This is a genomic window from Falsiroseomonas stagni DSM 19981, from assembly GCF_900114315.1.
GTDB classification, from domain to species: Bacteria; Pseudomonadota; Alphaproteobacteria; order Acetobacterales; family Acetobacteraceae; genus Falsiroseomonas; species Falsiroseomonas stagni.
The window spans coordinates 190,576-303,331 of sequence record NZ_FOSQ01000004.1; the positions used below are offsets into that span (position 1 = coordinate 190,576).

Annotated in this window: 105 protein-coding genes, 4 tRNA genes and 1 riboswitch (2 of these 110 running past the window's edge); of the genes, 50 read left to right on the forward strand and 59 right to left on the reverse strand. The window is 70.5% G+C overall.

What is annotated here, in order from left to right; translation table 11 throughout:
* The 3 genes in view from BM041_RS13320 to BM041_RS13330 are tightly spaced (at most 19 nt apart) and all read right to left on the reverse strand, a layout consistent with a single transcriptional unit that may run on beyond the window.
* Positions 1-350, reverse strand: partial view of a vWA domain-containing protein gene (locus BM041_RS13320; RefSeq protein WP_092960211.1) — the beginning only. It extends 874 nt beyond the left edge of the window; the window shows 350 of its 1,224 coding nt (coding positions 1-350); its start codon is at positions 348-350; the stop codon falls past the left edge of the window.
* 19 nt (positions 351-369) lie between these two features.
* Positions 370-1,266, reverse strand: a complete 897-nt coding sequence (locus BM041_RS13325; protein WP_245762075.1) for an AAA family ATPase — start codon at positions 1,264-1,266, stop codon at positions 370-372.
* A 2-nt stretch (positions 1,267-1,268) separates the two neighbouring features.
* Positions 1,269-1,925, reverse strand: coding sequence for an SRPBCC family protein (locus BM041_RS13330; RefSeq protein ID WP_092960213.1), 657 nt, complete (start codon positions 1,923-1,925; stop codon positions 1,269-1,271).
* Positions 1,926-2,084: 159 nt separating this feature from the next.
* On the opposite strand from BM041_RS13330, the gene BM041_RS13335 reads away from it, so the two are divergent.
* From BM041_RS13335 to prpB, 5 genes are all read left to right on the forward strand, one after another.
* Entirely contained in the window at positions 2,085-3,494 is a 1,410-nt protein-coding gene (locus BM041_RS13335) for a sodium:proton antiporter (RefSeq protein ID WP_092960215.1), read from the forward strand.
* A gap of 82 nt (positions 3,495-3,576) precedes the next feature.
* A complete protein-coding gene (locus tag BM041_RS13340; RefSeq protein ID WP_092960217.1) occupies positions 3,577-4,566 on the forward strand; it encodes a Bug family tripartite tricarboxylate transporter substrate binding protein in 990 nt (329 codons plus the stop codon).
* Positions 4,567-4,577: 11 nt separating this feature from the next.
* The gene (locus BM041_RS13345) at positions 4,578-5,171 is read left to right on the forward strand and encodes an MSMEG_1061 family FMN-dependent PPOX-type flavoprotein (RefSeq protein WP_092960219.1); all 594 of its coding nucleotides are present in this window, start codon (positions 4,578-4,580) and stop codon (positions 5,169-5,171) included.
* A 16-nt stretch (positions 5,172-5,187) separates the two neighbouring features.
* Positions 5,188-5,640 (forward strand): nucleoside deaminase, encoded by a 453-nt coding sequence (locus BM041_RS13350; protein WP_092960221.1) that lies wholly within the window; start codon positions 5,188-5,190, stop codon positions 5,638-5,640.
* Between the two features lie 154 nt (positions 5,641-5,794).
* On the forward strand, positions 5,795-6,718 hold the full coding sequence (gene prpB / locus BM041_RS13355; protein WP_092960223.1) for a methylisocitrate lyase: 924 nt from the start codon (positions 5,795-5,797) through the stop codon (positions 6,716-6,718).
* Between the two features lie 58 nt (positions 6,719-6,776).
* Here the strand turns inward: prpB and BM041_RS13360 are convergent, their stop codons facing one another.
* The 6 genes from BM041_RS13360 to BM041_RS13385 all read right to left on the reverse strand — a co-directional run bounded on the left by BM041_RS13360 (position 6,777) and on the right by BM041_RS13385 (position 11,827).
* Positions 6,777-7,751, reverse strand: a complete 975-nt coding sequence (locus BM041_RS13360; protein ID WP_175533909.1) for a Bug family tripartite tricarboxylate transporter substrate binding protein — start codon at positions 7,749-7,751, stop codon at positions 6,777-6,779.
* Between the two features lie 254 nt (positions 7,752-8,005).
* Entirely contained in the window at positions 8,006-8,920 is a 915-nt protein-coding gene (locus BM041_RS13365; protein WP_092960227.1) for an alpha/beta fold hydrolase, read from the reverse strand.
* A 9-nt stretch (positions 8,921-8,929) separates the two neighbouring features.
* Positions 8,930-9,406 carry a YaiI/YqxD family protein gene (locus BM041_RS13370; RefSeq protein WP_092960229.1) on the reverse strand — a complete coding sequence of 159 codons (477 nt, stop codon included), beginning with the start codon at positions 9,404-9,406 and terminating at the stop codon, positions 8,930-8,932.
* Positions 9,403-10,368, reverse strand: a complete 966-nt coding sequence (locus BM041_RS13375) for an ABC transporter substrate-binding protein (RefSeq protein ID WP_092960231.1) — start codon at positions 10,366-10,368, stop codon at positions 9,403-9,405. The genes BM041_RS13370 and BM041_RS13375 overlap by 4 nt, the downstream gene beginning before the upstream one ends.
* Positions 10,365-11,129 (reverse strand): ABC transporter permease, encoded by a 765-nt coding sequence (locus BM041_RS13380; RefSeq protein WP_092960530.1) that lies wholly within the window; start codon positions 11,127-11,129, stop codon positions 10,365-10,367. The genes BM041_RS13375 and BM041_RS13380 overlap by 4 nt, the downstream gene beginning before the upstream one ends.
* Positions 11,129-11,827 carry an ABC transporter ATP-binding protein gene (locus tag BM041_RS13385; protein WP_092960531.1) on the reverse strand — a complete coding sequence of 233 codons (699 nt, stop codon included), beginning with the start codon at positions 11,825-11,827 and terminating at the stop codon, positions 11,129-11,131. Before BM041_RS13385 ends, BM041_RS13380 begins: the two co-directional genes overlap by 1 nt.
* A gap of 25 nt (positions 11,828-11,852) precedes the next feature.
* Positions 11,853-11,956: riboswitch (TPP riboswitch) on the reverse strand.
* Between the two features lie 232 nt (positions 11,957-12,188).
* Here BM041_RS13385 and BM041_RS13390 point away from each other — a divergent pair.
* A complete protein-coding gene (locus tag BM041_RS13390) occupies positions 12,189-13,340 on the forward strand; it encodes an acetoin utilization protein AcuC (RefSeq protein WP_092960233.1) in 1,152 nt (383 codons plus the stop codon).
* Complete coding sequence (locus BM041_RS13395; protein WP_092960235.1) at positions 13,337-13,822, forward strand: DUF192 domain-containing protein; 486 nt, start codon at positions 13,337-13,339, stop codon at positions 13,820-13,822. The genes BM041_RS13390 and BM041_RS13395 overlap by 4 nt, the downstream gene beginning before the upstream one ends.
* Positions 13,823-13,989: 167 nt before the next feature.
* Here the strand turns inward: BM041_RS13395 and BM041_RS13400 are convergent, their stop codons facing one another.
* Positions 13,990-14,589: a hypothetical protein gene (locus BM041_RS13400; RefSeq protein WP_139226051.1), complete on the reverse strand. Its 600-nt coding sequence runs from the start codon at positions 14,587-14,589 to the stop codon at positions 13,990-13,992.
* A 221-nt stretch (positions 14,590-14,810) separates the two neighbouring features.
* Here BM041_RS13400 and BM041_RS13405 point away from each other — a divergent pair, with 221 nt between their 5' ends.
* The 4 genes from BM041_RS13405 to BM041_RS13420 are packed head-to-tail and all read left to right on the forward strand — an operon-like array spanning position 14,811 to position 19,183.
* The gene (locus tag BM041_RS13405; protein ID WP_092960239.1) at positions 14,811-15,710 is read left to right on the forward strand and encodes a TauD/TfdA dioxygenase family protein; all 900 of its coding nucleotides are present in this window, start codon (positions 14,811-14,813) and stop codon (positions 15,708-15,710) included.
* A 13-nt stretch (positions 15,711-15,723) separates the two neighbouring features.
* A complete protein-coding gene (locus BM041_RS13410; protein ID WP_092960241.1) occupies positions 15,724-16,509 on the forward strand; it encodes a fumarylacetoacetate hydrolase family protein in 786 nt (261 codons plus the stop codon).
* 2 nt (positions 16,510-16,511) lie between these two features.
* Positions 16,512-17,594 (forward strand): Ldh family oxidoreductase, encoded by a 1,083-nt coding sequence (locus BM041_RS13415; protein ID WP_092960243.1) that lies wholly within the window; start codon positions 16,512-16,514, stop codon positions 17,592-17,594.
* Between the two features lie 29 nt (positions 17,595-17,623).
* Positions 17,624-19,183 carry an ABC transporter substrate-binding protein gene (locus BM041_RS13420; RefSeq protein WP_092960245.1) on the forward strand — a complete coding sequence of 520 codons (1,560 nt, stop codon included), beginning with the start codon at positions 17,624-17,626 and terminating at the stop codon, positions 19,181-19,183.
* On the opposite strand, the gene BM041_RS13425 is transcribed toward BM041_RS13420, so the two are convergent.
* Positions 19,180-20,025: a serine hydrolase gene (locus BM041_RS13425; protein WP_092960247.1), complete on the reverse strand. Its 846-nt coding sequence runs from the start codon at positions 20,023-20,025 to the stop codon at positions 19,180-19,182. The genes BM041_RS13420 and BM041_RS13425 overlap by 4 nt on opposite strands.
* 186 nt (positions 20,026-20,211) lie before the next feature.
* On the opposite strand from BM041_RS13425, the gene BM041_RS13430 reads away from it, so the two are divergent.
* The 3 genes from BM041_RS13430 to BM041_RS13440 all read left to right on the forward strand — a co-directional run bounded on the left by BM041_RS13430 (position 20,212) and on the right by BM041_RS13440 (position 20,785).
* Positions 20,212-20,285: transfer RNA gene (locus tag BM041_RS13430), tRNA-Pro, on the forward strand.
* A 77-nt stretch (positions 20,286-20,362) separates the two neighbouring features.
* Positions 20,363-20,689 (forward strand): ETC complex I subunit, encoded by a 327-nt coding sequence (locus BM041_RS13435; RefSeq protein WP_092960249.1) that lies wholly within the window; start codon positions 20,363-20,365, stop codon positions 20,687-20,689.
* Between the two features lie 22 nt (positions 20,690-20,711).
* Positions 20,712-20,785, forward strand: a tRNA-Arg gene (locus BM041_RS13440).
* Positions 20,786-20,788: 3 nt separating this feature from the next.
* Here the strand turns inward: BM041_RS13440 and BM041_RS13445 are convergent.
* On the reverse strand, positions 20,789-21,652 hold the full coding sequence (locus BM041_RS13445) for a LysR family transcriptional regulator (RefSeq protein WP_092960251.1): 864 nt from the start codon (positions 21,650-21,652) through the stop codon (positions 20,789-20,791).
* A gap of 100 nt (positions 21,653-21,752) precedes the next feature.
* Here BM041_RS13445 and BM041_RS13450 point away from each other — a divergent pair, with 100 nt between their 5' ends.
* From BM041_RS13450 to BM041_RS13480, 7 genes are all read left to right on the forward strand, one after another.
* Positions 21,753-23,315, forward strand: coding sequence for an NADH-quinone oxidoreductase subunit L (locus BM041_RS13450; RefSeq protein WP_092960253.1), 1,563 nt, complete (start codon positions 21,753-21,755; stop codon positions 23,313-23,315).
* 14 nt (positions 23,316-23,329) lie between these two features.
* On the forward strand, positions 23,330-25,894 hold the full coding sequence (locus tag BM041_RS13455) for a YbcC family protein (RefSeq protein WP_092960255.1): 2,565 nt from the start codon (positions 23,330-23,332) through the stop codon (positions 25,892-25,894).
* Positions 25,895-26,194: 300 nt separating this feature from the next.
* Positions 26,195-28,999, forward strand: a complete 2,805-nt coding sequence (gene gyrA / locus BM041_RS13460; RefSeq protein ID WP_281244547.1) for a DNA gyrase subunit A — start codon at positions 26,195-26,197, stop codon at positions 28,997-28,999.
* On the forward strand, positions 28,992-29,513 hold the full coding sequence (gene coaD, locus BM041_RS13465; RefSeq protein WP_092960259.1) for a pantetheine-phosphate adenylyltransferase: 522 nt from the start codon (positions 28,992-28,994) through the stop codon (positions 29,511-29,513). The genes gyrA and coaD overlap by 8 nt, the downstream gene beginning before the upstream one ends.
* 131 nt (positions 29,514-29,644) lie before the next feature.
* A complete protein-coding gene (locus BM041_RS13470) occupies positions 29,645-30,109 on the forward strand; it encodes a peptidylprolyl isomerase (RefSeq protein WP_245762086.1) in 465 nt (154 codons plus the stop codon).
* Between the two features lie 46 nt (positions 30,110-30,155).
* Positions 30,156-30,692, forward strand: a complete 537-nt coding sequence (locus tag BM041_RS13475; RefSeq protein ID WP_092960262.1) for a peptidylprolyl isomerase — start codon at positions 30,156-30,158, stop codon at positions 30,690-30,692.
* Between the two features lie 42 nt (positions 30,693-30,734).
* A tRNA-Lys gene (locus tag BM041_RS13480) sits at positions 30,735-30,810 on the forward strand.
* Between the two features lie 58 nt (positions 30,811-30,868).
* Here BM041_RS13480 and BM041_RS13485 read toward each other — a convergent pair.
* From BM041_RS13485 to BM041_RS13500, 4 genes are read right to left on the reverse strand one after another with little or no spacing between them, the layout of a single operon-like run.
* Positions 30,869-31,702 (reverse strand): shikimate dehydrogenase family protein, encoded by an 834-nt coding sequence (locus BM041_RS13485; protein WP_092960264.1) that lies wholly within the window; start codon positions 31,700-31,702, stop codon positions 30,869-30,871.
* Complete coding sequence (locus BM041_RS13490; protein WP_092960265.1) at positions 31,699-32,475, reverse strand: SDR family NAD(P)-dependent oxidoreductase; 777 nt, start codon at positions 32,473-32,475, stop codon at positions 31,699-31,701. Before BM041_RS13490 ends, BM041_RS13485 begins: the two co-directional genes overlap by 4 nt.
* On the reverse strand, positions 32,472-33,017 hold the full coding sequence (locus BM041_RS13495) for a carboxymuconolactone decarboxylase family protein (protein ID WP_092960267.1): 546 nt from the start codon (positions 33,015-33,017) through the stop codon (positions 32,472-32,474). The genes BM041_RS13490 and BM041_RS13495 overlap by 4 nt, the downstream gene beginning before the upstream one ends.
* Before the next feature lie 13 nt (positions 33,018-33,030).
* On the reverse strand, positions 33,031-34,068 hold the full coding sequence (locus BM041_RS13500; RefSeq protein WP_092960269.1) for an amidohydrolase family protein: 1,038 nt from the start codon (positions 34,066-34,068) through the stop codon (positions 33,031-33,033).
* A gap of 210 nt (positions 34,069-34,278) precedes the next feature.
* On the opposite strand from BM041_RS13500, the gene BM041_RS13505 reads away from it, so the two are divergent.
* The 4 genes from BM041_RS13505 (at position 34,279) to BM041_RS13520 (ending at position 37,383) form a co-directional block, all read left to right on the forward strand.
* Entirely contained in the window at positions 34,279-35,052 is a 774-nt protein-coding gene (locus BM041_RS13505) for an alpha/beta fold hydrolase (RefSeq protein WP_175533911.1), read from the forward strand.
* On the forward strand, positions 35,049-35,837 hold the full coding sequence (locus BM041_RS13510; RefSeq protein WP_092960273.1) for an alpha/beta fold hydrolase: 789 nt from the start codon (positions 35,049-35,051) through the stop codon (positions 35,835-35,837). Before BM041_RS13505 ends, BM041_RS13510 begins: the two co-directional genes overlap by 4 nt.
* 2 nt (positions 35,838-35,839) lie before the next feature.
* Positions 35,840-36,430 (forward strand): DUF4286 family protein, encoded by a 591-nt coding sequence (locus BM041_RS13515; protein WP_092960275.1) that lies wholly within the window; start codon positions 35,840-35,842, stop codon positions 36,428-36,430.
* 185 nt (positions 36,431-36,615) lie between these two features.
* The gene (locus tag BM041_RS13520) at positions 36,616-37,383 is read left to right on the forward strand and encodes a GntR family transcriptional regulator (protein ID WP_092960277.1); all 768 of its coding nucleotides are present in this window, start codon (positions 36,616-36,618) and stop codon (positions 37,381-37,383) included.
* Here BM041_RS13520 and BM041_RS13525 read toward each other — a convergent pair.
* Genes BM041_RS13525 through BM041_RS13565 form a run of 9 tightly spaced genes read right to left on the reverse strand, consistent with a single transcriptional unit; the run spans position 37,370 to position 45,285 of the window.
* Positions 37,370-38,344: a Bug family tripartite tricarboxylate transporter substrate binding protein gene (locus BM041_RS13525; RefSeq protein ID WP_092960279.1), complete on the reverse strand. Its 975-nt coding sequence runs from the start codon at positions 38,342-38,344 to the stop codon at positions 37,370-37,372. The two genes, BM041_RS13520 and BM041_RS13525, sit on opposite strands and share 14 nt — an antisense overlap.
* 40 nt (positions 38,345-38,384) lie before the next feature.
* The gene (locus BM041_RS13530; RefSeq protein ID WP_092960281.1) at positions 38,385-39,557 is read right to left on the reverse strand and encodes a CaiB/BaiF CoA transferase family protein; all 1,173 of its coding nucleotides are present in this window, start codon (positions 39,555-39,557) and stop codon (positions 38,385-38,387) included.
* On the reverse strand, positions 39,554-40,504 hold the full coding sequence (locus BM041_RS13535; RefSeq protein ID WP_092960283.1) for a hydroxymethylglutaryl-CoA lyase: 951 nt from the start codon (positions 40,502-40,504) through the stop codon (positions 39,554-39,556). The genes BM041_RS13530 and BM041_RS13535 overlap by 4 nt, the downstream gene beginning before the upstream one ends.
* Before the next feature lie 5 nt (positions 40,505-40,509).
* Positions 40,510-40,995 (reverse strand): MaoC family dehydratase, encoded by a 486-nt coding sequence (locus BM041_RS13540; RefSeq protein ID WP_092960532.1) that lies wholly within the window; start codon positions 40,993-40,995, stop codon positions 40,510-40,512.
* 11 nt (positions 40,996-41,006) lie between these two features.
* Positions 41,007-41,537, reverse strand: a complete 531-nt coding sequence (locus BM041_RS13545) for an FAS1-like dehydratase domain-containing protein (RefSeq protein ID WP_217648712.1) — start codon at positions 41,535-41,537, stop codon at positions 41,007-41,009.
* Positions 41,534-42,007, reverse strand: a complete 474-nt coding sequence (locus BM041_RS13550; protein WP_175533912.1) for an FAS1-like dehydratase domain-containing protein — start codon at positions 42,005-42,007, stop codon at positions 41,534-41,536. Before BM041_RS13550 ends, BM041_RS13545 begins: the two co-directional genes overlap by 4 nt.
* Complete coding sequence (locus BM041_RS13555) at positions 42,004-42,471, reverse strand: MaoC family dehydratase (RefSeq protein WP_092960287.1); 468 nt, start codon at positions 42,469-42,471, stop codon at positions 42,004-42,006. The genes BM041_RS13550 and BM041_RS13555 overlap by 4 nt, the downstream gene beginning before the upstream one ends.
* Positions 42,472-42,496: 25 nt before the next feature.
* On the reverse strand, positions 42,497-44,761 hold the full coding sequence (locus tag BM041_RS30945) for a CaiB/BaiF CoA-transferase family protein (protein ID WP_217648713.1): 2,265 nt from the start codon (positions 44,759-44,761) through the stop codon (positions 42,497-42,499).
* A gap of 2 nt (positions 44,762-44,763) precedes the next feature.
* Positions 44,764-45,285: an FAS1-like dehydratase domain-containing protein gene (locus BM041_RS13565; RefSeq protein WP_092960289.1), complete on the reverse strand. Its 522-nt coding sequence runs from the start codon at positions 45,283-45,285 to the stop codon at positions 44,764-44,766.
* 171 nt (positions 45,286-45,456) lie between these two features.
* Here BM041_RS13565 and BM041_RS13570 point away from each other — a divergent pair, with 171 nt between their 5' ends.
* Genes BM041_RS13570 through BM041_RS13590 form a run of 5 tightly spaced genes read left to right on the forward strand, consistent with a single transcriptional unit; the run spans position 45,457 to position 50,377 of the window.
* Positions 45,457-46,449, forward strand: a complete 993-nt coding sequence (locus tag BM041_RS13570; RefSeq protein WP_175533913.1) for a Gfo/Idh/MocA family protein — start codon at positions 45,457-45,459, stop codon at positions 46,447-46,449.
* A complete protein-coding gene (locus tag BM041_RS13575) occupies positions 46,446-47,537 on the forward strand; it encodes a glycerol dehydrogenase (protein WP_092960292.1) in 1,092 nt (363 codons plus the stop codon). Before BM041_RS13570 ends, BM041_RS13575 begins: the two co-directional genes overlap by 4 nt.
* Positions 47,534-48,364 carry a transketolase gene (locus tag BM041_RS13580; protein WP_092960294.1) on the forward strand — a complete coding sequence of 277 codons (831 nt, stop codon included), beginning with the start codon at positions 47,534-47,536 and terminating at the stop codon, positions 48,362-48,364. Before BM041_RS13575 ends, BM041_RS13580 begins: the two co-directional genes overlap by 4 nt.
* Positions 48,361-49,350: a transketolase family protein gene (locus BM041_RS13585; RefSeq protein ID WP_092960296.1), complete on the forward strand. Its 990-nt coding sequence runs from the start codon at positions 48,361-48,363 to the stop codon at positions 49,348-49,350. Before BM041_RS13580 ends, BM041_RS13585 begins: the two co-directional genes overlap by 4 nt.
* A 37-nt stretch (positions 49,351-49,387) precedes the next feature.
* Positions 49,388-50,377, forward strand: coding sequence for a Bug family tripartite tricarboxylate transporter substrate binding protein (locus BM041_RS13590; protein WP_175533914.1), 990 nt, complete (start codon positions 49,388-49,390; stop codon positions 50,375-50,377).
* A 41-nt stretch (positions 50,378-50,418) separates the two neighbouring features.
* On the opposite strand, the gene BM041_RS13595 is transcribed toward BM041_RS13590, so the two are convergent.
* From BM041_RS13595 to BM041_RS13635, 9 genes are all read right to left on the reverse strand, one after another.
* Complete coding sequence (locus BM041_RS13595; RefSeq protein ID WP_092960300.1) at positions 50,419-51,399, reverse strand: Bug family tripartite tricarboxylate transporter substrate binding protein; 981 nt, start codon at positions 51,397-51,399, stop codon at positions 50,419-50,421.
* Between the two features lie 33 nt (positions 51,400-51,432).
* Positions 51,433-52,512: a 3-isopropylmalate dehydrogenase gene (gene leuB / locus BM041_RS13600; RefSeq protein WP_092960302.1), complete on the reverse strand. Its 1,080-nt coding sequence runs from the start codon at positions 52,510-52,512 to the stop codon at positions 51,433-51,435.
* 13 nt (positions 52,513-52,525) lie between these two features.
* A complete protein-coding gene (leuD, locus tag BM041_RS13605; protein ID WP_092960304.1) occupies positions 52,526-53,125 on the reverse strand; it encodes a 3-isopropylmalate dehydratase small subunit in 600 nt (199 codons plus the stop codon).
* Positions 53,125-54,579: a 3-isopropylmalate dehydratase large subunit gene (leuC, locus tag BM041_RS13610; protein ID WP_092960306.1), complete on the reverse strand. Its 1,455-nt coding sequence runs from the start codon at positions 54,577-54,579 to the stop codon at positions 53,125-53,127. The genes leuD and leuC overlap by 1 nt, the downstream gene beginning before the upstream one ends.
* Positions 54,576-55,706, reverse strand: coding sequence for an iron-containing alcohol dehydrogenase (locus tag BM041_RS13615; protein ID WP_092960308.1), 1,131 nt, complete (start codon positions 55,704-55,706; stop codon positions 54,576-54,578). Before BM041_RS13615 ends, leuC begins: the two co-directional genes overlap by 4 nt.
* Before the next feature lie 182 nt (positions 55,707-55,888).
* A complete protein-coding gene (locus BM041_RS13620; protein ID WP_175533915.1) occupies positions 55,889-56,890 on the reverse strand; it encodes a Bug family tripartite tricarboxylate transporter substrate binding protein in 1,002 nt (333 codons plus the stop codon).
* A 31-nt stretch (positions 56,891-56,921) separates the two neighbouring features.
* Positions 56,922-57,446, reverse strand: coding sequence for a 3-isopropylmalate dehydratase small subunit (locus BM041_RS13625; RefSeq protein ID WP_092960312.1), 525 nt, complete (start codon positions 57,444-57,446; stop codon positions 56,922-56,924).
* Complete coding sequence (locus BM041_RS13630; protein ID WP_092960314.1) at positions 57,443-58,729, reverse strand: 3-isopropylmalate dehydratase large subunit; 1,287 nt, start codon at positions 58,727-58,729, stop codon at positions 57,443-57,445. Before BM041_RS13630 ends, BM041_RS13625 begins: the two co-directional genes overlap by 4 nt.
* Entirely contained in the window at positions 58,726-59,523 is a 798-nt protein-coding gene (locus tag BM041_RS13635) for an IclR family transcriptional regulator (protein WP_092960316.1), read from the reverse strand. The genes BM041_RS13630 and BM041_RS13635 overlap by 4 nt, the downstream gene beginning before the upstream one ends.
* Before the next feature lie 80 nt (positions 59,524-59,603).
* On the opposite strand from BM041_RS13635, the gene BM041_RS13640 reads away from it, so the two are divergent.
* Positions 59,604-60,500 carry an isocitrate lyase/PEP mutase family protein gene (locus tag BM041_RS13640; RefSeq protein ID WP_092960318.1) on the forward strand — a complete coding sequence of 299 codons (897 nt, stop codon included), beginning with the start codon at positions 59,604-59,606 and terminating at the stop codon, positions 60,498-60,500.
* 80 nt (positions 60,501-60,580) lie between these two features.
* Here the strand turns inward: BM041_RS13640 and BM041_RS30580 are convergent, their stop codons facing one another.
* The 3 genes from BM041_RS30580 to BM041_RS13650 form a co-directional block, all read right to left on the reverse strand.
* Positions 60,581-60,727, reverse strand: a complete 147-nt coding sequence (locus BM041_RS30580) for a hypothetical protein (protein ID WP_175533916.1) — start codon at positions 60,725-60,727, stop codon at positions 60,581-60,583.
* A 197-nt stretch (positions 60,728-60,924) separates the two neighbouring features.
* Entirely contained in the window at positions 60,925-62,448 is a 1,524-nt protein-coding gene (locus BM041_RS13645; protein ID WP_092960320.1) for a sensor histidine kinase, read from the reverse strand.
* Positions 62,445-63,125 (reverse strand): response regulator transcription factor, encoded by a 681-nt coding sequence (locus BM041_RS13650; protein ID WP_092960322.1) that lies wholly within the window; start codon positions 63,123-63,125, stop codon positions 62,445-62,447. Before BM041_RS13650 ends, BM041_RS13645 begins: the two co-directional genes overlap by 4 nt.
* Before the next feature lie 133 nt (positions 63,126-63,258).
* On the opposite strand from BM041_RS13650, the gene creD reads away from it, so the two are divergent.
* On the forward strand, positions 63,259-64,527 hold the full coding sequence (creD, locus tag BM041_RS13655) for a cell envelope integrity protein CreD (RefSeq protein WP_175533917.1): 1,269 nt from the start codon (positions 63,259-63,261) through the stop codon (positions 64,525-64,527).
* Positions 64,528-64,600: 73 nt separating this feature from the next.
* Here creD and BM041_RS13660 read toward each other — a convergent pair whose 3' ends face one another.
* The 4 genes from BM041_RS13660 to BM041_RS13675 form a co-directional block, all read right to left on the reverse strand.
* The gene (locus BM041_RS13660; protein WP_217648714.1) at positions 64,601-65,566 is read right to left on the reverse strand and encodes a KpsF/GutQ family sugar-phosphate isomerase; all 966 of its coding nucleotides are present in this window, start codon (positions 65,564-65,566) and stop codon (positions 64,601-64,603) included.
* Positions 65,563-66,318, reverse strand: coding sequence for a 3-deoxy-manno-octulosonate cytidylyltransferase (locus tag BM041_RS13665; protein WP_092960535.1), 756 nt, complete (start codon positions 66,316-66,318; stop codon positions 65,563-65,565). The genes BM041_RS13660 and BM041_RS13665 overlap by 4 nt, the downstream gene beginning before the upstream one ends.
* An 8-nt stretch (positions 66,319-66,326) precedes the next feature.
* Positions 66,327-67,157, reverse strand: coding sequence for a 3-deoxy-8-phosphooctulonate synthase (gene kdsA / locus BM041_RS13670; protein ID WP_092960326.1), 831 nt, complete (start codon positions 67,155-67,157; stop codon positions 66,327-66,329).
* A 106-nt stretch (positions 67,158-67,263) separates the two neighbouring features.
* Complete coding sequence (locus BM041_RS13675; RefSeq protein ID WP_092960328.1) at positions 67,264-68,976, reverse strand: hybrid sensor histidine kinase/response regulator; 1,713 nt, start codon at positions 68,974-68,976, stop codon at positions 67,264-67,266.
* 155 nt (positions 68,977-69,131) lie between these two features.
* Between BM041_RS13675 and BM041_RS13680 the strand changes: the two genes are divergently transcribed.
* The 6 genes from BM041_RS13680 to BM041_RS13705 all read left to right on the forward strand — a co-directional run bounded on the left by BM041_RS13680 (position 69,132) and on the right by BM041_RS13705 (position 75,769).
* A complete protein-coding gene (locus tag BM041_RS13680) occupies positions 69,132-70,232 on the forward strand; it encodes a glycosyltransferase (protein WP_281244548.1) in 1,101 nt (366 codons plus the stop codon).
* Positions 70,229-71,674, forward strand: coding sequence for a glycosyltransferase family 39 protein (locus BM041_RS13685; RefSeq protein ID WP_092960537.1), 1,446 nt, complete (start codon positions 70,229-70,231; stop codon positions 71,672-71,674). Before BM041_RS13680 ends, BM041_RS13685 begins: the two co-directional genes overlap by 4 nt.
* A gap of 77 nt (positions 71,675-71,751) precedes the next feature.
* Entirely contained in the window at positions 71,752-72,741 is a 990-nt protein-coding gene (gene msrP / locus BM041_RS13690; RefSeq protein ID WP_092960330.1) for a protein-methionine-sulfoxide reductase catalytic subunit MsrP, read from the forward strand.
* A 4-nt stretch (positions 72,742-72,745) separates the two neighbouring features.
* A complete protein-coding gene (locus tag BM041_RS13695) occupies positions 72,746-73,015 on the forward strand; it encodes a hypothetical protein (RefSeq protein WP_092960332.1) in 270 nt (89 codons plus the stop codon).
* Positions 73,008-74,465 (forward strand): sigma-54-dependent transcriptional regulator, encoded by a 1,458-nt coding sequence (locus BM041_RS13700; RefSeq protein ID WP_092960334.1) that lies wholly within the window; start codon positions 73,008-73,010, stop codon positions 74,463-74,465. The genes BM041_RS13695 and BM041_RS13700 overlap by 8 nt, the downstream gene beginning before the upstream one ends.
* 329 nt (positions 74,466-74,794) lie before the next feature.
* Positions 74,795-75,769 carry a Bug family tripartite tricarboxylate transporter substrate binding protein gene (locus BM041_RS13705; protein WP_092960336.1) on the forward strand — a complete coding sequence of 325 codons (975 nt, stop codon included), beginning with the start codon at positions 74,795-74,797 and terminating at the stop codon, positions 75,767-75,769.
* Positions 75,770-75,871: 102 nt separating this feature from the next.
* On the opposite strand, the gene BM041_RS31830 is transcribed toward BM041_RS13705, so the two are convergent.
* The 6 genes from BM041_RS31830 to BM041_RS13735 form a co-directional block, all read right to left on the reverse strand.
* On the reverse strand, positions 75,872-77,647 hold the full coding sequence (locus BM041_RS31830; protein WP_092960338.1) for a hybrid sensor histidine kinase/response regulator: 1,776 nt from the start codon (positions 77,645-77,647) through the stop codon (positions 75,872-75,874).
* A 211-nt stretch (positions 77,648-77,858) separates the two neighbouring features.
* Positions 77,859-78,323, reverse strand: a complete 465-nt coding sequence (locus BM041_RS13715) for an NUDIX hydrolase (RefSeq protein WP_245762076.1) — start codon at positions 78,321-78,323, stop codon at positions 77,859-77,861.
* Positions 78,320-79,363: a DUF4340 domain-containing protein gene (locus BM041_RS13720; protein WP_092960340.1), complete on the reverse strand. Its 1,044-nt coding sequence runs from the start codon at positions 79,361-79,363 to the stop codon at positions 78,320-78,322. Before BM041_RS13720 ends, BM041_RS13715 begins: the two co-directional genes overlap by 4 nt.
* The gene (locus BM041_RS13725) at positions 79,360-81,297 is read right to left on the reverse strand and encodes a GldG family protein (protein WP_092960342.1); all 1,938 of its coding nucleotides are present in this window, start codon (positions 81,295-81,297) and stop codon (positions 79,360-79,362) included. The genes BM041_RS13720 and BM041_RS13725 overlap by 4 nt, the downstream gene beginning before the upstream one ends.
* Before the next feature lie 4 nt (positions 81,298-81,301).
* Positions 81,302-82,033 (reverse strand): ABC transporter permease subunit, encoded by a 732-nt coding sequence (locus BM041_RS13730; RefSeq protein ID WP_092960344.1) that lies wholly within the window; start codon positions 82,031-82,033, stop codon positions 81,302-81,304.
* Positions 82,033-82,764: an ABC transporter ATP-binding protein gene (locus BM041_RS13735; protein WP_092960346.1), complete on the reverse strand. Its 732-nt coding sequence runs from the start codon at positions 82,762-82,764 to the stop codon at positions 82,033-82,035. The genes BM041_RS13730 and BM041_RS13735 overlap by 1 nt, the downstream gene beginning before the upstream one ends.
* A gap of 272 nt (positions 82,765-83,036) precedes the next feature.
* Between BM041_RS13735 and BM041_RS31835 the strand changes: the two genes are divergently transcribed.
* Both BM041_RS31835 and BM041_RS13745 read left to right on the forward strand, forming a co-directional pair.
* Positions 83,037-83,927 carry a pesticin C-terminus-like muramidase gene (locus tag BM041_RS31835; RefSeq protein ID WP_092960539.1) on the forward strand — a complete coding sequence of 297 codons (891 nt, stop codon included), beginning with the start codon at positions 83,037-83,039 and terminating at the stop codon, positions 83,925-83,927.
* Positions 83,924-84,337, forward strand: coding sequence for a lysozyme inhibitor LprI family protein (locus BM041_RS13745; protein WP_092960348.1), 414 nt, complete (start codon positions 83,924-83,926; stop codon positions 84,335-84,337). The genes BM041_RS31835 and BM041_RS13745 overlap by 4 nt, the downstream gene beginning before the upstream one ends.
* A gap of 61 nt (positions 84,338-84,398) precedes the next feature.
* Here the strand turns inward: BM041_RS13745 and recG are convergent, their stop codons facing one another.
* Positions 84,399-86,519, reverse strand: coding sequence for an ATP-dependent DNA helicase RecG (recG, locus tag BM041_RS13750; protein WP_245762077.1), 2,121 nt, complete (start codon positions 86,517-86,519; stop codon positions 84,399-84,401).
* Between the two features lie 60 nt (positions 86,520-86,579).
* On the opposite strand from recG, the gene BM041_RS13755 reads away from it, so the two are divergent.
* Positions 86,580-86,921: a succinate dehydrogenase assembly factor 2 gene (locus BM041_RS13755; protein ID WP_408735405.1), complete on the forward strand. Its 342-nt coding sequence runs from the start codon at positions 86,580-86,582 to the stop codon at positions 86,919-86,921.
* Positions 86,918-90,532, forward strand: coding sequence for a transcription-repair coupling factor (mfd, locus tag BM041_RS13760; protein WP_245762078.1), 3,615 nt, complete (start codon positions 86,918-86,920; stop codon positions 90,530-90,532). The genes BM041_RS13755 and mfd overlap by 4 nt, the downstream gene beginning before the upstream one ends.
* 12 nt (positions 90,533-90,544) lie before the next feature.
* Here mfd and BM041_RS13765 read toward each other — a convergent pair whose 3' ends face one another.
* From BM041_RS13765 to BM041_RS13775, 4 genes are all read right to left on the reverse strand, one after another.
* Entirely contained in the window at positions 90,545-91,204 is a 660-nt protein-coding gene (locus BM041_RS13765) for a DsbA family oxidoreductase (RefSeq protein WP_175533919.1), read from the reverse strand.
* A 42-nt stretch (positions 91,205-91,246) separates the two neighbouring features.
* Positions 91,247-91,672, reverse strand: coding sequence for a globin family protein (locus BM041_RS13770; RefSeq protein ID WP_092960352.1), 426 nt, complete (start codon positions 91,670-91,672; stop codon positions 91,247-91,249).
* 124 nt (positions 91,673-91,796) lie between these two features.
* Positions 91,797-91,964 (reverse strand): hypothetical protein, encoded by a 168-nt coding sequence (locus tag BM041_RS30590; RefSeq protein WP_175533920.1) that lies wholly within the window; start codon positions 91,962-91,964, stop codon positions 91,797-91,799.
* Positions 91,965-92,115: 151 nt separating this feature from the next.
* Positions 92,116-92,205 (reverse strand) — tRNA-Ser (locus BM041_RS13775).
* Positions 92,206-92,346: 141 nt separating this feature from the next.
* Between BM041_RS13775 and BM041_RS13780 the strand changes: the two genes are divergently transcribed.
* The 6 genes from BM041_RS13780 (at position 92,347) to BM041_RS13805 (ending at position 98,157) form a co-directional block, all read left to right on the forward strand.
* Positions 92,347-93,429 (forward strand): GSCFA domain-containing protein, encoded by a 1,083-nt coding sequence (locus tag BM041_RS13780; RefSeq protein ID WP_092960354.1) that lies wholly within the window; start codon positions 92,347-92,349, stop codon positions 93,427-93,429.
* Positions 93,430-93,598: 169 nt separating this feature from the next.
* Positions 93,599-94,219, forward strand: coding sequence for a hypothetical protein (locus BM041_RS13785; RefSeq protein WP_139226054.1), 621 nt, complete (start codon positions 93,599-93,601; stop codon positions 94,217-94,219).
* Positions 94,220-94,310: 91 nt separating this feature from the next.
* On the forward strand, positions 94,311-95,012 hold the full coding sequence (locus BM041_RS13790; RefSeq protein ID WP_092960358.1) for an FkbM family methyltransferase: 702 nt from the start codon (positions 94,311-94,313) through the stop codon (positions 95,010-95,012).
* A gap of 227 nt (positions 95,013-95,239) precedes the next feature.
* The gene (locus BM041_RS13795) at positions 95,240-95,965 is read left to right on the forward strand and encodes an inositol monophosphatase family protein (protein WP_092960361.1); all 726 of its coding nucleotides are present in this window, start codon (positions 95,240-95,242) and stop codon (positions 95,963-95,965) included.
* On the forward strand, positions 95,892-97,418 hold the full coding sequence (locus BM041_RS13800; protein ID WP_175533921.1) for an N-acetylneuraminate synthase family protein: 1,527 nt from the start codon (positions 95,892-95,894) through the stop codon (positions 97,416-97,418). Before BM041_RS13795 ends, BM041_RS13800 begins: the two co-directional genes overlap by 74 nt.
* Before the next feature lie 28 nt (positions 97,419-97,446).
* Positions 97,447-98,157, forward strand: a complete 711-nt coding sequence (locus BM041_RS13805) for an acylneuraminate cytidylyltransferase family protein (RefSeq protein WP_092960365.1) — start codon at positions 97,447-97,449, stop codon at positions 98,155-98,157.
* Between the two features lie 37 nt (positions 98,158-98,194).
* Here BM041_RS13805 and BM041_RS13810 read toward each other — a convergent pair whose 3' ends face one another.
* From BM041_RS13810 to BM041_RS13835, 6 genes are all read right to left on the reverse strand, one after another.
* On the reverse strand, positions 98,195-99,370 hold the full coding sequence (locus BM041_RS13810; protein ID WP_092960367.1) for a hypothetical protein: 1,176 nt from the start codon (positions 99,368-99,370) through the stop codon (positions 98,195-98,197).
* On the reverse strand, positions 99,367-100,545 hold the full coding sequence (locus BM041_RS13815; RefSeq protein ID WP_139226055.1) for a hypothetical protein: 1,179 nt from the start codon (positions 100,543-100,545) through the stop codon (positions 99,367-99,369). The genes BM041_RS13810 and BM041_RS13815 overlap by 4 nt, the downstream gene beginning before the upstream one ends.
* 398 nt (positions 100,546-100,943) lie before the next feature.
* On the reverse strand, positions 100,944-103,322 hold the full coding sequence (locus tag BM041_RS13820; RefSeq protein ID WP_092960371.1) for a hypothetical protein: 2,379 nt from the start codon (positions 103,320-103,322) through the stop codon (positions 100,944-100,946).
* Between the two features lie 97 nt (positions 103,323-103,419).
* Positions 103,420-104,679 carry a phage head spike fiber domain-containing protein gene (locus BM041_RS13825; RefSeq protein ID WP_092960373.1) on the reverse strand — a complete coding sequence of 420 codons (1,260 nt, stop codon included), beginning with the start codon at positions 104,677-104,679 and terminating at the stop codon, positions 103,420-103,422.
* Between the two features lie 270 nt (positions 104,680-104,949).
* Positions 104,950-106,443 carry a hypothetical protein gene (locus tag BM041_RS13830; protein ID WP_092960375.1) on the reverse strand — a complete coding sequence of 498 codons (1,494 nt, stop codon included), beginning with the start codon at positions 106,441-106,443 and terminating at the stop codon, positions 104,950-104,952.
* A gap of 51 nt (positions 106,444-106,494) precedes the next feature.
* Entirely contained in the window at positions 106,495-107,118 is a 624-nt protein-coding gene (locus BM041_RS13835) for an FkbM family methyltransferase (RefSeq protein ID WP_092960377.1), read from the reverse strand.
* A gap of 363 nt (positions 107,119-107,481) precedes the next feature.
* Between BM041_RS13835 and BM041_RS13840 the strand changes: the two genes are divergently transcribed.
* Both BM041_RS13840 and BM041_RS13845 read left to right on the forward strand, forming a co-directional pair.
* Entirely contained in the window at positions 107,482-109,326 is a 1,845-nt protein-coding gene (locus BM041_RS13840; protein ID WP_092960379.1) for a hypothetical protein, read from the forward strand.
* A 71-nt stretch (positions 109,327-109,397) separates the two neighbouring features.
* On the forward strand, positions 109,398-110,384 hold the full coding sequence (locus tag BM041_RS13845) for a UDP-glucuronic acid decarboxylase family protein (RefSeq protein ID WP_092960381.1): 987 nt from the start codon (positions 109,398-109,400) through the stop codon (positions 110,382-110,384).
* 7 nt (positions 110,385-110,391) lie between these two features.
* Here BM041_RS13845 and BM041_RS13850 read toward each other — a convergent pair whose 3' ends face one another.
* Positions 110,392-112,756, reverse strand: partial view of a cellulose synthase subunit BcsC-related outer membrane protein gene (locus tag BM041_RS13850; RefSeq protein WP_092960383.1) — the 3' portion only. Its footprint extends 1,376 nt past the window's final position; only the last 2,365 of its 3,741 coding nucleotides appear in the window; its start codon lies off the right edge, out of view — the gene reads right to left on this strand; it ends in the stop codon at positions 110,392-110,394.

Consider the following 112,756-nt stretch of genomic DNA (forward strand, 5'->3'; position numbering starts at 1 on the left):
ATGCGGCGGGATGCCGGCGTCGGCTTGGGCTGTTCCTTCATCCCGTCCATCAGCGCCATGGCCGCGGCATGGGCGCCGGCCTCGGGATCGCGCCAGAACAGGCTGAAGGCGTGGTCGAACAGGAAGAAATGCTCGTGCTTGTGGACCATCGTGGCGCGCAGCGCGGCGTGGAACTGCGCCTTGTCCCCGATCTCGATCGCCTCCAGCGCCGCCGCCCCCGCCAGCAGCTCCGCGGGGCCGATCGGCAGGCCGGCGCGCCGCAGCAGCCGCCCGAAGGCCACCAGGTTGTTGCCCATTGCCCCGCCGCCCGCATGGGACGGCAGCAGCATCGCGGTCTTGGGGGGGATCATGCGGGGTCCGCCACCCCCCTCACGCCGCCGCCTGCTTCGCTTCCGTCACCAGCCGCGCGGCCTCCGCGCCCCGGATCTTGGCGATGTCGTCCTGGTATTTCAGCAGCGCGCCCAGCGTCTCATCCACCAAAGCGGGCTCCAGCTCCTTCGCATCCAGCGCGGAGAGCGCTTGCGCCCAGTCGATGGTCTCCGCCACCCCCGGCGGCTTGAAGGTATCGGCGCCCCGCACCGCCTGCACGAAGGCCACCACCTGGGCGGAGAGCCTGTCGCTGACCTGCGGCGCCCGGATCTTCAGGATCGCCCGTTCCCGCGCCGCATTGGGGTAGTCCACCCAGTGATACAGGCACCGCCGGCGGATCGCGTCATGCACCTCCCGCGTCCGGTTCGAGGTGATGACCACCACGGGCGGCGTCGCGGCCTTCACCGTGCCGAGTTCCGGGATCGTCACCTGGAAATCCGCCAGGATCTCCAGCAGGAAGGCCTCGAAGGGCTCGTCCGCGCGGTCGAGTTCGTCGATCAGCAGCACGGCGGGTTCCCCCTCCAGCGCCTGCAGCAGCGGCCGGGCCTGGAGGAAGCGGCGGTCATAGATGCCCCGCTCCAGGCTGCCCTTGTCCCCCGCCTCCCCACTGGCTTCCGCCAGCCGGATCGCCATCAGCTGCCTGGCGTGGTTCCACTCATAGGCGGCGGAGGCCAGATCCATGCCGTCATAGCATTGCAGCCGCACCAGGCGGCGCGGCAGCTGCGCGGCCAGGACCTTGGCGATCTCCGTCTTGCCCGTCCCCGGCTCGCCTTCCAGCATGATGGGCCGGCCCATCTTCAGCGCCAGGTGGATGGTGGTGGCCAGCTGGCGGTCGGCGACATAGCCGCCTTCCCCCAGCAGGCGCTGCGTGGCGGCGACGTCGGCGGGCGTCGTCACGCTCAGCGCACCAGGAACAGCAGCGCCAGGATCACGACCATGGCCCCGCCGCCCAGCCAGACCTGCGGCGGGAAGCCCATGAAATCCTGCGTCAGCAGCCGCCCGGCCTTGGCGAAGATGTCGTCTCCGGCCGGTGCCGGGGCGGCGGCCCGGGCGGGGGCGGCGGGCGCGGCGCCCTCGACCGCCGCCGGGGCCTCGGCCACCGGCTCCGGCACCGCCGGCGTCAGCTGCGCGGCGAAGCGGTCGAAGAACTGGTCGGCCATGGACTTGGCCGTGCTGTCGATCAGCCGCGCGCCGAGCTGCGCCATCTTGCCGCCGACCTGCGCCTTCACGTTGTAGCGCAGCACCGTCTCGCTGGGCCCGACCTCATCCAGCGCGACATCCGCGCCGCCCTTGGCGAAGCCCATGGCGCCGCCCGTGCCTTCCCCCGAAATGGTGTAGGAGGCCGGCGGGTTGATGTTGGACAGCGTGACCTTGCCGCCGAACTTGGCCGACATCGGGCCGAGCTTCATGGACACCTTGGCCTGGAACTGGTCGTCCCCGATCCGCTCCACGCTCTCGCAGCCCGGAATCGCTTCCTTCAGCACGGCGGGGTCGTTCAGCGCGGCCCAGACCGCTTCGCGGGGTGCGCCGATGCGCCGTTCGCCAGTCATTTCCATGGGGATCACTCCGTCTGTCGGCGGCGAAGTTAGGCCCGGCGGGCGCGGGCGGAAAGGGCAGGGGGCGGGGGAGGCGCCCGGAAGGCCGCGCCGGACAGGATCGTGACGGCGGCGATGGTTGCCTGTATGCGCAATCCCGGGGTCTGGGGAGACAGGGGAATGGGGACGGAGCGCCTGCTGCGCCATCTGGGACTGGCCGTGCTGCTGGCCGCGCTGCCGGCGCCGGCCTGGGCGGCCGGCGTGCCGGGGGCGGAACTCTCCCTGGCCTGGACCATCCCCTTCGTGGGCATCCTGCTCTCCATCGCGCTGATGCCCTTGTTCGCCGCGGGGTTGTGGCACCACCACTACGGCAAGATCGCCGCCGGCTGGGCGGCGCTGTTCCTGCTGCCCTTCGCCGCATTCTTCGGCCCCGGCGCCGCCTGGTATGAATTCAGCCATGTGGCGGTGCTGGAATACATCCCCTTCATCGCCCTGCTCACCGCGCTCTACACCGCGGGCGGTGGCGTCATGCTCAAGGGATCGCTGGTCGGCACCCCCGGCACCAATGTCGCGCTGCTGGCCATCGGCACCGTGCTCGCCAGCCTGATGGGCACCACCGGCGCCGCCATGGTGATGATCCGCCCCGTGCTGCGCGCCAACGCCTTCCGCCGCAACAAGACCCACACCTTCGTCTTCTTCATCTTCCTGGTCGCCAATATCGGCGGCAGCCTGACCCCCGTCGGCGACCCGCCCCTCTATCTCGGCTTCCTCCGCGGCGTGTCCTTCTTCTGGCCGACGACGCACATGTTCGGCGAATTCCTGCTCTGCGCCGTCGTGCTGCTCGCCCTCTACTGGGTCTTCGATACCATCGCCTGGAACCGGGAGAAGCCGGTGCCGCCCGTGACCACGACGAAGGAGCCGCTTTCCATCGAGGGCTGGCTGAATGTCGGCCTGCTCGGCGCCATCGTCGCCGTCGTCATCGCCATGGGCTACGTCAAGCTCGGCGTCGTCCCCGTCCTCGGCCACCCGATGGAGGTCGAGAAGCTGGTCGGCATCGCCCTCTTCGCCGCCATCACCCTGGTCTCCGTCTTCGGCACCACCCCCGCGCTCCGCGAAGCCAACGGCTTCGCCTGGGGCGCGATCCTGGAAGTGGCGAAACTCTTCGCCGCCATCTTCCTCACCATGGCGCCGGTGCTGGCGATCCTCCGCGCCGGCAGCGCGGGGGCGGCGGCGGGCCTGGTGGCGCTGACGTCCGACGCCAATGGCGCACCCATCCCCTGGGTCTATTTCTGGATGTCGGGGGCGCTGTCCTCCTTCCTCGACAACGCGCCGACCTACATCGTCTTCTTCGAACTGGCCGGCGGCGATCCGGCCTACCTGATGACGCAGGGCGCGCTGGTGCTCGCCGCCATCTCCTGCGGCGCGGTGTTCATGGGCGCCAACAGCTATATCGGCAACGCGCCCAACTTCATGGTGAAGGCCATCGTGGAGGAGAATGGCGAACGCATGCCATCCTTCTTCGGCTACTGCGCCTGGGCCGCCTGCATCCTGCTGCCCTTGTTCGTGCTGGTGACGCTGATCTTCTTCTGAGGTCGCTGGCTTCGCCATCGGGCGCGCGTTGACAGGCGCGCCCGGCGCGGCAGGATGCCCGCGACGACAGGAACGAAGGCGGATGACGGCCATGCTCTCGCGACGCCTTGCGCTGACGGCCCTCGGCGCCGCCGCCCTGCCGGGCAGCGCCGCCCTGGCGCAGCCCGCCTACCCCGCGCGCCCCATCCGGATCATCATCCCCTTCGCCGCCGGCGGGCCGACCGACATCGTCGCCCGCCTGATCGCGGACCGCATGGCGGCGCGCCTCGGCCAGCCCGTCGTGGTCGATGCCCGCCCCGGCGCGGGCGGCGCCATCGCGGCGGAAGCGGTGGCCCGCGCGGCGCCGGACGGCCACACCCTGCTGATCGGCACCGCCACCACCCATGCCGTCAACCCGACGCTTCAGGATGGCAGGCTGCCCTTCCACCCCATCCGCGATTTCGCGCCGATCGCGCAGATCGCCCGCGTGCCCATCGTGCTGGTCACGCATCCCGGCCTGCCGGCGCGGGACCTGCCGGAATTCATCGCCCTGCTGCGCGCCAGGCCCGGCCAGATGAACTACGGCTCCTCCGGCACCGGTTCCATGGGCCACCTGGCGGCCGTGCTGCTGATGCAGCAGCTCGGCACCCAGGCCACCCACATCCCCTATCGCGGCTCCGCGCCCATGGCGGCCGATCTCCTCGCCGGCCGGGTCGATTTCGCCACCGATGCGCTCGCCTCCGTCGTCCCCTTCGTGCAGGACAACCGCATCCGCGCGCTGGCCATCGCGACGCCGGACCGCGCCGCCGCCCTGCCCAGCCTGCCGACCTTCGCGGAAGCCGGGATGCCGGGGTTCGAGGCCTATACCTGGAACGTCGTCTTCGCCCCCGCCGGCACGCCCGCGCCCATCATCCAGCTCCTCAACACCACCCTGAACGCGGTGGTCGGGGAGGCCGAAGTCGCGCAGCGCCTGTCGGAGATGGGCCAGCCCGCCGTCACCGGCACCACGCCGCAGGGCACCGCCGCCTTCGTGCAGGCCGAACTCACGAAATGGGAACCCGTGGTCCGCGCCTCCGGCGCCACCCCGAGCTGAGGCGGCACCGCATGGACGATCTCCGGTCGATCTACCCCGAGCCCACGGCGCTGGCCGTCGCGAAGCAGTTCGACACGCTCGATGACTTCGCGCGCCTCTTCATCGCCCGCTCCCCCTTCCTGGTGATGGCGACCGCGGATGCGGCGGGGAATTGCGATGCCTCCCCCCGCGGCGATGCGCCCGGCTTCGTCGTGGTGCTGGACGACAGGCGCCTGCTGATCCCCGACCGGCCCGGCAACAACCGCGTGGACAGCCTCCAGAACCTGGCCGCCAACCCGAAGCTCGGGCTGCTGTTCTTCGTGCCGGGGGTGCTGGAGACGCTGCGCGTCAACGGCAGCGCAACCCTGGTGACGGATACCGCCACGCTGGGCGGCCTGGCTGCGCAGGACCGCCTGCCGAAAAGCGCCCTGCTGGTCACGGTGGAGGAGGTCTTCTTCCACTGCGGCAAGTCCCTCAAGCGCAGCGCCCTCTGGGACCCCGCCCGCCACGCCACACCAGGCGAGATCCCGAGCCTCGGCCGCATCCTGGCCCGCCAGACCGGCCGGATCGGGGAGCAGGAGGCCGAGACGCGCGTGGCCCATGCCTATGAGGCGCATCTCTACTGACGGAGGCGACACGCCCATGGACGACGCCGGCTTCATGGCCCTGGCCCTCGCGGAGGCCCAGCGCGGCTTCGACGAAGGCGGCGTGCCCGTCGGCGCCGTCCTCGTCGGCGTGGAGGGCCGCCTCCTCGGCGGCGGCCACAACCGCCGCGTCCAGGATGGCGACCCCATCGCGCATGGGGAGATGGATTGCCTCCGCCGCGTCGGCCGGATGCGGAGCTATGCCGGCACCACCCTCTACACCACGCTGACGCCCTGCATGATGTGCACCGGCACCATCATCCAGTTCGGCATTTCGCGGGTCGTCATCGGGGAGAACCGGAGCTTCGACGGCAACGAGGACTTTCTTCAGTCGCGCGGCGTCGCCGTCACCGTGCTGGACGATCCCGCCTGCGTGGCGCTGATGCAGCGCTTCCAGCGGGAGAAGCCGGCAGTCTGGGCGGAGGATATCGGGGTGGATCCGCCGGGCTGAACTGGCCCAGCGGATTTCGCCGATTCCGCGCGAAGCACCGGGCCAGTCGGTCCTGTCGGCGGGTCTGCCATGGCCCCCTTGCCGGGCTGGCCGTCTGGCCGGGGTGGCGCTTCCGGTGCCACACTGGCCCGAACCCGAGATCACGGAGCCGTCCATGCCCTATGTTGTCGCCGATGACCTGCCCGATGCCCCCGCCGGCGTGCGCTTCCGCGCCCTGCTGGACCGGCCGCAGATCCTCCAGATGCCCGGCGCGCATCTCGGCATCGCCGCGCTGCTGGCCAGGAAGCAGGGGTTCGAGGCGCTCTACATGTCCGGCGCCGCCATGTCCGCCACCATGGGCCTGCCCGACCTCGGCATGATCACGGTGGATGAAGTGGCCGCCTATATCCGCCAGGTCACCCGCGCCGCCGGCCTTCCCACGCTGGTCGATGGCGACACCGGCTATGGGGAAGCGCTGAACGTCATGCACATGGTCCGCGTGTTCGAGGAAGCCGGCGCCGGCGCCGTGCACCTGGAAGACCAGCTGCTGCCCAAGAAGTGCGGGCACCTCAACGACAAGAAGCTGGCCGATGCCCGTGACATGGCCGCCAAGGTCGCCGCCGCCCGCAAGGCCCGCCGCCACCTCTACATCATCGCCCGCACCGATGCGGCGGCGAGCGAGGGCATGGACGGCGCCGTCGCCCGCGCCAAGCTGTATCTGGAAGCCGGCGCCGACGCCGTGTTCCCGGAGGCGCTGACGACGCGGGAGATGTTCGCCGAATTCGCGAAGCGGATGCCCGGCGTGAAGCTGCTGGCCAACATGACCGAATTCGGCCGCACGCCCTTCCTGACGGCCAAGGAGTTCGAGGACCTCGGCTACAACATGGTGATCTGGCCGGTCAGCCACCTCCGCGTCGCGGCCCGCGCGATGGAGACGCTCTACGCCGCGATCCGCAGCGATGGCGGCACCCAGAACCAGTTGGACCGCATGCAGACCCGCGCCCAGCTCTACGAGACCATCGGCTACCACGACTACGAGGCGCTGGATTCGTCCCTGGTCAAGACCATCATCCCGACCGGCATGCCGCAGGGCAAGTGACCGTCAACTCCCTCCCCCGCGCTTGCGGGGGAGGGTCGGGGTGGGGGTTTGCGCCCCCTCAGCTATCCAGCGTGATCCCCAGCTCCCGGATCAGCGGCGCCCAGACCGCCGTCTCGCTCGCGATCAGCCCGGCAAAGTCGGCGCCTGTCCCCGGAAACGGTTCCAGGCTGATCGACCGCAGCCGCGCCGCCACGGCTTCCGTCCGCAGCGCCCGGTCCAGCTCCGCCTGCAACCGCGCCGCGATCGGCTCCGGCGTCGCCGCCGGCACCACCACGCCCTGCCAGGAATAGATATCCGCCCCCGTCAGCCCCTGTTCCGCCAGCGTCGGCACATCCGGCAGCAGGCCGAGGCGCTGCGGCGCCGGGATGCCGATGGCGCGGACGGCGCCGGAGGCGATGTGCGGCGCGCCGGAGGCATAGTCGATGAACATCGCCTGCACGACGCCGGTGACCAGGTCCTGCACCGCCGGCGCGCCGCCGCGATACGCCACATGGGCCACCTGCGTGCCCGTGCTGCGCATGAAGCGCTCCGTCGCCAGGTGGCTCGGCGTGCCGACGCCGGGGCTGCCGACATTCAGCGCCCCCGGCCGGGCCCGCGCCCAGGCCACCAGCTCCGGCCCCGTCCGCACCGGCAGATCGGGATGCACCACCAGCACGAAGGGGAAGCGCGCGATCGGCGCCACCGGCCGAAAATCCCGGATGGGATCATAGGGCAGGCGCCGCGCCATCGCCGGCGTGATGACCAGCGCCGTCAGATCGGCCGAGAGCAGCGTGTAGCCATCCGGCGCCGCCCGCGCCGTCGCCTCGCTGGCCGGGATGGTGGCGCCGCCGGGACGGTTATCCACCGTCACCGCCTGGCCGAGCGGCCCGCTGATCGCCGCCGCCAGACTGCGCGCCAGGAAGTCGGAGCCTCCGCCGGGCGCATAGGGCACGATCCAGCGCAGCGGGCGGGACGGCCAGGGCGCCTGCGCCAGGGCAGGCGAGGCAAGGCAAGCTGCCGCCATCGCCGTGAAGCCGCGTCGTGTGAAGGTCATGTTCGTTCCTCGATACCGCGTGCGCATTGCGCACCGGATTCGACGACGCCGCAAGCGCCCCGCCGGCGCGCGGAAAAGCTCGCTTCCGGTTTCAGTTCCTGATACGTTCTCTGCTACCAACCCGCCCCCATGCCCGCAGCGCCCCTTCCGCGCCCCCCTGGGAAGCAACGCGCCGTGGCAGGGGGCGGGAAGGTGCCGCGAAAAACGGTGCTAAACGCGGCTAATCGGCATAATCGGCTTAAACGGGTTAGTGGCTAAAAAGCCACGGATGCACATTCCCGCGCCAGGAATCCCCGCACCAGCGCGGCGAAACCCGCCGGATTGTCCTGCGTCAGCCGGTGGTTGGCGCCGGCCAGCACCTCCAGCCGCGCCTGCGGGATCGCCTCCCGCGCGCGCGCCATCGCGGCGGGGCCGATCACGGTGCAATGCTCGCCGCCGAACAGCAGGGTGGGCTGGGCCACATCGATGTCGCGCCAGAAATCGGCGGTCAGCGCCCGCTGGGTTTCCGTGATGCCGGCCACGTCATAGCGCCAGCGCAGCCGCCCATCCGGGCAGTCCATCAGCGCGGTATCGAGCCAGTGCTCGGCCACGGCGTCGGTCCAGGCCTCCCGGAACGGCGTCTCCGCCAGCGCCTCCGCCCGCGTCGCGAAGCCGCGGTCATGGCGCTCCACCTGGTCGAGGAACAGGGCAAAGACATCGTCGCGCAGCCCGATGGCGGGATCGCCGGCCGCCACCGCCACCACGCCTTCCGGCAGCCTGGTCGCCAGCAGCAGCGCCAGCGTCGCCCCCGTCGCCTGCCCCACCACCGCGAAGCGCTTCCACCCCAGCGCGCGGGTCAGCGCCACCAGGTCCTCCCGGTGCTCCTCCAGCCGGAACAGCGATCCCGCCGGCGCGTCGCTCTCGCCGAGGCCCCGGTAATCCGGCACCAGCACCGGGTTGGGCAGGTCGAGTTCGGCCAGCACGAAGTCGAAGATGCGGCGCGTTGTGCGGTTGGCCGTCAGGAACAGGATCGGCAGGCCGGCGCCGGGCCTGTAGGTGAAGGCCATGGTCACGCCGGTCGGCAGGGTCATCCGCCGCATGGCGTAGGACGGATCGAGCGGCGGCCGCAGGCCGACGCCCGCGAAATCCTCGCCGGGCAGGAAGCTGGCGCTGGCCTTGGTGCTGAGCATGGGGCGAGCCTATCCCCCCGCCCGCGCCACCCGCAACGCCGCATGCGCCATGGCGTCCAGCGCATTGAGGAAGCGGGACTTGTCCGCCCCCGCCATGGGCGGCGGCCCGCCACCCATGCCGAGTTCCCGCAGATGCTGCGACACCGCCCGCCCGGCCAAAGCGGAGCCGATGTTGTTCTGCGTCCAGGGATGGCCCTTGAAGTTGAGGCAGAAGGCCGTCTTGTCCAGGCACCGCTTGGCCAGCGGGATATCCGCGGTCAGGCAGACATCGGTCGGCCGCGCTTCCTCCGCGATCCAGTCATCCGCCTTGTCCGCCCCATCCGTGACGATGACGATGCGGACCATCGCCTGTTGCGGCGGCCGGATGGGGCGGGACCCGTTGGAGACGAAGATCACCTCCAGCCCCAGCCGGGCCGCCACGCGCAGGATCTCCTCCCGCACCGGGCAGGCATCGGCATCGACCAGGAGGCGGGTGTTGGGTGTCACCGGGCGGAGATAGCGGCCGGCAGTTCCACCGCATAGGTGTCCAGCGCCGGCACCGCCCGGATCATCCGCCGGTCCAGCAGGAAGCGGGCGAAGCGCTCATACCGGTTCCGGTCCAGCGCGCCGGGGCTCAGGGAGAAGCGGTTGGCCGTGCTGGCGAAGGCGCGGCGGTTGAGTTCATTGTCCAGCTCCCGCCGCTGCCCCGCGATGAACATGCGCCAGGATTCCTCGGGGTTGTTCACCAGGAAATGGGTCGCGGCCTCCGTCGCATCGATGAAGCGGCGCAGCACCGGGTCCCGGGCGCGGTCGCGATGGGTGATGTAGATCAGCTCGTCATAGGCCGGCATCCCGTACTGCTCCGGGAAGAAGGCGCGGCCGGGCCGGTTCTCGATGTCGAGCTGATGCAGCTCGAAGTTCCGGAATCCGCCGAGGATGGCATCCACCTGCCCGGACATGAGGGCGGAGGACAGGCCGAAATTGACGTTCACCAGCCGGATGTCGGACAGCCGGAGCCCGACGCCTTCCAGCATCACGCCCATCACCACTTCCTCGAACCCCGCCACGGAATAGCCCACGCGCCGGCCGCGGAGATCCGCCAGCGTGCGCACCGGGCCATCCCGCAGCACGGTCAGGGTGGAGAGCGGGGTCGCCACCAGCGTGCCGACGCGCACCAGCGGCAGCCCCTGGTCCACCGCCAGGTGCAGGTTCTTCTGGTAGAAGACGCCGATATCGGCGCGGCGCGCGCCGACCAGCCGCGGCGGGTCGTTCGGATCGGCCGGCGCCTGGATCCGCACATCGAGGTTGGCGCGCGCGAAATCGCCGCGCTCCTGCGCGATGATGATGGGCAAATGGTCGGGGTTGATGAACCAGTCCAGCAGCACCGTCAGCTGGTCCCGCGCGGGCTGCGCAGCGACGGGTGGCGACAAGGCAAGCAGCGCGGCAAGCGCGATCAGAAGCCGCTTCATGGCGTGACCTTCCTGTTGTTCTCGGAAAGAAGTGAATCCGGCTGCCAGGGGATGGCGGCCCGCAGCAGCCGGTCGGTGGTGAACCAGAGCGCCAGCGACATGACCGCCAGCACGAAGAGGGCGGCGAACATGACATCCGCCTGGGACCGCCCATTGGCCTGGAGCATCAGGTAGCCGAGCCCCGCCGAGGACCCGACCCATTCCCCCACGATCGCCCCGATCGGCGCCACCCCCGCCGCGACCCTCAACCCGGAGGCAAGGGATGGCAGCGCCGCCGGCACCCGCACCCGCCACAGCACCGCGACGGGCGAGGCACCCATGGTCGAGGCGAGGTCGAGCAGCCCCGGCTCCGTCCGCCGCAGCCCGTCATGGAAGGCGGTGGCGACAGGGAAGAAGATGATGAGGACCGCCATCGCGACCTTGCTGGCCATGCCATAGCCCAGCCACAGGACCAGCAGCGGCGCGATGGCGAAGACCGGGATGGCCTGGCTGACCAGCAGCAGCGGCAGCAGCCAGCGCCGCCCCGCCGGCCAGGCGGCCAGGGTCAGCGCCATCAGGCAGCCGAGCAGGGAGCCGAGCAGCAGGCCCAGCAGGATCTCCGCCCCCGTCGTCAGCGCGTGACCGAGGATGATGTCCCAGCGATCCACCAGCGCCGTCGCGACCCGGGCCGGGGAGGGCAGCAGGAAGGGCGGCACCTCTGTCAGCCAGACGAAGCCGTGCCACAGCAGCAGCAGGCCGAGGCCCGCGATCGCGGCCCGGATCACGAAACGGCCTCCGCCAGCCGTTCCAGCAGCGCCGCCTGCGCCGCCAGCAGTGCCGGATCGCCCGCGGGGCGGGGCGGGGCGCCATCCGGCACCGGGACCTCCGCTGGCGTGGCGGGGCTGCCGCCCAGCACCAGGATGCGGTCCGCCAGGCGCAGCGCCTCCAGCGGGTCATGCGTCACCAGCAGCACGGTGCGCCCGGCCAGCAGCCCGGCGGAGAGCGACTGCATCCGGTGGCGCGTCGGCGCATCGACGGCGCTGAAGGGCTCATCCATCAGCACGACGGGCCGGTCTTCCATGAGGGTGCGGGCGAGCGCCACGCGCTGCCGCATTCCGCCGGAAAGCTGGGCGGGCTGCTTGCGGGCATCGGCCTCCGTCAGCCCGACCGCCGCCAGCAGCGCCCGCGCCCGCGCCAGGTCCGGCGCCTGGCCGCGGAGATGCGCGCCCATGGTCACGTTGCCCAGCACGTCCCGCCAGGGCACCAGCAGATCCTGCTGCGCCATATAGGCGACCTGGCCGGCCAGCGGCGTCACGCTGGCCCCCGCGGGCACCGGCAGCAGCCCCGCCACCAGCCGCAGCAGCGTCGATTTCCCGGACCCGGAAGGCCCGAGCAGCGCCGTGGTCGCCCCGCCCGCGATCGCCAGGTCGAGCTGCCCGAGCACAGGCACGCCACCAAGGGCCAGCCCCTGGGGCAGCATGATACGGAATCCGGGCGCGCGATCGACCACAGGCAGACACCGTTCCCTTCGCCGGCATGACCCGGATCAGGTTCGTGGGGTCGCGGTCGCCCGCCTCTCAGCCCCCGATGGGCTCCCCCCGATGACGGCGGCGGTTATGCGGGGGCCTGTGGCGGAGGGCAAGGGGAGGGGGCTGGCCTGTCCAGACCGACACGCAACCTCCGATGCACCGCCCTCTGCCGCCGCCCATGGCCGATGCCTTCGCCTCCGGCCTGTTCGGTGTCAGCGGCCCCGACCTGGCCGCCCATGGCAACGCCTATCGGGGGGGGGGTACGCCGCTGCTGGCCTTCATCCGGCGCTGAGCGCCCCCATCTCGGTGCCGATGACCAGACCGCTCCTCATCGGTTCCGAGATCTATCGCGGCTCCACCTATGGACCGAAGCATCCCCTCGCCATTCCGCGCGTCTCCACCACGCTGGACCTGGTGCGCGCCATGGGCTGGGTGGCGCCCAGGCAATACATCGACAGCCCCCGCGCCACGCCGGAGGCGCTGACCCGCTTCCACGACCGGGACTACATCGCCGCCCTGATGCAGGCCGAGGCGACCCAACAGGTGGACCCCGCGCATCGCGAACGCTTCCGCATCGGCGCCGATGGCAACCCCGTCTACCGGGAAGTCTTCTCCCGCCCCGCCACCGGCGCCGGCGGCGTGACGCTGGCCGCGCGCCTCACGCAGCATGGCGGGGTGGTGCATGTGCCGGGCGGCGGGACCCATCACGGCCGCCCGGACCGGGCGAGCGGCTTCTGCTACCTCAACGACGCCGTGCTCGGCCTGCTGGAATGGCTCGACCTCGGCCTCGATCGCATCCTCTACCTCGATATCGATGCCCATCACGGCGATGGGGTGGAGGACGCCTTCGCCGATGATCCGCGCGTCTTCACCGTCTCGGTCCATGAGGCCGGGCGCTGGCCGCATACCGGCCGCGTGGAGGACCAGGCCGGCGGCCATGCCCGCAACCTGCCCGTGCCCCCCGGCTTCAACGACAGCGAGATGGATTTTCTCAAGCGCCACGCCATCCTGCCGCTGATCCGGCACTGGCAGCCGCAGGCGATCATGCTCCAGTGCGGGGCGGATGCGATCGAGGAAGACCCGCTCTCGAAGCTCTCGCTGTCCAACAACGCGCATCGGGCCATGGTGTCCGCGCTGCGCGGGCTGGCGCCGCGCCTGATCGTGCTGGGCGGCGGGGGGTACAATCCCTGGTCCGTCGCACGCTGCTGGGCCGGGATCTGGGCCACGCTGAACGACCTGCCCATCCCGCCCCGCATCCCCCCGGCGGCGGAGGCCGTGCTGCGCGGCCTCACCTTCTCCCGCGCCGCCGGCCGCAATCCGCCGGAGCATTGGTTCACCACCATCGCCGACCCGCCCCGCCCCGGCCCGGTGCGGGAGGCGGTGCGCGCCCTGGCGCCCGCCACGCTGCGGCACCTGCCGGAGCCTTCCGGCGCGCGCGAAGCCGCTGCTATGCTGCGCTCATGACCCGACGCCAGACGCTGCTCTCCGCCCTCGGCCTCATCGCCGCCCCCGCCGCCGCCCTGGCGCAGCCTGGCGTGGACCGCCCGCAGCCGAAGCTGCCGACGGAGCGCCTGGTGATCGTGGGGCGGGAGGGCCGCCGGCACGAATTCGACGTGGAAATGGCGATCAGCCCGGACCAGCAGATGGTCGGGCTGATGTTCCGCCCCTCCGTCGGCGCGAATGAGGGCATGATCTTCGACTGGGGCAGCCCGCGCGAAAGCTCCATGTGGATGCGCAACACCATCACCTCGCTCGACATGGTGTTCATCGCCGCCGATGGCCGCATCCACCGGATCGCGGAGCGGACGGTGCCGCTGAGCCTGACACCGATCGACAGCCGCGGCCCGGTCCGCGCCACGCTGGAGTTGCAGGCCGGAATCACGGAACGGCTCGACATCCGCGTCGGCGACCGCGTGCTGCACCGGATGTTCGGCACGGCGCCTTAGGGTCCAAACCCAATCATCCGCCGGGCGCCTGGCCGGTCTCTCGCGGCATCCGCGGCGTGAGGCCGCTTGCCGATGCAACCAGCATCGGCGGCGCGTCCTTCCTTGCGGCCTGCCACGCGATCCTCGGCCATCCGCCTCGGGTCTGATTGGCCTTGGACCCTACCCGGTCACGCCAGCCGGGCGGCCACCACCCGCCAGGGCCTGGCGGTCTCCCGCGACGCCTCCCGCGCCGCGCCTTCCTCGATCCAGCCGATCCGCTCCCGCGGCCCCGGCTGCATGACGCCGAGGCCGAGGATCGCGCCCGCCTCCACCACCAGCACCACATCGCCGGCGCGGGCGGGCTGGCCGGGATCGCACAGCAGCAGGTGGCGCGGCTGAAGCAGCCCGCGGGGCTCCGCCAGCATCACCGCCACCATGCCGGGCTCGGCCGGCACGAAGCCCTCCGCCGCCAGGCGTCGCGCCGGCGGCGCGGCCGGCAGCAGCCGGTCCTCACCCTCCCGGTACAGGGGCAGGCGGAGGCCGGTCGGGGCGGGGAGGGGCGTGGCATCCGCCCGCAACGCGGCTTCCGGCAGGCCGAGCAGCCCGGCCAGCGCCTGGCGCAAATCCTCCGGCAGGCGCCGCGGCGTGCCGCGCGCGATGAATTGCTGGAGGTAGCTGGGGTTCCGCCCGAGCCGCAGCGACAGCGCCTTGAGCCCCAGCCGCCGGTCCCGCGCGGCTTCGAGGATGCGGGCCCGCACCGGGTCCGGCGCCGTGTTCCGGGTTGCCATGCTGTTCATGCTCTGTCGCTGCACTCCCCTCGCCGGACGGACAATAGAGGAAATCCAGGCTCGGATGGAAGGAATTCTCCTTCCCCATGCGCCCGTCGCGATCACGTCACCGCCCTCGGCCCGGGATTGCGAGCTACCGCGGCGTAGTGCCAGGATGCGGGAATAATTGAATGAGACGGCCGGGCCTTTGTGCGCCGCGCCGCCGCAAGGGGAAACGAGCCATGGTCACCGTCACGCCCAATGATTCCACCCTCGGCGCCAGCATCACCGGCCTCGATCTCTCGAAGCCCATGGGTGATGCCGATTTCGCCGCCGTGCTGCGCGCCCTCGGCCGCTACGGCGTGCTCTGCTTCCCGGGTCAGTTCCTGGAAAGCGCGGCGCTGCGCGACTTCTCCGCCCGCTTCGGCAGCATCCAGACCTCCATCACCGGCAAGTTCCAGGACAAGGACGTGCCGGAAGTCGGCTTCCTGTCCAACATCGTGGAGAACGGTGTCGCGCTCGGCATCAACGATGCCGGGCAGGACTGGCACACCGACATGTCCTACCGGGACACGATGGGCTTCGTGAATGTGCTGAACGCCTTCAAGGTGCCGAAGCGCAACGGCACGCCGCTGGGCAACACCATGTTCGCCAACATGCACGCGGCCTATGACGAACTTGATCCTGCACTGAAGACGAAGCTGGCCGGCCTCACCGCCACGCATGACTTCAACAAGTTCTGGGACAAGATGGTCAGCCGCCCCGGCAGCATCCGTCCGCCGCTGACGGCGGAACAGCGCGCCAAGCGCCCGCCCTCGGTCCACCCGATCTTCCTGACCCACCCCATCACGGGCCGCCAGGTGCTCTACTGCAACCCCGGCTATGCCGTGCGGATCAATGAGCTGGATGAGGCCGAGAGCGACCGCATCCTCGACATCCTCTTCGCGCACCAGTTGGAGGATCGTTTCCTGCACACGCATGTCTGGACGGAAGGCGATGTGCTGATCTGGGACAATATCGGCACGCTGCACAACGCCATCCCGGACTACCTGCCGCATGAACACCGCCTGATGAAGCGCTGCCAGGTCATGGCGGACCAGGTCTTCCAGACCGATTTCATCCAGCGCGCCCTGGCCGCCTGAGGACACCGACGACATGCGCTGGATCAAGTTCACCGCCGAGGGCCGCACGGCCTACGGCATCCTCGAAGGCGACCGCATCGCGGAAGTCGCGGGCGATCCCTTCGCGGGCTATGAGACGACCTCTCGCCGCCATGACCTGGCGGCGGTGAAGATCGAGGTTCCGCTGATCCCGCGCACCTTCTACGCCGCCGGCCTCAACTACGTGGAACATGTGATCGAGGGCGCGAAGAAGCGCGGCGAGACGCCGAACATCCCGACCAAGGCGGATATCGGCTACCGCGCCGTCAACGCCCTGATCGCCCATGGCGAGAACGTGGTGATCCCCGCCGATGCCGGGGAGAAGATCCACTATGAGGGCGAGATCGTCGCCGTCATCGGGAAGAAGGCGAAGAACCTTAGCGAGGCCGAGGCGCTGTCCTGCGTCATGGGCTGGACCATCGGCAACGATGTGTCGGAGCGGACCTGGCAGAAGAACGACCGCACCTTCTGGCGCGGCAAGAACACCGACACCTTCAAGCCCATGGGGCCCTGGATCGACACCGATTTCGACATGGAGGCGGCCACCACCAATGTGCGCCTGAATGGCGAGATCCGCACCAGCTTCGCCACCGGCCATATGCTGTTCAGCACGGCGCATTTCATCAGCGTGATGACAAGATACCTGACGCTCTGGCCCGGCGACGTCATCTGGCTCGGCACCGATGGCGTCAGCCCCGACCTGAAGCATGGTGACGTTGTCGATGTGGAGATCACGGGCCTCGGCAATCTGCGAAACACCTTCGTGCGGGAAGGCCTGTGACCATGCTGGTGCAGGCCGACCGCGTGCGCGCGCAGATCGCCGCGATCCTCGACCGCTGGGGCATGTCCCCCGACCTCGCCGCCACGACGGTGGAGGCGATGACGGAGACCGATCTGCTGGGCGTGGACAGCCACGGCATCTCGATGCTCATGACCTATGAGAAGCGCGTGCAGGAAGGGAAGGTGAAGCTGACCGTCCCGCCGCGGATCGAGAAGCGCACCGCCTGCACCGCGCTGGTCGATGGCGGCGATGGCCTCGGCCATCCCGTCTCCGCCTTCGCCATGAACCTGGCGGTGGATATGGCGAAGGAGGTCGGCGTCGGCGTCGTCGGCGTGCGCAACTCCCATCATTTCGGCGCGGCCGGCGTCTATGCCCGCATCGCGGCGCGGCGCGGCGCCATCGGCATGGTCACCAGCGCCACGCGTGGCGTCGCCATGGTGCCGACGCGGGGCGCGATGCCGGTGCTCGGCACCAACCCGCTGGCCTTCGCGGCGCCGGCGAAGCGCAACCGCGACTTCGTGCTGGACATGGCCACCACCACGACCGCGGCCGGCAAGGTGAAGGTCTACGACCTCAACAACAAGCCGCTGCCCTCCGGCTGGGTGCTGGAAGCCGATGGCACGCCCGTGCAGGACCCGAAGCGCGGCATGCAGGTGGTGTTCGACGAAGCCGCTGGCGGCCTCTCTCCGCTGGGTGGCAGCCCGGAGATGGCGAGCCACAAGGGCTATGGCCTGGCGATGATGGTCCACATCCTGGGCGGCACGCTGGTCGGCGCCTCCTTCTCCCCCATCCGCAACCGCACCCAGAAGCCCGAGGATCCCGACAGGCTCGGCCATTTCTTCATGGCGATCGATCCCGCCGCCTTCCGCGAAGCGGGTGATTTCGAGAACGACCTGGATGACGTGATCGACGTGCTGCACGCCACGCCGGCCTCCGACCCCGCGCGCCCCGTGCTGGTGGCGGGCGATCCGGAGGAAGCCGAACGGCAGCGCCGGCTGGAACACGGGATACCCATCCCGGAGGCGCTGGACCGGCACATCCGCGCCATCTGCGAACGCAGCGGGGCGCCATACCTCTTGAGCTGACAACGAAGAACACGAACGGGGAGGCAGGAATGAAGAAGACAGGGATGGTCGCCGCGGCACTGCTGCTGGCGGCGGGCGCGGATGCGCAGACGCTGCGCATGGGAGTCGGCGCGCAGATCACCTCCGCCGATCCGCATTTCCACAACATCTCGCCCAACAACGCCTTCGCCTCCATGGTCTTCGACAACCTGCTGGAGACGGATGCGAATGCGCGGCTGATCCCGATGCTGGCGGAAAGCTGGCGCACGGTCGCGCCCGATGTATGGGAATTCAAGCTCCGCCGCGGCGTGCGTTTCCACAACGGGAACGACTTCACGGCGGAGGACGTGGCCTTCACGCTGGAACGCATCCCGCAGGTCGTGAACAGCCCGGGGTCCTTCCGCACCTATACCCAGGCCATCCGCGGCGTGGAGATCGTGGACAGCCACACCATCCGCTTCCGTACCAATGGCCCCGCGCCTTTGGTGCCGACGGACCTCGCCCAGGTCCCGATGCTGGATCGGGAGACCCATACCGGCGTGACGACGGAAGCCTTCAACACCGGCCGCGCCACCATCGGCACCGGTCCCTTCCGGCTGCAGAGCTTCCGCAGCGGCGACCGCGCGGAGCTGGTCCGCAACGACGAATACTGGGGCCGCCGCCCCGCTTTCGCCACCATCGACTACCGCATGATCACCAATGATGCCGGCCGTACCGCGTCGCTGCTGGCGGGCGACGTGGACATCATCGACCAGGTGCCGACGCCGGACATCGAGAGGCTGCGCCGCAACGATCGGCTGACGCTCAGCGAGATCGATGCCATGCGCTACATCTATCTCGCCATGGACCACATGCGCAGCGGGCCGTCCCCCTTCATCACGGACAATGAAGGCCGCCCGCTGGACCGCAACCCGCTGAAGGATGTGCGGGTCCGACGCGCGCTTTCGCTCGCGATCGATCGCGCGGCCATCGTCTCCCGCGTCATGGAAGGGGCCGCCACCGCCACGGTGCAGGTCATGCCGCCGGGTGCCATCGGCTATGTGCCGGACCTGCCCGTGCCGCGCGCGGATGCCGATACGGCGCGGTCGCTGCTGGCCGAGGCCGGCTATCCCAACGGCTTCCGCCTGACCGTGCACGGTCCCAATGATCGCTACCCCAATGACGCGCGGATCGTGCAGGCGGTCAGCCAGATGTGGACGCGCATCGGCATCCGCACGCAGGTCGATGTCGCGCCCTATGCCAGCTTCATCGCCCGCGCCAGCCGGCAGGAGTTTTCGGCCTTCCTGGTCTCCTGGGGGTCATCGACGGGTGAGCCGATGGCGGGCCTGCGCAGCGTTGCCGCCACCTTCGACCAGGCGCGCGGCACGGGGGCCGTGAATCGCGGACGCTATTCCAACCCGGCCTTCGACGCCGCCCTCGCCGCCGCCGCCAATGAACTGGACGATGCGAAGCGGGAGGCGATGCTCCAGGACGCGACGCGCATGCTGATCGCCGATGTCGGCATCATCAGCACGCATCTCCAGAAGAACATCTGGGCCATGCGCCGCGGCATCGCGCATGAGGCGCGGGTGGATGAACGCACCCGCGCCCAGGATGTGAGCCTCCGCTAACGCTTCAGCTCGTCCCACGCCGCGCGCGCCACGCGGCCGATGGTGGCAAAGCTGGCCGCGAAGCCGGGCATCCCGTCCGGCATCGTGTCCGGCACCCAATCCGTGGCGGCGGCCAGGATGAACAGCGGCTTGTCGCCGTCATAGACGATGCCGGCGTCCATCCGCCCGCGCCGGCCACGGCCGGTCTTGTGGGCGACCTTGGTGCCGAAGGGCAGCAGGTTCGGGATGAGGTTGCGGAGCAGCTGCCAGGTCAGGATCTGCAGGCCCAGCCGGCAGAGGTCGGAGGAGCAGTGCAGCTTCGCCGCTGCGGCCTCATCCGTCGTGCCGCGCAGGATGGCGTGCAGCAGGTTCACCTGGTCCGCCTGCGTGGTGCTGGCCGTCGCTTCCACCGGATGGTCCCACCCGATGCCGAGCGGCGGGATCAGCCCGCGATGCCGCGTGCCGGTCATGCCGATCGCCTGGCAGTATTCGTCCATCGCGCCGGGGCCGAGGCGTTCCAGCACCACCTGGGTGCAGACATTGTCGCTGGTGATGATCATGTTCACCAGCACGTCGCGGAAGGGAATGACGCAATCCGGTGTCATGTAGCGGTAGGTGCCGGAGGCCACGTCCTTCTGCAGCCGCGCCTCCAGCGTCACGGGCTCATCCAGCCGCAGCTTGCCCGCCTGCACGGCGGCCAGCGCCGCCATCATGATGGAGATCTTGCGCACGCTGGCCGATGGCGTCTCCACCGATCCCTCGCGGTCGATCTCCTGGCCCGTCGCGAGGTCGCGCAGGAAGTAGCGCGTCTTGAAGGGCTGCTCGTCGCAAATGGCGTCGAGCCTGGCCTTGAGCTGTTGCACCCGCTTCCTCCTGCTGTCCTGGTTCGCAACTCTAGGACGGGGGCCGGGGGCTGGCTACCGGAGGGTAGCCGGGAGCGCTGGGCGAAAGGAAAGGGAGGAAAATACCGTAGGTTGCCACCGCCCCCCCTTTCATGGGATTGCCTCGGGGTGGAGAGGGCGGCGCGTCGCTGCCCCCGCCCGGCCGGTCGGGGCGTGGCGCAGCCTGGTAGCGCGCCTGTTTTGGGTACAGGAGGTCGTGGGTTCGAGTCCCGCCGCCCCGATGCCGCCGCTTTCCCGCAGGCCCCGCCGGGTGTATTCTTGGCGCCCAAGCACCACTCCTTAGGAAGAGCGTCGCCGCATGTCGCGCGAAAGCCAGACCGCCCGCATCTACCGCCAGCCGAAATCCGCCATGCAGTCCGGCCGCGCCCGCACCGCCGACTGGGTCCTGGCCTTCGCGCCGCTCGGCCCGAAGCGCATCGACCCGCTGATGGGCTGGTCGGGGTCGGGCGACACCAATGCCCAGGTCAGCCTGCGCTTCCCCAGCCAGGAAGCCGCCATCGCCTATGCGCAGGCCCGCGGCATTCCCTATGACGTCGAAGCGACCCCGGTGGTGAAGGCCGACATCAAGCCCAAGGCCTATGCCGACAATTTCCGCTTCGGCCGCACCGAGAACTGGAGCCACTGAGCCGACCGCCTCGCGGCCTTCTGCACCCGTAGCTCAGCTGGATAGAGCATCGGATTTCTACTCCGTAGGTCGGGGGTTCGAATCCCTCCGGGTGCGTGCCTACCCCACCACCAGCTTGAGCAGCGGGTTGGGGAAGCGCCTGCGGCGCGTGATGGCGTAGAACGCCTCATGCACCGCGGGCAGGCGGCAATGTTCCACCAGCACGCCGGCCTCCAGCTCATCCACCACCACCACCGGCGGCACCAGCGTCACCGCGCCTGATTCGCGGGCCAGCAGGCGCAGCATGGCCATGTCGTCGACCTCCGCCAGCAGGCGGGGCGTGATGCCGGCCGCATCCATCAGCCGGTCGAAGCCGGCGCGCAGCGTGCTGCCGCGGCCGGGCAGCACCAGGGCTTCGGTTGCCATGTCCTCCGGAAAGCGCAGTGGCGTCGCGCGCTTGCGCCCCACCAGGCTCACCGGCTGGTCCGCCACCAGCGTGTTCTGCCATTCGCTGCCGGCGCCGATCGTCGCGGGCTGGTTCGCCAGAACCAGGTCCAGCGCATGGCCCTCCAGCTGCCCCAGCAGGTCCTCGAAGGCGCCGGAGCGGATCTCCAGCCCCACCTCCGCCTGGCCCAGCAGGGGGCGCAGCAGGTTGAGCTGGAAGTTGCGCGACAGCGTCGCCACCGCGCCTACCCGAAGCACCTGCCGGCGGCCCGGCGCCAGCCCCTTCAGCGTGTCCAGCAATTCCTCACCGGACCGGAACACCGTCTCCGCATGGGAAAGGGCGATGCGCCCCGCTTCGGTCAGCAGCAGGCCGCGCCCGCGGCGGTCGAACAGCTTCTGGCCCAGCTGCGCCTCCAGCGCCGCCACCTGCACCGACAGGGCGGATGGCGAGACGTTCAGCAGCTGCGCCGCGCGCGTCAGCGACCCCTCCCGCGCCACGGCGTGGAAGTAGCGGAGGTGGTGGTAGTTCAGCGCGGCCATGCCGTCCTTTCTGTCTGATAGAACGATCGGTTTCAATCTTTGAATTTTTCGGAATTGATTACCGAAGCTACATCCGCGCCTCCCCACCACGGAGGCTCCCTTGTCCGCCTGGCTGATCCTGCTCGCGCCCCTGGCCCCGGCCCTGGTGGCCTGCCTGCCCCGTCCTGACGAGGCACCGCGACGCATGGCGATGCTGTCCATCGCGGCCGCGCTGCTCGCGCTCGCGGTGGCGGCGGTCACGGCGGTGTCGGTCGCGATCGGCGGGCGGATCACGACGCCGACGCTGGGCGCGGCTGGAATCGGGCTCGGCCTGCACATCGATGGCCTCTCCGCCGCCGTCTTCCTGCTGGTGGCCTTCATCGGCACGGTGGTGCTGCGCTACTCGAAGAACTACCTGGCGGGGGATCCGGGGCAGGGGCGCTTCCTGCGCTGGATGTCGGTGACGCTGGCCGCCGTGCTGCTGCTGACCATCGCGGGCAATCTGGCGCTGTTCTTCCTGGCCTGGGTCGCGACCTCCATCGGGCTCAACAGGCTGCTGCTGTTCTACCCGCACCGGCTTGGGGCGGAGCTGGCGGCCAAGAAGAAGTTCATCGCCAGCCGCGTCGGCGACCTCTGCCTGCTGATGGCCGCCTGCCTGCTGCTGGGCGCCTTCGGCACGCTGGAATTCGCGCCCCTCTTCGCCGCGGCGAAGGGCCATGCGCCGGCTGACCTGCCGACCATCCTCGCGGGGCTGCTCATGGTGGCGGCGGCGCTGCTGAAATCCGCGCAGCTGCCGGTGCATGGCTGGCTGGTGGAGGTGATGGAGACGCCCACCCCCGTCTCCGCCCTGCTGCATGCCGGTATCATCAATGCCGGCGGCTTCCTGGTGCTGCGCATGGCGGACCTCGTCGTCCTTTCCGCGCCGGCGATGGAGATGCTGGTCGTGGTCGGCGGCGCCACCGCGCTGTTCGGGTCACTGGTGATGCTGACGCAGACCTCGGTGAAGGCGCAGCTGGCCTACAGCACGGTCGCGCAGATGGGCTTCATGATGCTGCAATGCGGGCTTGGCGCCTTCGCCGCGGCGGCGCTGCATCTGCTGGCCCATTCGCTCTACAAGGCGCATGCCTTCCTCGGTTCCGGCAGCGTTGTGGACCAGGCGCGCGCGGCCTGGGTGCCGCAGGGCGCGCCGCATCCCGCCCGTGTCGGCCTGGCGCTGGCCGCAGCGCTGGCCGCCTTCGCGGTGGTGGCGGGGCTGGCGGGCTGGGATCCCGTCTCCCACCCCGCGTCCTTCGTGCTCGGCGCGGTGCTGGTGATGGGTCTCGTCCATCTCGGCGCCCAGGCCTTCGAGGGTGTCTCCGCCCCCGCCTTGGCCGGGCGCGTGGCCGGGCTGGCCGCGCTGGTGGCGGTGGCCTGGTTCGCCCTGCAGGGCGCCGCGCAGCATGTCTTCGGCGCCAGCCTGCCGCCGGCGCCGGCGCTGCGCGGGCCCTTCGACGCGGCGCTGCTGGTGCTGGTCGTCGCCAGCTTCGCGGGCGTCATGCTCTTCCAATCCGCCATGGCGGCCCCGGGGCAGGGCCAGGCGGGGCAGCGCTTCTGGCTGGCCGCCCATGTCCATCTCTCCGCCGGCCTCTACCTCAACACCCTTGCCAACCGGCTCGTGCTGCGGCTCTGGCCCGCGCGGTCGTGACGGGAATCGATGCCATGACCATCCAGAACCCCATTGCCCTCGCCCCGCCCGCCGTGAGCGTGGCGGCCGACCGCCTGGCGCTCGAATCCGCCATTCATGAGGCCTGCGCCCGCATCGCGCCGCTCTGGCCGCTGCGCGGCTTCGTCGCGGTGAACCCCTTCCTCGGCTTCACCGGGCAGGGCTTCGCCGCCACCTGCGCCACCATGCGCCGCGTCGCGCGGGTGGATATGCTGATGCCGCGCGATTTCTACCTGGATGCGCTGGCCGAGGGCAGGATCGACGATGCCGCGCTGGAAGCGGCGCTGGCCGCGTCCCCCGCCATCCCCGGCGCGCCCGGCGATGTCGCCGCCCTGCGGGCCGCCGCGCAGCAGGAGCGCAGCTGGGACCAGACCCTGCCCGGCGCCCGCCACCCCGCCGCCGTCGCCACGGTGGCGGAGGTGCTGGACAGCCTCTCCGGCGGGGACCGGGAGGCATCGCGCACCCGCTTCATGATCGACGAGATCTCCCGCTGGTGTGGCGCCTATTTCGACGAGGGCCAGGCGAGCTGGCGGCTGCCCATCCGTCATCTCTCCCCCTATGCCGCCTGGCGGGCAACGGCGCGGCATGACCGCAACCCCGAAGCGATGGGCATCGAGGGCTTCCGTGCCTCCGTCCTCGCGCTGCCCTGCGACCCGGTGGAGGCGATCGGCGCCGTGCTGGCGGGCCTGCGCATCCCCGAACGCGCGCGGGTGGACTACCTGCATCGCGCGCTCTTCGACATCCGCGGCTGGGCGGCCTATGCGCGGCATCTCGGCTGGGTCGCGGCGCAGCAGGGCAGGGATGACGATTCGCTCGTCGGGCTGCTCGCGATCCGCATCGCCTGGGGCTACGCGCTGTTCCAGGCCCGGTCCCAGGATGGGCGGTTCCGGCGCGCCTGGACCCATGCCATCGCCGCAGCCGCCTCCGCGCCGCAGGACGGGCAGCTCGGGCTCGATGCGGAACTCGCGATCGACCTGCTGCTGCATGAGGCCTATGAGGAAGCGGCCAGGCGCCAGCTGGCGGGGCGGCTGCGCGCCCATGCGGCGGCGACGCCGCTGCGCCTGCCTGCCCGCCCGGCGATCCAGGCGGCCTTCTGCATCGATGTGCGATCGGAGGTCTTCCGCCGCGCGCTGGAGACGGCAATGCCGGGGGCGGAGACGATCGGCTTCGCCGGCTTCTTCGGCTTCCCCATCGAATACGTGCCCTTCGGCCGCACGCGCGGCGCGGCGCATTGCCCCGTCCTGCTGAAGCCCGCCTTCACGGTGTGCGAGGCCGTGCAGGGCGCGACACCGGCGGAGGAGACGGGCCTGCACGCGCTGCGGCGGCTGCGGCAGCGCGCGGAGCGCGCCTGGAAGGCCTTCAAGCGCTCCGCCGTCTCCTCCTTCACCCATGTGGAGACGGCGGGGCTGCTGTTCGGTGCCAAGATCGCCTCCGACAGCCTCGGCCTGACGCGGATCGTGGCGCATCCCCGCGATGCGGCGCTCGATGCCGCGACGGCCGCGCGGCTCGGCCCGCGGATCGAGGCGAAGGAGGAAGCCGGGCGGTTGACCGGCTTCGACGATGCGCAGCGCCTGGCGATGGCGGAGGCGGTGCTGAAGGGCATGTCGCTTGCGGGCACCACCTTCGCGCGCCTGGTGCTGCTGGCCGGCCATGGCAGCACCACCGTCAACAACCCCCACGCCGCGGGCCTGGATTGCGGTGCCTGCGGCGGCCAGACCGGGGAGGCGAATGCCCGCATCGCCGCCGCCATCCTGAACGACCCGGCGGTGCGCAGCGGCCTGGCCGGCAAGGGCATCCAGATCCCCGCCGACACCTGGTTCCTGCCCGCGCTGCACGACACCACCACGGACGCCGTGGCGATCTTCGGGGAGGATGCGGTCCCCGCCAGCCATGCCACCGACCTGGCACGGCTGAAGGACGCGCTGGCCCGCGCCGGTGCCCTCGCCCGGGTGGAGCGCGCCGTGCTGCTCGGCCTCGAAGGCGCCATGGACCTGGATGAGAGGATCACGGCCCGCAGCCGGGACTGGTCGGAGGTCCGGCCCGAATGGGGCCTGGCCGGCAATGCCGCCTTCATTGCCGCGCCGCGCAGCGTGACGCGCGGCCTGGCCCTCGGCGGCCGCGCCTTCCTGCACGACTACGATGCGGCGCAGGACGAGGGCGGGGGCGTGCTGGAACTGATCATGACGGCGCCTCTGGTCGTCGCCTCCTGGATCAACCTCCAGTATTTCGGCTCCACCGTGAACAACGATGCCTTCGGCAGCGGCAACAAGGTGCTGCACAACGTCATCGGGCAGTTGGGCGTGCTGGAAGGCAATGCGGGCGATCTGCGCGCCGGCCTGCCCTGGCAATCCGTGCATGACGGGGAGCGGTTCGTGCACGAACCGCTGCGCCTGTCCGTCTTCATCGCCGCGCCGGAAGCGGCGATGGAGGCGGTGATGGCGAAGCACCAGGGCGTGCGCGACCTGGTGGAGAATGGCTGGCTGCACCTGCATGCCCTGGCCGAGGGAGGCCGGGCGATCCGCCGCCGGGTGCCGGGCGGGGGCTGGGTGGAGGAAAGCTGAGCCGGCTGGGCCGGGCAGGGGGCACCCGCCTGGCGGGGCGGGCGACTCCGGGCTGATTCGGGGCTGTTGGGGGGCTGACCAGGGGCGGGTGGCCGTGGGCGGGGCGATTGGCGCAAAAACGCTGGTCGTGCTAGGGGTTGCGCGCGTCCGGGCCTTGCCGCGGGAAGCCCTGCGAGGGGCGTCCCCCGGGGGCCACCTTCCCGGATGCCCGGGAAGCGCCTAAGCCCCTCCACGGACCACCGAACGCAGCCCGGCCTCTTCCTCACCCAGCGGAGGCGGGACCGCCACAAGGATGCCACGTTGAGCGACAAGCCGACACCGCCTGACGAGCCGAAGAGCGATATCGCCCCCGTCGGCCTCGAAGACGAGATGCGCCGTTCGTATCTCGACTATGCGATGTCCGTCATCGTCTCCCGCGCCCTGCCGGATGCGCGGGACGGGCTGAAGCCGGTGCACCGGCGAATCCTCTTCGCCATGCACGAAGCGGGCTATTCCCACGACAAGCCGCACCGGAAATCGGCGCGCGTGGTCGGCGACGTCATGGGCAAGTATCACCCGCATGGCGATGCCTCGATCTACGATGCGCTGGTGCGCATGGCGCAGCCCTTCTCCATGCGGGTGCCGCTGATCGACGGGCAGGGCAATTTCGGCAGCATGGACGGCGATCCGCCGGCGGCCATGCGCTACACGGAAGTGCGCCTGGCCCGCGCCTCCGCCGCGCTGCTGGAGGGGATCGACGAGGATACGGTCGATTTCCAGTCCAACTACGACGAATCGGCGCAGGAACCGAAGGTCCTGCCCGCCGCCTTCCCGAACCTGCTGGTGAATGGCGCCGGCGGCATCGCCGTCGGCATGGCGACCAACATCCCGACGCACAACGCCGGCGAAGTCATCGACGCCACCCTGCTCATGATGCGGGAGCCGGATACGACGCTCGAGGAAGTCATGAAGATCATGCCGGGGCCGGACTTCCCGACCGGCGGGTTGATCCTCGGCCGAGCCGGCATCCGTTCGGCCTTCGAGACCGGGCGCGGGTCCATCCCGCTGCGCGCCCGCGCGACGATCGAGGAGATGCGCGGCGGCCGGTCCATGATCGTCGTCACGGAAATCCCCTACCAGGTCAACAAATCCACGCTGATCGAGAAGATCGCGGAACTGGTCCGCGCCAAGGCGATCGAGGGTATCAGCGACCTGCGCGACGAAAGCGACCGCGATGGCCTGCGCGTCGTGGTGGAGCTGAAGAAGGACGCGACGCCGGAGGTGGTGCTGAACCAGCTCTACCGCTTCACCCAGCTCCAGACCTCCTTCGGCGTGAACTTCGTGGCGCTGGACGAGGGCCGTCCCCGGCAGATGGGGCTGCTGGACGCCATCCGCGCCTTCATCCGCTTCCGGGACGAGGTGTTGCAGCGGCGTTCGCGCTTCCGCCTGAACAAGGCGCGCGACCGCGGCCACCAGCTGATCGGCCTGGCCATCGCGGTGGCCAATATCGATGAGGTCATCGCCGTCATCCGCGCCAGCGCCGATGCCAACGCTGCGCGTGGCGCGCTGATGGGCCGGGACTGGCCGGCGGGCGATGTCGGCGTGCTGCTGGAACTGGTCGATGACTACCGCAACGTCATCTCACCCGAAGGCACGGTGCGCCTGACGGAGGAACAGGCCAACGGCATCCTGGCGCTGCGCCTGCAACGCCTGACGGGGCTGGAGCGGGAGAAGATCAACGCCGAGCTCAGCGAGGTCGGCGCCACCATCCGCGGCCTGCTGGAGATCCTCGGCTCCGCCATCATCCGCCGCGAAGTGATGGTGCAGGAACTGGCCGCCGTGCGCGCCCAGATCGCGACGCCGCGCATGACGGAGATCGTCGACGGCTACGCCGAGCAGGATGATGAAAGCCTGATCGAGCCGGGCACGATGGTCGTGACTCTGACGCGCGATGGCTACGTCAAGCGCACGGGCCTCGACGTGTTCCGCAGCCAGAATCGCGGCGGCCGCGGCCGCAGCGGCGCGGCGACGCGGGAGGACGATATCGTCGTCCGCAGCTTCGTCGCGCACACCCACCAATGGGTGCTGTTCTTCACCAGCCGCGGCATGGCGTTCCGGGAGAAGATCTGGCAGCTGCCCGAGGGCGGCGCGACCGGCAAGGGACGCAGCCTGCGCCAGGTGCTGCAACTGCAGGATGGCGAACAGGTCACCGCCGTGCTGCCGCTGCCGCAGGATGAGGGGCTGTGGGAGAACCTGCACCTGGTCTTCGCGACCAAGCAGGGCAATGTCCGGCGCAACAAGCTCTCGGACTTCAAGAATGTCCGCGCCATGGGCCTCATCGCCATGAAGCTGGAGGAGGGTGACAGCCTGATCGGCGTCGCCACCTGCCGCGAGGGCGACGACGTGATGCTGGCCACCCGCAACGGCCGCTGCATCCGCTTCCAGGCGGAGGCCGAGCAGCTGCGCGTCTTCGCGGGCCGCGACAGTTCCGGCGTGCGTGGCATCCGCCTGCTGGGCGACGACAGCGTCATCTCGCTGGCCGTGCTGACGCATGTGGAGGCCAGCCAGGGCGAGCGCGAGACCTTCCTGCGGCACAGCGCCCAGAAGCGCCGCGCGGCGGGGGAGGAAGTCTCCGCCGATGCGGAGGCGCCGGCCGCCGCCGAGGACACCGACGACGCCAATGGCGAAGCCCAGCCGGTGACGGCGGAGCGCCTGGCGGAGCTTGAGGGCCTTGAGCAGATCCTGCTGGTCGTCACCGACCGCGGCTTCGGCAAGCGCAGCTCCGCCTATGAATACCGCGTCACCGGCCGGGGCGGGCAGGGGATCACCAACATCACCCTCTCCGCCCGCACGGGGCGTGAAGTGGTGGCGACCTTCGCCGTCCGGCAGGGTGATGGCGTCATGCTGGTGACCAATGGCGGCCGCCTGATCCGCCTGCCGGCCGACCAGGTGCGCGTCACCGGCCGGTCCGCCATGGGCGTCACGCTGCTGCGCCTGAACGAGAATGAGCGCGTCACCTCCTGCTTCCCGGTCATGGAAACGCCGGGCTCCGAGCCGGGGGATGACAGCGCCGCCGAAGCGACGACCGGGGAAGCGACGCCCGGGGAAGGAACCGCCGATGCCTGAGCTTCGCGTCGGGATCTATCCCGGCACCTTCGACCCGGTCACCAACGGGCATCTCGACGTCATCGCCCGCGCCGCCAGGCTGGTCGATCGGCTGGTGGTCGGCGTCGCCATCAATGCCGGCAAGGGCCCGCTGTTTCCGCTCGATGAACGGGTGGAACTGGTGAAGGCGGAAACCGACAAGATCGCCGCGCAGGCGGGGTCGGAGATCCAGGTCGTGCCCTTCACCGGGCTGCTGGTGGAATTCGCCCGGCAATACGGCGCGCGGATGATCATCCGCGGCCTGCGCGCGGTGTCGGATTTCGACTACGAATTCCAGATGGCGGGCATGAACCACCGGCTTGCCCCGGACGTCGAGACCGTGTTCCTGATGGCCAGCGAAACGAACCAGTTCATCTCCTCCCGCTTCGTGAAGGAAGTCGCGACGCTGGGGGGCGATGTCTCCTCCTTCGTCCCGCCGCTGACCCTCGACCGCACGCTGGTGCGCGTGCGCAGCCGCAAGGAAGCCGCCGAATGACCGTCCCGACCACCCGCCGCCAGGCGCTGATCGCCACCGCCGGCTTCCTCGCCGCGCCCGCGCTGATCCTGCCGCGCGATGCCGCCGCCCAGGGCGCCGCACCTGCGACGGACCCCGAGAACACACTGTTCATGGAGCTGAAGGATGGCCGCGTGACCATCCAGCTGCAGCCCGAACTGGCGCCCCGCCATGTGGAGCGCATCAAGACGCTGACGCGCCGCAACTTCTACGACAACACGCCCTTCCACCGCGTGATCGAGGGCTTCATGGCCCAGGGCGGCGACCCCACGGGCACCGGCACCGGCGGCAGCCCGCTGCCGGACCTGGCCGCCGAGTTCAGCCCGCCGAGCCGCGCCCGCTTCCTGCGCGGCACCTGCGGCATGGCCCGCAGCCAGGCGCCGAACAGCGCCAACAGCCAGTTCTTCATCATGTTCGCGCCCGGCTCCTTCCTCGATGGCCAGTACACCATCTGGGGCCGCGTCGTGTCGGGCATGGACGCGGTGGACAAGATCAAGCGCGGCGTCGGCCAGTCCGGCCAGGTGCCCAACCCGCCCGACCGCATCCGCACCATGCGGGTGGCCGCCGACGTCCGCTGACGTCACGCGCCCCCCGCCCCGCAAGCTTCCATCGGAGAGACGCAGCATGAGCGCCACCGCCCCCGAGAATACGCTGGTCCTTGAACTGAAGGACGGCAACGTCGTGATCGAGCTGCTGCCCGACCTGGCGCCCCTTCATGTCGAACGCATCAAGGCCCTGGCGGCCGAGGGCTTCTACGACAACACGCCCTTCCATCGCGTGATTGATGGCTTCATGGCCCAGGGCGGCGACCCGACGGGCACTGGCACCGGCGGCAGCAGCCACCCGGACCTGCCCGCCGAATTCAGCCCGCCCGGCAAGGCGAAGTTCGTCCGCGGCACCTGCGGCATGGCGCGCACCAACAACCCGAACAGCGCGAACAGCCAGTTCTTCATCATGTTCGCGCCGGCGCCGAGCCTCGATGGCCAGTACACCATCTGGGGCAAGGTGATCGAAGGGATGGACGTGGTGGACAAGATCAAGCGCGGCCAGGGCCCGAACGGCATGGCGCGCGATCCCGATCGCATCAAGACCGCCCGCATCGGCGCCGCTGCCGCCCCGGCGGCGGAAGGGGTTGACAGCACCCCGGCCGCCGACGCCTAACACGCCCCTCGCGCGGTCCCGTCACGGGGCCGCGCGACCTGGGAGCCCGTAGCTCAGCCGGTAGAGCACGTGACTTTTAATCATGGGGTCGTGGGTTCGAGTCCCACCGGGCTCACCATGCAACGTCAACGACTAGTGGCGCGATCCGCGCTGTCGCCGCGATCCGCCCTTCGCGCTCAGCCCGCGGCCCAGTCCCTGGCGGTGACAAACCGCGCCAGGATCGGCACCTGCTCCGTCAGCATCGGCAGCCCCGGATGGGTCGCGCAGCCGATCGCGGCGGCGGCCCGCAGGAAGGGGGTGACCTCGGGCTGCATCACTACCTCCGCCGCCAGCATGCCGGGCGTCATCCGGGTGCAGTCCACGGGCAGGGCATCGCCGGGATGCAGGCCGAGCGAGGTGGCGTTCACCACGATGTCGTGGTCTGCGGGGTCCGCCCCGGCAGCGGCGATCTCCCGGCCCGGGAAGGCGTGGCGCAGCCGCGCGACCAGCACCTCCGCCCGCGCGGCGCCGCGGTTATGGATGGCCAGCGCGCCGGCGCCCTGGCGCAGCAGGGCGAAGGCGATGCCTGCCGCGGCGCCGCCGGCGCCCGCCATCCAGATGCGCCGCCCGCGGATGGCGTGGCCGGCGGCGACCAGGCCCGCGCAGAAGCCCTCCCCATCGAATTGCCCGCCCAGCAGGCGGCCATCGGGCTGCACGCGGATGGCGTTGACGGCGCCGACCAGTCGCGCCTGGTCGGTCAGGTCATCGCAGAGCGCGGCGATGGTTTCCTTGTGCGGCACCGTGACGATGATGCCGCCGAGGTTCCGTAGCCGGCGCAGGCCATCCACCACCGCGGCCAGGTCATCCGGCTGCACATGCATCGGCACGATGACGGCATCCTGCCCCGCCGCCGCGAAATGCGCGTTCATGGCCGCGGGCGTTCGGATATGGCCGACGGGATGGGCGAGGATGACGACGACTTGCGTGTGCCCGCTGATGGAGGCCCGCGTCGCGAAATGCGTTTCCGTCATGGCGCGCCGTTCGCCGTCCAGCCGCCATCGACGGACAGCACCGCGCCATTAACGCTGGATGCCGCCGGGGAGGCGAGGAACAGCGCCATCGCCGCCACTTCCCGCGGCTGCACCAGGCGCCGCTGCGGGGACCGATGGCGCAGCGCCGCCGCATCAAGCCGGCCGCGCGCCAGCAGGTCCGACACCAGCGCCGTCTCCACATAGCCGGGCGCCAGCGCATTCACCCGCACGCCATGCTCCGCCCATTCGCAGGCGAGTGCCCGCGCCAGGTTCGCGACGCCGCCCTTGCTGCCGCAATAGGCCGCGCGCGCCGCGCCGCCCACGGCGTGGAACAGGCTGGCGGTGAACAGCAGCAGCCCCGACCCCTGCGCCACCATGCGCCGCCCGCCGGCCTGCGCCGTCAGGAAGGCGCCGGTCAGGTTGACGTCGATCGTCCGGCGCCATTCATCCTCGGTCAGGTCCAGCGTCGGCTTGTTGGCGGAGATGCCGGCATTCGCGTGCACAACATCGACGCCGCCCCAGGCCTCGTCCATCCGCGCGAAGGCCGCTTCGAGATCGGCGGCGACCGTGACGTTGCCGCGCGCGACGATCCAGCCCTCCGGCGCATCCGGCACGGGGCCGAGATCGAAGGCGCAGACGCGCGCGCCGCGGGCATGGAAGGCATCCGCCACCGCGCGGCCGATGCCCTGCGCCGCGCCGGTGACGATGATGCGCGTGCCCGGCGGCGGCAGCGGCGATGGGGTCACGTCCTCGGACAACGCGGCATCGTTCATGGCAGCGGATACTCCTCCAGGAAGGGCTGGTAGTCCGGCTCCACCTCCACGCCGAGCGTCGCCAGCAGCCGCACCACGCCGCAGTAATAGGCGATGGTGACGGTGAGGTCGGTGAGGCGTTCGGGATCGAGATGCGGGCGCAGCGCATCGAAGGTCTCGGTGGACATGCCGGGGCCGTGGAACATCTCACGCGCGCCTTGCAGCACCAGCTTCGCGAGGGGTTCGAGCGCGCTGTCGCCGCCATCGGTCTCGGTCGCGATGGCGCGGATATCGGCATCGGTGCAGCCGAATTCCTTGCCGATACGCACATGGTGCGACCATTCGTAGGGGCTGCGCGCCAGCCACCCCACCTGCATGATCGCCAATTGCCGCAGCCGCGGATCCAGCCGGCTGTGGAAGCGGATGAACATGCCGAGGTCGGTGAAGGCGCGTGCCGCGCCGGGGCTGTTGGCCATGACGCGGTTGAGCCAGATGTCGCGGGCGACGACATCCCGGTGCTCCGGCGGCAGGTCCTTCGCGGTCAGATAGGGCAGGCGGGCCACGCGGTGCTCCTTCTCAGCTGGCGATGCGATAGAAGCGCGCGGCGTTGTCGTGGAACAGCGCGGCCCGCTCCCACGCCGACCAGGATGCGGTGATGCGCTTGAAGGCGTTCCAGGCGGTGCCATAGGCGAAGCCCGCCTTGTCCACGGGGAAGTTGCTCTCGAACATGCAGCGCGTGGCGCCGAAGGCTTCCACGCAGGTCTCCACCAATGGCCGCCAGGCTTCCGCCAGGGTGGCGCTGTCCGGCGGCGCTTCCCGTTCATGCATGGCGAAGCCGAACAGCCGCATGCCGAGGCCGCCGATCTTGAGGTGCACGTTCTGGCAATGCGCGAGTTCGCGCAGGGCCGCGCCCCAGGCCGCCATCACATGCCGCCGCCGCGTGGCATAGGGGCCGATGCCGATGGCGCCGCCGACATGGTTCAGCACGATCGGCGTTTCCGGGAAGGCATCGGCCAGGTCGCGCAGCTCTGCGATCTGCGTGTGGTACATCCAGGCATCGAAGCTCAGGCCGAGCGGCGCGAGTTGCGCGAAGCCCTCGCGGAACCGGGGCTGCAGCATCAGCATGGGCGGCGGCGTCGCGAGCGATCCGCGCGCGGCGGCATCCGGGTGCCAGGCGGCGATGTGGCGGACGCCGCGGAAACGGCCGCGCCCGGCTGCGATCTGCGCTTCCAGCACATCGCGGATGGAGGCCCCTTCCGTGAGTTCCGCGAAGCCCACGATCCCCGCCGCCACCCTTGGCCCGCCCAGCGCTGCCGCGCGCTCCGCCATCTCCACCACGAACTCGGTCTCGCCCACCGGCTGGAAGCGCGCCTCCCCGGTGGTACGGTAGGCCGTGTCGCATTCGATGAAGACGCTGGCGCGGATGTCGTGGCCGCTGGCGGCGTCGACCAGGAAATCGTCGAGGAGATAGCGGCCCCGAGCCTCCCCCCACAGGTGATGGTGGGGGTCGATGATGGGCAGTCCCGGTTCCAGCGCCGCTTCCCGGTGCCGGGCCAGCCAGTCCGGCCGCACGGCGGGATGCCGCACCGGCGTATCGGATGCGGGCTGCGTCAAGGCGATCCTCCCCTTTTCTGTCGACACTCTTTGCGGGATCAGCCTAGGCGAGGCCCTGTCGGGCGTCGACTCCCCATGGGCCAGCTTCGGCCTGAAAGGCGCCTGCGCGCCGGGGCGGGATGGTTGACAGGGAAAGGGCCCGCACGCCTAACTGTCGACACAAGGGGGAAGCGCCGAGATGCCGACGATCACCATCCGCGCCCGGGGCGCATGACCGCGATCCCGCTGCATGGCCGCGCGATCGGCGCCGGCCCGCCCGTGATCCTGCTGCATCCCGTGGGCCTGGATGGCGGCTTCTGGGGCGGCCTGCCGGCGGCGCTGGCCACCGCGCGGCGCGTCGTCAGCCTCGACCTCGCGGGTCATGGCGCATCCCCAGCCGTGCTGCGGCCCCGGCCGATCGAGGCCTATGCCGATGACGTGGCGCTGGCGATCCGGGAACTCGGTGCTGGCCCTGCCGCGCTGGTCGGCCTGTCCTTCGGTGGCATGATCGCGCAGATGGTGGCGATCCGGCATCCCGGCCTCGTCTCCGCCCTGGTGCCCTGCGGATGCGGCGGGGATTTCCCGGACCCGGTCCGCCCGATGCTGCGCGAGCGCGGCCTGGTGGCGGAACGCGGCGGCATGGCAGCGGTGGTGGACGGCACGATCGAGCGCTGGTTCACCGAACCCTTCCGCGCCGATCCCGCCGTGCAGCGCGTGCGGGACCGCCTGCTGGCCGATGACGTCGCGGGATGGTCCGCGGGCTGGCACGCCATCGCGGGCCTGTCCGCGACGCCGCACCTCCCGGCGCTGACGGTGCCGGCACTCGTCATCGCGGGGGAGCGGGACGTGGCGACACCACCGGCCATGTCGGAAGCCACAGTCGCCCGCGCCATCCCCGGCGCCGCCTTCCAGGTGCTGCCGGGCGCGCCGCACATGATGCAGATCGAAGCGGAGGCCGCCTTCACCGCCGCCATCACCGGCTTCCTGCTGGGCGGGGTGGCATGAGCCTGCTGCACCATCGCCTGTCGGGCCGCGCCGTCAGGCCGGCGCCGACCCTCCTGCTGATCCATCCGATGGGCGCCTCGCTCGGCTTCTGGGATGCCTGCCTGCCGGCCTGGGACCCGCATTTCGCCGTGCTGGCCATAGATCTCCGCAGCGCCGGTGCCTCACCGCGTGGTGACACGCCGCCGGGCCTCGACCAGCATGTCGCGGATATCGAGGCGTTGCGCGCGTCGCTCGGCATCGAGCGGATGGTGCCGGTCGCCTGCGCCGTCGGCTGCATGGTGGCGGCGGCCTATGCCGCGCGGCATCCCGACCATGTCGCCGCCCTGGTGCTGTCCAACCCGACGCCGCGCACGGCGGAGGCCGCGCGGGCCATGCTGGTGGCGCGCGCCGCCGCGCTGCGGGCGCATGGCATGGCCGCGATCCTGCCCGGCGCGGTGGAGCGCCCCTTCGAGGCGCAGCCCCGTGACGCGCGCTACGATTCCTACCTCGCCACCTTCGCGGCGCAGGATGTGGCGGCCTATGCCGATGCGGTGGAAGGCTTCGCCACCGCCGATGCGCGGGCCGACCTGCCGCTGGTGCGATGCCCCACGCTGCTGGTGCCGGCCGCGCATGACCTGCTGCTGCCGCCCGCGCTGGCGGAGGAGGTGCAGGCGCTGATGCAGCCCGGCCTGGCGCGCATCGCCCTGGATGAGGAGGGCGCGCATTTCCTGCCCTACCAGCGCCCGGCGGCCTTCGCGGCACGCGTCCTCGACTTCCTCGCCCCGCTCACCCAGCCAGGAGCCTGACCATGGCGAACAAGGGTTTCCTCCTCGTCTTCATGAATCCCCCGCCCGCCTTCGATGAGGAATTCAACGCGTGGTACGACAGCGAGCACGTGCCCGAGCGCCTGTCGGTGCCCGGCTTCGTGACGGGGCTGCGCTACATGAACATCGCCGCCGGCGCGCCGCGCTACCTCGCCATGTATGACCTTGAAGGCTTCGGCGTGCTGGACACGCCAGAATACCACCGCGTGGCCTATGACAATGCCAGTCCCTGGACCAAGCGCGTGACGGCGCGCGCCCGCGTGCAGCGCTTCGCGGGGGACCAGGTCGGCCCGGGCCACCCCGTCACCGGCCGCGCGGCCCGCATCGGCATCATCCGCTTTCGCGGCCTGGCGCCGGAACAGGTGGAGGCGGTAAAGGCCGGCATGGCGGCGACCTGCCTCGACAGGCCTGCGGTGATCAAGCATCGCGTCCTGGTCGATCCCGGCAGCGGGGCGGGGGCTGATGTGATCGGCTTCATCGAGGCGCGCGCCCCGATGCCGGACGCGATCGACCCGGCGCTGTTCGGCAGCGCGGCCGACCATGTGGACCTGGTGGCGCAATACTCGCCGTTCTGACGGGGCGGATGACGCGAAGGGTGGGTTTGCGGTAAGCCCTGTCCCGATCCGGGCCGACGCCATGCGGCCCCCGATCCCCCGACCCTTCCCGCGATGACCGGGGGCGCGGGGGCAGGGGGCACGCGCAACCTCGGCCCTGCGCGGCCACCAGGGGGCGATGGCATGGGGCGGGATGAGTGACGGCGATGCCTGACCATGGGGGGGCTTCCGCCAATAGCGAACGCTTCCGCGCCACCATCCACCGCGTGCTCTCGCGCGGGGAGGCGCATGCCTCGCTCGTCATCGACATCGCCTGCACCATCGGCGCCGAGATCCTGGACGGGCTGCTGCCGCCGGGGCGTGACCTGAATTCCGTGGACCTCGCCCGGCGCTTCAGCACCAGCCGCACCCCGGTGCGGGAAGCGCTGGTGATGCTGGAGAAGGAGGGGCTGGTGGAGATCCCGCCGCGCCGCCGCCCCCGCGTCGCCATCCATGACCGGGACGAGATCCGGGAGATCTACCGCGTCCGCGCCGCCATGCTCGGCCTTTGCGCCAGCGAGGCCTGCGAACATGCCAGTGCGGAGGAGCTTGTCGAACTCCGGGACATCGTGACGGCGATGCAGGACGCCGCCAATACCGGCGACCGCGATGGCTACTACTGGGGCAATGTCCGCTTCCACGAACGCTTCGCCGAACTGGCGCGCAACCGCACGCTGCTGCGGCAGCTGGACAGCCTGGTGCTGCGATCGCTGCGCTTCCGGCGACGCACGCTGTCCAGCCCCGAACGGGTACGCCGTTCCATCGCCGACCACTCCCGCCTCGTCGTGGCGCTGGAGGACCGGGACCAGGCGCTGGCTTCCGCCTTGGCGAGTGCGAATGTGCTCGGCGCGCTGCGGATGCTGGAGGCGATGCTGGACGGAGAGGCGCGGGGCGAACCCCGCGCCGCCGCAAAGCGGCCGATCAGCCGAGGGTGATGCCGGCGTCGCGGATCACCTGCGCCGCCACCTCCCGCTGCCGTTCCACCCAGGCCGCGAAGACCTCCGTCGGCTGGCCGCCGAGGACGGTGCCGAGCGGCGCCATGCGGGCCAGCACGCCGGGGTCGCGGCACGCTTCCGCCACCGCAGCCTGAAGGCGGACGATCACCGGCGCGGGCGTACCGGCCGGGGCGAACAGCCCGTTCCAGTCATCCATGTCGAAGCCGGGGAAGCCGCTTTCCGCCAGCGTCGGCACATCGGGCAGCGTCGGCAGCCGTTCCGCCCCCGTCAGTGCCAGCGGGCGCGCGCGGCCGGTCTCGATCGGCGCGCGGGCGGTGGAGGAGGTGAGGATCATGCTGTCGATCTGGCCCCCCATGATGTCCCGCGCCGCATCCGCGCCGCCGCGATAGGGCGCGTGCAGCAGGCGGATGCCCGCCCGCTGTTCCAGCAGCGCCAGCGCCAAATGCCCCGCGCCCGCGGCCGGGGGCGTGCCGCAGGAGACGCGGCCCGGATTGGCCTTCGCATAGGCGATGAACTCCGCGACGTTCTGCGCCGGGAAGTCCCGCCGCACCGCCAGCACCTGCGGGAAGCGCGCGGTCTGCGTTACCGGCAGGAAGGAGGTGCGGTAGTCGAAGGGCAGGTCACGCAGCAGCAGCGGGTTGGTGATCTGGTTCGCCGCATCGACCAGGAAGGTGTAGCCATCCCGCGCCTGCAGCACGGCGGAGGCCGCGACCACGGCATTGCCGCCGGTGCGGTTTTCCACCACCACGTTCTGGCCGAGGATTTCCGCCATCTTCGCCGCCAGCGGCCGCGCGGAACTGTCGCCGCCGCCGCCCGCGGTGAAGGGGATGACCAGGCGGATCGGCCGCGTCGGCCATTCCCCCTGCGCCCGCGCGCCGCGCGCGATGAAGGGCACGCCGAGGCCGAGGGCCAGGGCAGCGCGCCTGCGGATCTTGGTCATGGTGGTATTTCCTCCCTTTTTGTGTTGGACGCTGCGTCGTTCAGCCCACCGCGCCGGCCTGCCGCATCGCGGCGATCTCGGCCTCCGCGTATCCCGCCGCGCGCAGCAGCCCGTCGGTGTGCTCGCCCTTGTCCGGCGCCGGCAGGGTGATGCGCGCCTCGCTGGCGGACAGCGTGATGGGCGCGCCCACCACGGCGATGGGGCCGAGCCGCGGATGCCCCACCGTGGCGGCCAGGCCATGCGCCTGCACCTGCGGATCGGCGAAGACCTGCTGGATGTCGTTGATGGGCCCGCAGGCGATGCCCGCCGCATTCAGCACCGCGACCCACGCCGCGGCCTTGCGCGTGCGCGTCACGGCGGACAGCGCGGTGGTGAAGGCGGGGCGGTTGGCCAGCCGCGCATCGGCGGTGGCGAAGCGCGCATCCTCCAGCAGATGCGGCGCCTCGATCGCCTCGCACAGCTTGCGGTACTGGCCCTGGCCGGAGGCGCCGATGACGATGTCCTGGTCCGCCGCGGGATAGACGCCCATCGGCGTGGTGTAGGGATGGTCGTTGCCGGTCTGGCGATAGACCTTGCCCTCCATCAGCCAGGCCGCCGCCTGGAAATCCAGCATCGCGACCTGCGCCTGCAGCAGCGATGCCTTCACCCACTGGCCCTGCCCGGTGCGGTCGCGGTCCAGCAGCGCGATCAGGATGCCGATGGCGGCGTAGAGGCCGGAGGTGAGGTCGGCCAGCGGGATGCCCGCGCGCAGGGGGCCGTGGCCGGGCAGGCCGGTCACGGACATCATGCCGCCCATGCCCTGCGCCACCATGTCGAAGCCCGGCCGCGCGGCGTAGGGCCCATCCTCCCCGAAGCCGGAGATGGAGGCGTAGACTAGGCGCGGATTCACGGCGCGAAGGTCATCATACCCGATGCCGAGGCGATGCTTCACGTCGGGGCGGAAATTCTCCACCACCACATCGGCCGAGGCGGCCAGGCGCTTCAGCACCGCGACGCCATCGGGATGCTTCAGGTCCAGCACGATGGACTGCTTGTTGCGGTGCAGGTTCTGGAAGTCCGAGCCATCCCGGGCGCCCGTCATGTCATCCTCGGCCGGGCCTTCCACCTTGATGACGGTGGCGCCCCAATCCGAGAGCTGCTTCACGCAGGTCGGCCCGGCGCGGACGCGCGTCAGGTCCAGGATGGTGATGTGGGCCAGCGGCGAATGGCTCATGCCGCCAGCCTGCGCGGCAGCAGGCCGCCCTTCATCACCTTGCCCGGCACGGGATGGCCGAGCATCGATTCCGCCATCTGCGCCGCGCGCACCAGCGCGGGCAGGTCGATGCCGGTGGCGATGCCCATCTCCTCGCACATATACGCCAGGTCCTCGGTGCAGATGTTGCCCGCCGCGCCCTTGTGGCCCGCGAAGGGGCAGCCGCCGAGGCCGCCGATGGAGCCATCGAACTCGCGCACCCCCATCGCCAGCGCCGCCATCGCATTCGCCATGGCGGTGCCGCGGGTGTCGTGCAGGTGCAGCTTGATGGAGAGGTCGGGCCAGCGATCGCGCATGGTGCCGATCATCCGGCGGATGCGGTCGGGTGTGGCCCAGCCCATGGTATCCGCAAGCGCCACCTGCTTCAGCGCGGATCCCGCCGCCAGCAGCGCGGCCTCGGCGCGCGCGACCAGGGAGACGACGCGGTCCACCGGCACGTCGCCCTCGAAATTGCAGCCGAAGGCCGCCATCATGCCGAGGCAGTCCGGCGCCACGCCGGCGGCCCGGTAGCGCGCGATCCAGTCCGGCACATCGGCGAAGGTCTCGTCGATGCTGCGGTTGGTGTTGCGCTTCACGAAGGCTTCGCTGGCCGTGAGCTGGAGGCGGCCATCAAGGTCCACGGTTCCGACCGCGATGGCGCGGTCGAGGCCGCGCGGGTTCAGCCACAGCGCGCGATAGGTCACGCCGGGATGGCGGCGGAGGCGGCGGAACACCGCCTCCGTATCCGCCATCTGCGGCACGGCCTTGGGGTTCACGAAGGACCCGGCCTCGATCTCCCGCACCCCGGCTTCGGCGATGGCGTCCAGCAGTTCCAGCTTCTGGTCCGTCGTCAGGATCGTGGGCTCGATCTGGAGGCCGTCGCGCGGGCCGACCTCCATCAGGTGCACGGTCTTAGGCAGGTCCCACATGGCGGTCAGCCCAGCACGGCGGGATCGAAGGGGTAGGGCACGGGCGGGCCGCCGCGGCGCGGCAGCACCACGCGGGCGGTGCCGGGCGTGCCTTCATTGCCCTTCTGGTCGCGCAGCCCGATGTCCAGATCGACGACGCCCCAGGCGCCGCGTTCCTGCTTCCCCGTCACGCGGCCCCAGGCGGTCAGCGTATCGCCGGGCACGTTCATGCCGCGGAACTGGAAGCCGACCTTCCAGGCCCAGCCGGTATCGCCGACCCAGTCGGAGAGGAGCTGGATCATGACATGCTGCTTCCAGCTGCCATTCACCATCACGTCCGGCAGCTTGTCGTGCTCGGTCGCGTATTTCCAGTCGTAGTGGATGCGGTGCCAATTCTCCATCGCCGCCGACCAGCGCATGATATGCGCGGTGGTCATCGGCCCCTTCACCAGCGTCGGGATGTCCTGCCCGATCTCGACATCGTCGAAGATGGCGCCTGCCGTGCCGTCCATGGCCGCTTCCTTCATCGGAGAATCATCGTGTTGACGGACAGCAGCAGCCGCTCTCCCGTCTCCGTCTCGTAGCTGTCCTCGATGACGACGAAGACGATCGGCCCGGTGCGGCCGTTGCGCTGGTAGATGTCGGCGTAGCGGCTGCGCAGCACGATGCGTTCGCCGGGCCGCGCGTGGCGGAAAAGCTCGTACTCATAGCCGCCATTCATCAGCCGCTTCAGCGGCACCACCACTTCCGGCAGGCCGGGGCGCAGCGCGCGGTCCACGCCATCGAAGTCGGGGCGATCCATCGCCGCCAGCGGGTCTTCCTGATCCTCCGCGCGGCGATGCGCGTGGACGGGGAAGCCCATCGGCGCCACCACGCCGCCATAGCGCGCGGCCGCTGCCTCATCCCAGTAGCGCGGCGCGTGGTCCATCACCGCCTGGTGGAAGCGCCGGATCTCGCTGGGCTCCACCGGATGGGTCGCGAGCTGGGGCGGGGAGACAGCGCCGATCACCGCCCTCACCGCGGGGGTGATGTAGTCCGGCACCATCTCGCTCATCGCCGGAACAGGATCGTGCGCAGCACCGCGCACAACTCCCCCCTCTGGTTCGTGAAGCGGCGCTCGGAGACGACCTGGCCGAGCCTTCCGGACTTGCCGTGCTTCAGCTTCGCATCGACCATCGCGGTGCGGACCGTGATGACGTCGCCGACGATCATCGGCTCATGGAACTCATACTCATCGGCGCCATGCACGGTCGCCTTCCCGAAGGGGAAGTCGTGTTCGTAGATGGTGCAGGTGAAGAAATAGAGCCAGAGCAGCGGCCAGGGCGCGACGACGCCGCGATAGCCCCGCGCCTTCGCCGCGGCCTCGTCGAAGTGGATCGGGTCGAAATCATCCATGCAGAGCGCCATGCGCCGCACGGCGCCAAGCTCCACCAGCGTGGTGACGTCCTCGCCCAGCGGGCCGATGAGGCTGTCGAGGAAGGCCTGCGCCTCGGCATCCGAGGGCCCGGTCACGACCGCGCTCATGCTCCTGCTCCCCGACGCGGCATCTCGACAAGGGCGGAGCCCGGCGTCGTCACCTCGCCCCGCTGGTTGGTGATGGAGCATTCCAGTTCGATGTAGGCGCGGCCCGCATCCTCATAGGTCCGCTTCACCTTGCCGTGGAAATGGGCGAGGTCGCGCGGCATGGTGGAGCCGCGGTTCTGGTCGGCGAAGCGCACCAGCCGCGCGTCCCGTCCCATCCAGTCCTTCACGATGGTCAGCAGCCAGGATGCCATGAGCGGGCCGGAGAGGATGATGCCCGGCAGGCCCTGCGCCTTGGCGATGTATTCGTCGTGGTGGAATTCGGATTCGTAATTGTCGCAGGCACCGGCCCAGCGGACCTGATGGCCCACCAGCATCGGCCCCCGCGTCACGCTCGGCAGGTCCTGCCCCTCCCGGAAGTCCTCGAAGAACCGCACCGGCGGCTCCCGCGTCTCGACCTTCAGCACAACCAGGCCCTCCCTTGCCGTTCGATCATCGGATCACCCCCGCCTGCGCCAGCGCCTGCAGGCGCGCGGCATCCAGGCCGAGGAGGCGGCCGAAGACATCCTCATTGTCCGCACCCAGGCGCGGCACCGGCGCCAGGCGCCCGCGATCGCCGCTTGCCTGCATCCAGGGCAGCGCGATGCTCCATCCCCCGCCGTCGACGGGCTGGAACAGGCGGCGCGCCGCCAGATGCGGGTCCTCCACCAGGTCGAAGATCCCGCGCGACCGGGTGGCGGGAATGCCGGCGGCGCGCAGGACGGTCTCGGCCTGCCGCGCATCCCGGCTGTGGCACCAGGATGCGATCGCGTCCTGTGTCGTGGCGCCGATGACCCGGGACAGCGCCTGGCGCTGCGCCTCTGTCGTGGCCGACAGCGCCAGCCATTCATCGGGGCCGGCGCAGCGGAACAGGCCGGATGGCGCGCCGGAGAGATCCTCCGCGCTGCCATTGCGCGGCACGGTCCGCCCCAGCCCCGCATGCAGCAGCGCATCCGGCAGCAGCGCCACCGTGGCCTCCAGCATGGACAGGTCGATATGCGCGCCGAGTCCCGTCGCCGCGCGGTGCCGCAGCGCCGCCAGGATGGCGAGGCTCTCCCACAGCGAGGTCACGGGATCGGTCCAGGCGGGCATCACGCCCATGGCTTCCAGCTGCGGATTGGCGCGGCCGATCAGCCCGACGCGGCCGCTGTAGCATTGCAGCAGCGACCCATAGGCCAGCAGGTCACGCTCCGGCCCCTGCCGGCCGAGGCCGGAGGCGGAGACATAGACGATGTCCGGCTTCACCGCGGCGAGGTCGGCGTAGGAGAGGCCATTCTTGGTGAGCACGCGGGAGGAGAAGTTCTCCACCACCACGTCGCTCCGCTCGACCAGGTCGCGGATCAGCCCCTGGCCTCCGGCGGTGGTGATATCGACCGTCGTGCTGCGCTTGTTGTTGTTGATGACGGCGAACCAGCCGCCGCGCATGGCGAATTCCGCGCGCTGGCTGGATTCGATCTTGATGATCTCCGCCCCCAGCGCGCCGAGCATCTTCGTCGCCATCGGCCCCGCGACGACCCAGGAGAAATCGACGACGCGGACGCCCGACAGCGGCCGCTGGTGCCGCGCATCCGACAGTGAGGGCGCGGCGGGCGTGGTGTGGAACCGCGCCGCGCCGTCCGGCTTCGGCCACACCGCCGGCGCGCCGCGCGGCAGTGCCGCGCCGGCGCCATCGCGCATCGCGAAGGGCAGGCCGGGCAGGGGCAGCGTGCCGCCATCCGCCAGTGCCAGCGGCCGGAAGAAGCCGCGGGCGGCGAGCTGGCGATTGGCCAGCAGGTCGGGCGCCGTGCTGATGGGGAAGCAGGCCACGCGCGCGGCCTGCGCGGCTTCGAACACCGGGCGGGAGGCAACGGTCGCGGACCATTCCCGCATAAGCCGCCCGATCTCCGCCGCATGCTTCGTGCGCGTGGCGCGGGTGCCGCACAGCGCGGCGTCCTTCGCCCAGTCGGGGTCGCCCATCAGCGCGACCCAGCGCGCCCATTGATGGTCCTCACGCGGGGAGACGACGATGGTGCCGTCGGCGCAGGGCAGCAGCCAGATCAGCCCGCCGGCGATGGTGATCTCCCGCCCCGGCATGCGCCGGCGGCCGGGGGCGAGCACGCCGTCATGCAACTCCGCCAGCGCATCCACCAGCATCCAGGCGAAGACATCCTCCGACGCCAGGTCGATCCAGGGCGCCGACGGCCCTGGGGGCTCCGCCAGGGCCGCCATGGCGGCATTGGCGGCGACCAGGCCGACCAGCATCGCGGCCTCCCGGTCCGGGCAGCCCAGCGGCGGCGCGGCCTCGGGGTCGGTCACGGGGCATGCCTGGTGCCAGGCGTAGCCGCCGCCATGCTGCGTGGTGAAGGCGTTGCCCGGGTCGCCCGCGCGCGGGCCGGTCAGCCCATGGGCCGTCAGCACCAGCGTCGGTGCCCGCGCCGGATCATCCTGCGCCGGCAGCGGCGCACCCGGCGCGGCATCCCGCGCCCAGAGCACCAGCCCCGCCTCCCGCGCCAGCGCCGAAACCTGATCGGGCGTCGCCACCACCAGCCGCTTGCCGGCGTTGAGATAGGCGAAGAGCGTCCCCTCCGGCGCCGCATGGCGCAGCGCATCGCCCGGCATCTCCGGCCGCACTACCTCCGCCCCCAGATCGGCCAGCAGCCGCGCGGCGAAGGCCAGCGAGACATCGCTGCCGAGTTCCAGCACGCGCAGGCCGGCCAGCGGCGCCAGGGCGGGGGCCATGCTCAGCGCAGGATCAGGTTGGTGGTGCAGAGGAACAGCTTCCGCCGTTCCCCGCCGGCGGCGAATTCGTCGTCGATGGTGACGATCACCATGGGCCCGCTGCGGCCCTGGCGCTGCTTCACGTCGCGATAGGCGCTGCGGCAGAAGATGCGTTCGCCGAGGCGCGCATGGCTGAAGAATTCGTAGTCGTATCCGCCATTCAGCACGCCGCGCAGCTTCACCGGCATGCGCGGCAGATGCGGGCGCATCAGGCGCGACTCGCCATCGAATTCCGGGTCGCCATGGCCCTCGATCGGGTCCCAGTCATCGGCGGCGGCGCGGCGATAGGCATGGACGGGAAAGCCGAGCGGCGCCACCGGCATGTCATGCCGCGGGCCGGTGTAGCCGGGGCGGTGGCGCGCGTTGGGGTCCATCATCGCGTGCATGAAGCGGCGCAACTCGCTCGCCTCCACGGGGTGGGTCGCCTCCACCCAATCGGACTGCACGCCGACCAGCGCGCGCGCGGCCTCGGTGACGAGGTCCATGCCTTGGCTTCCTCCTGCGCGATGCCTCGAAAGGGCATCGCTGCCTTGCGTAGTGTCCACACTTGGGGTGCGACAGGCGCAAAACTGCCATGCGGCCCTGGGAACCGCAATCTTGGTGTCGACACTTTTGCGGGGCTGAGCCATGCTCCCCACAACATCGGGGGAAACAGCATGAGGGTCGCCTTCGTCGGCGCGTCGCATTGGCATCTGCCGCTCTACCTGGAGCCCGCCCTTGCGCTGCCCGGCGTCACCCTGGCCGGCGTGGCCGATCCCGACCCCGCCGCCGCCCGCGCGATCGGGGAGAGGCTGGGTTGTCCCTCGGACCAGGATTTTCGCGAACTCTGCCGCCGCCAGAAGCCGGATTTCGTCGTCGCGCTCGGCCGCCATGCGGACATGCCGGACCAGGCGCAGTTCCTGATCGAGGAAGGCATCCCCTTCGCGCTGGAAAAGCCCTGCGGCGTGAACCTGGCGCAGGTGCAGCACCTGGCCGCGCTGGCGGAATCGCGGGGCGCCTTCTGCGCGGTGCCGCTTGTGTTCCGCAATGGCGACTTCTTCCGGCTGATGCAGGACCTTGCCGCCGAGGATGGCGGCGTGCAGCACATGGCCTTCCGCTTCATCGCGGGCTTCGCGCAGCGCTACCTCGACAGCGGCTGCGGCTGGAATCTTGATCCCGTGCTGGCCGGCGGTGGCTGCATGCTCAATCTCGGCGTGCACTTCATCGACATCGTCCATGCGCTGTGGGGCGATGCGGCACGGCCCGTCGCGGCGCATTTCTCCAACGCCGCCTGGGGCCATGCGGTGGAGGATTACGGCACCGTCGCCTTCGCCGGGCCGGGCGGCGCGCTCGCGCTGGTGGAGACCGGCTACCTCTTCCCCGCGCCCACCAGCAATTTCGACCTGCACTTCGCCCTGCGCACGCCGCGCCACTACCTGTTCGTGCAGGACACGGAGACCGTGCACCTGGTGGCGAATGACGGCACGCGCCGCCTGGTGCGGACCCACACCACGAATGTCGGGCAGTATCCGCCCTTCGTCGCCGATGCGCTGGACCGTGCGCGCCGCGGTGTGCCGCCGCTGGCGGGGCTGGAGGCGATGCTGCCGGTGATGCGCCTGGCGGAGGAAGCTTATGCGCTGGGCGGGCGCCGCCTGGGGCAGGCCGCATGATCCGCGCCTTTGGCGGCCCGCGCCTCTACCTGCAAGGCCCCGGCGCGGTGCGGGAGATCGGGCCCGTGCTGGCCACCATCACGCGCAGCGCCGCGCTGGTGGGGGATGCGGATGTGCTCGCGCGCTACGGCACGGTGATCGCGGATGCGCTACGCGGATCGGGCGTCGCCTGCGGCAGTGCGGCGCTGCGGGGGGAGGTCTCCGACAGCGCCATCGCTGCGCTGGATGCGGCGCTGCCCGCGGATGCCGGCTGCGTCATCGGCCTCGGCGGCGGGCGGTCCATCGATGCCGCCAAGGCCGTCGCGCTGCGGCGCGGCCTGCCCGTCGTCACCGTGCCGACCGCGGCCAGCAATGACAGCCCGACCAGCCGCATCTTCGTGATGTACCGCCAGGACGGCGCGCTGGATCGCGTGGAACGACTGCCCCGCAACCCGGAAGCGGTGATCGTCGATACCGAGATCCTGCTGCGCGCCCCGCCCGCCCTGCTGCGATCCGGCATCGGCGATGGCCTGACCAAGCGGTTCGAGGCCGAGGGATGCGCCGCCGTCGATGGCATCACGCCCCAGGGCACGCGCGCGCTCCGCACCCCCGCCGCCATCGCAGCGCTGGGGTTCGAGACGCTGATGACGCATGCGGCGCAGGCGATGGCGGATGCGGAAGCCGGCCGTCTGACGCCGGCCTTCGAGGCGACGGTGGAGGCCGTGATCCTGATGTCCGGCCTGGGCTTCGAGAATGGTGGCCTTTCGCTCGCCCATTCATTGACGCGCGGCTTCACGCGCGAAGCCGCCATCGCGCATTGCCCGCATGGCGAACAGGTGGCCTTCGGCCTGCTGGTGCAGCTTCAGGCGACGCCGGGTGAAGGGGCGATGCTGCGCCGCCTTATCCCCATCTGCGCCGGCATCGGCCTGCCGACACGCCTGCGGGGCATCGGCATCGCGCGCGACGATGTCGCGGCGCTGGACCGCATCGCGGCCGCCACCATGACGGCACCCCACATCACCCATCTGTCCGGCCCCGCTCTGACCGCGCCCGCGATCCGCGACGCGATGCTGGCCGTGGATGCCTTGTCCTCGGAGTTGACGGCATGAACCGCCCCCACCGCCTCGGCCTGGAAGGCGCCGCCCTGGCCGACAAGGCGCTGCGCCTGCGCCGCCATGTCGTGCGGATGGTCGCGCCCATTGCGGAGGGCTATGTCGGACAGGGCCTCGGCGCCGCCGACATCCTCGCCGCGCTCTACTTCAACGAGATGGCCTTCGATCCCGACGATCCCGGCTGGGAGGGGAGGGACCGCTTCATCCTCTCCCCCGCGCATTACGGCGTGGGGCTGTTCGCCGCGCTGGCGGAACGCGGCGCGCTGCCGGTGCAGGAACTCGCGCAATACGGCGTGGATGGCAGTCCGCTGGAGATCATCGCCAGCGAACGCCTGCCCGGCGTGGAGGCCACCTGCGGGTCGCTCGGCATGGGGCTTTCCGTCGGCGTCGGCATGGCGCTGACACTGCGCCGCCGCGCCAGCGCCAGCCGCGTCTATGTGCTGATCGGCGATGGGGAGATGCAGGAAGGCGAGACCTGGGAGGCGGTGATGTCCGCCAGCGCCTTCAAGCTCTCGAACATCTGCGCCATCGTCGATGTCAACGACATGCAGGTCGATGGCTCCACGAAATCCGTGATGGACATGGGCAACATCGCGGCGAAGTGGCGCGCCTTCGGCTGGAACACGATCACGCTGGATGGGCATGACCTCGATGCCCTGCTGGCCGCCTTCGCCGCGGCCCGCGCGCATGTCGAAGGGCCCACGGTGCTGCTGGCCGATACCATTCCCGGCCGCGGCGTGACGGCGCTGGAAGGCCGCAAGGCGCATTTCGCGAAGCTGCCGCCCGATGTCGCCGCCCAGGCGCTGGTGGAGCTGGAAGGATGAGCCAGGTGCGCGCGCCCATCACCATTGCCAATTCTGGTGCCGTCTGGCGCCCCGGCACGCCGACGGACAGCAAGGCCTATGGCCGCGCGCTGCTGGCGCTGGCGGAGGCCGATCCGCGCATCGTCTGTCTCGGCGCCGACCTGACCGGCCCGACCGAGACCGACCTGTTCCGCGACCGCATTCCCGACCGCTTCTTCAACATCGGCATCGCGGAGGCGAATCTGATGTGCGTCGCCTCCGGCATGGCGCGCAGTGGCGACATTCCCTTCGTCAACACCTTCGGCGTCTTCGCCACGCGGCGGAGCTTCGACCAGGTGACGCTGCAGATCGCCTATCCCCGGGCGAATGTGAAACTCGTCGGCTTCATGCCCGGCCTCACCTCCCCGGGCGGGCCGACGCACCAGGCGACGGACGACATCGCGCTGATGCGCGCGCTGCCCGGCATGGTGGTGGTGGAACCGGCCTGCGCCACGCATGTGGCCCCGCTTCTAGCGCAGCTCGTGGCGCATGACGGCCCGGCCTACATGCGCATCAAGCGCGGGGACCTGCCGAAGCTGTTCACGGCGGAAAGCTTGCCGCCGCTCGGCAAGGCGCAGATCGTACGGCCGGGGCGCGATGGCTGGATCATCGCGAGCGGCGTGATGGTGACGCTCGCATTGGAGGCGCTGGACGCGCTGGCGGAACAGGGCATCCAGGCGGGCCTCGTCAACGTCACGAGCCCTAAGCCGCTGGACACGGATCTCGTGCGCTCCCTGGCAGCGGAAGGAAAGCCGCTGCTGGTGGCGGAGAACCACTCGATCGTGGGCGGCCTCGGCTCCGCGGTGGCGGAGGTGATCGCGGAAGCCGGCATCGCCACGCGCTTCGCGCGGCTCGGCGTCGATGACGTCTTCGCCGAGGGCGCGGGCGCGCCCTACCTGTTCCAGACCTATGGCCTGTCGCCGGCGGCGATCACGCGGCGCTTCGCCGCACTCGCCCGGCCAGGCTGACCACCGACGACCAACGCGTTCGAGGGAGGAAAGAAGAATGTCCAGGATGAAGACCGCGACACGCTGGGGCATGGCCCTGGCGGCGCTGCTGTTCGGGGCGCAGCCGACTCTCGCCGCGGAATGGCCGCAGCGTCCGGTACGGCTGATCGTGCCCTATGCGCCGGGCGGCGGCACCGATGTGGTGGCGCGCGTGCTGGCGCAGACGATGACGACGCAGCTGGCGCATCCCGTGGTGGTGGAGAACCGCGCCGGCGCGGGTGGCGGCATCGGCGCCGAAGCGGTGGCGCGATCCGCCCCCGACGCGCACACCATCCTGTTCACCAACACCGGCCATTCCGTGCTCCGGCTGATCGCGCCGAACCCCAACCTCGACATCATCCAGGCGCTGACGCCGATCACCATCGTCGGCGAGGCGCCGATGATCATGATGATCGCGAACAGCACGCCCGCCACCAACCTGGCGGAGTTCCTCGCGCTGGTGCGCGCCAATCCCGGCCGCTTCGACTATGGCAGCACCGGCACGGGCGGCACCAACGGCCTGACGGCGCTGATGTTCCTGCAGGCCGCCGGCGTGACGATGACGGAAATCCCCTATCGCGGCGGTGCGCCTGCGACGCTGGACCTGGTGGCGGGGCGCATCGCCATGCTGTTCGATGCCAGTTCCACCGCGCTGCAGACCACCCGCGCCGGCCAGGCCCGCGCGGTTGCCGTCACCACGGCGCAGCGCAGCCCCTCCGCCCCCGAATTGCCGACGCTGCTGGAAGCCGGCGTGCCGGCGTCCATGAGCATCTGGATGGGCATCATGGTGCCGACCGCGACGCCGGCCGATGTGCAGGGTGCCGTTCATGCCGCCACCATCCGTGCGCTGCGCGCCCCGGAACTGCGCGCCCGCTTCACGGAATTCGGCACGGACAGCATCCCGGGCCAGAGCCCGGCAGAGAGCGCCCGCTTCATCGCGAGCGAGGTGGAGCGCTGGGAACGCCTGCTGCGTTCGGCGGAAGCCGTGCCGCCGCGCCCGGCGCGCTGATACCGCCTGGCGGGGCGCGCGTGCGCCCCGCCATCGCGGGCTCAGCCCAGCGTGATCCCGGCTTCCCGGATCACTTCGGTCGCCAGCCGCCGCTGGCCGACGAGCCAGTTGGAGAATTCCTCCGGCGAATTGCCGACCATGACGGCGCCGGCCGGATCCATCCGGGCGCGCACGGCGGCCGAACGCGCGGAGACCGCCGCCACCGCCGCCACCCTTTCCACGATCGCGCGCGGCGTGCCGGCCCCGGCGAAAAGGCCGTTCCAGTCATTCAGGTCGAAGCCCGGAAACCCGCTTTCCGCCAGCGTCGGCACATCGGGGATGGAGGGCACGCGCTGCAGGCTCGTCACCGCCAGCACCCGTGCCTTGCCCGCCGCGACGGGCGCGCGGATGGAGGAGGTGGTGATGAGCGCGGCATCGATCACGCCCGCCATGATGTCCCGCGCCGCATCCGCGCCGCCGCGATAGGGCGAATGCACCAGGCGCAGCCCCGCGCGCCGTTCGAAGGACGCCAGCGCCAGATGCGCCATGCCCGCCGCTGGCGGCGTGCCGACGGAAACGGTGCCAGGCCGCGTCTTCGCCACCTCGATGAACTCGGCGACGGTGCGGGCGGGGAAATCCGTCTTCACCGCCAGCACCTGCGGGAAGGCGGAGATCTGCGTGATGGGCATGAAGGCGGTGGCGTAGTCGAAGGGCAGGTCGCGCATCAGCACGGGGTTGGTCAGCTGGTTCGCGGCATCGACCAGGAAGGTGTAGCCGTCGCGCGGGGATTGCAGCAGCGCATTGGCGGCAATCACCGCGTTGCCGCCCGTCCGGTTCTCGATGACGATGCTCTGGCCCAGCGCATCCTGCATGTCCGCCGCCAGCGCGCGCGCCGCGGTATCGGCGGCGCCCCCGGCCGCGAAGGCGACGACCCAGCGCATCGGCCGCGCCGGCCAGTCCGCCTGCGCCGCGGCGCCGCGCGACAGAATCGGCGAGGCAAGCGCCGCGCCGAGCATCGCGCGGCGGGTGGTTCCCCTGGTCATTGTCGTTATCCTCCCTGTTCTGTTCTTCGGTATTCAGGCCGTGGCGAGGCGTGACAACTCCCTTGCCACGGCATCGCCCATGGCTTCCGTGCCGACCAGCGTCGCGCCGTCCTCCATGATGTCGGCGGTGCGCAGACCCTCGGCCAGCACATGCCGCACCGCCGTCTCCATCCGGTCCGCCATCCCGCCCTGGCCGAGCGAGAGCCGCAGCATCATGGCGGCGGAGAGGATGGAGGCCAGCGGATTGGCGATGTCCTTGCCCGCGATATCGGGCGCAGAACCATGCACGGGCTCATACAACCCGCGCCCTTCCGCGTTGAGGGAGGCCGATGGCAGCATGCCGATGGACCCGGTCAGCATCGCGGCGGCATCGGACAGGATGTCGCCGAAGATGTTGCCGGTGACGATGACGTCGAAGTCGCGGGGCTTGCGCACCAGCAGCATCGCCGCCGCGTCCACGTACTGATGAGTCAGCTCCACATCGGGGTAGTCCGCTGCCACTTCGGTGACGACGGCGCGCCAGAGCTGGCTGGTCTCCAGCACATTGGCCTTGTCGACGGAGCAGAGCTTGCGCCGCCGCAGCCGCGCCGCGCGGAAACCTGCATGCGCCACGCGGCGCACTTCGGATTCCGTGTAGCGCATGGTGTTGATGCCGACCCTTTCGCCATCCACCACGGAGATGCCGCGGGGCTGCCCGAAATAGATGTCGCCCGTCAGCTCGCGCAGCACCACCAGGTCCACGCCTTCCAGCGCCTCCCGCTTCAGGGTGGAGGCGCCGAGGAGCTCCGGGAAGGCGAAGACGGGGCGGTAGTTTGCGAAGAGGTCCATGCGCTTGCGCAGCCGCAGCAGCGCATGGCCGCCACGCGCCTCGGCCGGGCGCAGATCGCTGTCATAGGTCCCGGCAGCGCCGAACAGCACGGCATCGGCGCGCTCGGCCAGGCGGGCCGTCTCCTCCGGCAGCGGATCGCCGCCGGCATCGTAGGCCGCGTCGCCAACGAGGGCCTGGGTGAACTCGAATTGCGGGCCGTTGGCGGCCAGCGCGCGCAGCGCCTTGACGGCCTGCGCGGTCACCTCCGGGCCGATCCCGTCGCCGGGCAGCACTGCGATATGCATCACTGTCGTTTCCTCAGTTGTTCTCCCGCCCGAAGCGACTCTCGAAGGCGGCGATTTCATCGGCATAGGACAATGTCACGGCCATCTCGTCCAACCCTTCCAGCAGGCATTTCCGCGCGAAGGGATCGATATCGAAGGCGTGCACGCTGCCATCGGCAGCGGTGACGGTCTGCGCTTCCAGGTCCACCACCACCTCGCCCGCCGGATCGGCCTCGGCCTGCGCGATCATCATCGTGACGGTCGCCGCCGGCAGCACCACGGGCAGCAGGCCATTCTTCAGCCCGTTCTGCGCGAAGATGTCCCCGAAGGAGGGCGCAATGACGGCGCGGAACCCGTGGCCATGCATCGCCCAGACCGCATTCTCCCGCGAGGAGCCACAGGCGAAGTTCTGCCCGCCGAGCGCGATGCGGCCCTGCCGCCAAGGCCCGCGGTTCAGCGGGAAATCCTCGATCTCCGTGCCATCCGGGCGCGTGCGAAGGTCCCGGAACAGGCAGGCGCCATGGTCGGCATCGCGGGGCAGGTGCAGGAAGCGGGCGGGCAGGATCTGGTCCGTGTCGATGTTGTCCTTGGCGAAGGGCACGGCCACGGATTCCAGGCGCAGGAACTTCTCCATCACGCGTCTCCCTGCACGAGGTCGCGCACATCCGTGATGCGCCCCGTCACCGCCGCCGCCGCCGCCATGGCGGGCGACATCAGGTGCGTCCGCGCCCCCGGCCCCTGGCGGCCCCGGAAATTGCGGTTGGAGGTGGAGGCCACGCGCACGCCGGGTGCCACGATCTCCCCATTCGTGCCCAGGCACATGGCGCATCCCGCTTCCCGCCAATCGAAGCCGGCGTCGCGGAAGACGCGGTCCAGGCCCTCGGCCTCCGCCCGGCGCTTCACGGGGGCGGAGCCCGGCACGGCCCAGGCGACGACACCCTCCGCCACGCGGCGGCCGCGCAGCACGGCGGCGGCCGCGCGGAAATCCTCGATGCGGCCATTGGTGCAGGACCCGATGAAGACGCGCTGCACGGGGATATCCGCCATGCGCTGCCCGGCATCGAGGCCCATATAGGCCAGAGCCTCCTCCATCGCCGCGCGGCGTTCGGGGTTGGGTGCCGCGGCGGGGTCCGGCACCGCGCCGGTGGCGGGCACGGCATCCTGCGGCGAATTGCCCCAGGTCACGGTGGGGGCCACGGCATTGCCGTCGATCACCACTTCCCGGTCGAAGCGCGCATCGGCATCGCTGGCCAGGGCGCGCCAGCGTTCCACGGCGCGGTCCCATTCCTCGCCCCTGGGCGCGTAGTCGCGACCGCGGAGGTAGTCGATGGTCACGTCATCCGGCGCCACCATGCCGGCGCGGGCACCGGCCTCGATCGACATGTTGCAGAGCGTCAGGCGCCCTTCCATCGTCAGGGCGCGCACCGCCGGCCCCGCATATTCGATGACATGGCCGGTGGCGCCGGCGGCGCCGATGGTGGCGATGATGTGCAGGATCAGATCCTTCGCCGTCACGCCGAAGCCCAGCGTGCCATCGACGGTGATCCGCATCGTCGCTGGCTTGCGCTGCCACAGGCATTGCGTGGCCAGCACATGGCCCACTTCCGTCATGCCGATGCCGAAGGCCAGCGCGCCGAGGGCGCCATGCGTGGAGGTGTGGCTATCCCCGCACACGATGATCATGCCGGGCTGGCTGATGCCGGTTTCCGGCCCCACGACATGCACGATGCCCTGGTTGGCGTCCTTCAGCCCGAACAGCCGGAAGCCGCTCTCCGCCGCCGCTTGGTCCAGCGCCTCCACCATCCCGCGCAGTTCGGGGTTGGCGATCTCCGCGGTCTCCCGCGTGTCGGTCGGCACGTAGTGGTCGGGGCTGGCGAAGACGCGTTCCGGCGCGCGTAGCTTCTGGCCACGGGCGCGCAGCATGGCGAAGGCGGGGGCGCAGCCATCATGCACCAAGTGGCGGTCGACATAGAGCAGCACCTGCCCGTCCTCCCGCTCCAGCACGCGGTGGCGGTCCCAGATCTTGTCGAACATCGTGCGAGGCACGTGGTCGAGCGTCGTCCTGGGGAATTGGTCATGCGCCGTCATGCGCCGGATGCTCCATGGGCGTCGCGCAGCAGGCGGAGATAGTCGGCCGCTGTCGCCGGACGCGGATTGGTGAGGTGATGATGATCGCGCATCGCCGCTTCGGCCACGGCCGGCAGCGCGTCCGCGCCGATCCCCATGGCCGCAAGCCCCGCGGGCAGGCCGAGCCGCCTGTTGGAGGCATCGATGGCGTCCGCCACCTCCGCCACGCCCATGGCGGCGGCCAGCAGCGGCAGCCTGTCCGCCAGCGCCGGCGCGTTGAAGCGCAGCACGCCGGGCAGCAGCAGCGCATTCAGCGTGCCGTGATGCGGGCAGGATGGATGTGCGCCGAGGGCATGGGACAGCGCATGCACGGCGCCGAGGCCCTTCTGGAAGGCCAGGGCGCCCTCGATCGAGGCCAGCATCATGGCCGACCGCGCGCCGGGATCGCCCGCGACCGCCTGCGGCAGCGCCGCCCAGCCGCGCCGCAACCCGTCCAGCGCGATGGCGTCGGCGACCGGGTTCTCCCTCTTCGCGCAGAAGGTCTCGATGCAGTGGGCCAGCGCGTCCATGCCGGTGGCGGCCGTCAGCAGGGGCGGCATGGAGTGCGTCAGCACGGGATCGCAGATGGCCGCGCGGGGGATCAGGAAGGGGCTCCCGATCGACACTTTCCGCCCGTCATCCAGCACGATCAGCGCCCCGCGACTCACCTCGCTGCCCGTGCCGGCGGTGGTCGGCACGGCCACCACCGGCGCCGCCGCGGCGGTGATGCGCGCAAGGCCGCCTTCCACCACCGCATAGGGGGCCAGCGTCTCCGCGGGATGCGTGACCGCCAGCGCCACGGCCTTGGCGAGGTCGAGCGGCGATCCGCCGCCGACCGCGATCACGCCATCCGCGCCGAATGCGCGGAAGGCCGCGGCCCCGGCGCGCACCGCGGCCTCCGTCGGGTTGGGCGGCGTGTCCTGGAAGACGGCATGCGCCATGCCGGCAGGCAGGCTGGCGAGCAGCTTGTCCAGCGCCCCTGCCGCCGCGACGCCACGATCCGTCACCACCAGGGGCCGCGTGATGGCGGCGAGGGCCAGTTCACCCACGAGTTCGCCCAGCGCGCCCGGCGCGAACTGGATGCGATTGAGGAAGACCATCAGCGTCATGATGACGCCGTCGCCCTTCGATCGGCCATGCCGTTTCCTTCCCGCGCAGCCACCTGCGCGGGGCCGCGCCGGACGGTGAAACGCTTCGCCGGCAGGGTCAACACCTGGTGCGGCGGGTGGCCGGGATGGTCGTGCACCCCGTGTGGCAGGCGGGCGATGGCGTCGCCACGCCCGCCACGCGGCTACTGCTGCTCGATCCGCGCGTCGCGGATCACGCGGGTCCACTTGGCCAGGTCGCTTGCGATCTCCTGCGTGAAGGCCGCGACGGAAACCGGCGGTGCGGCCTCCACGAAGGTCTGCGCCAGCTTCGCGACGACAGCCGGATCGCGCATCACCTCGCCCAGCGCATCGGTCCACCAGGCCGCGACCTCGGGCGGCGTGCCGGCGGGGCCGAACATGCCGGTCCAGGACAGGGCTTCGAGGTCCGCCAGTTCCGGCACGCCGCTCTCGGCCAGGCTCGGGACGCTCGGCACCAGCGGCGAACGCTGCCGCGCGATGACGGCCAGCGGCTTCACCTGCCCGTTGAGCGCCATGGGCACGGCGGAATTGAAGCCGTCGATCATCAGCGCCACGCGCCCCGCGGCGACATCCACCAGCGCCGCCGCGCTGCCGCGATAGGGGATGGACTCGATCTCGGTGCCCAGCGACAGACCCAGCAGCGCCATGGCCAGTTGGCTCATCGTGCCGACGCCTGGATTGGCGGCGCTGTAGGTGCCGCGCGGTGCGGCGCGCAGCACGCGGGCGGCTTCGGCCATGGTGTTCGCCGGGAAGTTCGGCGCGGCCACCAGCACGAAGCCGGTGCGCCCGAACAGCGCGACGGGCGACAATTCCCGCACCGGGTCATAGGGCGGGTTCTTCATCAGCGGCGGGTTGACCACGATGGGCGACTGCGTCGTCACCAGCAGCGTCAGCCCATCCGGCCGCGCGCCGGTCACGGCCTGCACGCCCAGCGCGCCGGACGCGCCCGGCCGGTTCTCCACCACCACCGTCACGCCGCGGCGCCGCTGCAACTCCTCCGCCGCCAGCCGCGCGAGGATGTCGGAGGTATTGCCCGGCGGGAAGGGCACGACGATCCGCACGGGGCGGCCCGGATAGGCCTGCGCCATCGCGCCCGGTGCCGCCAGCGTGGTGAAGGCGGCGCCGGCAAGGGCGGCGCGGCGCGTCATGCGCAAGGATGATGTCATGGTCTGCTTTCCCCAGCGTGTTGGTCGTTGATCAGGCCTGCGCCATCGCATCCAGGCGGCGGCGGAACATCGGCCCCCAGCCGCCGGCGCGCAGCATGTCCTGCAGATGCGCGCCCAGCGGGGGGAAGGTGGCTTCGGTGCCGCGTGTCAGGTTGCGCAGGCGGGCGGCGGCGAAATCGACCTCGATCTCCTCGCCATTCTCGAACATGGCGCGCACGCCGGGGCAGCGCGGCAGCACCGGCAGCCCGGCGGCCAGCGCGTTGCGGAAGGATCCCACCGGGATGCTCTCCGCCACCAGGCCCACGCCGCAGCCCTTCAGCCCGATCATGCCCTGGATATGCGGATTGCCCTGCGCGAAGCGCTTGCCGCCGACGACGATGTCGCCGGGCTTCGCGCGGTTCGGGAAATCCGGGTCAAGCCCGGCGAAGACGTGTTCGCGCAGCACTTCCGGCCGCGTTTCCCGCTTCAGCGCCCATTCCAGCGCCATCAGGTCGCCATCGATGGCGACATTGTCCGGGTAGACCCAGGCCCGGCCCCGCATCACCAGGTCACTCATGCCGCCATCCCCCAGGCAACGTCACGCAGGAAGGGCCGCGGATCGGCAATGCTGCCGGCGACCGCGGAAGCCGCGACGGTCGCGGGGCCGGCGATGTGCAGCACCGCCTCATGCGCGCCGAGCCGCCCCGGTTCGTTGCGCGTACCCGTGCCGATGGAAACCTCCCCGGCCGCGACACCGCCGATGCGCCCGCCGGCGCAGACGCCGCAGCCCGGCGCGGTCACCATCGCGCCCGCGCGCATGAAGACCTCGATCAGCCCCTCGGCCGCCGCATCGGCGGCCACCTGCTGCGTCGCCGGCGTGACGATCAGCCGCACGCCCGGCGCCACCTGGCGCCCGCGCAGCACGGCGGCGGCGACCCGCAGATCATCGAGCATCCCCGACGCGCAGGAACCGATGAAGGCGTGGCCGATGGCCTTGCCCGCCACCTCCGTCACATCCACCACATTGTCCGGCGTCGGCGGCAGCGCCACCTGCGGCGCGATGGCGGAGAGATCCAGCGTGATGCGCGCGCGATAGACCGCGTCGGCATCCGGCAGCGTGCGATGCACCGGCCGCTGCGCGCGGGCCTGCACATAGGCCATGCAGAGCGCATCGGGCTCCACGAGGGAGGAGACGGCGCCGAGTTCGACCGGCGTGTTGCACAGCGTGTGCCGCGCATCGATGTTCAGGGACGCCAGGCCGGGGCCGCCATATTCGACGACCGCATCCTCGAACAGCGCGGCATCGTGGCTGCCGATCAGCTTCTGCGCGGCATCACGCGCGAAGACGCCGAAGGGCAGGGCGCCGATGGTGTCCACGCGCAGTGTCTCCGGCACCGGCAGCCAGACGGAACCGCAGGCCAGCACTTCGGGAATCTCGGTCAGCACCGCGACGCCGAGGGCGCCGATCGCGCCGTAATTCGTGACATGCGGGTCATAGGCGAAGATGAACATGCCCGGCGTCACCAGCCCTTCCTCCACCGGGAAGACATGGCCCAGGCCCCCGCGCCCGGCATCGCGATGCGCCACGCCGAAACGCTGCGCGATGCCGCGCACCGCATGCTGCCGCGCGAAAGCCTGGGGCGAGACGGCCAGCGGTTCATGGTCCGTCACCAGCAGCACGCGCGACGCGTCATGCAGCTTCGTCACGCCGAAATCGTCCAGCGTGCGGAAGGCGTTCACCGTGTACCAGTCATGCACGGTGATGAGCTCCGCCTCCGGCATCACCACCTCGCCGGCCGATACGCGCCGGCCGCAGATGCGGGAGAGAATCTTCTCGGTGATCGTCTGTCCGCCGCTCATGCGGCTGCCCTCCTCAATGCGCCGCGCCAGCCCAGCATGGCGGATATCTCGGCCGCCGCGGCGCGCAGCGCCTCCGCCAGCAGCTTTTCCTTGTCGCGCGTGAAGCGCACCTTCGGCACGCCGACGGACAGCCCCGCGCAGGGGCGGCCGGTGGCGTCCAGCACGGCATGGCCCATGGCGACGATGCCCTCGATCATCTCCTCGCGGCTGTAGGCGATGCCGTCCCGCGCAACGGTGGCGAGTTCGGTCTGCAGCGCCGCCGGATCAGTCACGGTGCGGGGCGTCAGGCGGGGCAGGGGGGCGGTGGCGAGGATGCTGTCCACCTCCTCCGCCGTCATCAGGCCGAGGATGGCCTTGCCGCCGGCCGAGGCATTGACCGGCCCGCGTTCGCCGAGCTGGAGGGAGTAGAGGATCGGCTGGTTGCAATTCTCCTTGCACACCACGACGACCTCCGCCCCCTGGCGCACCACCAGCGCGGCCGATTCACCCGTGCGCGTCATCAGCGCCGCGACCACGGGCTGCGCCAGGCGCGTCACATCCGTCCGGCGCAGCAGCACGCCGGCCAGGCCCAGGACGGCGGGGCCGAGGCGAATGCGCTCCGCCGTCCCGCTGCCCTCCCGCGACACGTAGTGGCGTTGTTCCAGCGTGCCGATCAGGTCGGTGAGGCTGCTTTTCGGGATGCGCAGCGCGCGGGCGATGTCGCCATGGGACATCGCCTCCGGCCGCGCGGCGAGGAGTTCCAGCACATCGAGTGCCCTGGTGGCGGACTTGACCAGGATCGACCTCCCCCCCACGCTGTTTTCCGGACAGTGTTCGAAATACCGAACACTGCGCGGTTGATCAAGCCGCCGATGGGGAAGCGGGAGACAGGGCGATGGGCTTCGCGGCCGCGGATGGGTTGCGCGCCATGATGGCGGCCGGGCAGGGGGGCCTGCCCGTGCTGGCGCCCGGCGTATGGGATGGGCTGTCGGCGCGGCTCGCCATCCATGCCGGCGCCACGGCGCTGCATGCCAGTGGCGGGGCCATCGCGCGCGCCGCCGGGCAGCCGGACCTCGGCATCCTGGGCCTGGCGGAGATGGAGGCGCGGATCGGAGAGATCGTCGAAGGCGCCGGCACCGCGCCGGTCATCGCCGATGCGGATACCGGCTATGGCGGCTTGCTGAACCTGGCCCATGCCGTGCGGCGCTACGCCCGTCTCGGCGTCGCCGCGCTGCATATCGAGGACCAGCCCTTCCCGAAGCGCTGCGGGCTGTTCGAGGGCGTGACCGTGATCCCGCCGGCCGAGATGCTGGCCCGGCTGCGCGCCGCCCGCGCCGTGGTGGCGGCGATGGGCGGCGGTCCCCTCATCATCGCGCGCACCGATGCGGTGAAGGCCGAGGGCCTGGACGCCGCCCTGGCCCGCATGCGCGCCTACATGGCCGAGGGCGCCGACATTGCCTTCATGGAGGGGCTGGAGGACGCCGCCCAGATGCGCGCGGCGGCCGCGGCGCTGCCCGGCGTGCCGCAATTGCTGAACGCCAGCATGAGCGCCCGGGGCCTGCCGCTGCCACCCGCGGCGCTGCGGGAACTGGGCTTCGCGATCGTCATCTATCCCGGCGATGCGCAGCGCGCGGCCATCGCTGCCATGGACGCGGCCTTCCGCGCGGTGCTGCGGGCGGGCGACGCGCGCAGCGTGGCGGATCGCCTGGCGCCGGCGTCACTGCGGGATGGGGTGGTCGGGACGGCCGCCCTGGCCGATGCCGAGGCGCGCTGGACCGCCGGTCCCGGCTGAGCCTTCGCGACCCGAGCCTTGGCGACCGGGCCCTGTCCTGTGCGCGGAAGGGCACGGGACAGGGCGCCCGGATGGGCCCGTCAGCCCTGCTCGGGCTCGCCTTCCGGGTTCTTGGCCTTCTGCTCGGCCTCCTTGGCGGCCTGCTTCTTTTCCAGCTTCTCCCGCGCCTTGGCTTCCTTGGCCTTCTCGCGCTGGGACCGTTCGAAATCGTAGTTCGGCTTGCGCATGGGCGGCCCTCCGGCTGGTGTGTCCTTCTCTATGGGGTGTCGGCGGCGAAATGTCGCCTCAAATTCGGGCATGGCAGCCAAACCCGGGGCAGTGATGTCATGCCGCGGCCGCGGCGGGGACGTCATGCCGCGGCCGCGGCGGGGATGTCAGGCCGCGGCCGCGGCGGGGATGTCAGGCCGCGGCCGCGGCGGGGATGTCAGGCCGCCGGGATCACCAGCCGGAACCGTGCGCCTGGCCCACCCGGCATCAGGTCGATGCTCCCGCCCGCCGTCGCCATGTGGCTGCGGGCGATGGATAGGCCGAGCCCCGTCCCCCCTCTGTCCCGCGCCGTGGTGAAGAAGCGCCCGAAGATGCGCCCCGCATTGCCCGGGGAGACGCCGCGCCCGTCATCGCTGACCTCGATCACCACCTGCGCGCCGGCCCGCCGCCAGGCGATCTGCCCGGTGGCGCCTGGCCCGGCATGGCGGGCGATGTTGTCGGCCAGGTTGCGGATCACCGTCGCCAGGCGCTCCGCCGGGATCGCGGCGCGCAGCGCCTCTCCCTCCAGCGCTACCGGGGCGGGCATCGGCAGGCCGCGGATCACCGCCGCCACGTCGCAATCCTCCTCCCCCCGCGGCAGCGGTGCCTCCGCCCGCGCCAGTTCCAGCAGGCCCTTCACCAGCCGATCCAGCCGTCCGACATCCGCGGCCGCCTGGCTGAGGAAGGTGGCGCGCTCCGCCTCCGTCATCTCCGCCGCATGGTCCGCCAGCAATTCCAGCGCGCCGCGGATGGCGGCGAGCGGCGTCTTGAACTCATGGCTCATCTCGGCGGCGAAGGCGCCGATATAGTCCGCACGGTATTCCAGCGTGGTGGCCATGGACTGGATCGCGGCCCACATCTCATCGGCTTCCCGCACCGCGCTGCGCCGCGTGCGGGGCAGCAGCGTGGCGCGCGCGCCGGCCGCCACGGCGTGGGCCTGCGCGGCCACGGCCTCGATCGGGCGGCTGACGGTATAGGCGATGACCAGCGCCAGCACGCCGGCGGCCAGCAGCAGCGCCGCCGCCAGCCCCGCCATCTCCCAACGCTTGCCATGCAGCGCCTGGTCGATGCTGGCCGGGGTGCGGGACAGCACCACCACGCCGATCACCGCGCCCCCTTCCATCACGGGATGCGCCAGGAACACGCGGAACGGCGCCGCCCGGCTGATGGAGGCCGATCCCACCCCCGGCTGGGGCGGCCGGTCCCGCAGCACCGCCGCCGGCCACCCCGCCAGCGCCGCCGAAACCTCCGCCCGCCCCGCCAGGGACAGCCCCATCTCCCCGCCCGAGGAGGCGACGACGATCCCCGCCGCATCGGTGACGCGCATCCCCGCCAGCGTGATCCGCTGCGCCGCCGCCAGCACCGGCAACAGCGTGGCGCCCGCCGCCAGCGCGCGCGGGTCTGCCGGCCGGTCCGGCGCCAGCGCGTCCGGCGCCGGCGGCAGCACAGGGTCTTTTGCCAGGTCCAGCACCGCCGCCCGGGGCGCCCAGCCCGGCCCCGGCGCCGGGGGCGCGCCGCCATGCCAGGCGGCCTCATAGGCCGCGCCGATCACCGCGGCCTGCGCCACCAACTCCGTCTCCGTCTGCCGGACCAGCGCGCTTTCATACAGCCGCAGCAGCCACAGCCCGCCCAGCGGCAGCGCCAGCAGCAGCAGATTCGCCGCCAGCAGCACCGTCCGCAGCCGGGGTTTCCGCGGCCTCATCCGCTGAACCGGTAGCCGAGGCCATGCACCGTCCCGATCGGCTCCGCCCCCAGCGCCGCGAATTTCGCGCGGATGTGGCGGATATGGCTGTCGATGGTGCGGTCGCTGACCACGCGGCGGTCGGGATAGGCCACATCCATCAGCGCATCCCGCGTGAAGACCCGGCCCGGATGCGCCGCCAGGCAGCGCAGCAGGGCGAATTCCGTCACCGTCAGCACCACCTCCTCCGCCCCCCAGAAGGCCTGGTGGCTGTCCGGCAGCAGCCGCAGCGCGCCGCGCGCCATCTCCGCCGGTGCCGGTGCCGGGGAAGGGGCCGCCGCGCGCCGCCGCAGCACGGCGCGCACGCGGGCCACCACCTCCCGCGGGCTGAAGGGCTTCGTGACGTAGTCGTCGCCGCCCAGTTCCAGGCCGAGGATGCGGTCCACCTCCTCATCCCGCGACGAGAGGAAGATCACCGGCACGTCGGAGGTCCGGCGCAAGCGGCGGCAGACCTCCGTGCCGTCGATCTCCGGCATGGTCACGTCCAGCACCAGGATATCCGGCGCCTGGTCCGCCACCGCCGCCAGTGCCGCGGCGCCATCCGCGGCTTCCGCCACCGCGAAGCCTTCCCGTTCCAGCGCGAAGCGCAGGATGTGGCGGATATGCGGGTCGTCATCGACGACCAGGACCTTCGGCATGGGCCTCCTGTCAGGCCACGCGGCCCTGCACCGCATCTGCACCAAATCTCCGCGCCCGCTGCAAGCGCCCTCCGTCACCGCTGCACGGGCGCCCGCGATGCTCCGCGCCATTCCTGGAACGGAGGACACACCCATGGAACCCGACCCCAAGCCCGGCCTGCTCGATCGCCCGACCCCGAAACTCGCCGCCGTCGGCCTGGTGCTGCTGGCGATGCTGGTGCCCCACCTGATGATCGGCGGCGTGATCGAGGAACGGGAGGAACGCCACCAATCCGTGCAGCGGGAGATCGGTGCCGGCTGGGGCGGCCCGCAACTGCTGATGGCCCCGGTCCTCGCCATCCCCTGGTCCGGCGCGCAGGGAAGGAGCGGCCACATCCACCTCCAGCCGGAGCGCCTGGACGCGCAGGTGGAACTCGCCCCCCAGCTCCGCCGCCGCGGCCTCTACGAGGTGCCGGTCTATACCGCGACGGCACGGCTGGAGGGCCGGTTCAATGCCGCGGGCGCGGTGGTGCTGCAGGAACCCTCGGCCATCCTGCATTGGGGCGACGCTACCATCGTCGCCGGCAGCCAGGCCATGCGCCTGGCCGGGGAGGTCCCGTCGATGCGCCTCGGCGAGGCATGGTTGCCCGGGGAGGACGGGCTGCCGCGCTGGGATGACTGCATGCCGTCCCGCGGCATCGCCTGGCGCGCGAATCTGGCGGCGGCGCCTGATGGGGCCATTCCCTTCGCCGTGACGCTGCCGCTGCGCGGGTCGCAGCGCTTCGGCCTGCTGCCCGGCCCGCAACGCGCCAACCTTTCCATCGCTGCCGCCTGGCCCACGCCGAGCTTCATCGGCGACGACCTGCCCGAACAGACCAGCGTGGAAGAATGGGGCTTCACCGCCGCCTGGTCCCTGGCCGGGGAGGGTGCGGCCGCCCGCCGCACCCTTTGCGGCCGTCACGCCGCGGCGGCGGGTGTGGAGTTGCTGGAGGCCGTGCCGACCTACCGCATGGTCAACCGCGCCTCCAAATACGCCATGCTGTTCCTGGCGCTGTCCTTCGTGACCTACACGCTGTTCGAACTGCTGGCGGGCTTGCGCATCCACATCGTGCAATACGCCATGCTCGGCTGCTCCGTGGTCATGTTTCCGCTGCTGCTGCTGGCGATCGGGGAGCCGCTGGGCTTCGCCGCCGCCTATGCCGCCGCGACCCTGCTGGTCATGGCGCAGGCCAGCCTGTTCACCGCCGCCGTCACGGGCCGGCGTGTCCTGGCCGCGGCCTTCGCCGGCGTGCTCGCGGGCCTTTTCGGCTTCCTCTATGTCGTGCTCAGCCTGGAAGCCTATTCGCTGCTGGTCGGCACGCTGGCGCTGTTCACCGTGCTGTCGGCGGTCATGGCGCTGACGCGCCGCGTCCGCTGGGGATAGCCCCAGACCCTGGCGGTCCAGGGTCCCCCCGGACCCTGGCGAGGGGGTCAAAGGGGGAGCAGCGCTCCCCCTTTCACACCACCCCCGCCCGCAGCAGGTCATGCAGGTGGATCACGCCGCGCGGCACGCCATCCACCACCACGAACATGCTGGTGATGCGCCGGTCGTTCATGGTCTTCACCAGGTCGGGCGCCAGCGAATCCGGCGCCGCCACGATCGGGTTGCGAGTCATCGCCTCCACCGCCGGGCGATCGACGAAGCCCTTGCGGAAGGCGCGGCGGATGTCGCCATCGGTGATGACGCCCAGCAGCCGGCCTTCGCCATCCACCACGCCGCCCGTACCGAAGGGCTTCGACGTCATGGTCACGATCGCTTCCGCCAGCGTCGCGCCTTCCGCCACCAGCGGCATGTCCGCATGCATCAGGTCGGACGCCCGCAGCAATTGCGCGCCGAGCTTGCCGCCGGGGTGGAACACGCGGAAATCCGCCGCCGAGAAGCCCCGCGCCTCCAGCAGCCCCATCGCGAAGGCATCGCCCATGGCAAGCTGCATGGTGGTGGAGGTGGTGGGCGCCAGGCCGTTCGGGCAGGCTTCCGGCATCCGCGGCAGGATCAGCGGATAATCCGCCGCCTTGCCGAGCGGGCTGTCCGCGACGGAGGTGATCGCCACCAGCTTCACCCCGAAGCGATGCGCATAGCCGATGATGCTGCCGAGTTCCGGCGCGGCGCCCGACCAGGACAGGGCCAGGATCACATCCTCCGGCAGGATCATGCCGAGGTCGCCATGGCTGGCTTCCGCCGGATGCACGAAATGCGCGGGCGTGCCGGTGGAGGCCAGCGTCGCCGCGATCTTGCGGCCGACATGGCCGGACTTGCCCATGCCCGTCACGACGCAGCGCCCGGATTTGCCGAGCATCATGCGCACCGCCGCGATCAGCGTATCGCCGAGCGTCCCATCCAGCGCGTCCCGCAGCGCCGCCAGCCCATCGGCTTCCAGCTGCACGGTGCGGCGCAGGCTCTCCCGCAGATGCGAATCGCTCACCGTGCAGCGCCCCCTTGGGCATGACCTTGCGCATGCAACTGCCGCGCGCGGTGCAGGTCGGCCGGCGTATCGACGCCGAGCGGCACGTCATCGACGGCGACCGCATCGATCCGCATCCCCGCTTCCAGCGCGCGCAGCTGCTCCAGCTTCTCCCGCGTCTCCAGCGGCGAAGGCGGCAGCGCGACGAAGCGCGCCAGCGCGCTGCGCCGCCAGGCATAGAGCCCGATATGGTGCCACAGCGGCCCATCGCCCCAGGGGGCGGTGGCGCGGGTGAAATAGAGGCAGCGGAAGCGCCCCGGCGCCGTCTCGCTGCCCACCATCTTCACCACCTGGCTCGCCGTGCGCTCCTCCTCCCGCTCGATCTTCGCGACCAGCGTGCCGAGGGCGATGTCGGGATGGTCGATGGCGGCGAAGACGGCGCGGATGGCCTGGGGCGAGATCAGCGGCAGGTCGCCCTGGACATTCACCACCACATCGAAGCGGCCTTCGGGATCGATGGCCGTGATCGCCTCATGGATGCGGTCGGAGCCGGAGGGATGGTCATCCCGCGTCATCTGCGCGCGGCCGCCCGCGGCGCGGACCACGCCGGCGATCTCCTCGCTGTCGGTGGCGACGACGACATCGCCGATGGCGGCGGCGATGGCGCGACGCCAGACATGGACGATCATCGGCTCCCCGCCAATGTCCGCCATCGGCTTGCCCGGCAGGCGGCTGGCCGCCATGCGGGCCGGGATCATGACGATGGGTCGCATGGCGTGCGTCACCGGAAGGACTTCACCAGGCTGTCGATCGCCATCAGGCGTCCGATCAGCGCCTCGAACTGGTCGAGTGGCACCATGTTGGGCCCGTCGGAGGGCGCGCGGTCGGGGTCCTCATGCGTCTCGATGAACACGGCGGCGACGCCGACGGCCACCGCGGCGCGGGCCAGCGTCTCCACGAATTCGCGCTGGCCGCCGGAGGAGGTGCCCTGGCCGCCGGGCTGCTGTACGGAATGGGTGGCGTCGAACACGACCGGCAGGCCGGTGTCCCGCGCCATGATCGGCAGCGACCGCATGTCGCTGACCAGCGTGTTGTAGCCGAAGCTGGCGCCGCGTTCGGTCAGCAGCACATTCGGGTTGCCCGCGCCCGTCACCTTGGCCGCGGCATTCTTCATGTCCCAGGGCGCCAGGAACTGGCCCTTCTTGATGTTCACCACGCGCCCGGTGGCGGCGGCGGCCAGCAGCAGGTCCGTCTGGCGGCAGAGGAAGGCGGGGATCTGGATGACATCCACCGCCTCGGCCACCGGCGCGCATTGCGCGGCCTCATGCACATCGGTCAGCGTCGGCAGGCCGAGGCTCTCCCGGATCTCGGCGAAGACCTCCAGCGCGGTTGCCATGCCGATGCCGCGCGCGGCGCTGGCGGAGGTCCGGTTCGCCTTGTCGTAGCTGGTCTTGTAGACCAGCCCGATGCCGAGCCGCCCGCAGATCTCCTTCAGGCGGGACGCGGTCTCCAGCGCATGGGCGCGGCTTTCCATCTGGCAGGGGCCGGCGATCAGGGCCAGGGGCAGGTGGTTGCCGAGCGTGACGGGGCCGATCGCGACGGAGGCTGACACCGGGGCGGGATCCTTGTCCGGGGGAGGGGGAAGGGCGGCAGCGGGGCTTACAGCACGGGGCGGGTGGCGCCAAGCAAACCGGCAGGCGCACCCACCCGGGGGGGGCTCAGCCCGCGGGCAGGATCAGGTGGATGATGGTGCCCCGGCCGAGGACGCTTTCCGCCGCCAGCGCGCCCCCGCTGCCCCGCACGAAGGCGGCCACCATGGCCAAGCCGAGCCCCGTGCCCTGGCCCTCCGGCTTGGTGGTGAAGAAGGGCTCGCCGAGCCGCGCCAGCGCCGCCGGGGCCATGCCCTCGCCCTCATCGCGCAGCGACAGGCGGATATAGACCCCGGCCGGCAGATCCGGCGCATCGGCCGGGCGGGGCGGCACGGCCAATTGCGCGGCGGTGATGGTGATGGTGCCGCCGCGCGGCATCGCATCCCGCGCATTGGCCGCCAGGTTGATGACCGCCGTCTCCAGCTCCGCCCGGTCCAGGGATGGCGCGGCGAGGAGGGGACCTGTCACCTCGCACCGCACGCGGATGCCGGCGCCGAGGGTCGAATCCAGCAGCTGCGCCAGCTCGCGCAGCGCCGACGCCAGTTCCACCGGCCCGTCGGCCTCGCTGCCCAGGCCGTTGCGCCGCGTGGTGTCCAGCATCCGGCGCGACAGCGCGGTCGCGCGTTCGGCATGGCGGCCGAGATGCCCGGCCACCTGCCGCACCCGCGCCGGATTCTCCGCATGCTTGGCCAGCAGCACGGCGGCGGCCATGACGGATTGGGTGATGTTGCCGAAATCATGCGCCAGGCCGCCCGCCAGCAGCCCCATCGTCGCCTGCCGCTCCGCCGTGCGGGACCGGGCCTCGGCCGCCGCGCGCTGGCGGGCCGCGCGTTCCGCCCACCAGGTCACGCCGCCCAGCACCAGCATGGCCGCCAGCGCGCCGATCACCGGCACCAGCATCTGCCGCCGCCAGTCCAGCCGCAGCGCGGACAGGGAGAGCCCATAGGCGACGCCCACATCGTGGCCCGGGATGCGCCGCAGGGCCATGAGGCGCGGCTGCCCGTCGATCGGGCTCGGCCCGTGCAGCAGGATTCCGGGGCCGCGGCGCAGTTGGCGCAGCAGCGGGCCGGCGGCGGCGGGCAGGGCGGCGGTCTCGGGCTGCGCCGGCGCGGGCACCGCGGCCAGCACCGCGCCATCCAGCCGGAACAGCGTCACGGTATCGCCGGGCGCTTCCAGGATGGACCGGTAGAAGGCCTGGAAATAGTGCGGCCACAGCGTCGCGACCACCACCCCGCCATCCGCCAACCCATCGTCACGCCGGCGCGGCCGCGCCATGGGGAAGATCAGCACGCCGACCGTCCGGCTGGTGATGACCTTGCCGATGGTCGGTGCCTCCCGCATCGCGCTGCCGGGCGGGTGCGCCGCCACGTAGTCGCGCCCCGCCACATCGACCGGCGGGGTGGGGAAGCTCGTCGTACTGGATGCCGCGAAGCGCCCGGCCGGGTCCACCAGCGTCACCCCGCCGGCGGAGGGCGTCACCGCATCCAGGGTCAGCAGGAAGTCATGCAGCGCCCGGCTTTCGCGGATCTCGTCCCAGCTCATGCCCGCCACGCGGGATTCCACGGCGGCGATGGCGATCTCCTGCGTCTCGAAGGCGCGCAGCGCGTGTTCCCGCAGCATTTCCGCGGTGCGGGAGACGCGCTCCTCCGCCGCCTCCACCGTCGCCTGCCAGGCCTGCCAGGCCATGGCGCCCAGCCCGGCCAGCGGCAGCAGGACGCTGATCGCCCACAGCAGGCGCAGCGCCCGCGCCCCGGCCAGCATGGCCCGCGACGGCAGCTTCATCCCTCGGGGCTCCGGCGGTGCTCCGCGCGCGGCCTGGTTCTCATCACCCGATTGTGCCGCGCGGCGCGCCCCCGCGCCAGGACTGCCCCGCCAGCCCGCAAGCCTGTCCAGGTCCCCGCCTGTCCAGGGCCCTGCCTGCCTGCTAGACGCCGCTGGTGCCCACGCCCCAGCCCATCCGCCTCGCGGTCATCGTCCCGGTCTTCAACGAGGCAGCGAATGTCGCCCCGATGGTGGATCGCCTGGACGCCGCGCTGGCTGGCATCCCCTGGGAAGCGATCTTCGTCGATGATGACAGCCCCGATGGCACCGCCGCCGTGGTGCGGGGCATCGCCGCGCGGGACCCGCGCATCCGCTGCCTCCGCCGCATCGGCCGCCGCGGCCTGGCCTCCGCCTGCATGGAGGGTTTCCTCTCCACCACCGCCCCCTTCGTCGCCGTCATCGATGGCGATCTCCAGCACGACGAATCGATCCTCCCCGCCATGCTGGCGGCGGTGGAGGGCGGTGCCGACATCGCCATCGGCAGCCGCCATGTCGCCGGCGGCGCGGCGGAGCAAGGCTTCTCCGCCGCCCGCGGCGCGCTGTCCGACATGGGCGCGAAGATGGCCCGGATGCTGCTGCCCACCCCGGTCGCGGACCCGATGAGCGGCTTCTTCCTGCTGCCCCGCGCCCTGGTGGAGGAAGTCGCCCCCCGCGTCGCCGGCCGCGGCTTCAAGATCCTGCTGGACATCCTGCTCTCCGCCCGCCGGAAGCTGGCGGTGGCGGAAATCCCCTACAGCTTCCGCAGCCGCCAGGCCGGCGAGAGCAAGCTGGACGCGACGGTGCTGCTGGAATTCGGCGCCCTGCTGCTGGACAAGGCCACGGGCGGCATCGTGCCGCTGCGCTTCCTGGCCTTCGCCGCGGTGGGCGGCATCGGCGTTCTGGTCCATATGGCGGCGCTGTTCCTGCTGGTGCAGGCGGCGGGCTTCGGCTTCGGGCCTGCGCAATGGGGGGCGACGCTGGTGGCGATGACGGCGAATTTCGCCCTCAACAACCGCATCACCTATCGCGATGCCCGGCTGCGCGGCCCGGCGCTGTGGCGCGGCCTGCTGCTGTTCTACCTGGTCTGCGGCATCGGCGCCGCCGCCAATGTCGGCATCGCGGGGCTGCTGGTTCGGGACGGCGTGCTGGCCTGGGGCCTGGCCGGCGCCGCCGGCGCGCTGCTGACGGTGGTGTGGAACTACGCCGTGTCCTCCACCCTCGTGTGGCGCGCCCGATGATCGGGGTCCTCGCCGCCCTCACGGCGCTTCGCCTGCTGGTCGCCGGTGCCACGCCGCTGGCGCCGGACGAGGCCTATTACTGGGTCTGGTCCCGCGTGCTCCAGCCCGGCTACCTCGACCACCCGCCCATGGTCGCCTTCTTCATCCGCGCCGGCACGCTGCTGGCGGGGGAGGTTGCGTTGGGCATCCGCCTGATGGGCCCGCTGTCCATCGCACTGGCCAGCGTGTTGCTGGCCCGCGCGGCGGATGCCCTGTTCCCGGACCGCCGGCCGGGAATCTGGGCCGCGGCGCTGTTCAACGCGACGCTGCTGGTCGGCGTCGGCGGCATCCTGATGACGCCCGATTTGCCGCTGCTGGTCTTCTGGGTCGCGGCGCTCTGGGCGCTGGCGCGGCTGCATGTCACGCAGGATGGGCGCTGGTGGCTGGCCTTCGGCCTGTTCTCCGGCCTCGCCCTGGTGTCGAAGTACACGGCGGGGCTGCTCGGCATCGGGGTGATCGCCTGGCTCATTGCCTGCCGGGGCGCCTGGCACTGGTGGCGGGACTGGCGGCTCTGGGCCGGTGGAGTCCTGGCCGCCGCCGTCTTCGCCCCCGTCATCCTCTGGAACGCCGCCCATGGCTGGGCGAGCTTCGTCAAGCAGGGCGGCCGCGCGGGGGTGGAGACGGGCGGCTTCACGCTGCGCTTCCTCGGCGAACTCCTGGCCGGGCAGGCGGGGCTCGCCACGCCGCTGGTCTTCATCCTGTGTGTCACCGGCACCGCGCTGGCGGTCATGGCCTGGGTCAGGCGCGGCGATGCGGCGGCGGCGCTGCTGGCGGCGCTGGTCGTCCCCGGCGCCGCGCTGTTCACCTGGCAGGCCACGGGCAGCCGCGTGCAGGGCAACTGGCCCGCCATCCTCTACCCCGCCGCCTGCATCCTGGCCGCCGCCTTCATCACGCCGCGCCTGGCGCGGCTGCGCCGTCCCGCGGTCGCGCTCGGCGCCACGCTCGCGCTGCTTGCCTACATCCAGGCCGCCATCGCGCCGCTGCCCCTGCCGAGGCGCCTCGACCCCACCCTCGCGCGCCTTGGCGGCTGGGATGCCTTCGCGGCCCTGGTCGAGCAGGAGCGTGCGCGGACCGGTGCCGGCTTCGTCGCGGCGGAGGAATACGGCCTGGCCGCGCAACTCGCGCTGCGCCTTCCCCCCGGCGTGCCGGTGGTGGCCCTCAACCCCCGCTGGGACCTGTTCGACCTGCCGCGCCCCCAATCCCTCGGCCCCGCCGTAACCGGCCTGCTGGTCCAGAGCGAAAGACGGGACAGCGTGCCGGACTGGCCGGGGGCCGAGCCTGTCCAGCGCGCCGAGGGATCGCTGGTGCGGGCGCGCGGCGGGGTGGAGGCGGAACGCTACCGCGCCTTCCGCGTCACCACCCGCGCGGACCTGCCCGCCGCCGCCGTGATGCCGCGTCCCTGACAGGGTCGCCGCTTGACGGGACGCGGCGCGCCCCGATCCTCTAGGCTCCATCGCGGCCCAACAAGGCGGAGACGACCATGCTCATCAAGCGCAGGCGGGGCTGGGAAATCCCCGAAAGCCAGGCGACCCCCGAACACCTGGTCGCCAACCGCCGCACGATCATGAAGGCGGCCGGCGCCGGCGCCATGCTGCTGCCCGGCGCGGCGCAGGCGCAGTTCTGGCGGCGTGGCGAACCCGCCGACCCCTGGGCGCGCAACCCGGCGGAGGTGCCTGACCTGCCCGCCGCCATGCGCAACACCCGCTACGCCGCCGGCCGCGCCATCTCCCCTGAGCGGGACGCCATCACCTTCAACAACTTCTACGAATTCGGCACCGACAAGGGCATCTGGTCCGTCGCCCGCGCCATGCCGACGCGCCCCTGGACCATCAAGGTCGATGGCATGGTGGAGAAGCCCGGCGAGTTCGATGTGGACGACATCATCCGCCGCATCGGGATCGAGGAGCGCGTCTACCGCCTGCGTTGCGTGGAGGCCTGGGGCATGACCGTCCCCTGGTCCGGCTTCCAGCTCTCCTCCCTCCTCAGCCTGGTCACGCCGCTGGCATCGGCGAAATATGTGCGGTTCGAGACGGCGGCGATCCCCGCCGTCATGCCCGGCCTGCGCCAATCCTGGTACCCCTGGCCGCATGTGGAGGGCTGCACGATCGACGAGGCGGCGAATGAGCTGACCTTCATGCCCGTCGGCCTCTTCGGCCGGCCGCTGCCGGCGCAGAATGGCGGGCCGTTCCGCGTGCTGTTCCCGTGGAAGTACGGTTTCAAATCCGGCAAGTCGATCGTGCGCATCACGCTGACGGACCAGCGCCCGAAGAGCTTCTGGGAAACCCTCCAGGCCAGCGAATACGGCTTCTGGGCCAATGTGAACCCGGAGGTCCCCCACCCCCGCTGGAGCCAGGCGACGGAACGCCTGATCGGCAGCAACGAACGCGTGCCGACGCGGCTCTACAACGGGTATGGCGAATTCGTCGCGGGCCTCTACACTGCGAGGCAGAACGAACGTCTCTGGGCCTGACCGCTTGCGATCCCTCGGCCTCATCCTGCTTGCCTCGGCGGTGGCGCTGGCATCGGGCTTCGGCCCGATGGCGTCGCTGGACGGTGTGCTGGTCCGGCTCTACCCGCCATCGCTGCGCCTGTTGCAGGCGGCGGTGGATCACAACATCTCCCCCCGCCTCTGGGACCGGGTGATGCTGCCGGTGCTGTCCTGCCCGGCCTGGGTCTTCCCCGCGGTGATCGGCGTGGCGCTGCTCTTCTGGGTCGGGCGGCAGGCCGAGAAGGGGCATGGCTGACGCGGCTGCGCCGCGGGCGGGCCGGGGCACCGAACCGCAGCCCCGCGTACTGCTGGTGGAGGACACGGCCTCCCTCGCCGCCGTCTATGGCGAATACCTGCGCGCTTCCGGCTTCGCGTCCCGCCATGCGCGCACGGCGGAGGAAGCCTTCCGCCTGGCCGCGCAGGAGAAGCCGGATTGCGTGCTGCTCGACCTCCGCCTGCCGGACAGCGATGGCCTGACCGTGCTGCGCGTGCTGCGGCGGGACAGCCCCGACCTGCCGGTGGTGGTGATGACCGCGCATGGCAGCGTCGCCACCGCGGTGGACGCCATGCGCGCCGGCGCGGCGGATTTCCTGGTGAAGCCCTTCGCCGCCGAACGCCTGGCCGTCACGCTGACCAACGCCGTCGAACGCGCGGCGCTGCGGCGGGAGGTGAGGGACCTGGCCGCCGCCCGCCCCCGCACCGCCTTCCAGGGCTTCATCGGCGCGGCGCCCGGCATGCAGGCGGTCTATCGCATCCTGGAGACCGCCGCGTCATCCCGCGCCACGGTCTTCATCACGGGCGAATCCGGCACCGGCAAGGAACTGGCGGCGGAGGCGGTGCACAAGCTCTCGCCGCGGCGCGACGGCCCCTTCATCGCCATCAACTGCGCCGCCATCCCGAAGGACCTGATCGAGAGCGAGGTCTTCGGCCATGTCCGCGGCGCCTTCACCGGCGCGGTCGCGGACCGCCAGGGCGCCGCCGCCGCCGCCGATGGCGGCACGCTGTTCCTCGACGAACTCTGCGAGATGGACCTGGCGCTGCAGGGCAAGCTGCTGCGCTTCATCCAGACCGGCAGCTTCCAGCCCGTGGGCAGCACGCAACTCCGCCGCACCGATGTCCGCTTCGTCTGCGCCACCAACCGCGACCCGCTGCTGGAAGTGCGGGAGGGGCGGTTCCGGGAGGATCTCTACTACCGCCTGCACGTCGTGCCCGTTTCCCTGCCACCGCTTCGCGACCGCGGCGCCGATGTGGTGACGATCGCGGAGGCGATGCTGGCGCGCAGCGCGGCGGAGGAAGGCCGCGCCTTCCGTGGCCTGGCGGAGGATGCCAAGGCCGCGCTGCTGGCCCATCGCTGGCCCGGCAATGTGCGGGAACTGGAAAATGCAGTCCGCACCGCGGTCGTGCTGCATGACGGCGAATGGGTCACGGCGGCGATGCTGCCCCAGACACTCCGCGATGCCACCCTCCGCGATGCCACCCTCCGCGATGCCACGCTCCGTGACGGCGCGGCCCCGCCACCGGCCACGGCGCCACGCCCCGATGGCGACCGTCTGCGCCAGATCCGCCCTTTGGCGGAGATCGAGCGGGAGGCGATCGAGCGCGCGGTCGAACTCTGCGACGGCAACATCCCGAAGGCTGCCGCGCATCTCGGCATCAGCCCGAGCACGCTCTACCGCAAGCGGCTGGCCTGGGGAGTGGCGGGCTAGGGTCCAAACCCCATCATCTGCCGGGCGCCTGGCCGGTCTCGCGCGGCATCCGCGGCGTCAGGCCGCTTGCCGATGCAACCAGCACCGGCGGCGCGTCCTTCCTGGCGGCCTGCCACGCGATCCTCGGCCATTCGCCTCCGGTCTGATCGGGTGTGGACCCTGGATCACGCCGCGTTCAAGTGAACGCAGCTCGTGCTCTAGATGTCATTGAATCTAGAGCAAGAAATGCGTTCAGATGATTCCATCTGAACGCATATTCCTCTAGCGCGGCTTGCGGGATCACCGCGTGCCGTGCGATCCCGCCACGCCATGCCGGGAGGATACGAGACATGAACCGCCGCACCCTGCTTCGTTCCGGCTTCGCCCTGCCGCTCCTCGCCGCGCCGGGTACGCTGCGCGCCCAGTCCTGGCCGGACCGGCCGATCCGCCTCGTCGTGCCCTTCGCCGCCGGCACCAGCACCGACATCATCGGGCGGATGATCGGTGGCCAGATCTCCCGCGGGCTGGGTGGGCATGCGGTGGTGGTGGACAACCGCGCCGGTGCGGGGGGCACCATCGGCTCCGCCGCCGTGGCGCAGGCGCCGGCGGATGGCCATACCATCCTCCTCGGCACCATCGGCACCCATGCGGTGAACCCGAACCTGATGCGGAACCTGGCCTACAACCCGGTGCGGGACTTCACGCCGCTGTTCCTCCATTCCAAGACGGCGCTGCTGCTGGTGGTGCGCCCGCAGCTCGGCGTGCGCAGCATGGCGGAATTCGTGGCGTTGGCGCGGGCGCGGCCGCTTTCCGTCGGCACCTCCGGCGTCGGCACCGCCGGGCACCTGAACCACGCCGTGATGAGCGAGGCGACGGGCACCACCACCACCCATGTGCCCTACAGCGACGGTGCGCGCGCGATGACGGATGCGCTGAGCGGCACGCTGGATGCCCTGTTCTACCACACGCAGTTCGTGCGCGCGCAGATCGGGGCCGGGCAACTCGTCGGCCTCGGCATCACCGGCGCGCAGCGCAGCCCGCTGCTGCCGGCGGTGCCGACCTTCGCCGAGCAGGGCCTGGCCGGCATCGATGCGGAGGGCTGGTGGGCCATGTTCGGCCCCGCCAACCTTCCCGTGCCCGTCACGCAGCGGCTGTCCGGCATCCTCGCCGCCTCGCTGAACGAGGCTGAGACGCGAACGACGCTGGAGCGGAACGGCGTGGAGGCGATCGGCGGTGGGCCGGAGGCGCTGGCGCGCTACCAGCGGGAGGAGCTGGAACGCTGGGGCGCCGTGATCCGCCGGGCGAACATCACGGTCGATTCGTAGGAAGCAGCGCGGCCGGGGCGGGTGGCGCGCCAGCCATCCGTTCCCTGAACGCCCGCTCAGGCAATCCGCCCTTGCCGCGTCCTGGACTTCCAGACCACCCCGTCACGCCACCGGCAGCCACATCGCCGCCGTCGTGCCGCGCCCTGGTTCGCTGTCCAGCAGCAGCGCGCCGCCCGCCCGGGTGCAGAAGCCCCGCACCGTCGCCAGCCCCAGCCCCGTGCCGCGCCGCGGTCCCTTGGTGGTGAAGAAGGGCTCCCCCACCCGGGCCAGCGTCGCCCCATCCATGCCCGCGCCGGTGTCGCTGACCGCCGCCACGATGTAGCGGCCGGCCTTCAGCCCGGCTTCCTCCCGCGCCTCCATCAGCTCCTCGACCCAGGCGGCGATGGTCACGGTGCCGCCGCGGGGCATGGCGTCCCGCGCATTGGCGGCCAGGTTCACCACCGCGGCCTCGAACCCCGCCCGGTCCCCGCGCGCGGGCGGCAGGCCGGGGGGGACGACGACCTGCACCCGCCAGGCGCTGCCGAGCGTGCGGTTCAGCAGCTCCGCCAGGTCCGACAGCGCCCGCCCGGCCTCCAGCGGCGGCTGCCCGCCCTCGGCCTCACCCCCGCCGCCGCGGGCGAAGTCCAGCATCGCCTCCACCAGGCGGCGCCCGCGCTCCGCCGCATCGCCCAGCAGCGCGGCGCAGCGCCGCACCTCCGCCGGGTCATCGGCGCGGCGGTCCATCAGCCGGGCGCCGCTGCGCACGGCCTGGACCAGGTTCTTCACATCATGCGCCAGCCCGGCCGCCAGCAGGCCGATGGCGGCGGCGCGGCCGGCGCGGGCCAGTTGCGTCTCGGCCTCCATCCGGCGTTCCGCCGCCAATTGCTGCTGCCGCGCGCCGCGGATGGCCAGGCCCGTCAGCGCCAGCAGCAGCCCCGCCGCCGCCACGCCGCCTGCCGCCGGCACCACCATCCGCTGGCGCCAGGCCGCGTCCAGCGCCTCCATGCTCAGCCCATAGGCCACCGCCACCGGCCAGTCGCCAACCTGCCGCGCCACGAACAGCCGCGGCAGCCCGTCGCCCACGCTCACGGAGGGGGGCGGCGATTCCCCGGCCGCGCGGGCCACCGCATCCGCCAGCCGCGCCTGCCGCACGGGGCGCTGGCCGGGTTCCGCCGCCGGGTCGGGCAGCGGCGGGTGCCGCGCCAGCACCGCGCCATCCAGGCGCATCATCATCACCGTGTCCCGCGGCGTCTCCACGACGGAGGCATAGAAGCCGGCCAGCGTCGCGGGGTTGAAGGCGGAGGCGATGACCCCCGCCGCATCATCCCCGGGATCGCCGCCAGGCCGCGGCGGCGTGGCGCGGGCGACGGGAAAGATGGTCCAGCCCATGGGGCGCGCGGTGATGACCTCGCCCACCGCATCCCGGCTGCCCTGCCGGAGCGTGGCGACGAAGTCGCGATCGCCGATGTCGGTCGGCCGAGCCGGGAATTCCCAGGAAGCGAGCACCACGCGCCCGCGCCCATCCGCCACCATCACCCCCTGGACCAGCGGATGGAGGGATTGGGTCAGCGCCGCCAGCAGGCCGTGCAGGTCGGGGTTCTGGCGCATCTCCTCCCACCCCATGCGGTCCGTGGCGTGGGCGGTGGCGGTCAGGATGGCGTCATGCGCGCCGAAGCTGCGCAGCGCGTGCTGGCGCAGCATCTCCACCGTCCGGTCGAGCCTGGCGCCGGCGTCGCGCCGGACATCGACCCAGGCCATGACCCCGGCCCCCAGCACGCCGAGTGCCGGCACCAGCACCGCCGCGAGCCAGAGCAGGCGGAACCCCTGGGGAAGCCGGGGCGGTGGCGCCAGGCCAGCGCGGGGAAGGGGGGCGGGGTCTAGGCCGAGGGCGCTCTGCATTCCCGCCCATTCTGGGACAGATGTGGAACATGATATACGCACATTGCCGACAGAGGCAGGTCGGCGGGAACCGATGCCCGGGCCGCGAAAACCCTGGCATCGGCCCGATGTACTTGGTATGTTCCTTCCGCCACCGCCACCCCTGTGACCGCAGAGCACCCCGAAAAACGCGTCTAAACGCGCTAAAAAGGGTAAATCGGCTAAATCGGCTTTAGCTGTGCAGGGAGCTGTCGCGGGATGCCGCGAGGGCGATCACACGCCGCGCCTCCGGCCACAGCCCGTAGGGTTCCAGCGCCCCCACAGGCACCCAGGCCACCTCGGTCACGTCACCGCCCGGCCTTGCCTCGCCGGACAGCCAGCGGGCCTGGAAGTCGATGATGGTGTAGTGGAAGCGCGGGCCGCGGCCGGCCTCGCCCGGGGTGATGGCATCCACCACCGCCAGCAGGCTGAGGGGACCGACCTCGATCCCCGTCTCCTCCAGCAATTCGCGGCGGGCACACAACTCGGCCGGTTCGCCGAGGCGCTGGCCGCCGCCGGGCAGGGACCATTCGCCCTGCCGCGGGGGGCGGCCCCGGCGGATCAGCAGCACCTCCTCGCCCCGCAGCGCGACCACCCCGATGCCGACCCAGGGCCGGTCGGGGTATTCGCGCCGGTTCACGGGGGCGGTGTCGCTCACTGTGGTGCCGGCGCCTCGGCGGCGGGTTCGGCGGCGGGGGCGGCCTGCTTGCGCAGATCCTCCAGCCGCGGGACCAGCGCCTTCTCCTTCCACTGCCCGATCTGGTAGGCCCAGCCGCGCCAGCGGTTGTTGAGGCGCGTCGCCTCCTCATCGCCCTCGGCGGCCAGCATAGCCCAGATCGTCTCCCCGTCCTTGTTGACGGTGGCGGTGATGCGGAGGTTGTCGGTCAGCTCGAAGGCACCGAGGCCCAGGCGCTCGCCGGGGATCTCGGCCGCCCGGCGGACATCGAGGAAGGTGAGGAATTCGAAGGCCCGGGCGATCTCGTCCAGGCTGATCTCATCCATCTCGCCCGCCTCGGCGGGCGTCACGACGGCCAGCTTGCCATCGGCGTCGCGTTCCTTCCGCACCAACAGCGGCGCCTCTCCGGTGCGGGTGACGGAGAGCGAGAGCACCCGTTCGCGGGCGATATTGGCCAGGTCCCGGTCGATCCAGAGGTTGGGGTCGCCATCCAGCGGCAGCCTGCCTTCGCCGAGCCAGGCCTGGTTCTCCCCGGGGCGGCGGACATAGACGCTCTCCGGCACATTGCCCTGCACCCGCACGCGGCGGCGCCCGATGATCAGCTCCGCGATCACCGCGCCTTGCGCATCCAGCACGCGAAGGTGGCTGGCGGTGGAGCCGGACTGGGCGGGGTCGTTCACGCCGAGGCGTTCCAGCATCTCGGGATTCGCGGTTCGCGGCTCCGCCAGGCGGAGTTCCGTGAGGCCCACGAGCAACTCGCGCACCTTCTCCGGCCGCACCGGATGGTCCGCCTTGGAGGGCAGCACCCAGGAATCGCCGGCCCCCTTGCGCACCACCAGCGTCGCGTCGTTGCGCCGCACCTCGATCGCCGCGGCACTGGCCAGGCGCTGCGCCAGGCCGGGAAACGCCAGCGGCGTGGCGGAGGCCGGCGGCGGCGCGTTGGTCTCGGGCGTCAGCAGCAGGGCGCCGCCCACGGCGGCGACGGCGGCGCCGCCCAGCAGCAGCAGGTTGCGGCGGTTCATGCCCGCGCCTCCGCCCGCCGCCGCGCCCGCACCAGGCCGAGGCCGATGGCGAAGATCGTGAGCAGCAGCGGCACCGTCGCGATATTGAGGATGCGGAGCGTCGTCTCCAGCCCCTCGATGTCCCGGCGCAGTTCAAGCTGCACCTGGCGGAGTTCGCCGCGCGTGCGCCGGATCTCCTCCCGTGCCGCGTCGATCTCGGCGCGCTGCTCGGGGGTGATGACGGCGTTCGCGGGGGCCTGGCCCTGACCCGGACCCTGGCGCAGTTCGCGCAGGCGGCGCTCGGTCGCCTCAAGGCGCTCGGTCAGGCCGCGTTCGGTCTGGCGGAACTGGGCCTCCGCGCTGCGGCGGATGTCCTCCACCATCTCGAAGGGCCGCAGCGATTCACCGCGGGAGCGCAGCGAGACCAGCGCCTCGCCCCCCGCCATGCTGTCGGCGAGGTTGATGATGAGATTGCCGTTGTCGCTGAAGGGCGTTGTCACCTGCTGGCCGAAGAAATCCTGCACGCGGACCCAGAAGCGGTCCTCCAGGATGTCGGCGTCGTTGCCGACGATCAGGTTGGCGGGCCCTTCGGTCCGGGCGCGGTGGGCGGGGAAATCCGCCGGGCGCTCAGCACCCTCGGCCGGAGCCGGCGCCGCCGGGAAGGCGGAGGTGAGCGGCCCGCGCACGCGGGCGACGATGGTGCGGACCTGGCCGTCAGGCCGGAAATCCGCCAGCAGCCGGGCCGGGGAGGGATCCTGACGCACGGCCGCACTGTCCACCAGCATCGTCCGATCGCTGGTCTGCACCAGCGGCGTGAACTCGATCGTCGAACCCTCGCGCCGCCGGACCTCGCCGGCGGAGGCCACCGTCACCTGCTGCAATTCCGCGGTCGCGACCTCGCTCCGGTTCAGGCCGGCGACGGGGACGTTGTACCAGGCGAGGTAGTCCACCGCCTGCACGCGGTCCCGCGGGTCCGCCCGCACGCGCCAGGCGCCCCGGAGATCGAGCACCACCTTGTCCGACGGTGCCTCCACGCCCCAGGCATTCAGCAGGCGGGAGAGGGAGGATGAGGTATCCGTCGCCGGCCGCTGGCCGGGGGAGGGGCGCGTCGCCTGGCTTTCGCTATGCGGGTCCGTCAGCGCGATCAACCGGCCGCCGCGCATCACGAACTGGTCGATGGCGTAGAGCATCTGGTCGCTGAGGTTCTGCGCGTGGGCCACCATCAGCACCTGGACATCGGGCTCGATCACCTGCGTGTCGGGCGTGATGTCGCGCACCGTGTAGAACTGGCGCAGCTGGTTCATGGCGACGAAGGGCTGCCCGACGCCGGGCTGGCGCATCATCATCGCGCGCGGATCGCCGTTGAGCGGGAGCGAGGAGATCACGCCCAGCACCGGCCGGCGGGGATTGGAAAGCTCCCACACCATCCTGGTCAGATCATACTCAAGAAAACGCTCGCGATCCGGCTGGAAGAAGGGGATCGTCCGCTCATCGTCCAGCAGGTTGACGCCGGAGAGGCCGAAATAGACCTGCTCGCCCGACTGATCCACCGGCACGCCCTGGAGGCCCAGCGCAACGGCGCGGTCCTCGGTCTCGCTGAAGGGCTCGGGGTCGAAGACCTCCAGCCGCAGCTTGCCGCCGCTGACGGCGACGTATTCGTCGAGCATGGCGCGGACGCGTTCGGCATAGGCGCCATAGACCGGGATCGCGGCGCCGAGGCGGCGGGAATAATAGACCCGGAAGGTCACGGGGTCCTGCAACCCCTGCAGCACCTGCCGCGTGCCGTCGGAGAGCGTGTAGAGGCGGTTCTCCGTCAGGTCGATGCGGGCGCGGGACAGCAGCCGGTCCGACAGCATGTTGACGCCGACGGCCAGCACGGCGCCGAGGCCGAGCGCCACGAGGGCCGAGACGCCGCGCTTGCCCTGCTTCTTGGCGGTGGGGAGTGTCGTGCTCATGCGATCAGTCCGCCTTCCGCTGGTCGATCGCGATGGTGTTCGCGAAGAGGAAGAAGGCCATGAAGGAGGCGAAGAAGACGAAGTCCCGCGCCGCGATCACGCCGCGGGTGAAGCCGTTCAGCCGGTCCGTGATGCTGATGGCGCGCGCGAGGTCCGCCAGCAGCGGGATGCGCTTCGACAGGAACTCCGTCACCACCGGGCTGCCCGCCGCCGTCAGGAAGAAGCAGGCCGCGACGGCCAGGACGAAGGCGATGACCTGGTTCTTGGTCATGGCGGAGATCGCCGCACCCACCGCGAGGAAGGCGCCCGCCACCATCATGCAGCCGAGATAGCCGGTCAGGATCACGCCATTATCCGGGTTGCCCAGCACATTGACCGTGATGACCAGCGGGAAGGTCAGGGCCAGCGCGATGCCGCAGAAGGCCCAGGCCGCGAGAAACTTGCCCAGCACCGCCTGCCACTGCGCGATCGGCAGGGTCAGCAGCAATTCGATGGTGCCGAGCCGCCGTTCCTCCGCCCACAGGCGCATGGTCAGCGCGGGCACCAGGAACAGGAAAAGCCAGGGCACGAAGGTGAAGAAGGGCGTGAGGTCCGCCTGGCCGCGGGCGAAGAAATTGCCGACCGTGAAGGTCAGCGCCCCCGCCATGATCAGGAAGATGACGATGAAGACATAGGCGACCGGCGTGGCGAAATAGCCCGAGAGTTCGCGCCGGAAGACCGTGATCGCGCCACCCATCACGCGGCCTCCGCGGCGGGAAGCGTGAGGCTGCGGAAGACGGCATCCATGCTGGGGCCCCGGGCGGCGAGTTCGGCCGGCGTCTCATCCGCCACCACGCGGCCGCGGGCGATGACCACGGCGCGGGAGCAGACGGCGCCCACTTCCTCAAGGATATGGGTGGAGATCACGATCGCCTTCGTCGGCGCCATGGCCAGGATCAGGTTGCGGACATCATGCTTCTGGTTCGGGTCGAGGCCATCCGTCGGCTCATCGAGAACCAGCACGGCCGGGTCGTGCAGCAGCGCGGCCGCCAGGCCGACACGGCGCTTGAAGCCCTTCGAGAGGGTCTCCACGGGCTGCAACCGCACGCCCTCCAGCTGCGTCAGCGCCATCGCCTTGGCCACCCGGTCCTGCAATTCGGACCGGTGGAAGCCGCGGGCCCGGCCGCAGAACTCGAGAAAGCCGGTGACGGTCATCTCCGGATAGGTCGGCGCGCCTTCCGGCAGGAAGCCGAGGTGCCGCTTGGCGGCCACGGGCTTGTCCACCACGTCGTCGCCGCAGATGCGCGCGGTGCCGGAGGTGGGCGTCATGAAGCCCGCCAGCATGCGCATGGTGGTGGATTTGCCGGCGCCATTCGGCCCGAGGAAGCCCACGACCTCCCCCTTGGCGACGGTGAAGCTCACATCGTCCACGGCCGTGAAGGCGCCGAAGCGCTTCGTCAGGCGCTCGATCTCGATCAGCGCGGTCAAGGCTCAGCCCCCGGTTTCCCCGGCGCAGCGATTAAGGACGCGGGGGGTGCGATGCAAGCCCCCCGGGCGCCTGCAGATCATAAGGCGGGCTAAGGAGGCTGTTCTCTGTTTTTCACGCAGCGGGCCTACGCTGAACTGGGAGGTGCGGAGCGTGGCTCGCCAAATCTCCTATTGACAAAACGAACAAAATAGGAACATACGCCGCGAGACTCGTTGTCGGAGAGAACGCCATGGCGCTCATCCCTCTTACTGAGGAAGGCCTTCGCGGCGCCATGCGCGATAGCCGCTACTGGCAGTCGGGCCATCCTGAGCGCGAAGACTATGTGGGCTGGGTGAGCCACGGGTGGCGCGCGCTCCATGGATCGCCATACCAGGACCCGTCTGGTAGCCCGGTCTTGTTTGTTCAGGCTTACACGCGCGTCCGCGATGGGCACATCGAGCAGGTATCCGCTCACCAGAGGTCCACCCCGGCTCGAACCGGCGACAACGCTGCCGGTGGAGTACCCGCACAGCGGGCTGGGGATGGCGCAGAGCAACCGGCAACGCCGCCGAACGACACGGCGCCGCCGAGACCATCGGAGATCTCAAGGAATGGCGCGGCGTTTCTGTATCAGTGGGAGGCACAAGCCGGTGTAAGTGACAGGCCACACTGGCCTGGCGGCAACAGTGGTGTGACGCTAGGGCCCGGCTACGACATGGGCAGTCGGAGCCGCGAGCAGGTGCAAGGCGACCTCACCGCAGCAGGGGTTCCAGCCAACGCTGCCGCAGCGCTCGCCGGGGGAGCCGGACTCAGAGGCCAGGAAGCCGGCAACTTCGCTACTGCACAGCGGGATGCGGTCAGGCTTACCGACGACCAGCAGAGGGCATTAATGACGATTGCGGTGGCGCCCGCCCAGCGTGCTGTCGCAAACGCAGTTGCGGTTCCACTGAACCAAAATCAGTACGATGCGCTCGTCTCGCTTACCTACAACATTGGCAATGGCGCATTCCAGCGCAGCACGCTGCTGCGTCGTTTGAACGCCGGCGACTATGCAGGCGCGGCAGAGCAGTTTGGGGTTTGGGCTCGATCGGGGGGCGCTGACCTGCCTGGACTCGTCGCGAGGCGCGCGGCCGAGCGGCGGCTTTTCGATTTCCCGTTCGGTACTGACGGAGCAGTGCCATGATCCAGCGAGCCGTTCTCGCTGCGGCTCTGCTCGCCGGCGCCACGGTGGCTCGTGCGCAGGCCGCGTCCGAGCCGGACCAACAGCCACTGGAGGCGTGCCGAAACCATCCCGGCTGGACGCCGACCGGCGCTGCCATCTGCGCTCGCGAGGCGACGGATGCCGCGGACCAGCGCATTGCGGTGTTGATGCGGGAGGCCAGATCGCGTGCCCTTGCGTTGCGCAGCGCCGACCTCGCCGCGTCTCAGGCGGATTGGCAACGGTACCGGGACCTCCACTGCGGCCTCTTCGATCGGGGAGACGGATCGAGCGGCAGCCAGACGCCCGCCGATGTTCAACTGTGCCGCCTGGCCCGCACCCTCCGTCGGGAATCGGAGTTGCGGGAACTGATCTACCTTATGGGTCCACGCTAGGGTCCGGTCTTCACGGCCTCAACCGCTTCTGGCGCCCGACGCCCTTTCCGTTCGAGGCCCGCTAACCCGCATCCAGTCGCGCCAGGGTCGGGTCATGGTCGAACAGCGCCAGCAGGGCCAGCGCCGCCTGGCCGCGCTCGCCCTCCAGCGCCGGGTCGCGGTCCAGCAGCACGGTCGCGTCCCGGTTGGCGATGTGGGTCAGGCGGGCGCATTCCTCGGCATCCTCCCGCGGGTCCAGCAGGCGGGCGCCGGGCAGGCCGGATTGGCGGGCGCCCAGCGCATCGCCGCCGCCGCGGGTCAGCAGGTCTTCCTCCGCAATGCGGAAGCCGTCCTCCGTATCCCGCAGCACCAAGAGCCGACGCTTTTCCGCCTCCCCCAACCCGACGGAGTGGACGAGGAGGCAGGAGGAGGGTTTGGAGCCGCGCCCGACCCGGCCGCGCAACTGGTGCAAGGCGGCCAGGCCGAAGCGCTCGGCCTGCTCGATCAGCATGATGGTGGCTTCCGGCACATCGACGCCGACCTCGATGACCGTGGTCGCGACCAGCAGGCGCGTGGTGCCGGCGGCGAAATCGGCCAGCGACTTCTCCCGCACCGCCAGTTCCTGCATGCCATGGGCCATGCCGACCAGGCCGGGGAAATGGCCCTGGAGTTCGACGAAGCGGTCCTCCGCCGCCACGCTGTCATCGCGTTCGCCGCCGGTGATGGCGCGGACGACCCAATAGGCGCGCTCGCCGCGGGTGATCGCCTCCCGCAGCCGGTCCACGATTTCCGGCAGGCGGTCCTGGCTGGCGATGCGGGTGGCGATGGGCTGGCGGCCGGCGGGCTTTCCTTCAAGGCGGCTGACGGCCATCTCGCCCCATTGCGTCAGCAGCAGGGTGCGGGGGATGGGGGTCGCGGTCATCACCAGCATGTCCGCGTCCTGCCCCTTGTTGGCGAGCATGAGGCGCTGGCCGACACCGAAGCGATGCTGTTCATCGACCACGGACAGGCCGAGGTCCCGGAACGCCACCGCATCCTGGAACAGCGCATGGGTGCCGACGACGATCTGGACCGATCCATCGGCCAGCCCGCGCAGCACGCGCTTGCGTTCCTTGCCCTTCACGCTGCCGGTCAGCAGTTCGACATGCACCCCGGCGGGCAGGCAGAGTTTTGCCAGTGTCCGAAGATGCTGGCGGGCGAGCAGTTCGGTGGGGGCCATCAGCGCGGCCTGGGCGCCGGATTCCACGGCCTGGAGCATGGCCAGCACCGCCACCAGCGTCTTGCCGGACCCCACATCGCCCTGCACCAGGCGGAGCATCCGGCGGGGCGCGGCCATGTCGGCGGCGATATCGGACAGCGCGGCCTGCTGGCCGGGTGTCGGCGGGTGGCCGAAGGCGGCCAGCGCCTTGGCCTGAAGCTCGCCCGTGCCGGGCATGGCCCGCCCCGGCCGGCCCCGCTGGCGGCGGCGGACGAGCGCGATGGCGACCTGGCCGGCCAGCAGCTCGTCATAGGCAAGCCGACGCCGGGCCTCCAGCGTCGGCAGGGCGGTCGGGCGTTGCAGGCTGCGGATGGCGGCATCGAAGGCCGGCCAGCCTTCCCGCTTCAGCAGCGCCCCGTCGGCCCATTCCGGCAGCGGCGCCAGCCGGCCTAGCGCGGCCCCCATCGCCATGGCGATGCGCTTCGGCGTCAAATCCCGCACCATCGGCCAGACCGGCTCGATCAGCGGAAGCTGGTCCTCGCGCTCCGCCACCAGCGGGTTCATCAGGGCGAAGCCGCCGCCGGCCTCGGTCATCACCCGGCCCGACAGGTAGCGGAAGCTGCCTTCGGGCAGCAGCTTCTGGATCCAGGGCAGGCGGCCATTCATGAAGCGCAGCGTCAGTGGCTTGCCGCCGGCCGTCGCCTTCACCTCGACATAGGGACGACCGGTGCGGCCGGACCGCGCGGCGCGCAGCGCGATGACCTCTGCCTCCAGGATGCAATCCTGGTCGGGCGGGGCCTCGGAGGGCGAGGGGACTCGGCGGCGGATGATGACGCGTTCGGGCAGGTGCAGCAGCAGGTCGAGCACCCTGTCGCCGCCTGTGGCTTCCGCCAGCAGCCGCGCCAGCGTCTCCCCCACCCCCGGCAATTCCCGCAAGGGGGCCAGGAGGGGGGCCAGCAGCCCGGTATGGGCGGGGAGCGCCGGGGAGGGTTCAGGCGTTGTCACGAGATCACGGCGCTTCGGGCTGACAGGATTCCCATGCGCCTCTATATGCCAGCACCGAGCATGATGACGATGTCAGACCCAGAACTCCCCCCTGAAGACCTGTCCCCCCGGCGCCGCCGCCTGCAGTTCCGCGCCTGGCACCGCGGCACGAAGGAAACCGACCTGATGGTGGGCGCCTTCGTCGCCCGCCATATCGCGACCTTCACCGAAGCGGAACTGGACGATCTGGAACAGGTGCTGGAACTGCTGGACGTCGATCTGCAGGACTGGCTCTCGGGACGCAGGCCCATCCCGGCGGAGGTCGCCAGCCCGATGCTGGCCCGGATGGCCGCGGAATGCGCGGGCAGGGCGGCGGGGACCACGCCGGAGATCAGGGCGGGACTCGGGCTGGACCCGGCATGACCTTCATCACGGTCCATGGCGCGCCGGAAGGCTATGATGCGCTGCTGCTGGCCCGCCGCCGGGCGGAATCGAAGGGCCCCATCCTGCATGTCTGCCGCGACGATGCGCGCATGGCCCGGATGGCGGAGGCGCTGGCCTTCTTCACCCCGCATACGGCGGTGCTCCGCTTCCCGGCCTGGGACTGCCTGCCCTATGACCGCGTCTCCCCGAACCCTGAAATTGTCTCCGAACGCATCGCGACGCTGACGCGCCTGGCCGAGCCCGGTTCCGCGCCGCGCATCCTGCTGACCACGGTGAACGCCCTGGTGCAGAAGGTGCCGCCGCGCGCGGCCTTCACGGGGGCGACTCTCAGCCTGAAGCGCCGCGGCCGGGCGGATCCGCAGAAGCTGGCGGAATTCCTGGAAGCCAATGGCTATCACCGCACCGGCACCGTCATGGAACACGGCGAATACGCCATCCGCGGCGGCATCGTGGACCTGTTCCCGGCCGGCGAGTCCGACCCCGTGCGCGTGGACCTCTTCGGCGACGAGATCGAGGATATCCGCCGCTTCGACACCGGCACCCAGCGCAGCGGCGAACGCCTGGATGGGCTGACGCTGCGGCCGGTGGGGGAGATGTTCCTCGACGCCCCCTCCATCAGCCGCTTCCGCACGGCGTATCGGGAGTTGTTCGGCGCGGCGGCGGCGGAAGATCCGCTCTATGTCAGCATCTCCGCCGGGCGGCGCCATCCGGGGATGGAGCATTGGGCGGGGCTGTTCCATGAAAGCATGGAAACCCTGGTGGACCATCTGGGGGAGGGGGCTTCCGTCTCCCTCGACAACCAGGCCGAGGATGCGCTGGGCGCGCGGCTGGAGATGGTCATCGACCATTACGAGGCGCGGCGCATGCCGGTGCGGGAGGGGGAGGTGCCCTACCGCCCCGCGCCGCCCGATCGCCTCTACCTCGACCACGACGCGTGGATCCACATGCTGGAGGATTGCCGCGTCTTCCGCTTCGTCCCCTTCGACCAGCCGGAGCACGCGCCGGGTATCGATGCCGGCGGGCGTGCCGGGCGGCTGTTCAGCGATGTCCGCGCGGAGGGCCGCAACGTCTTCACCGCCTATGGCGAGCACGCCGCGGCGCTGGAGAAGCGCGGCCAGCGCGCCGTGCTCGCGGCCTGGACGCGCGGATCGCGGGAGCGGCTCGGCAATCTGCTGCGGGAGAATGGGATCGCCAGCGAAGCGGTGGAGGATTTCGCCGGCGTCCAGAAACTGCCGAAGGGCGTGGTGGGGCTCGCGATCCTCGGCGTGGAGCGCGGCTTCGTCGCGCCGGCCGAGGGCGCGCAGCCCGGCATCGCCCTGGTCGGCGAACAGGACCTGCTGGGGGAGCGCATCGCGCGCCCGCCCCGGCGCCGCAAGCGCGCGGACCAGTTCATCGCCGATGCGACGGAAATCGCCCAGGGCGACCTGGTGGTGCACCAAGACCACGGCATCGGCCGCTATGACGGGCTGGAGACGATCGGCGTCGGCTCCGCGCCGCATGAATGCCTGCGGCTGATCTATGATGGCGGGGACAAGCTGTTCCTGCCGGTCGAGAATATCGAGGTCCTGTCCCGCTTCGGATCGGATGCCGCCGGCGTCGCGCTCGACAAGCTGGGCGGGTCCACCTGGCAGGCGCGGAAGGCCAAGGCCAAGAACCGCATCGCGGACATGGCGGCCGCGCTGATCCGGGTCGCCGCCGAACGCCAGACCCGCGATGCGCCCGCCGCGATTCCGCCGGAAGGCGCCTGGGACGAGTTCTGCGCCCGCTTCCCCTTCGCGGAGACGGAAGACCAGCAACGCGCCATCGCCGATGTGCTGGAAGACCTGGCGGCGGGAAGGCCGATGGACCGGCTGATCTGCGGCGATGTCGGCTTTGGCAAGACGGAGGTAGCGCTGCGCGCCGCCTTCTGCGTCGCGATGTCGGGTACGCAGGTGGCGGTGGTGGTGCCGACCACGCTGCTGTCCCGCCAGCATTTCCGCGTCTTCTCCGCGCGGTTCGAGGGGCTGCCGATCAAGGTCGCGCAACTGTCCCGCATGGTGACGGCGAAGGAAGCCGCGCTGGTGCGCGAAGGGGTGAAGGACGGCACCATCAACATCGTCGTCGGCACCCATGCGCTGCTGGCGAAGGGGATCGAATTCGCCGACCTCGGCATGGTCATCGTCGATGAGGAACAGCATTTCGGCGTCGCCCACAAGGAACGGCTGAAGCAGTTCAAGGCCGATGTCCATGTGCTGACGCTGACGGCCACCCCCATCCCGCGCACGCTGCAACTGGCGCTGACCGGGGTGCGGGAGATGAGCGTGATCGCGACGCCGCCGGTCGATCGCCTCGCGGTGCGCACCTTCATCATGCCCTGGGACGGCGTGGTACTGCGGGAAGCGATCCTGCGGGAGCGTTTCCGCGGCGGCCAGGTCTTCTGCGTCTGCCCGCGGCTGGAGGACCTGCCCAAGCTGCGCACGCGGCTGGCAGAGATCATCCCCGATGCCCGCATCGCGGAGGCGCATGGCCGCCTGGCGCCGACCGAGCTCGAGCGCGTGATGACGGAGTTCGGCGACCAGAAATACGACATCCTGCTCTCCACCAACATCGTGGAGAGCGGGCTCGACATGCCGGCGGTGAACACGCTGATCATCCACCGCGCGGACATGTTCGGCCTGGCGCAGCTCTACCAGCTGCGGGGCCGCGTCGGCCGTGGCAAGCAGCGCGGCTACGCCTACCTGACCTGGCCGCAGACCCATCGCCTGTCCGCCGCGGCGGAAAAGCGGCTGGAGGTGATGCAGACGCTCGACAATCTCGGCGCCGGCTTCACCCTGGCGTCGCATGACCTCGACATCCGTGGTGCCGGCAACCTGCTGGGCGACGAGCAGTCCGGCCAGATCCGGGAAGTGGGGATCGAACTCTACCAGCAGATGCTGGAAGACGCCGTGCAGGACATGAAGGCGGGCGCGGCCAAGACGCGCGACGACCATGACAGCCGCGACTGGACGCCGCAGATCAACCTCGGCCTGCCCGTCATGCTGCCGGAAGCCTATGTGCGGGACCTGCCCGTGCGCCTCGGCCTCTATCGCCGCATCGGGTCGTTGCAGACCGAGGCCGAGATCGAGGCGATGGCCGCGGAACTCACCGATCGCTTCGGGCCGCTGCCGGCGGAGGCGGAGACGCTGTTGCAGGTGGTCTGGCTCAAGGCGCTGTGCCGCCAGGTGGGGGTGGAGAAGCTGGATGTGGGGCCGAAGGGCATCGTGCTGGCCTTCCGCGGCAACCGCTTCGCCAACCCGCCCGGCCTGATCGAATGGGTGGCGGGGCAGCATGGCGCGGTGAAGCTGCGGCCGGACCAGAAGATCGCGCTGGCGCAGGAGATGCCCTACGAGGCGCGGATCCGCTCCGCCCGCGAATTGCTGTCGGCGTTGGCCGAGGTGGCGCAGGGCCGGGTGCCGAAATCGGCCGCGCCGCCGCCGAAGCCCGCCGCGCCGCCCCCCGTGAAGGGGCCGATGCCCGCCAAGAAGAACGTGTTCAGGTCGCCGGTGGTGCCGCCGGCGCCGAAGGGTGCGGCGACGCGGCCGATCCCCTTTCCGGGCCGCTGGAAGCGCTGAGGGCGGCCGGGATCAGCCTTCCACCACCGCCACGTCCAGCAGGCGCTCGATCACCTCCGGCTCCTGCGCGCCAGCGATGGCGTGGCGGCCCTGCACGACGAAGCAGGGCACGCCATTGATGCCCAGGCGGTGGGCGCGCAGGTTGTCGGCATGCACCGCCTCCACTTCCGCGGGGCCCGACAGCAGGCGGCGCGACGCGCCTTCATCCATGCCGAGGGTCGCGCCGATCGAGGCGAGGACGGCGATGTCGCCGATGTCCTGGCCCTCGCAGAAATAGGCCTGGAACAGCGTATCCACCGCATCGGCGGCGACGCCGTGCTGGTCCGCCAGCCGCACCAGGCGATGGGCGTCCAGCGAGGGGGGGATGCGCCGGATCAGGTCGAAATTGAAGATCAGGCCTTCCCCCCGGCCGAGTTCCGCGATGGTGGCGTGCAGGCGCCGGGCGCGGTCCTCGCCCCCGAACTTCCGCACGATGTAGTCCTGCCGCGGCACGCCGCCCGGTGCGATGTCCGGATTGAGCAGGAAGGGGCGCCAGGTGATGTCGGCGGCGATGTCGGGCCGGGCACGCAGGGTGCGGCGCAGCCGTCGCGTGCCGAGGAAGCACCAGGGGCAGACCAGATCGAAGACGACATCGATCTGCAGCCTGGCGCGGGGCGGGGAGAGGATGTTCACGACACCACGATAGCACCGCCCGTGCGGGCGGTGCAGCCGGGTTCAGGCTGCGGCGCGCGGTGTTTCGGTGGCCTCGATCATCGTGCGCGCCAGCACCCCGTAGGCGGCAGCCCAGGCGTTACGGACCTCGGCGGTGAAATGGGGCCCGAGGCCTTCCGCCAGGGTCTCCAGCAGGGCCTGGCCGACCGTGTCGTAGTGGGCCGGCTGGACGCCATAGGCCCCGTGCCGGGCACCGAGGGCGGCGACTGCGGGCAGCAGGGTGTCCGGCCGGCGCAGATGGGCCACGACGAAGCCGATGGCCTGCATCAGCTTGCGGCCCTGGTCCCTGATGTCGGTCCGGGCGAAGAGGGGCTTCAGCGCAGGATCGAGGGCGAACAGGCGTTCGTAGAAAATGGCGGCGGCGGGTTCCGCTATCGGGGCGACGAGGCGGAAGCTGTTCTCGACGATGGCGGTCTGGACGGGGGTCATGGGGGGGCTCCTACTGAGGAGGCACCCTTATGGCGCCACAGCCCGTCCGCTTGATGCCGTGCCGTTTCGCCACCGTTTCATCATTTTTCCAGCGTCGGGAAACAATATTGCTGCAGCTGCCGCGCTACCAATGCGGCATCGGATCGTAGGGCTTGACGGCTGGAGGAGCCTCGAACGCCGCGCGCACGACATCCGTCATGCCAAGCGCCAGGATGACAAGCGCAATGACGGCGACGGCGACAGCGGCGGATCGGAACAGCCGCCGCTGACCTGGCTCGGGGCTCTCAATCATTTCTCCATTCTAGGGAGTTCAGGGGGAACCGTCTATCCCGAGTTGTTTCCGGCAGGCAAACACACGCTAGGCGCGTGTTCGAGCGTCTGCAAGGAATTTGGGGCGGCTTCTGCTCGGAAGCCGGGGGGGGTGTCCTGGTCGCGGCCGAGGTTGGCGGATGGGGTGGGATTCGAACCCACGGTGGACTTGCGCCCACGGCGGTTTTCAAGACCGCTGCCTTAAACCACTCGGCCACCCATCCATGCCGCGCACCATGTTGCCATCCTTTGCGGGTGCACGGCCAGTGGGCGAGACGCCGATCCGGTGGAGAAGAGCTTGTCTTGAGTCCAAATTCGCCTCTCGCCTATGCTGGAGTGACTGGCAGTATCGCATCGGATCGAAGATGGCCTCACCCTATTCATCGCTGCCACCGACAAATTTCTGGCGCTCGGGCGTGGCCGGCGCGGCAACGGGCGACTTTCCCGGGCTGGTGCGGCCCCGGTTTCCGATCACCCCGCAGATGCGCATTGCGACTGCTGGCAGCTGCTTTGCGCAGCATGTCGGGCGCCACCTTCGCAGCCGCGGCTACGCCGTCATGGACGCCGAGCCGCCGCCGCCGGGGCTCGGCGATGAGGAAGCCAAGGCGTATGGCTTCAATCTGTATTCGGCCCGGTATGGCAACATCTACACCGTCCGCCAATTGTTGCAGCTGGCGCGCGAAGCCTTCGGCCTTTTCACCCCGGGCGATGCCGTGTGGCGGCGCGGTGACCGGTATTTCGACGCGCTGCGCCCGACCGTCGAGCCGGATGGGCTTTCGAGTGCAGCCGCGGTGCGTGAACACCGGGCGCAGCACCTGGCACGCGTCGCCCAGGTGCTGCGCGAAGCGGAATTGCTGGTCTTCACGATGGGCCTGGTCGAGGCCTGGGTGCATCAGGCCACCGGCACCGTCTATCCGACCGCTCCTGGCACGGTCGCGGATAGCGAAACCCCCGACGATATCACGCTGCAGGTGTTCGACTTCATGGACGTGCGGGCGGATCTCATCGCCTTCCGCAAGCTCATGAAGAAGGTCAACCCGCGGCTGCGCGTCCTGTTGACCGTCTCGCCCGTTCCGTTGACGGCGACGGCGATGGACAGTCATGTGCTGCTCGCGACCATGTACGCGAAATCCACGCTGCGCGCCGTGGCGGGCCGGATCCTGCAGGACAGTCCTGCCTTCGACTATTTTCCCTCCTACGAGCTCATTGCCGGCCACCCGACGCGCGGGCGCTTCTATGCGCCCAACCTGCGCGAGGTGACGGCGGAGGGTGTCGCATGCGTGATGCGCCATTTCAGCGCTGCCCATGGCGGGGAGGTCGTCCCGGACGAGCAACCATCGTCCACTGCTGCTGCGGCGGTCATCGACGAGCAGGAGGCGGAAGAACGCGTGGTATGCGAGGAGATGCTGCTGGACGCATTCGGACCGCAATCATCGGGGGCACGATAGTCCGATGAGGCTCTGTATCCTCGGCGCATCGCACATCGTTGCGCTTCGTTCCGCCTGGCAGGCCATGCCTGCCGGAGAAAGGCCTGCCGGCCTGCGTGTATCCTTCCTGCCGGGGGGGCGCGATATCGGCGACGTTGTTTTCGCGGATGGCAGCCTTCGGCCGGCCAGCGTGGCGGCGCAGGCCCGCCAGGCGGAGTTGGGCGAAACCGATCAGGTGACGCTGGCCGATTTCGATGCTTTCGCCGTCATCGGCGTGGCCAGCTTCAGGGCGGCGCTGAATGTCTACGCGGCCTGCCGCGGTGAAGCCCACGCGGCGAGGGGCGAGGGCCACCAGCTTGTCTCCGATGCCTGCTTCGAGGCAGCGGTCGCTGGCATCGTCGCGGCCCGCGCCCCCTGGTGGCTGGCGGCCAGGCTCCGGACGGAAACGAAGGCGCCGATCGCCGTGATGGCCGCGCCGATGTATGCAGCATCGGTGCTGCGCGATGCCCGTTTCGGCGCGCGTTTCGAGGGGCTTCGCCGTGATGGCGATGAGGCCGCGCTGGCAGCGAGCATGGAGCGCGCCATGCGCCGTCTCACACACACCGATTTCTCGCTGATCCACCAACCGGCAGAGACGCTCGATAGCCCCGCCACCACGAAGGAACGATTCCGTTCCGGCAAGCCGGTTCGTGCCGCAGCGGGGCGGGTCGCCGCGCCCGATGTCGCCCACATGAACACCGCCTATGGACGCATTGTCCTGGACCGGCTGTTCGCCTTTTGTGCGGGTGTCGGTGGCGACAACAAGGCCTGATCGCCGGAGCCGGCTTCGCTCCGTGATTGAGTCTCGATTGACTCATTAACGCTCGCTGCGTATCGGTAACCGTCCGTGGAGCTGTATCGCAATGGCCGTATCTACTGTGAGCAACCCACCATCCGCATCGCCGCTCCAGCGGGTCAGTCACGCGCAGACGGGCCAGGACATTCTCTGCGACTACTTCTTCGGTCGATACAAGTTGTACCCTGAGGGCGAGCCAGGCTTCTTCGTGGATGTCGGCTGTGCATGGCCGATCCAGGCCTCCAACACCTATTATTTCTATGAGCGTGGCTGGCGCGGCGTCTGCATCGACGCCAACAGCGCGATGGAGAAGGGCTTCAAGGCAGCACGGCCCGAGGACACCTTCGTGAACTGCGGCATCGGCGAGACGGAGGCCGAAGCCACGCTCTATATGTTCAAGGATCCGAAGCACAACACCTTCAACCCGAAGCGTCGGGAAACCTGGGCGACACAGCCGGCGCGCGCGCATCTCTTCCGCGGGGAACGGACCGTACCGATCCGCCGGCTGTCGAATGTCCTTGACGAGGCGGCGCCCGGTCGCAGCCGGATCGACCTGCTCAGCATCGATGTCGAGAGCATGGAGCTTGAGGTGTTGAAGTCCATGGACTTCGGTCGCCACCAGCCATCGATGGTCATCCTGGAGATGCTGATGCCGGTGTCGCGCATCATCGAGGATCCGGTCACGCAATACCTGCTCGCCCGCGGCTACGAATTGATCAGCCACACAAGCCACGACACCATCTTCATCAAGCGCCCTGCCAAGGCCTGAACCGGCACCCCGCTCTGGTTACCTGGCGGTTGGGCACGGGTGGCAAGGTTGCACCGGCGCGAGGGGCGGTGTCATCGGGGTGTAGGCTGGGGCCGAAACGAGAACCAGTCTGGCATCAACTCACGCAGTGCGATAGTCTGGCCAGGCGCAGCCCCCGGTGCGATGCGCCTCGCTGTCCCACACTGCCGGGATAGCTGGTCCTGGCGTGTGACGCATGGAAGAATCGGATGTCTGCTCTGACGACGACGACTGAAACGCGCGCGCTGCTCCAGTCCGTCGCAAACCTGGTTACCGCCAATCTGCCGACAATCCTGGCCGGGCGCCGCGACATCACCTGGAAGCCGGATGGCAGCCCGGTGACCACTGCCGACGTCTTCGTCGAGCAGCTGGTCCGGGACCATCTCTCGGCACGGCTGCCCGATCTCTCCTTCGTGGGTGAGGAAAGCTTCGAGGTAGGGCAGTCGCTTGCCGGACGTAACCTCGCGCTGCTTGATCCGATTGATGGAACCGAGAATTTCTGTTCCGGCCTCCGCGAATGGGGCGTGTCGCTGGGCCTGTGGCGGGATGGGCTGCACCTCGGCAGCCTGCTCATGCTGCCGGAACTGGGCGACCAGCTGATGTCGGGCGACCGGATCGTGCACGAGCGGTCCCGCATCAACGGGTTCTCATCCTCCTACAACGAGGAGATCGGCGCCCGCATCGCCGAGGTTCGGGAGTCGCGCATCTTCGGCTGCGCCGTCTACAATTTGTACAACGTCGCCCGCGGCGCCTTCAGCCGGTTCAGCAATCCCAAGGGCGCCTATGCCTGGGACCTGCTACCGGGATTGATGCTGGCGCTGGAGCAGGGCTGTGACATTCTTGTCGATGGGAACCGCTTCGATGGACAGTTTCTCGAGCCTCATCGCCGATATCGCGTCGACGTACAGCACCGATACGATCTTCATCCTGGGTAAGGGACCCTCGGCCGACCTGGTGCGGCCAGAGGTCTTCGCATCCTCACTGACGATCGGGCTGAACGACGCGGAACGCATCGCGCCGGTCGATATCAGCATCTTCCACGCGGATTGGGTGAAGCAGGGCATCGCCGCTGCCGGCTACCGGTCCCGCCTCTACCTGACCTCGACTGAGTTCGACCCGCCTGGCCGCAAGACGCTGCGCGTGCCGCATTACCGCCTGACCCAGGAATCGTCTGACCTGGTCATGCAGCGCTTCATGTCGGACGAATTCGCGGTGGAGGACATCCTCTTCCTCTCCGCGCTGAAGCTTGCCCGCAGCGTCGCGCGCCAGCGTGGCCGGCCGCAGACCGTCTATATGGTCGGCTTCGATTTCGCGCCCGCCGAGGGCTACAGCAGCCGGATCGACAGGGACTTCGCCCCGCACGCGACGGATGAGCGCGAGGCACGCATCTCACTGCAGGAATTCTATTTCCTCAACACGCTCTACTTCCTCCAGAATTCCGAACTGACGGTGAAGCATGTCGGCAACCGCGCCTTCAGCGTGCTGTCGCCGGAGGAGTTGACGCGGGCGGTGCTGGGTGCCGGCGCCGGGCCGGAACGCCCGCACCACCGCGTCAGCGTCATTGCCGAACTCACCACCAACCATTTCGGCGACCGCCGGCGGCTGGAACGCATGATCCGATCCTCTGCCGCGGCGGGGGCGGATTTCGTCAAGCTGCAGAAGCGGGACGTGGAGAGTTTCTATTCGGCGGAGCAACTCGCCTCTCCCTACCGCTCACCCTTCGGGCCGACATTCGGGGATTACCGGCGCGCGCTGGAACTGTCCCGCGACGATTTCGGCTTCGTCGATGGGCTGTGCAAGGAACTCGGCATCGGGTGGTTCACCTCGATCCTCGATCAGCCATCCTTCGAGTTCATGCTGCAATTCTCGCCGACCGTGGTGAAGCTGCCTTCCACCATCTCCGAACACACGGACTACCTGGACTATGTGGCGGCGAATTACCGGCATGGGGTGGTGCTTTCGACCGGCATGACGGACCAGGCCTATGAGCGCTGGGTGCTCGATACCTTCACGCAGTGCGACCGGCTCTACCTCATGCAGGCCAACTCGGCCTATCCGACGCCACTCAGCGACTGCAATGTCGGCGTGGTGCGGCACTACCACCGCCTGTCGCACTCCGACTCGCGGATCGTCCCGGCCTATTCCAGCCATGATTTCGGCTGGAAGGCTTCCGTCATGGCGGTCGCGGCGGGCGCGCGGATGGTCGAGAAGCATGTGAAGTTCGGCAACACCGAATGGGCGCATTTCGATGCGGTCGCAGTGGATCTCACCACGCCGAAGTTCAAGGAATACGTCGATGCGATCCGGGAGGCCGAACTGATCGTCGGCCGGGAGGAGAAGCAGGTGAACGCCAGCGAGCACCACAAGTATTTCCGCAAGGCGAGCTGACGCCGCGGGGCCACCGGAGCATCCAGGAATGACACCCTATATCGGTTTCCTGCCCTGCCGCGCGGGCAGCGAGCGGGTCATCAACAAGAATGTCCGGCCCTTCGCCGGCTTCGAGAATGGCCTGATCGAACTCAAGCTGCGGCAGATGTGCGGCGTCCGCCGCCTGGAGGAGATCATCGTCTCCTCCAACGACCAGCGGATACTGGACTATTGCGACGCCTTCCGCCGCCAGCATGATGGCCGCGTGAAGCCGCTTGAGCGGCCCGATGAGCTTGGGCGCGGCAGCACGGCGATGGACGACTTCATCCTCTACATCGCGAAGCTGGTCGAGGATGGCGTGATGGTATGGAGCCACGTCACCTCGCCCTTCGTCAGGGCGAAGGAGTATGACGCCATCATCGATGCCTATGATCGCGCGGTGGCCGAGGGCCACGACAGCCTGATCACGGTCAATAAGATCCACAAATTCCTGTGGGACGAGAAGGGGCCGATCAACTACAGCCAGACCCCCATCAAGTGGCCCCGCAGCCAGGACATCAAGCCGATCTTCGAGATCAACCACGCAGCCTATGTCATGCCCTTCGCAGTGATGCGCGAATGCGGCGACCGCATCGGGCATCGGCCCTACTTCATGCCGATCGCGGAGGAAGTAGCGATGGATATCGACTGGGAGGAGCAGTTCGTGCTGCTCGAGCAGATTGCGCGGGTGAAGATGGCTGCCGGATACGCCCTGGTCTGACCGTCCGGCGCAGGCCCCGCCTGCACGCGTGCCTCATTCACCCAGCCGGGTCGGCGGCCCATGCGGTGATGATCCCTGCCAGGCGGGCGGCATTCGCGGTGCGGATGCCGCGCTGTATCAGCGATACCCTCGCGACATCGCCGACCGTCATGTCCAGCCCGCTGACCGGGAGTGCCACGACGGCGGCGGCATCGAGGCCAGGCTTGGCCTGCAGTGCTTCCATCAGGAACTGCACGGGCCCCAGCAGCCTGAAGGTGGCCCCCATCTCCTTGGCGACAGCGTGGCGCAGATCGACGCGCGCGCCGGCGGCCTGCATGGCGGGGATGATGGCCGCCAGGGCGTCCTGTGCCTCCGCCACCCGACCCGACAGCAGGTGGACTCCGGCCAGGACGCACAGCGAACGCACGGCGTTGTAGTAAACCAGCAGCGCTTCCGGATTGTCGCGGAAATCGTGCCGTTGGCCCAGGATCGCGGCCAGTGAAGCCGTGAAGGCTGCGCGGTCCCCGGCAATGGCCGCGACATGCCAGCGCGCGGTCAGCAGGGAGATGCGCATGGCGTCGTTCCAGCCGCTGCGCGGCAGGCCCTCGATCAGGGACAGGACGTCCTCGACGCGGCGCTGGGCATCCGCGGCGGTCACGGCTTCCTCGGCCTCGCAGGCGCGATAGGCCTGGGTTGCCGCCATGGTCATGGCGGCCTCGGTCAGCCGGGACCCGACGGACCAGGGCAGCTGCCGTAGCATCTGCAAGGCCTGGAAGCGCTGCGTTTCCCCGTCCCGGGGCCTCAGCCGCTTTTTCCGCGCCAGGCGCGCGGCTTCGAAGGCGGCCAGGTCCGGGCAGCAGAGCGTCGCCAACTCATAGGCCGGCATCACCTGCGCGGTGACAGGCGATCCTGCCGCATCCTCCAGCGTGATGCCCATGACGGCCTGGGGGAGGGCGCGGAGGTCCAGGCGGGCCACGAAGGCGCCTTGCCGGTCGTCCGAGGCTTGCAGCGACGCCACGGCGAGCAACCCACCCGCCGGCCCGCGGGCGGCAAGGCGAAGCTGCCCCGGCGCCGGATGGGCACCGGACAGGCGGATCAGCGCCCAGCCGCCGCGAATGACGCCCTCTTCCAGTCGGAGCGGCGCCGCGTTGGCGGGGGCCGGTCCCTGCTCCATCATCACTTCCTCGGTCGCGGATGCCGCCATCGCCAGTGGCGCGGCCGCGCCGGACGTCATGACGTGACACGCACCATGGCCGCCTCGAGCGCCGCTCGGGCACGATCGAACAGCCGGCGATTATCGGCGTTGGCAGGTTCTGCCTGGACCGCGGGAAGGATGGCATCAAGCGCCCGGCCGTTTTCTCCGGCCTCGATCAGGGCCTGGGTCAGCACGCGCCGCAGATCCCCGCTCGTCGGGCGAAGGGCCAGGCCACGTTCCGCAGCCTCCACGGCGAAGCGGTGCTGGCGCTGCACGCGGCGGGCGATGCTGAGCCCGCGCCAGGGCGCCGGATGGTCCGGGGAGAGGTTGGTGGCAGCGGTGAAGACCTCCACCGAACGGTCGACCTGCTTCCGCTTCAGCAGCGCATAGGCGTAGTCCAGCTGGAAGACGACCTCCTGCGGGCGCAGCGAGGTGGCAGTGTCCAGGCAGTGGAGCGAGAGAGCCGGGCGACGATGACGCGCGGCGCGGAGGCCGAGTTCATACCAGAACCGGCCCGCCTTGCGGCGCTTGTCGCGCCACAGGGCGCGCCAGCCTGGAACGTCGAGGCTGCCCGCCATGGCGCTGAAGACCAGGTCTGTGAGGAGGCCGGCCTGCTGGAGCGTATGCGCGATGACGTGCCCGCCATCGACACAGGGCAACAGCGTTGTCCGCGGCGCCATGGCGAACATGGCGGCGTGGGGTGCGTCAAGGCTGGCCGGATCGAAGACCAGGTACTTCTGCGCATCGGGGGAAAGGCGGCTCGCCAGGTCGTCATGGACGAAGTCGATACGCTTGGCTTCGGTCGCCCAGCGCTTCTCATGCGGTGGCGTCGCGGGGTTGGCGCTCCATTGCGGCGCCAGCATCAGCACGTTCCGGGCGCCGAGGTCCCTGGCATAGAGCGCCGCGCCGAAGCCGCCCATGCTGGAGCCATAGGTCATCACCGGAGGGCGGCCCGAGTATTCCAGCACTTCATCGACCGCCGCGATCGCCGCCCGCACGGACGGGGGCTGCCACCAGTGGTTCCAGCGGGCGATGAGGTGGATGGCGGGCACGCCATGCTTGGCGAAGAAGGCATCGCCGAAGCCATTGTTATGCACGTTGAGCGAGGAGAAGGTGACGACGCAGGCATGCCGCCCGTCACCGGGATGGCGGACCACCCGGACATCCGGGCTTTCGAAGATCTCCTTCACGGCCACCGACCGGAGAGCAGCCATCCGGCGGTTTCACACCCATGCTCACGGTAGCAACGCGTCATGCTTGAACGACATCCTTGAGAAGGCGCTGCGTCTGCAGGGTGGTGGAGGCCGGGAGGCGGAGTTGCAGTCTGGAAACGCGGCGGGATGCTGAAGTCGCCTCCGTTTTTCTTCTGCTTCTCGTCCAGCGGAACGAAGAAGGCCATGCGAAAGCGGCCGGCATGCTGGCTGATGCTTGTCGTCCATCGCGTCATTGGGGGAGGGCTCGGCACCTGTATGCCTGGCGTACCGTCCGCTCCGACACCGAGCGGCCGCATAGGTTCCGTGATGGCTCCGCTGCCGATCGGCGCTTTCCCCATGATCAAGCGGGGTAGGACGACCGAATGCTCGTGCATTTGGGATCGCACGGTGTCTGTCCGTTATCGGCGGCCGACCTCGACGCGGGACTTGCCTTGCGTCTCAGTGCTTGAGTTGAAACCACGGTCGAGCGGCGCTTCATGACGGGGATGCTGCGTTGATGCCGCGGCGTCTGCGCTATCCGCCGATGCAGTCGCCACGACCTCGAATGTCAGGGTTGGGCGCTGATCGACATTCCGCTCGAACCAGCGAATGTATTCGAAGACCGGATCGGCGGAGACCTTGTAGCGTCCGGGCGCGAGCTTGGAGGTCGGGAGTGTTCCGGTGAGTGTCACGGTCGCTCCCGCCGGGAAGCCGCCTTCCGGAACCGCCCAGCGGGGTTCGGCGACCTTTCGGATGCCATCGGCGGCCTCCGCCGTGATGACAAAGCCGGCCAGCAATGCGGCGTAGCCTTCGAAGGCGTCCGGATAGCCGCGCGCGCCGGGATTGTGGACTTCCAACTCCAGGCGGAGCTCGCTGCCGGCCGTCAGAACTGGCCCATCGGCAAGCCGGAGCGAGACCTGCAGGCCCAGGGGGGCGAGAGCGTTGACGAAGCCCCGCAGCCGCTCCTTCAACGCCGCATGTTCCGGCAAGCGCAGGTTGGGGACTTGCTTCAACGTCGGATTCGCGGGCTGCGATGCTGCGGCCTCGGGCGCTGGTGCGCTCACCGGCATCGTAGATGCCTTCAGCGTTGGCGCGGGATGGGACTCCCAGGCCGCCAGGGTGCCTTCGGCGCCTGGCAGCATCAGCGCCGCGTAGTGGTGGAGGACGGCCTTCGCGGGGCCCTGGCAGTGGACCGTATGGAAGCGGATGAAGCGCTGTGCGCCGCCTTCCTCCCGGAAATGCAGGCGGCCATCCTGGAGGTAGGGCCGCTTCAGGGCCCGTCCGAGCACGATCGGCGCCAGTTCGCCCGGTGCGCCGACCTCAAGGCCATTATCCAGTGTCGAAGCCTGGTCGAGACCGCCATGAAAGAGCTGGGCATATTGGCTGACCACCACGCCCTTGGTGGTGTCCCGGTAGTGGTAGAACATGTGCATGTCCTGGAAGCTGCGCGCCTCCCGGCCTGTCACCATGCGACCCAGGCTGTTCACGAAGGGGATGATTTCGTCCCTGGGCCGCGCATAGACGCTCCGCATGCAATCAGCCAGGCCGGCGAGTGCCATGCGGTCTCGCACCGTCGTCGTCCAGGTCCAGTCATTCATGCCGTAGCCTGGCGGCATGGCGGCGATGATCTCGCTGGCCGAGGAGAAGGCGAGGGCGTCGCTATCGATCACGACGCATTGGTCGATGCGGTTCTTCCGGCAGAATTCCTCGACGACGAGCCAGCGTTGGAAGCTGAACAGCCCATAGATGGGTTCACTGACGGAGTGGTGCACGTAGCTGGGCGCGAAGGCGGCGGCGGACTCGAAATAGTCGCTGATCGCGGCATAGCGGCCGATCCCGATCGTCGCGGTCGTATCGTCGCCCAGCAGGACCACGTTGTTGGCGCCGTTCTGCAGGGCGAGGGACGCCGCGCAGAGCGCGACGTAGTCCTGCCCGCCGCGATGGACGACGATGAACGGGGGATGATCCTTTGCCGCGCGTGCCGCCTTCTTCGCCGGCGCCACGGCGCGCCGGCGCATCTGGTCGCTGACCTTCACGCGCTTGCCGGCATCCGCAGCCACCAATGCTGCCAGGCTCCCGGCGGGCGCGCCCTCGGCAACCGTCACCGCGCGGGCAAAATCCTGGGCGGCATAGAGCATCAGAGCGGCGCCTTCGCGCAGGAGCGGTGCCGCATCCGGCTGTTCTGCCACCGCCCTGGCGCGTGCCGCCAGGACATCGAGAGGCCGCTTGCCACCGAGATGCGGCCGCGATCCACCGAGGCCGGCGAGGAACTTGATGAAGAAGGACCGCTCGATCCCTCGATGCAGCAGGTGTCCCAGGATCGCGATGGCGAATTCACCGCCGCCATTGATCGCGTCGGCCTGGAGGCCTTCAAGAAGCTGCCGGTCGGGCACGGTGGGCAGGAGATCGAAGCGCCCCAGCAGGGTCGCCGCGGCGTCGGCGGCGAAGGTCGCCTCTGGCCCTCGGCCCATCGCCGCGCAACGGCGCGCCACCCTCCAGAACTCGATCACCAGGCGATGCGCCTCGGTCTCCGTCACGCCGTCGATCAGCGCGGCCCGGTTTGGGATGGCATCTGCCAGCCGGCCCAGCATCAGGAGGGCCACGACCTTGCGCAGAAGAACGGGCCGAGGGACCGCGTCGGCAGGCAGGGCCGCGACCAGCGGCAGGACATCCTCCGTCCGTCCCGCCTTGATCAGCGCATCAAGCTGCCGGACCAGTTGCTCATGCCGCACCTCGCCCTGCCTGCCGGACTTCCCGTCCCGGGCATTCACGTTTTCCGAGGCTGCGACGTCGGTCATGCCCGTTGAAATCTCCAAGGCGGCAAGCGTTTCGCAGTCCATAGTATGGGAATGCACGGCCACGCGAAAGCCGGAAGCCCTTGCCGCCCCTGCTGGGTCATCCGGGAAGGGCTGCCGTGAAGGCGCCGAGGCGGGCATCCGCGATGGTGAACGGCAGCAGGTGCAGGTGGCGCGTCTCGCCGAACATCGCCGCCAGCCCCGCCGCGGTGGTGCCAAGGCGGAGCGCCGCCAGGCCCGATACCGCACCACCCGTGACCGCAATCGGCGCCCCGCCATTCAGCGACAAGGCGGCCCTGCCGGCGCCATCGATGCTGAGTCCAAGCCGGAACACCGTCCCGGCGGTCATGCTGCCGGCATCGGATTGCGCGGTGGCGCCCGCCAGCCCCCGCTGCAGCCGGATGACGGAACCGCCAGCTGCGTTGAGAACGGTGTAGCGGTTGTTCTCGTCCCCGCCATCGATCTGCAGCAGTGTCTGGGATGCGCCGGCGCCGGCGGCCTGGGGGATGACGCCGCACCAGCCGAGCGTCGCGCGCCCGTTGCCGGCGATGCCCAGCGCCGACAGGGTGGCGCTGACCAGGTCGGTGCCCCGCGTCACGGAGGCCGGGGAACCCGCGAGCGGCAGGATCGGTGTCGATGCCGCGGGGCCTTGTTCCAACTGGATTCCGGCGAAACGCACGCTGACATCCACCGGCTGGCCGGACGTCACGGCGAGCCGCCAGCGGACGATGATGCTGGTGGCGCCGCCAGCCGCCGTCACCGTGGCAGACCGCCGCGTCGTTCCCAGCGTGGCCGAGGCCAGGGTGTAGGTGGCATTGGTGGTCCCGGTGCCTGCCGTCGCCGCGAGCGTGGCGTTGCCGACATTCGCCAGGCTCCCGGCGGAGACGCGGCTGAACAGGGAGTAGGTCCAGACCTGGCCGTCGCTGGCCGGAGAGGCGACGTCATGGTTCACCTGGACGGTGCCGGTCGAGGTCGGCGTGCCGAAGAACCGGATATCGACATAGGCCAACCCATCCTCGACCCCGGTGCCGGTGACCGCCGTGGACAGGCCGAGTGTTCCGGCAAAAGACCAGAAGGTCGGCAGCGTGCCCGGCGTGCCGATGACGGCACCTTCGCAGCGTGGATTCCGCAGCAGGTTGGCCCGCTGCCCCTCGACCAGCAGCCGGGACGCACTGCCATGCGTCCGCGCCTGGTTCCCCCCGAACTCCGCCCAGGTCGCGCCATTGCTGGCTTGCGCGGTTGCCAGCGTCGCCACCTGCGCCCGCTGCAGGGTCAGGGGGGATCGGAGGACGCCGGCGAGGACAAGGGGACGGCCGGTGGCGTTGCTGATGCCGGTGACGGCATGGATGGCGGCAGTCATGCGAAACCTTTCCTGGCATGCCGCCCCGATGACCTGGGCATGCGGATGCCCATGTGCGACCGGGCCAGCCCGGGTGATGGCCGGGATGGTCCGTGAAAGGACGGCGGATTGACTGGATCTAGGGGGCGAAGCGACGGTGCCGAGCGCGATGCCCTGTGAGGGCAATGCGGGCAGACCTCCGGCCTTGGCCTGCCTAACTAGGACGCCTTCGGGGTCGAGTGCAAGAAGTATTTCCTAGTTCGCCGCGCACTGGGGAGGGGGCGGTGACTGTCAGCCAGGCTCCAGCGGCAGGATGGGGCCGCGTGAGAGCACCTCCTCCAGCACGGCCAGCAGCGCCGGGATCTCCACATGGAAGCGTTGCCGGTGCGCCTGCTCGTCCATCGGCGGCACGGCCGTGACGGCACTGGCGGGCACGGTAAAGGCATGCGCGGGGTCAAGGTAGCGGGCTGACCGGATGACGGCGTCGTTCACCACCGATTCGATATGATAGGTAATGGTCGGAACCGCCAGGGCGCAGGTCGGCAGGATGGTGGCCGTGCCGTAGGTCGCCAGCGCGATCCGGCAATCCGTGGCGAGGCCGATCTTGTCCTCGATGGACCGCCCATACAGCACGACTTCCTCGAACCGGGCGGGGCAGGCCTCACGGATGGCGGTGGCGATGCTGGCGATCCGGCCGCAGACGGCGTGGTCCCTGGGGCCCGGCACATTGCCCGCCGCGACAGTCCAGCCATCCCAATAGACGGTCAGGGACGCACCCAGGCTGGCCGCTTCCCGGCCCAGCCGTTCCAGACAGGCCGCGAAGGCCGGGATCTGGTTGTCGAAGCGCATCCGCTCCGCATCGACGGAAACCAGGACGCCGAGGACGCGGCGCCCCTCCTGCCCCGTGTCAGCCGACCGAAGACGGGAGACCCAGCCGAAGCTGGTATTCGTGATGCGCCTGTCATTCAGGCGGCATTGGAGGCCGAGGCTGCACAGGATGGCGGGCGCTTGCTCCAGCGGCACGGCGAGGACCGGGTAGTTCCGAAGTTCCGGGAAGACGCGAAGCGGGTCCACGAAACTCCGGTCGCTCAGGACCGTCAGGAGATGTCCTGCCTTGAGGAACGGGAGGATGAGTTCTTCGAGGTTCCGTTCGAGAAATCCGAGAGTCTGCGCCATGAAGTGGGAGGGCCGTGCCTCCCCGACGATGAAGGCGCGTCGCGCTGTCGGCCGGCCGGCCGCGTCCAGCCAGGCGAGGAAGGCGGCCGGCTGCTCAAGCACCAGATGAAGAAGCTGGCGGAAGGAAAGCGCGAAGGTGGAGGTGTTCTCCCGCAAGGCGAGCAGCGTCTGCTGCTCCGGGTACCAGATGCAGATGGGGGAGTTTGCCTCCAGGATGAGGATGCGCAGAGGCGCATGCTGCAGCACGACCCATTGCAGCCATCGAAGGCGCGAGCCGAACAACTCGCCGACCGCTGGAAGCACGGCGCCGTCGAGCGGTGAGTAGAAACGGCCCATGCGCCCCGTGAAGAAACGCTTTGTCGTATCCGCAAGCCTGGCGTCCCAGGCCTTTGGTCCGCGCCCGTAATGCGTGGCGATCATGCGGCCCAGCTCGGCGCGGCCCGTCGCACTGGCATCGGCGCCGGCACCGAAAGGATTGACGATCCGTGTCTGGTCGATGAGCGCCGCGATGCCATGCGTCGCAGGGTCGCGCGGCGTTCGGCGATCGCGCAGATGGCGAGGATCGATGCCGAGCAGGGTGGCGAGCCTGGCAGGCACTTCGTCAGTCACCGCGGTCTGTCCGATACTGAGCCGAGATCGTGGCAACCGAGACGGCGTGGCTCACTTCCAGTCGAGGAAGATGTGGTTGAGGTTGCGCTCCGCGATCACGTTGCGGACATGTTTCATCGGTTCGCGAGAGGAAGGGACCTTCCGCTCATGCGTCTCCACCAGGCAGACGCTGAAGCGATCTTCGAGGTTCTGGTCGAGGATTTCCTTCAGCAGTTCGCCCTCGGCACCCTCGATATCGATTTTGAGCACCGCCGCCGGTGCGGGAAGTGCCCGCAGGAAGGCAGGGAAATCCACCAGTTCCACGTCATGGCCGCCGCTACCGTCCACGTTGATCTTGTCGGCGAGCAGGGATGATGACTGGGTTCGCTCCACTGATGCCTCCTCCCGCGTCTCGTGGAAGAACAGCTTCGCGGTGCCCGCTTCCTTCCAGACCGCCTTGTTGTGGAGCGTGACGCTGGCGTTGCCGGCCAGCCGATCCTTCAGCATCCCGAAGGCAAGGGGGTCCGGTTCGAAGCAATGCATGACACAGCCGCGGGCTGCGAAGCGGGCTGCGACGGAACCAATGTTGGCGCCGCAGTCGACGACAATGTCGCCCGGTTCCAACAGAGCCAGAAGGGCAGCGAACCTCTCCTTGCGGTCGGTCAGCGCCAGGACAGCATCGATACCCTGCTTCATTGATGACCTGCTTTCGTCTCTGTTGAGCCAGAATGCTGCGGGCCCGGGCAGAAGCCAGGCACATCAAGCCTTGATGGGATACCACAGTCAGGTAGCGTAACAGTCAGGCGGCGCGGGGTGATCGGCAGCCCCGTCCGGGTAGATTGGCTTCAGCCGGTCCCTGCATCCTACCAGACGCGCGGGACGCGGCGGCGGACACAACCTGTGCCCGCTTCCATTCGCCTGTGGGTAGTGAGCATATCCGAACCGGCTGTTCAAGCCTTCGCCGCTGCCCCGTGGCGGCCGTGGCGCCGTACGACACGCGGCGCAGGGCGGGGGCGCGGCGGCGCGTGTCTGCATGGGTCTCGCCGGGAGTTAACCGCCATGTCCCGTCACCTCCTCGCTCGTCGAGCAACCTTTTTCCTGCCCCTGGCGGCGGCGCCGGCCACCTCCGCGCTCGCTGCCGAGGCGACAGCCACGCCGTCGCCATCCCTGGCGCCATCCCTCGCACAGTCCCGCCTGCTGCCCGCGGCGCCGCTGGCGGCGGAGGAGGGCGCCGCCGCAGCCCGGCAGGGCGCGCTCGCGCTGCAGGCCGGGGATTGGCGCCTGTCCACCCATGGCGACCTGGCCGCGGCATACCTCAACACCATCCCCACCTTCCGCCAGGCGGCCGGGGATGATGCCCGGCTACGGCCCATTGGCGATGAACTGCGCGAACGCGTGGCATTCACGCAGTTCGAGACAGCGGGGCGCTCGGCCGGAGAGGCCATTGCCGCCGCGATCGACTATCTCCGCCGGAACAATGGTGCGGTGGGCGGCGAAGTGATCCTGCCGCAGGGGCGCCCGATCCAGGTCGTGGCGCCCATCGCGGCGGCGCCCGGGGTGCTGGTCCGGGGGCCGCGCCTGATCGAGGTGCCGCGTTTCCCTGCCGTCAGCCTGGGTGTCTTCGACGTTGACGGGGCGGATGACTTCGCCTTGGCCGATATCGGCTTTTCCCTGGGGCGGCGCTGTTCGCCGGTCCGGGTCCGGGGCAATGCCGCCGGCTTTTCCGCCCGCGGCCTTCGCATCCAGGAGGGGCGGAGCATCTGGTTCCAGCGTGCGCGCCAGGCACGGCTGATGGATATCGTCGCGCGCGGCGGCACATCGGTCATCGGTGCCGGCGCGGGCCCGGATGACCGGATCGAGGATGTCGTCGCCACCGGGATCCAGGGATATGACCTCCACGACGAGGCCATCGACCTGAACTTCAACGTCCGCAGCTTCCACCTGTCCGGCTTCACCTTCCGGCGGTGCAGCCTGGCCCGGAATGGGGAGGTGATCGACATCGGCGGCGGCGATTGCGGCGACATCAGCATCGCCAACGGGCTGATCGATTGCTCCGGCTCGACCCACAGCGTCGCGGGTATCCGCATCAAGCAGGGCACGCGCAACGTCAACGTCACCGGCGTCCACATCGTCAACGGCAAGGCCCAGGGCGGCATCGGCATCCACGTGACCCACGCCACCAACCTGGCGATCGGCGAGACCAGCGTGGACAACAGCTTCGGCCGGGGCTTCTTCTCGGAACCCGGCGTCAGCGACGTGACGTGGCGGGGCGGGCGCTGCGACAGCCCGATCGTCGTCAACGGCAGCAGCGACCTTCGCTTCGACATCAGCCATGACGGCGGCGGCAGCGAATCCCGCAGCCCCGCCTTTTCCTTCGGCTTCGGCGCCAGGCGGATCAGCGTGTCCGGCGTCGTGCGCAACCGGCCGATGGCCCCCGCCGTCGTGGTCGGGCATGGCCGCGGCGGGGCGGTCGATTGCACGGTCTCCGACCTGACGGTCCAGGGCGCGCAGCGCGCCGTCGCCGCGCAGGACGGATGCCACCGGCTCAGCGTCTCCGGCCTGCGGGCGCAGGACATGGCGATGGAAGCGGTCCTGCTGGCGCCGGGCTGCCGCAACACCCATCTCCGCGGCATCATGGCCCTCGATGGTTCCGGCAGCCGGCCGGCGGCCTTCCCGGCAATCCGCCTCGGCCGGGACTGCCATGGCACCGTGCTGCGCGACATCACCGCGCGCGACACGCGGGAAGGTGCGGGCCGCACCAGCGGACCGGCCCTGATCGTCGATGGCCCGTGCCAGGGCGTGATGGTGGATGGCGTTCTGGGCGACAACCTGCCCGCCGCCACGCAGATCGGCGTGGACCGGCTGCAGGGCAGCGCCGTCGGCGCGGTCCTGACCATCGGCTGAGCCGTGTGCATTGGGAATCCCTTCAGCACTTCCTGCGAAGGTCGCCCGTCCTAGAATGGGATTTGCGGGCCATGCGTCATTTCCGCCGTCGCGTGCTGGTCACAGGCGGGGCCGGCTTCATCGGCTCCCACCTGTGCGAGCGCCTGCTACAGGCCGGGCACCACGTGATCTGCGTGGACAACTTCTTCACCGGGGTGCGGGAGAATGTGGCCGGGATGCTGGCCAACCCGTATTTCGAGTTGATCCGCCACGATGTGACCTTCCCCCTCTCGGTCGAGGTGGATGAGATCTACAATCTGGCCTGCCCGGCATCCCCCATCCACTACCAGCAGGACCCGGTGCAGACGACGAAGACCAGCGTGCTGGGCGCCATCAACATGCTCGGCCTGGCGAAGCGGCTGAAGGTGCGCATCCTCCAGGCCTCGACCAGCGAGGTCTATGGCGATCCGCAGGTGCATCCGCAGCCCGAGGGCTACTGGGGCAACGTCAATCCCATCGGCCCCCGCGCCTGCTACGACGAGGGCAAGCGATGCGCGGAGACGCTGTTCTTCGACTACCACCGCCAGCACGGCGTCCCGATCCGCGTGGCGCGCATCTTCAACACCTATGGCCCGCGCATGCATCCGAATGACGGGCGCGTGGTGTCGAACTTCATCATGCAGGCGCTGACGGGTGCGCCGCTGACCATCTTCGGCGATGGCAGCCAGACCCGGTCCTTCTGCTTTGTGGACGACATGGTGACGGCGCTGGTCGCGCTGATGGAATCCAATGATCCCGCGGCGGTGGGGCCCATCAACATCGGCAACCCCGGCGAATTCACCATGCTGGACCTGGCGGCGCTGGTGATTCGCCTGACAGGGTCGCGATCCCGCCTCGAATCCCAGCCCCTGCCGCAGGATGATCCGCGCCAGCGCCGGCCGGACATCACGCGGATCGGCCAGTTGGCGGGCTGGGTGCCGGAAGTGGGGCTGGAGGACGGGCTGCGACGGACGATCGCCTATTTCCGCGCGCAGCACGACATCGGCACGATGATCCGGGCGGCGCCCCGCGCCGCCTGAACCGTCTTCAGAACCGGTTGCGCAGCCGCAACTGGAACCGCGTCTCGTCGAAGTTGGAGGCCTTGTCGTAGCGCAGCGCGGCCCCGATGGAGAGGCTGTCATTCAGCGCATAGTCCAGGTCCGCCCGGATACCACCCACGGCGCCGGCCTGCGACTGGCCGCGATAGGTGGCGGACACCGCCTCCGACGTGCCGGCCGTGGCATTCGCCTGGGACTGGAGGCTGGCCTGGGCGCCCGCATCGTTCGGGAAATAGGGCGCCGAATCCTCCCGCCATGCGGCGTAGCCCAGCGTCGCGCCCAGCCGGTAGGTCAGGTCGCCGTTCCGCCCTCGGTAGTCCACCGGCAGGTTCAGCGCCGTGTACTGCTGCGGCGAGAAATAGCCGCCATGGCCGAGCGTGAAGTACCGAAGGTTCCGCTGATAGGCGAGGTAGACGAGGTCGAGCCCCGTGCGGATTTCCGTGTCCCCGCTGCGATAGAGCGGGATGGACACGCCGGCGCCACCCTCGATCCGGCTGTTGGAGACGACGCCGCTGCCATCGAGGATCGCGTAGCCACCGCCGGCATAGCCGTAGCCCGACCCCAGCGGGATCTCCACCTGCGCCCGGCCGCCCGTGCGCAGCACGGGGCCCCAGCTCGCCCCCGTCCGCGTATCCGTCACGCCGGCATAGGACAGCACGCTGTCATTCATCGCCCGGCGTTCCGCCGTGAAGCGCAGCCGGATGCCGTCATCGGTGATGCGGGGCGAGATCTCCACCCCGCCGACGATGTTGGAGGTCGGGAACCCGATGGGGGTGGAGCCGACGTCGATCCGACCCCAGTCGCCCCGCTGATACGCCACGCCGAGGCCGACACCGGCGGCGGAGCCCGAGGGGATCGGCGGCAGGGCGGTGGGGGAGGAGAGCGCCGCGGTGCCGAAGCGCCGCCGCGCCTGGGTGGAATTCTCGACCGAGCCTGAATCGATCGCGGTCGGCTCCGCGAAGACCGTCAGGCGCCCGCCCACGATCGGCGCCGTCACCACCGCCTCCAGCCTCGTCGAGACCTCCGCCAGCTTGTCGAGGCCGTTGTCGCCCGACCGCATCCGGCCGCCGACGATGGCCGCCATGCTTGGGCCGATGTCGTCGCGCAGCGAGGCCAGTTCCTGCTCGATCTCCCGCGTCAGGCGGTCCACCGGCGCGCCGGTGGTGGCCCCGCTCGCGGTGCTGGCCGCGCGGCCGAAGGGGTTCTGTGCGCTGGCGCCGACCAGGCCGGACGGCGCCGGCCCGCGGGTAAAGCTGCCAAGCTCTGCCGCCCGCTGCCGCAGCGCCGCTTCCAGCGCCTGGCGCGCGCGGGGGCCATCGCCGGCATCCCGCGCGACGCGGGCTTCCAGCAGCAGCACCCGGGCGTCGGATGGCATGGCGCTCTGCCCCTCCGCCAGCAGCCTGGCGGCGCGGGCGCGGTCGCCGGTGGCGATGGCGGCCTCGATGGCCGTGCGGCGGGCATCGATGTTGCGGGGGTCGCGCATCAGCGTCGCCTCCGCCACGCGCAGTGCCTCCGCCGGTTGCCGGGCGCCGAGGTAGAGGCGGGCCAGCGCAAGCTGCGCGTCCCGGTTCTCCGGCTGGGCGAGGGCGGGGCGCAGCCTTTCGAAGGCCTGCACCTGGTCGCCGGCCTCGTTCAGCCGGTCCGCCGCGCGGATGGCGGCGCCGCTGCGCAGCACGGCCAGATCCCGCCGCACCTCGGCGCTCGGGTTGCCGGCTTCGATCTCCGCTGCCACCGCGGTGGCTTCCGCTTCCAGCCCCGCGGCCAGCAGGGCGCCGGCGATGGCGACGCGCGCCGGCACCTGGCCGCGATTGGCGACAACGGCCACGCGGCCGGCCTCCGCCGCGCCGATCCGGTCATTGGCATCGGAGAAGGCGCGGATGACGGCGCCGGCGGTGCTGCCGGTGGGGTCCGGCCGCGCGGCCAGCGACAGCAGCTGGGATCGTCCATCGAGCGGCGAGGCCGCCATCATCGCCGCCGCGGCCACCACCTCCCGCTGCGTGCGGATGCGGGTGGCGAGCCGCGCCATATCCGCCGTGCGGCGCCCCTGCGGGATGCGCGCCAGCAGCGCGTCGGCATCCGGCGTCCGGCCGTCCTCCTCCGCCAGCAGGGCGGCGGCGTAGATGTTGTCCGGCGTCGGCGTGCGGGAGGCGAGTTCCTCCACCAGCGCCCGGCCTTCGGAGCCGCGCCCCTGGCGCCGCAGCGCGCGCGCCAGGTCGAGGCGGATCCAGGGGTTCTCCGGCGCCGCCGCCATGGCGTTGCGCAGCAGCACCGCCGCGGCGCCGGGGTCGGCGACGCGGGCGGCTTCGGCGCGGAAGGCGGCGGCGGCGGCGGGCAGGGGGGGCGTGCCGCCCTCG

Coding starts and splice junctions, on each gene's coding strand:
- BM041_RS13650 (WP_092960322.1), bottom strand. CDS start 63,125: ATGCCGAAGGTCCTGGTCGTCGATGACGACCCGCATATCCGCCACATC.
- BM041_RS13410 (WP_092960241.1), top strand. CDS start 15,724: ATGCGCTGGATCAAGTTCACCGCCGAGGGCCGCACGGCCTACGGCATC.
- BM041_RS13685 (WP_092960537.1), top strand. CDS start 70,229: ATGATCGGGGTCCTCGCCGCCCTCACGGCGCTTCGCCTGCTGGTCGCC.
- BM041_RS13520 (WP_092960277.1), top strand. CDS start 36,616: ATGCCTGACCATGGGGGGGCTTCCGCCAATAGCGAACGCTTCCGCGCC.
- BM041_RS13825 (WP_092960373.1), bottom strand. CDS start 104,679: ATGACTGCCGCCATCCATGCCGTCACCGGCATCAGCAACGCCACCGGC.
- BM041_RS13365 (WP_092960227.1), bottom strand. CDS start 8,920: ATGCTCAGCACCAAGGCCAGCGCCAGCTTCCTGCCCGGCGAGGATTTC.
- BM041_RS13535 (WP_092960283.1), bottom strand. CDS start 40,504: ATGTGGGACCTGCCTAAGACCGTGCACCTGATGGAGGTCGGCCCGCGC.
- BM041_RS13490 (WP_092960265.1), bottom strand. CDS start 32,475: ATGAACGATGCCGCGTTGTCCGAGGACGTGACCCCATCGCCGCTGCCG.
- BM041_RS13705 (WP_092960336.1), top strand. CDS start 74,795: ATGAACCGCCGCACCCTGCTTCGTTCCGGCTTCGCCCTGCCGCTCCTC.
- BM041_RS13725 (WP_092960342.1), bottom strand. CDS start 81,297: ATGAGCACGACACTCCCCACCGCCAAGAAGCAGGGCAAGCGCGGCGTC.
- BM041_RS13640 (WP_092960318.1), top strand. CDS start 59,604: ATGGGCTTCGCGGCCGCGGATGGGTTGCGCGCCATGATGGCGGCCGGG.
- BM041_RS13385 (WP_092960531.1), bottom strand. CDS start 11,827: ATGCTGCCCCAGGGGCTGGCCCTTGGTGGCGTGCCTGTGCTCGGGCAG.
- BM041_RS13800 (WP_175533921.1), top strand. CDS start 95,892: ATGGACAGTTTCTCGAGCCTCATCGCCGATATCGCGTCGACGTACAGC.
- BM041_RS13395 (WP_092960235.1), top strand. CDS start 13,337: ATGACCCGACGCCAGACGCTGCTCTCCGCCCTCGGCCTCATCGCCGCC.
- BM041_RS13675 (WP_092960328.1), bottom strand. CDS start 68,976: ATGAAGCTGCCGTCGCGGGCCATGCTGGCCGGGGCGCGGGCGCTGCGC.
- BM041_RS13415 (WP_092960243.1), top strand. CDS start 16,512: ATGCTGGTGCAGGCCGACCGCGTGCGCGCGCAGATCGCCGCGATCCTC.
- leuD (WP_092960304.1), bottom strand. CDS start 53,125: ATGGAGAAGTTCCTGCGCCTGGAATCCGTGGCCGTGCCCTTCGCCAAG.
- BM041_RS13620 (WP_175533915.1), bottom strand. CDS start 56,890: ATGACATCATCCTTGCGCATGACGCGCCGCGCCGCCCTTGCCGGCGCC.
- BM041_RS13730 (WP_092960344.1), bottom strand. CDS start 82,033: ATGGGTGGCGCGATCACGGTCTTCCGGCGCGAACTCTCGGGCTATTTC.
- BM041_RS13530 (WP_092960281.1), bottom strand. CDS start 39,557: ATGAGCCATTCGCCGCTGGCCCACATCACCATCCTGGACCTGACGCGC.
- BM041_RS30590 (WP_175533920.1), bottom strand. CDS start 91,964: ATGATTGAGAGCCCCGAGCCAGGTCAGCGGCGGCTGTTCCGATCCGCC.
- BM041_RS13575 (WP_092960292.1), top strand. CDS start 46,446: ATGATCCGCGCCTTTGGCGGCCCGCGCCTCTACCTGCAAGGCCCCGGC.
- BM041_RS13770 (WP_092960352.1), bottom strand. CDS start 91,672: ATGACCCCCGTCCAGACCGCCATCGTCGAGAACAGCTTCCGCCTCGTC.
- BM041_RS13570 (WP_175533913.1), top strand. CDS start 45,457: ATGAGGGTCGCCTTCGTCGGCGCGTCGCATTGGCATCTGCCGCTCTAC.
- BM041_RS13645 (WP_092960320.1), bottom strand. CDS start 62,448: ATGAGGCCGCGGAAACCCCGGCTGCGGACGGTGCTGCTGGCGGCGAAT.
- BM041_RS13745 (WP_092960348.1), top strand. CDS start 83,924: ATGATCCAGCGAGCCGTTCTCGCTGCGGCTCTGCTCGCCGGCGCCACG.
- BM041_RS13515 (WP_092960275.1), top strand. CDS start 35,840: ATGGCGAACAAGGGTTTCCTCCTCGTCTTCATGAATCCCCCGCCCGCC.
- BM041_RS13780 (WP_092960354.1), top strand. CDS start 92,347: ATGGCCTCACCCTATTCATCGCTGCCACCGACAAATTTCTGGCGCTCG.
- msrP (WP_092960330.1), top strand. CDS start 71,752: ATGCTCATCAAGCGCAGGCGGGGCTGGGAAATCCCCGAAAGCCAGGCG.
- BM041_RS13390 (WP_092960233.1), top strand. CDS start 12,189: ATGACCAGACCGCTCCTCATCGGTTCCGAGATCTATCGCGGCTCCACC.
- BM041_RS13360 (WP_175533909.1), bottom strand. CDS start 7,751: ATGACCTTCACACGACGCGGCTTCACGGCGATGGCGGCAGCTTGCCTT.
- BM041_RS13720 (WP_092960340.1), bottom strand. CDS start 79,363: ATGAACCGCCGCAACCTGCTGCTGCTGGGCGGCGCCGCCGTCGCCGCC.
- prpB (WP_092960223.1), top strand. CDS start 5,795: ATGCCCTATGTTGTCGCCGATGACCTGCCCGATGCCCCCGCCGGCGTG.
- BM041_RS13420 (WP_092960245.1), top strand. CDS start 17,624: ATGAAGAAGACAGGGATGGTCGCCGCGGCACTGCTGCTGGCGGCGGGC.
- BM041_RS13525 (WP_092960279.1), bottom strand. CDS start 38,344: ATGACCAAGATCCGCAGGCGCGCTGCCCTGGCCCTCGGCCTCGGCGTG.
- BM041_RS13330 (WP_092960213.1), bottom strand. CDS start 1,925: ATGGAAATGACTGGCGAACGGCGCATCGGCGCACCCCGCGAAGCGGTC.
- BM041_RS13375 (WP_092960231.1), bottom strand. CDS start 10,368: ATGAAGCGGCTTCTGATCGCGCTTGCCGCGCTGCTTGCCTTGTCGCCA.
- BM041_RS13615 (WP_092960308.1), bottom strand. CDS start 55,706: ATGACGCTGATGGTCTTCCTCAATCGCATCCAGTTCGCGCCGGGCGCG.
- BM041_RS13510 (WP_092960273.1), top strand. CDS start 35,049: ATGAGCCTGCTGCACCATCGCCTGTCGGGCCGCGCCGTCAGGCCGGCG.
- BM041_RS13630 (WP_092960314.1), bottom strand. CDS start 58,729: ATGAGCGGCGGACAGACGATCACCGAGAAGATTCTCTCCCGCATCTGC.
- BM041_RS13580 (WP_092960294.1), top strand. CDS start 47,534: ATGAACCGCCCCCACCGCCTCGGCCTGGAAGGCGCCGCCCTGGCCGAC.
- BM041_RS13805 (WP_092960365.1), top strand. CDS start 97,447: ATGACACCCTATATCGGTTTCCTGCCCTGCCGCGCGGGCAGCGAGCGG.
- BM041_RS13505 (WP_175533911.1), top strand. CDS start 34,279: ATGACCGCGATCCCGCTGCATGGCCGCGCGATCGGCGCCGGCCCGCCC.
- BM041_RS13400 (WP_139226051.1), bottom strand. CDS start 14,589: ATGGCAACCCGGAACACGGCGCCGGACCCGGTGCGGGCCCGCATCCTC.
- mfd (WP_245762078.1), top strand. CDS start 86,918: ATGACCTTCATCACGGTCCATGGCGCGCCGGAAGGCTATGATGCGCTG.
- BM041_RS13350 (WP_092960221.1), top strand. CDS start 5,188: ATGGACGACGCCGGCTTCATGGCCCTGGCCCTCGCGGAGGCCCAGCGC.
- BM041_RS13590 (WP_175533914.1), top strand. CDS start 49,388: ATGTCCAGGATGAAGACCGCGACACGCTGGGGCATGGCCCTGGCGGCG.
- BM041_RS13840 (WP_092960379.1), top strand. CDS start 107,482: ATGTCCCGTCACCTCCTCGCTCGTCGAGCAACCTTTTTCCTGCCCCTG.
- BM041_RS13820 (WP_092960371.1), bottom strand. CDS start 103,322: ATGACCGACGTCGCAGCCTCGGAAAACGTGAATGCCCGGGACGGGAAG.
- BM041_RS13625 (WP_092960312.1), bottom strand. CDS start 57,446: ATGAGTGACCTGGTGATGCGGGGCCGGGCCTGGGTCTACCCGGACAAT.
- BM041_RS13405 (WP_092960239.1), top strand. CDS start 14,811: ATGGTCACCGTCACGCCCAATGATTCCACCCTCGGCGCCAGCATCACC.
- BM041_RS13540 (WP_092960532.1), bottom strand. CDS start 40,995: ATGGACGGCACGGCAGGCGCCATCTTCGACGATGTCGAGATCGGGCAG.
- BM041_RS31830 (WP_092960338.1), bottom strand. CDS start 77,647: ATGCAGAGCGCCCTCGGCCTAGACCCCGCCCCCCTTCCCCGCGCTGGC.
- BM041_RS13585 (WP_092960296.1), top strand. CDS start 48,361: ATGAGCCAGGTGCGCGCGCCCATCACCATTGCCAATTCTGGTGCCGTC.
- BM041_RS30580 (WP_175533916.1), bottom strand. CDS start 60,727: ATGCGCAAGCCGAACTACGATTTCGAACGGTCCCAGCGCGAGAAGGCC.
- BM041_RS13810 (WP_092960367.1), bottom strand. CDS start 99,370: ATGACGTCCGGCGCGGCCGCGCCACTGGCGATGGCGGCATCCGCGACC.
- BM041_RS31835 (WP_092960539.1), top strand. CDS start 83,037: ATGCGCGATAGCCGCTACTGGCAGTCGGGCCATCCTGAGCGCGAAGAC.
- BM041_RS13340 (WP_092960217.1), top strand. CDS start 3,577: ATGACGGCCATGCTCTCGCGACGCCTTGCGCTGACGGCCCTCGGCGCC.
- BM041_RS13435 (WP_092960249.1), top strand. CDS start 20,363: ATGTCGCGCGAAAGCCAGACCGCCCGCATCTACCGCCAGCCGAAATCC.
- BM041_RS13790 (WP_092960358.1), top strand. CDS start 94,311: ATGGCCGTATCTACTGTGAGCAACCCACCATCCGCATCGCCGCTCCAG.
- BM041_RS13595 (WP_092960300.1), bottom strand. CDS start 51,399: ATGACCAGGGGAACCACCCGCCGCGCGATGCTCGGCGCGGCGCTTGCC.
- creD (WP_175533917.1), top strand. CDS start 63,259: ATGGAACCCGACCCCAAGCCCGGCCTGCTCGATCGCCCGACCCCGAAA.
- BM041_RS13665 (WP_092960535.1), bottom strand. CDS start 66,318: ATGCGACCCATCGTCATGATCCCGGCCCGCATGGCGGCCAGCCGCCTG.
- BM041_RS13475 (WP_092960262.1), top strand. CDS start 30,156: ATGAGCGCCACCGCCCCCGAGAATACGCTGGTCCTTGAACTGAAGGAC.
- BM041_RS13815 (WP_139226055.1), bottom strand. CDS start 100,545: ATGGCTGCTCTCCGGTCGGTGGCCGTGAAGGAGATCTTCGAAAGCCCG.
- BM041_RS30945 (WP_217648713.1), bottom strand. CDS start 44,761: ATGGCCCCCGCCCTGGCGCCGCTGGCCGGCCTGCGCGTGCTGGAACTC.
- BM041_RS13455 (WP_092960255.1), top strand. CDS start 23,330: ATGACCATCCAGAACCCCATTGCCCTCGCCCCGCCCGCCGTGAGCGTG.
- BM041_RS13795 (WP_092960361.1), top strand. CDS start 95,240: ATGTCTGCTCTGACGACGACGACTGAAACGCGCGCGCTGCTCCAGTCC.
- leuC (WP_092960306.1), bottom strand. CDS start 54,579: ATGACGGCGCATGACCAATTCCCCAGGACGACGCTCGACCACGTGCCT.
- BM041_RS13445 (WP_092960251.1), bottom strand. CDS start 21,652: ATGGCCGCGCTGAACTACCACCACCTCCGCTACTTCCACGCCGTGGCG.
- BM041_RS13335 (WP_092960215.1), top strand. CDS start 2,085: ATGGGGACGGAGCGCCTGCTGCGCCATCTGGGACTGGCCGTGCTGCTG.
- BM041_RS13550 (WP_175533912.1), bottom strand. CDS start 42,007: ATGAGCGCGGTCGTGACCGGGCCCTCGGATGCCGAGGCGCAGGCCTTC.
- BM041_RS13565 (WP_092960289.1), bottom strand. CDS start 45,285: ATGGACCTCGTCACCGAGGCCGCGCGCGCGCTGGTCGGCGTGCAGTCC.
- leuB (WP_092960302.1), bottom strand. CDS start 52,512: ATGCATATCGCAGTGCTGCCCGGCGACGGGATCGGCCCGGAGGTGACC.
- BM041_RS13835 (WP_092960377.1), bottom strand. CDS start 107,118: ATGAAGCAGGGTATCGATGCTGTCCTGGCGCTGACCGACCGCAAGGAG.
- BM041_RS13470 (WP_245762086.1), top strand. CDS start 29,645: ATGGAGCTGAAGGATGGCCGCGTGACCATCCAGCTGCAGCCCGAACTG.
- BM041_RS13700 (WP_092960334.1), top strand. CDS start 73,008: ATGGCTGACGCGGCTGCGCCGCGGGCGGGCCGGGGCACCGAACCGCAG.
- BM041_RS13345 (WP_092960219.1), top strand. CDS start 4,578: ATGGACGATCTCCGGTCGATCTACCCCGAGCCCACGGCGCTGGCCGTC.
- BM041_RS13485 (WP_092960264.1), bottom strand. CDS start 31,702: ATGACGGAAACGCATTTCGCGACGCGGGCCTCCATCAGCGGGCACACG.
- BM041_RS13545 (WP_217648712.1), bottom strand. CDS start 41,537: ATGAGCGAGATGGTGCCGGACTACATCACCCCCGCGGTGAGGGCGGTG.
- BM041_RS13845 (WP_092960381.1), top strand. CDS start 109,398: ATGCGTCATTTCCGCCGTCGCGTGCTGGTCACAGGCGGGGCCGGCTTC.
- BM041_RS13755 (WP_408735405.1), top strand. CDS start 86,580: ATGATGACGATGTCAGACCCAGAACTCCCCCCTGAAGACCTGTCCCCC.
- coaD (WP_092960259.1), top strand. CDS start 28,992: ATGCCTGAGCTTCGCGTCGGGATCTATCCCGGCACCTTCGACCCGGTC.